This window comes from Pelistega suis, from assembly GCF_013133795.1.
Lineage (GTDB): Bacteria > Pseudomonadota > Gammaproteobacteria > Burkholderiales > Burkholderiaceae_B > Taylorella > Taylorella suis.
Map to the genome: position 1 here is coordinate 1 of NZ_JABGBN010000006.1, position 115,343 is coordinate 115,343.

The following is a 115,343-nucleotide window of genomic DNA, read 5'->3' on the forward strand; positions in this document are numbered from 1 at the left end:
ATTCAAGCAGGTGTTGTCTTAGAACAATTACAACAGGCGGTATTAGAACAAGGCTGGTATTTTCCGCTTGATTTAGGGGCGCGTGGTTCTTGCCAGATAGGCGGTAATATTGCAACTAATGCGGGGGGAAATAAGGTCTTTCGTTATGGGACGACTAGGGAGTTGGTCCTAGGGTTAGAGGTGGTGTTACCTGATGGTACGGTACTCAATATGCTAAATCGAGTCATCAAAAATAATACAGGTTTAGATTTAAAACATCTCTTTATTGGAACCGAGGGACGTTATGGTGTGATTACCCGTGCTTGTGTGCGCTTATTTCCAAAGCCTGCAGCTGTGTATAGTGCCTTAGCGGCGTTAAAGTCATTTACTGACGTGACGGTATTATTGAAAGAAGCGAGAGCGAGTATGGCGGAGTTATCCAGCTTTGAGGTGATGTGGGATAATTATTTAAAAACCGCTGCCCAAGTGACGAATAAAGCAATTCCGTTTGATGGGCAATACCCTATTTATGTGTTGTTAGAGGCAGAAGGTGCAGCGGAAGGACTAGATACCAAGTTGACGACTTTTTTAGAGCAGCAATTAGAGAGTGGTTTATTGCAAGATGTTATTATTCCGCAGAGTGAGGAACAAGCAAAAGGTCTTTGGCATATTCGTGATGCGAGTGGCGAAACCTTACGTATTATGAAACATTTTGTCGCCTTTGATATTGGTATTCCTTTAAAGCATATGCAGGAGTTTATTGAAAAAACGGAGCAAGCCTTACAAGCCAAATACCCCCATGCGATGAATTTATTTTTCGGTCATTTGGGTGATGGTAATCTGCATTTATTAACAGGGAAATTGACTGAGGAAGAGTTATTGCCTGTCGAGGATTTGGTGTATCAATTAACCGCATTGTATGGTGGTAGTATTACAGCAGAGCATGGTATTGGTCGTATTAAAAAGCCATTTTTACATTACAGCCGCAGTCCTGAGCAAATTAAATTAATGCAAAAAATCAGAGAGTTAATTAACTCAGATAATCTATTAAATAAAGCTCGAGTAGTAAATTAATGATTAATCGTTAAAATTTGAACCCATCAAGCATAGAGTTTGAACTGACCCCCATAAGTTGGACACCACTTATGGGGGTCAGTTCATTTTTAACGTATTGGGGGTTTTTCAAAAACGCTTAGATATGAATATCTAATTAGTGCTTATGCTGCTCTTGTTCTTCTTTGGCATGTTTGAGTAAGGCACCTAGGCGGTAGAAGCCGTGTACAAACTTACCAAATGGCATCGTTAGGAATAGCGATAAGATCACGCTAAGATGTACGATAAGCAATACCTTCAGTGCAGCTGTCTCGCGGAATGCCATTAATAACAAACCAGTAGTTGCTGCTAAGAATAATTGAGCGATAAAAGCATAATCCATACCCATTTGACGGATATCTTTAATGTTTTCATCCGCTTTTGTCTTTAATATAAACAAACCTGCTGTACCGATGGCTAATGAGATTCCTCCTAATGTGCCACTGAGTTTTGGTAGGCTGAAGAAAGCATAAGGGGCTTGCATATCAAACACATAGTGCAACACGGTACCTGAGGCAGTTGCTAAGAAGCATAGCATAAAGCCGTAGAAGGTAAAGTGGTGAAAATGTCTTCTCCATGGAGAGATATTGTCATCAGGGTAAGTACAGCCTGACTTGACGTTGCCATGGAGGTGTTTGAGGCTGAGACCTTCGGCTAGGGCTTGTTTGACATAGTTCATCTTAAAGAGTGAGCTAAATGATTCGCCAATATCTTTGAGGAAGTTGTTAAATCCTAGGAATATACAAACGGCAACCCATAAGAAACTCGCGCCGAATACGGTTACAAGGAAGTTATGCGGGAAAATAGCGTAGAACTCTCCTGGTAATGCCTCACTACCTTGGCTAGCAAAGAAGAAAAGAGCAATCAGACCGAGAATGAAGACTAATGATGAAATCAATCCATTCTTATTAAACCAGTTGCCGATAAAGCCTGGCCAGGCGTATTGTCTATAAGTATCAGCGCGTACTTTGGCTAATTGTTGGGGAATGTTGACTTGGAATTCATGCGGTGGTGCAAATTGGCATGCATAAAAACATTCGCTACAATTATGGCATAAGTTAGCTAAGTAATGGATATCACCATCAGTAAAAGAGAGGCGTTTCTCCATTGCTGGGAATACTGGACAGAATCCTTCGCAGTAGCGGCAAGAGTTACAGATGCCCACTGAGTGTTTAGCTTCTTCAACGATTTTAATGACTTTCATTTTTTGCGGCCTCCTCACCTGCGATACGACCAAATACAGTACCAATAGCCATGCCGAAACCAGCAACATAGCCTTGACTTAAAATATTACCTGCCATGATTTCACCGGCAGCAAAAAGGTTCTTTGATGGTTGTCCGTCTGCCATCGTGATACGAGCTTTTTTGTCTACTTTGACGCCCATATAGGTAAAGGTAATACCTGTGGCGAGTGGATAAGCGTAGAATGGGCCTTGGTCAATTTTGAGTGCCCAGTGCGTTTTGTTAGGGTTTAAACCTTCGGTGCGACAGTCATCTAACTCATTGTGATTGAAGGTGCCTGGCTGCACGGCGGCATTATAGTTGCGGATAGTTTCCATTGCTTTATCCACGGGTAAACCAAGTTTTTCTATCAATTCTTCTAAAGTGTCTGCACTAATTGATTTAAAGACTGAGGGCATAAAGCGACCAATAGATTTTGAGTCAATAATACAGTAACCTACTTGGTCTGGCTGTTGTGCTACAAGACGTCCCCAGATGGCATAGCGTTTTGGCCAAAAGTCTTCGCCTTCGTCATAGAAACGCTCGCCATGCTTGTTGAGTACGATACCGAGTGATACACAATCTACGCGGGTGACGATCCCTCCGTCATAGAGTGGAGAGCGGGCATCAATAGCGACCGCATGACCTTGTGTGGGGTCGCCGATAATCATTGCCTGGTTACGTATCAATTCTTTGAGCATCTTCCCTTGGTTAAAGCGGGTGCCACGGATGAGAAAGTTTTTAGCGGCTGGCCCCCAAGCCTCTTCTAACCATTCCCGGTTAGATTCAAAACCACCAGAGGCAATGACGTAGGCATTGGCTGTCAATGTGGATTCGTCGCCATTAGCTTTTATGGTGATAGAGTCGCATTGATTGCCAGTCATATTTAATGAGGTAACTTCCGTTTCATAACGGATGTCGATGCCGAGGCGTTCTGCCGCTTTGTAATAAGCATTAACCAGTGCTTTACCACCGCCTAAGAAGAAAGCATTGGTACGACCAAGGTGTAATGTACCACCTAATGATGGTTGGAAACGGACACCATGTTTTTTCATCCATGACGTACAGGTAGAGGTAGAGCGAATCACAAAGCGAGCCATTTCCTCATTGGTTTGTCCTTTTGTTACGCGGAAAACGTCTTGGAAAAACTCATCTTCTGGGTAGCTATCGACCAATACATCTGTAGGAGCATCATGCATACAACGTAAGTTGCGGGTATGGCTACTATTACCACCACGCCAGACCTTAGGGGCGCTTTCGAGTAATAAAACCGACTGCGCGCCATGTTCTTTTGCAGAAATAGCGGCACAGAGTGCTGCATTTCCTCCACCGATGACGATGACATCATATTTTTTGTTCATTTTTATGCCTCATTATGAATACATATGTATATTATTGTACACAATAATATTAAAACGTCAATTGTTGTTTGAAGAAAAGGGTGGGTAGATGATATTATTTAAGTATCTTTAGTTTTTCTGAGAAGTTTGTTTATGGTAACGAGAAAAAAAGACATGCTCAAAAAAGTAGATGATTTGTCCAAAGAGGAGATGGATCATAGTGAAGCGTATGAGAAAGGCTTGACCGCAGCAGATCAGGCATACTCCTATATTATTAATGCACTGACAGATGGTACGATGCTACCGGGTATGCGTGTGCGAGAAGCTGAAATGGCCTCAGTTATTGGGATTAGTCGTACACCCATCCGTGAGGCCTTGAATCGTTTAATCAATGAGGGATTGGTGAGTAATGATCCTCGGCGTGGTTTGATTATTACTGAACTAGATCAGAGTATGGTCGGTGAGTTGTATGAAATGCGTCGAGTACTAGAGAGTACCGCAGCGGGTTTAGCTGCTCGACATGCAACGGATGTGGAAATCGCCGTGCTACGCACCCTTATGGAAAATGATACGAAGGCTACAACGGTACAAGAGGTGACAGCGAATAATAAGTTATTCCATCAAGTGCTGTATAAGTGTGGACATAATCGCTATCTATTAAAGACATTACAAGCGTTGCAGAATTCTATGTTGTTGTTGGGGACGAGTACGTTGGAAAATAAAGTACGTGCTGAACATGCTCAGCAAGAGCATGAGCAAATTGTGAAAGCTCTTGAAGCTCGAGATCCTGAGCGTGCAGCTCAAGTCGCGAGTGAGCATATTAGTAATGCGTATAAAGAACGCTTAAATAAGTTCTTATTTCAATCTTAGTTTCTGAGCGAGCTTTTTCATTACTTTGTAGAGAGGTTCTGCTAGTATCAGCACAAAAACCAATCGAGAAATTTGAAAGCTTGTCACAATCGGTGCTTCAAGCAAAAGCACTTTGGCGGTAATTGCCATTTCGGCGATACCGCCAGGGCTGAGACTAAGAATGCTAGTAGGGTAGTAAATGCCATTGATAGATGAAAGTAATAAAGCAAAACCAATCGTCACCAATAGATAGAATGTAATGGTAATCAAAATTACCAAGAGAAATTTTGGGGCTTGTTTAAAGAAGTTAGGCGTATAGTTACTTCCCAACGACCAGCCAATTAACAGTTGTGCAAAATTGAGTAGACTACTAGGAAGGCTACTGAGATGTATATTATGGGCAGTTAATATACCAGTCAGGACAATGCTACCAATAACAAAAGCATTAGGTATTTTTAGTTTTTCAAAGACTACGCCCATTACGGCGGAGCTTGCGAGTAAAAGTAATAACCCTTCAAATGAGAAACTCGTAGAGGTATCATTAGTCGGCGTATTGCCGTGGTACTCCATCAGTTGAAAAAACAAAGGAATGGTAATGGTGACGATAAGGATGCGTAGGCTATGTGCTGAAGCAGTTAATTGTTTATCGGCACGGTTGCGTTCAGCCAAGACAACCATTTCACTCGCCCCTCCAATCGTTGAGGAAAAGAAAGCCGTCGTGAAATCAACTTTGGCCAGTTTTGTAATAATGAGTGATCCTAGTGAACCCAACAACAGAGTAAAACAACAAGCAAGAATAATATAACTTAGTAATGGTGTTAGGGTATCAATAGTGGTCGGTGTAAAATAAAGCCCCAAGGAAATACCAATAATCCATTGACCCATTTTGCGAAAAAAAGGATGGGAATGGATGGGGGCGTGATTAACTCGAAAAATTAACGTGGCTAACAAAGATCCTAATAGCCAAGGGATAGGAGCCCCTATCCCTTTGGCGAGAAGTGCACCACTAAGAGCAATAAAAAATCCTAAGATAATCGCTTTAGTTGGCAGGTGCATTTTTAGCAGACATTAATCGACGCAAAATAGGAGGAATAATTAATACGCCAAGAGCCAATATCCATAGGACTATACAAATAGTACTTTCGAAAAGAATATGGATGTCACCATTAGAAATAGATAGGGCTCGTCTTAGGTTTTGCTCCATCATATTTCCTAAAACAACACCAAGCACCATTGGCGCTAGGGGAACATTAAATTTACGTAAAGCATAGCCTATCGCACCGACAATGACGACAGCAAATAAATCAAAAGATGTACTGTTCAAGGCATAAACACCAATAAAACTAATGCTCAGGATGCCAGGTACTAAAATCCAAGGCGGGATTCTTAGCATAGAGGCAAAGACCCCGACCAGCGGAATATTCATAAACAGTAGCATGAGATTTGCAATAAATAGAGAGGCAATGAGCCCCCATACAATAGTCGGTTGTTGCTCAAAGAGTGCTGGGCCAGGCGTAATATTATAGAGCGTTAGTGCGCCCATCATGACGGCTGTCGTTCCAGAGCCTGGAACACCTAGCGTTAGCATGGGAATAAAAGAACCAGTGGCTGCTGCATTATTGGCCGCTTCAGGAGCAACTAGACCTCTTAAATCGCCTTGCCCAAACTTTGCGGATGGATCTTTACTTTCGGTAAGTTTTTTCTCATTGGCATAAGCAACAGCAGAGGCAACACTAGCACCTGCTCCGGGGAGAATACCAATCAAAAATCCACTGATGCCAGCTCGTAAGGTAGCCCACCATGTAAAGATAATTTCTTTAAGTGAGAAGATTTTACGATGACTATGAGGAATAGAGATTGAATGTCCCGTTAACAGTTTTTCGAGCATTTGCAACATTTCTGAAATGGCAAATAAACCGATAACAATAACAACAAAGTCAAGACCATCGGATAAACTAGGTGCATCAAAAGTGTAGCGATATACGCCAGAATTAGCGTCAACACCAATGGTTGAAATAGCTAGACCAATTAATGCAGAAATTGCCCCTTTGATGGGCTGTTCACCTAATAAACTTGTCAAGGCGACAAATGCAAATACCATGAGGACAAAGTATTCTGCGGGACCAAATGCCATTGCCCAATTAGCGAGTAAGGGAGCAAGTGCCAATACACCGATGACAGCAATAGTAGAGCCAATAAATGATGCCCATGCCGATATGGATAGGGCAACGCTTGCTAAACCTTGGCGTGCCAATGGGTAGCCATCCAATGTGGTCATAACGGCAGCTGCCTCGCCTGGTACATTAATTAAAATAGAAGAAATGCGTCCACCATATTCAGCACCCACATAGACGGCAGCAAGCAAAATCAGAGCTGTCTCTGGTGGGAGTTGCATAGCAAATGCAATAGGCACTAACATAGCAACGCCATTGATGGGGCCTAAGCCGGGAAGCACTCCTACAATGGTACCCATAAATGCACCTAGAGCGGCAACTAAAAGGTTCAATGCAGAAAAAGCAACACCAAAACCGATTGAGAGAGAATCCAAGATATTGCTCATAATAGTTCTCCTAGTATGCCAACAGGTAGAATGACATCAAGTAATTTATCAAAGAGTACAAAAAATCCGATACCAATGACAATTCCTGCGCAAGTAGCATGCCACCATTTTGCTTCGAATAAATGGCCTACTAAGGTAACCATTATTATCGTTGATATAACAAAGCCTAACCATTGAAAAGTAAAGGCGTAGATGGCAATAAAGACCAACATTATGAAAATGCGAATATTGGCACCTCTAGGGTTTGGCGTGATAGGATTGCCACCTTTAATAATTAGGGTGATGCCACAGAGACCTAAAGCGAAAGCGATAATTAGTGGAAAGGCTTTAGGACCAATAGGCTCGTAAGAAAAAGGAGCCTCTAGGTCATATCCATAAATTGTTAGGAAAATGGCAACTAGTAGGGTGATAAATCCTAAAGTACGATCAGTTAATGACATAGTGAGAAAATAAGAAATAACTGCATCACTAAAAACAAGTGTGATGCAGTCAAGTTAATAAAGTGATTTATTTTTTGATAAGACCAAAAGAGTCTGCGAGTTCTTGGAAACGTTGTACTTGTGCTTGTACATAGTCATCAAGCTCTTTGCCTGTCTTATCGAATACAAATAGACCTTGTTGCTCTTGAATTTTACGGAACGCTTCGGTTTTATAAAGTTCGTTAAAGGCATTTACCCACCAGTTGTAGTCTGCATCAGAGACTTTAGGGCCAACGTAAAATCCTCTGATAATTGACCACACGATATCATAACCTTGTTCTTTTGCTGTTGGTGTATTTTCAAAAACACCGGGAAGACGATCATCGCTGAATACGGCTAATACTCTTACTGGTGCACCACCTTCAATTAGCCCTCGAGCCTCGGCTACGCCAGTAATAAGAACTTGAACATGACCGCCGCGTAAGGCTGTTGCACTCTCACCACCCCCTTCAAAAGCGACAAAGCGCATTTTTTTATAATCTACTCCAGCTGCTTTGGCTGTTAGTGCGGCAGTCATCCAATCTTGACTACCAACTGAACCACCGGCGCCAAAGACAACTTTAGATGGGTCACTGCTTAATGTATCCATCAAAGACTTCAAGTCTTTAAATGGAGAATCATCTTTGACAACAATAGAACCGTAATCACTTCCCACAGCAGCTAACCAACGTACATCTTTACTGGAGTATTTACCAAATTTACCTTGTGCTAGGTTAAGCAGAGATCCTCCAGAGAAGGCGACTATGGCATTAGGGTCAGCTGGACGAGAATTGATAATATTGTTATAAGCAACGGCACCGATACCGCCGGGCATATAGATGGTTCGCATCGGAGTATCTAGTAAATTAGTTTGTTGAAAACTATTAACAGCAATGCGACAGGTTAAGTCAAAGCCACCACCGGGTTGTGCTGGAGCAATACATTCTGGTTTGGCGGGTGTTTTTTGTGCATGAGCAAGGCTAGGAATTAATAAACAGGTAAAAAGGGTGCTTAATAATGATTTTTTAATGATAGACATTGAGGCCTCCTAAGTAGGAATGATGGTTCAATAAATAGAAAAATATCTTATATATTATTGTATACAAAAAAATACATAAATATTCTAATGGTATTCACTAGTATTTTAATGGTGAGATTAAAAATAAAATAAACCAAATGATAAGGAAGGAGGTAATGTAGATGATTAAAGTAACTGTCTTAGATGACTGGGAGTCTTTGTTTCATCAGTCTTTGCTTGGCAATCATGCTTTAGCAGCGTTTGATATTACGGTGTATAAAGAGTCTTTGAGGGGTAATGATTTATTAAATGCATTAAAAGACACAGAGATTTTGGTGCTATTTAGAGAGCGTACACCTATTGATAAAACTGTCTTAACTGCGTGTACTTCATTGAAACGAATTATTTGTACAGGGGCTCAGACGCGTAATTTAGACTCAGATGCAGCGAGAGAGCTGAATATAGAAGTAAGCTATGCCAAAGGGGGAAACTCTAAAGAAAGTACGTGTGAGATTACTTGGCTCTTATTAATAGCTGCCTTCAAGCGTTTATCAAAACTGGCATTACATCCAGAGCATAGACGCTGGAGAGTAGATGATATTGCTATCCCAAGAAAATTAAAAGGGAAGACTCTAGGACTGATTGGGTTAGGGCATATTGGGCAAAAAGTAGCGACAGTTGCGCAGGCATTTGGTATGAGAGTGATGGCTTGGAGTCCTCACCTAACAGTAGAAAGGGCGGCTCCTTATTCTGTGCAATGTGTGGATAAACAGGAGTTGTTGTCTAGCGCAGATGTTATTAGCTTGCATATGGTGTTATCGGAGAGTACGAAGCATCTGTTAAGTGAAGAGGATTTTGCCGTGATGAAACCTGCTGTTTGTATAGTGAATACCTCTAGAGCTGAGTTAGTGGAGCAATCCAGGTTACTTGCATTTTTAAAAGAAAATCCCCAGGCTATATATGTCACAGATGTCTTTGAGCAAGAGCCACTATCGGCCACTCATCCTTTCTACGATATAGATAATGTCGTTATGACTGGGCATTGGGGCTTTATTTGTGACGAGGTGTATGAGGGCTTTGCTAGAGAGGTCACGGAACAATTGTTGGCATATCAACATTGATTATGGAGGATAGGTGAGTTTATCTGGTAAGAAAAACTCACCCCTCATGTAATGAAAAGCGGAAAAAGGGATTAAGAACTTCAAGTCCAAGATTCTCAAATGGTAGGGTATCGCGAGAGGCTACGATAAGTTTATGCGTTGCTGCTGTGGCAGCGATATAACCATCTGCAGCACTAATCGCTTTGCCAGCAAATCTAGCATTCGCCATTAAATGCGCATAAACTTGAGAAACTTCAATATCAAAAGCCAATATGCGACCTGTGAAAGCTGGTAAAACTTCTTTATCTAATCTTTCTTGAAAAACTGTACGACGTTTCCCCTCTGGCATAATGGCGATTCCATATCGAAGCTCGGCTACAGTGATAGCTGATAGATAGAGGGTTTCCAATGTTTGTGCATCAACCCAGTTCAGTACGTTGGGATTTGGTTCAACTTTCCATAGCTCAGAAATGATATTGGTGTCTAGGAGAATCATGATAGCTCTCAGAAAACAATGGGTTTTGAGGGTGCTTTATGACGAAGTTGATTAAAGGTTTCAACTTCTGAGTCATTTAAGCCGCCAGCCTCTTGAGCGATAGAGTTTAATAATGAGCCAAGTTTAATGCGTTGCGAAGGTTGGGTAGCTTTTTCTAATATTGCGCGGATTTCTGCTTCTGTGCTACGTCCATGATGTTTGGCACGCATACGCAATGCACGATGGACTTCATCAGGTAAATTTCGGATAGTTACGTTAGCCATAAATAATAATCCCTTGTTTTTGATATCATTTTATTTTATTTGATATCAAAAGGAAAGGAATTTATTATTCTTATACACTACAAAAAATACCCTATTCAACTGAATAGGGTATCTTAAAGCCTACGTTATTTCAACAAATTAAATACTATCAATAATTGCATTTAATGTTGCTGATGGACGCATTGCTGCAGAGGTAGCTGCGAAATCTGGTTGGTAGTAACCTTTGATTTCTTTTGCTGAACCTTGTGAGCTGATTAACTCTTCGTTAATTTTAGCTTCAGAGGCTTGCATAGCGGCGGCAACTGGTTTGAATTTAGCGGCAAGTTCAGCATCTTTAGTTTGGTTCGCTAATGCTTCTGCCCAGTACATCGCGAGGTAGAAGTGTGAGCCACGGTTATCAATCGTACCCAACTTACGACCTGGGGATTTGTCGTTGTCGAGGAACTTCGCATTGGCTTCGTCAAGTGCATCTGCTAAAACTTGTGCTTTTGCATTGTTTTGTGTCTGAGCAACGTGTTCTAATGAGGCTTGTAATGCGAGGAATTCACCTAATGAGTCCCAACGTAGGTAACCTTCTTCGATGAATTGCTCAATGTGTTTTGGCGCTGAACCACCTGCACCTGTCTCAAATAAGCCACCACCGTTCATTAATGGAACGATAGAAAGCATTTTCGCAGATGTACCTAATTCTAGGATTGGGAATAGGTCAGTTAAGTAGTCACGTAATACGTTACCTGTTGCAGAGATAGTGTCTTTGCCTTCACGGATACGTTTGATAGACAGTTTGCACGCTTCTACAGGAGAGAGGATGCTGATGTCTAAACCTGCAGGGTTAAACTCCGGTAGGTAAGCATTCACTTTCTTGATGATTTCGCGATCATGAGCGCGGTTTTCGTCTAACCAGAATACAACAGGTGTATTTGATAGACGAGCACGGCTAACGGCAAGTTTTACCCAGTCTTTGATTGGTGCGTCTTTGGTTTGGCACATACGGAAGATGTCGCCTGCTTCCACAGCGTGTTTCATGTATACATTGCCATCGGCATCGACAACACGGATTTCACCAGCTGCTTCAGCTTGGAATGTCTTATCGTGTGAACCGTATTCTTCAGCTTTTTGAGCCATTAGACCTACGTTTGGTACTGAACCCATGGTTGTTGGGTCATAAGCACCATTAGCTTTACAATCATCAATCACGGCAGTGTAAACACCGGCATAGCAACGGTCAGGGATAACCGCGATAGTGTCTTGTTGTTTGCCCTCTTTGTTCCACATTTGACCTGATGTACGGATCATAGCAGGCATAGATGCATCAACGATGACGTCAGAAGGTACGTGTAAGTTAGTGATACCTTTGTCAGAGTTCACCATAGCGATAGCTGGACCAGCCGCAATCGCTGCCTCAATAGCGGCAGTGACTTCTGCTTCTTGAGCGTGACCTGCAATCTTAGCGTAAAGTTCGCCTAGACCGTTGTTAGGATTGATGCCTAATTCAGCAAATAGGGCAGCGTATTTGGTAAAGACTTCTTCAAAGTACACAGATACGATAGCACCGAAAATGATTGGGTCAGATACTTTCATCATCGTTGCTTTCAAGTGAGCTGAGAATAATACGCCCGCTGCTTTTGCTTCGTCTTTGGCTTTTTTCACAAAGGCTTTTAATGCGGCCAAGCTCATCACTGATGAGTCGATAACTTCACCAGCTTTTAGGTTGGCAAGCCCTTTTAATTCTTTAACTGAACCATCTTTTGCAACGAACTCGATTTTGAACTGTGCGTTAGTCGCATCTGCTGGGATAGTCACCGATTGTTCTGAGCCATAGAAGTCGCCTGATTCCATATGGGCAACTTTCGTTTTTGAGTCTTTTGACCATGCACCCATTGAGTGAGGGTTTTTCTTTGCGTAGTTTTTAACGGCTTTCGGTGCACGACGGTCAGAGTTACCTTCACGTAATACAGGGTTTACGGCTGAACCTAATACTTTAGCATAAGCCGCCTTGATGGCTTTTTCTTCGTCTGTTTTTGGCTCTGCTGGGTAGTTAGGTACGGCAAAACCATGTGCTTGTAGTTCAGCAATCGCTTCGTTTAATTGAGGAATAGATGCAGAGATATTGGGTAATTTGATGATGTTAGCTTCAGGTTGTTTGGCTAATTCGCCCAGTTCTGCTAAAGCATCTGCCGTCTTTTGATCGTCTTTTAGGTATTGTGATAGGTTAGCTAGAATACGACCAGCTAATGAAATGTCTTTGGTTTCTACGTCAACGCTAGCTGCTGATGTAAAGGCTTTAACGATTGGTAAAAATGAGTAAGTCGCCAACATTGGCGCTTCGTCGGTAAGTGTATAGGTAATTTTAGCTGACATAATACAAACCCATATAAAAGTTTAAAAGTAATCAATCAGGGAGGGTGCTGATGAGCATCATCCACAAGGTTCTACTTATTTTACACGGAAAACGCCCTAACTCATATATAAGAGTTGAGGGCATGTAATTTTTTAGTTGTTTTTCGGTTGCAAAAGGAAAAGGGTAAAGCTAACAGCTAACATAATAAAGGCGGTGGTAAAGTAAAGGTTCTCTTTTGTCCATCCTATCTGTAAGAGATTGCCTGCCAAAAACGGTGATAGGATAGAGCCTAAGCGTCCAATTCCTATAGCGGTTCCTACGCCTGTGCTTCGATAATCAGCATCGTATAGGGTAGGATTAATGGTATAGAGGCCTGTGATACAACCATTCATTAAAGCGCCAACAAGAATTGCTAAACCGAGAGCAACTGATAGTGCACTAGAATGCACAAACAGCATAACGGCTAACGCTGAGAGTAAAGTAAAAAGAATCAGCGTTGATTTGGCACTCCAGCGACTGACGATAAATCCAAAAATAAGCGAACCTACCGTCCCACCTAGCGATATTGCCATTCCCACAGATTGACTATGTGTTTTGCTCATTCCTGTGCTTTCTAAGAGCGCGGGTGTCCATGAACTCACAAAGTAGAAACTAGACATCACGCCAATAAAGCTTAACCAAATCAATAGGGTGGTTTTTATATTGTCACGTTCGAATAAACGTAGCACAGAGACTTTTTGTTGTGGTGGTGTTTCGCTAATTAAGTGCCACTCACCGGGCTTGTTAATCTTAATGGCAATTTTGTTGAGTGTTTGTAAGGCATTTTTAGGGCGTTTTGAGAGTAAATAGTCTACGGACTCCGGTAAGAAAATGATAATTGCACTGAGAGCTAATCCTGTTAGGATGGCACCAGTAAGAAAGACAGATCGCCAGCCATAGGTTTCTTGTAAGAGAATCGCAGACATCCCGCCTAAAGTTGCACCAATTCCAAATCCTGCGGCATAGATGGCAATCGCCAGGCCACGCCATTTTTTATTGGCGTATTCACTAACAATCACATTAGTACAGGGTAAAATACCGCCGACCCCAACGCCTGTAACAATGCGCCAAAAGGCAATGCTTTCTAAGCTTGAGCAAAAATAGGTCATGAGCATACCTAGCGCAGCCAGTGCAGTTGAAATAATGAGTAGTGGGCGACGTCCGAATTTATCTGCAAAAGGAGAGAGGAAAAAAGAACCTAATGCCATGCCGATAAAGCCAGCACTCATCAATGTACCGATATGGGTAGCTTGTAAATTGAGTTCATTACTAATGCTTTTGGCAGTAAAAGCAATAGCCAAGACATCAAATCCATCGAGTATGTTAAGTAAAACGGCTAATGAAACAACCAGCCACTGATAGCCACTCATTGGACTATCCGCAATTTTGATACGCAAATCCATTATTTGCCCCAAACCTCTTCGGCGATATCACGAATAAAGGCAAGTTTTTGCCATTGTTGTTCTTCGCTAAGAATATTACCTTCTTCAGTTGAAGCAAATCCACATTGAGGGCTTAGACATAATTGATTGATATCTACGAATTGTGTGGCTTCTTTGATGCGTGCAATAATATCGTCACGGTTTTCTAACTCTCCTGACTTAGATGTGACTAGACCGAGGACGACTTGTTGATTTTTGATAAAGCGTAAAGGTTTAAAGTCACCTGCGCGGTCGCTATCGTATTCTAGGTAGAAGCCATCTACATGACAGTGAGCAAATAAGATTTCTGCAATAGGCTCATAGCCACCACTAGAAAACCATGTCGAGCGGAAATTGCCGCGGCAAATATGCATGGTAATTGCCATGTCTGCGGGTGCTGAGTCACGAATAGTATTGAGTATTTGAACATAGCGTTTTGCTACCCTATCAACGTCCACCCCTTGAGAGGTATAAAGCGCTCGTTTTTCGTCTGAGCAGAACTCTCCCCAAGAGGTATCATCTAACTGTAAATGACGACAACCCAGTGCATATAAGGCTTTGACGGCGTCAAGATAGGTGTGCGTGATATCTTGGAAAAGTGCCTCTTGATTATCAACATAAGGCGCAATGAGTTGTGGATTGGGCGTACGCACACAGGTGATAAGATGGAGCATACTTGGTGAAGGGATGGTAAATTTAATAGGGTAACCATCAGCCTCTTTGTATAGGCGTGTAAAGTGTTCTAAGAAAGGATGTTCAGTATTCCATTCTATTTTATCGGTAATACGCAGGGTCACTGGACGATGCATATGTGCTTGGAAAGTGGTGGAGTATTGTTCTACATCCTCTAGTACAATTCCTTTGAGATTGTAGAGAAAGTCTAAATGCCACCATGTACGGCGGAACTCGCCGTCGCTGACGGCTTGTAAACCGATAGCTTTTTGTTTTGCAACAAGTTTTTTAATTTCTTGGTCTTCGATGGTTTGTAATTGTTGTGGACTACACTCTCCGCAGGCACATTGTTGGCGAGCAAGTTTTAAGATATCTGGACGGAGGAAACTGCCAACAATATCAAAACGATAGGGAGCTTGAGTGCGTTGGGTAGCGTGTGGAAATAATAAACTCATGTTATTTAATAATTTAATAAAATTCATAAAAAATTAGTATAACAGTAGTTTTTTTCATATTTTCATAAAGAAGATATGATATTTTTTGGTGATAATGATGAAAAAATTTCATCATTTGGGGGTAGTGTTTTTAAAAAGATAGGGATGAGTTTGGTGTCATGATGGCAAATAGAATGTACCGATAATAGAAAACCCCATCAGAACTTTTATCCATTGGATGTCGGCATGATGGGGTTTTAATTTTAGGTCTGCCAGTCATTGTTACTTGTGGCAGAGAGGGCTAAGACCTGTTCAATAAGAGTCGCTAGCTACTTATTTTAGGTGTTGGCTAACAAGTTTTGTCATTTCGAACATAGACACTTGGTCTTTGCCAAAGATTGGGCGTAATTTAGCGTCAGCATTGATATTGCGACGGTTAGCAGCGTCTTGTAGGTTATTGGCTTTAATGTAGTCCCAAATTTTCTTCGTAACTTCTGTGCGTGGAAGTGGTGTAGAGCCTACAACAGCCGCTAATTGAGCACTAGGTGTTAATGGTTTCATGAAAGCAGCGTTAGGCTTACGAGCGGGCTTTTTTTCTGTTGTCATAATAGATATACCTTTCAGTTATTTATTCATCAATAGGCTTCAGCAAGAATGCAATTGCTTTGAGTACGAAGCCTTTCTTAATCTGGATTTTAAGCGATTTATACGGGAAAGGATATAAAACAATTCTAATACTTTGTAAAATATCGTTTTCTGCTATCAATTTGTTAAGGATTGGATATCTTTTTTACCAGTTTGTTCTGTGTAAGGGATGAAAAATCAAAGGATTTTATATGCAAATCACTCAAGACGCTATTACACTTATTCGCCCAGATGATTGGCATTTACATCTTCGAGATGACAGTGCATTGGCGGCGGTATTGCCTGATTCGGCGAAGCAGTTCGCTCGTGCAATTGTGATGCCTAATTTAAAACCTCCTGTCACCACGGTGGCGATGGCTCAGGCGTATAAAGAGCGTATTGAAGCGGTGATGCAAGCAAAAAATATTGAGGGATTTACTCCACTCATGACACTGTATTTAACGAACAATACAACGGCACAAGAGGTGGAAAAGGTCGCCCATAGCGGTTTTGTTAAGGCATTTAAACTTTATCCTGCGGGTGCTACCACCAATTCTGATGCAGGTGTAACCGACTTGTTAGCGAATTGTTCAGCTGCGCTAGAGGCGATGCAAAAGCATGGAGTGCCATTGTTAGTGCATGGAGAGGTGACAGATCCAAGTGTGGATTTATTTGATCGAGAGGCGGTATTTATTGATCGCGTTATGCTGCCTTTACGTAATGCCTTTCCTGCCTTAAAAGTGGTGTTTGAGCATATCACGACTAAGCATGGAGCGCATTATGTGCGTGATGCTGAGGGGCCTATTGGGGCGACCATTACACCACAACATTTATTGTATAACCGTAATGTCATTTTCCAAGGGGGGATTCGTCCGCATTATTATTGTTTACCTGTGCTAAAGCGTGAAGAGCATCGCGTCGCATTGGTAGAGGCGGCAACGAGTGGGAATCCTCGATTTTTCTTGGGTACTGATAGTGCTCCTCATGCAAAAGGGGCAAAAGAGGCGGCTTGTGGCTGTGCGGGCTGCTATTCGGCTTTACATGCGATGGAGCTTTATGCGACAGCTTTTGAAAAAGCAGGTAAATTGGAGGCTTTAGAGGGCTTTGCGAGTTTGCATGGCCCAGCTTTCTATGGTTTACCTGTGAATACGAGCACGATTACGCTTGAGCGCCGTGCATTTGAAATCCCTGCTGAGCTTAATTATGCGGATAATCAGTATTTAGTGCCATTGGCAGCGGGTGAGCAATTAGCGTGGTCGTTTGTTGGGTAGTTCAATATGCGTAGTAGTGTGATTCCTTCTGATTTGCCCGATGAGGTTGATCAACTGATTTTTAACCGTTTGCATACGGATGAGAAGATGTTCGAAGCGGTATTGGCTTTTCATCGGACCAAGCCTATCCCTAAAATTAATGTACCAGCCAATCATGGGAAGTTTTTGTCTTTTCTCATTCGTATGATGGGAGCAAAGCATATTCTTGAGGTGGGAACGCTTGCAGGGTACAGTACCGTCTGGATGGCAAAAGACTTGCCGGCTGATGGCAAGGTGACGACGATTGATTTTGATGAGAATCATATTAAGATTGCTGAGCAAACATTTGCCATGACGAATATGCAAGATAAGATTCGACTCATGCATGGGCGAGCCGTAGAGTGTTTGGAGAGCTTGCTTAAGGAAAAGAAGGCAGGTCTTATTCCGAGTTTTGATTTTATTTTTATTGATGCAGATAAGGAAAATAATCCCATTTATTTGGATTATTGTGTGGAGTTAGCTCGTTCAGGTACGGTGATTGTGGCGGATAATATGGTGCGTGACGGTAAAGTGATTACGGAAGATGATAAGGCACCAAATATCCGTGGGATTCGTCAATATTTCCAGAAACTACAAGAGGATCCGCGCTTAGATTCAACAGCGTTGCAGACCATTGGACACAAAGGCTGGGATGGTTTTGCGATAACGATGATCAAATAAACATATCATCAATGAGCTGTCTCTATCAGGTCTAGCATTTGATAGAGGCAGCTCATGATAATTAGGCGCTTTCGTCTTGTTTAGTTAAACAAGTGCTGGTACTTATAAAAAGCTTGGTAGGTGACGCGCAGGGTCGGTATCGCGAGCAGCTTTTGCATCAGCAACAGTTAATCCTAAAGCCGCAGCAACACCAGCTGCATAGTCAGGGTGACATTTTTCACAGTTACGAATGTGGCGATACTTGATAAAGTCAGGAGCATCACCCATAGCACGAGCTGTATTCTCAAATAAAGCTTGGCGTTGCTCAGCATTCATTAGATTAAATAAAGCGCGTGGTTGTGTGAAGTAATCATCATCATTTTCACGGTAATCCCAATGAGCCGCATCACCATTGATTTTGAGTGGTGGCTCTTTGTATTGTGCCTGCTCTTGCCATTGACTAAAGCTATTTGGCTCGTAGTGTAATGTGCTACCGTAGTTGCCATCAACGCGACCTTGACCATCACGGTGGTTGCTATGCACAGGACAACGCGCGGCATTCACAGGGATTTGATGATGGTTAACACCCAAACGATAGCGTTGTGCATCCGCATAGTTAAATAAACGCGCTTGTAACATACGGTCTGGCGATACGCTGATACCTGGAACTAGGTTGCTTGGCGCAAAAGCAGATTGTTCAACATCCATAAAGAAGTTTTCTGGATTACGGTTTAATTCAAATTCACCTACTTCGATTAATGGGTAATCACCTTTTGGCCATACTTTTGTTAAGTCAAATGGGTGGTAAGGTACTTTTTCGGCCTCTTGTTCTGGCATGATTTGTACATACATTTTCCATTTCGGGAAATCGCCACGTTCAATAGCGTCGTATAAATCACGTTGGTGGCTTTCACGGTCTTTACCCACAATCGCTTCTGCTTCAGCATCGCTTAGGTTTTTGATGCCTTGTTGAGTAATGAAGTGGAATTTTACCCAGAAGCGTTCGTTAGCCGCATTGATAAAGCTATAGGTGTGTGAACCAAAGCCGTGCATATGACGATAGCTCGCAGGGATGCCACGATCAGACATGACGATAGTGACTTGGTGGAATGCTTCAGGTAATAAAGTCCAGAAGTCCCAGTTGTGTGAAGCGCTACGCATGTTTGTGCGAGGATCACGTTTCACCGCTTTATTCAAATCAGGGAATTTGCGAGGGTCGCGCAAGAAGAAGACGGGTGTATTGTTACCGACCATATCCCAGTTACCTTCTTCTGTGTAGAATTTAAGTGCAAAACCTCGGATATCACGTTCAGCATCGGCTGCGCCACGCTCACCTGCTACGGTGGTAAAACGAGCAAACATTTCTGTTTTTTTACCAATTTCACTAAAAATTTTAGCGCGTGTGTATTTTGTAATGTCGTTAGTCACAGTGAATATACCAAATGCACCAGAGCCTTTTGCATGCATACGACGCTCTGGAATGACTTCGCGAACAAAGTTAGCGAGTTTTTCATTTAGCCATACGTCTTGAGCTAATAAAGGACCGCGTGCACCAGCCGTTAAGCTATTTTGATTATCCGTTACAGGTGCACCAAAGGCAGTAGTTAAATGAGTGACAGGGCATTTTTTGATGTCATTGCTCATGATGAATTTCCTTATAGAAGAGAGTTGTTTGAGTATAGACAGAGTTCGTGAAGATTTCGTGTCAATCTTTTTAACTATGTCGTTGGGATTAGAAGGTAGTATAGGGGAAAAAGATTTAATAGTTAAATTTTATTTATTTATTAAATCAATAGAATAATACTATCTTTTGAAGATTCCTTGAGGAATGAATGTGTTGTAACACGTACAATCGTTTAGAACAAGCAGAATGATAAGTAGTGAAGTGCGTTGAAATAGCTAGTGAGAGAAAGACAAAACAAGCCTATAAGCCGGATTATGTAAACGTAAGTTGCTTGCGCTATTACGTCGGCAATCATTCCTCTAGGCCAGACATTGCTGTCAGGCTCAAGCCATCTACCCGCATACTCGGACGAGCAGCCCTTGGCGTATGCCTATTTGATGTTGCTCCAGATAGAGGTTACCGCGTTTCACCCTGCAGTGCTGTTACCGAAGTAACGCCATACGGAAGTCGCCGTATCAGTGTATATAAATATACCCACACCGCAGTCTCGTCTCTGTGGCCCTATTCCTCGCCCATTGCTGAACGGACGGCTGTTAGCCGCTACCTCGCTCTATGGAGTCCGGACTTTCCTCGTGCCTAGTAGCACGCGACTGCCCAGCTTGTTTTGCAAGGGTATTTTAGCATGGAAGAGTGATAACAAAAGAAGAATGCTTTTTCGTGATGAGAAGAGTGTTCGTTTGTTTGCGTTAAGAAATGCAAGGGAAAGGAAGGTGGTAATAAGAGAGATAAAAATAATGTGTAAGGAGGAAAATGTTAATAAATGCAAAAGATTTTGCATACATTTTATTACATAGCTTGTGTAATACTTTTATTGTACTTTCTAAGTCTTTGATTTTTATGTTTATTCAAGATAAATTTATTCTGAATTCATTTTCCTAAGTCTTTATTTTTATTAGGAAAAACCGTAATTTTTGCTTGAAAAAGGAAAGTAAATGGCTTAAAGTGGAGGGAAGTAGGATTTTGTGTGAAAAAGTGGGACAAAAGTGATTTTTCAGGGTAACAGTGCACTCTCTTTAGATGCCAAGGGCAGGATGACAATTCCTGCTCGGCATCGTGACGCCCTGTTATCAGACTCTCATGGCAAGATAACCATTACCCGAAACCTTGATGGTGGCTTGTTAATCTACCCCCGATTTGAATGGGAAGCCAAGCGAAAAATCATTATGGAACTGCCTACCTCTCAGCGTGGTTTGCAACGTTTATTATTAGGTAATGCACAAGATGTAGAGATGGATAGTGCTGGTCGTGTTCTGATCGCCCCGGAGTTGCGTGACATTGCGGGGATTGTGAAAGATGTTGTCCTAGTTGGTATGGGTCAGAAATTTGAATTGTGGGCCGCAGATAAGTTTGCAGCCCAACAAGAAGAGGATTTGGCTGCTGTCGACTTGACTCAATTAAGTGGTTTTGCGTTGTAAGGAAATCGCTCGATGAATACAACGTTTACGCACACAACTGTCTTGCTGCACGCGACAGTAAATGCCTTGGTCAGTCGAGATTTTAATGTAAAAGCCTCATGGATTCATGAGTCTATTGAAAGCTCGAAAGCGCAAGGGGTTTATGTTGATGGTACGTTTGGACGAGGAGGTCACAGCCGTTACCTCCTAAGTCAATTGGCACCAGAGGCTAAACTGTTTGTTTTTGATAAAGATCCATTGGCAATCCAAGCGGCTCAGCAATTACAAGCAGAGGATAAGCGTGTTCATATTATTCATGGGCCTTTTTCGTCTATGAAAGAAGAGCTATATGCACGAGGCATTGAAACAGTGCAGGGCATTATGCTTGATTTGGGAATTTCATCGCCACAAATTGATGATGCGAGTAGAGGGTTTTCGTTTATGCGAGAAGGTCCTTTGGATATGCGCATGGATACTACTCGTGGCATAACGGCAGAAGAGTGGCTGGCAACAGCCGATGTAGAACATATTAAAGAGGTTATAAAAAATTATGGCGAAGAACGGTTTGCTTTCCAGATTGCAAAGGCGATTGAAGGTCGCCGCAAATCCAGCCCTTTACGCACAACGCTCGACCTTGCCGAGCTCGTCGCATCCGTTGTCAGGACGCGCGAAAAAGGTCAGCATCCGGCCACAAGGACCTTTCAAGCTATACGGATTTACCTCAATGAAGAGCTCGAGGAGCTTTCACGCACCCTCTCGTCAGTTTTAAGCTTATTAGCACCAGAAGGAAGAATGGCGATTATTAGCTTTCATTCCTTAGAGGATCGCAAGGTAAAGCAATTTATTGCACAAGCGGCAAATCCGGGTGCGGAATTGGCGAAGTTGCCATTGAGAGAAAGTGAGATGCCTCAGCCTTTATTGAAAAACCTAGGCAAGACGACAGCTGCCAAAGAGGAGGTGGAGGCGAATCCACGTTCCCGATCAGCGATTTTACGTGTTGCACAAAGAACGGAAACGGCCTTATGAAAGGTATTGTAGCGGTTATTGTGTTGGTAAGTTTCTTTGTTTATAGCGCGATGGATTTAATCACCGTGCGTTATCAACAGAGATTGCTTTATAACGAGCTCGTGCGTACACAAAACATCGAACAAAAATTGAATCAAGCTTGGAGTTATCTGCAGCTTGAGCGAGCGAATTTGACCAGTACGATACATATCAATCAGGTGATGTCACAGAAGTTGAGAATGACGCCAGCTGATATTAGTCACATTATTTATATTAAAGATTCAGAATTGCGTAAAGTGGCTAATCCTGAGGCAGCTAAAGAACAATAATTGGGGTTATGATGAGAAAATGGTTTAATAATTCCAAAGAAAGAGCTCCTAGAAGAACAGGGAATATTGTGCAGTCTTATGAGACGGGTGGTGAAAAAACCTCGTCTAAGGTCAGATCTTCGATTCTTTATGCTTTATTGCTACTTGGCTTTGGAGCAGTAGGCGCACAGGCACTCTATCATCAGGCGTTTAATAGTGATTTCCTTCGCAAGGAAGGAGATAATCGTTATGAAGCGCGTATTCCCTTGCATGCGGAGCGTGGACGTATTATTGATCGTAACGGTGAGTTTTTGGCGACTAGCGTGCCTGCGAGTAGCGTTTGGGCGGTACCTGATCAACTATTACGTGCCTCTGTAGAGCAACGTTCTGCGTTAGCGAATGAGTTAGGTGAAACGCTTAAGAGTCTAGACGCTAAGTTAAATACCAATAAAAATAAAGCATTCTTATTTTTAAAACGTCAAATTTCTTTAGAGACATCAGATCGTATTCGTGCCTTAAAGATTAAGGGTATCAATATTGATTCTGAAAGTAAACGCCATTATCCACAAGGCTCTTTAATGAGTCATATTGTCGGTTTTACCAATATTGAAAATAATGGTATTGAGGGACTAGAGAAACAATACAATAAAGTTCTCCAAGGTGCAGATGGTTCAAGGGTGGTTATTCGTAACCGTTTAGGTGAGGTCATTGAGGACGTTGCCTCTAGTGATAGTCTACCCGCTAAACATGGGGATAGTATCCATTTAACCATTGATAGCCGTATTCAGTTTATTGCTAAAAATGCACTAGAAAAAGCGATTAAAAATCATGATGCAGAATCTGGTGGGGCCGTTGTTATTGATTCTACCAATGGCGAGATTCTAGCGATGGTGAGTATGCCTACATATGATCCTAATAATAACAAGGATCGTCGAGGAGATGCCTTACGTAATCGAGTGATTACGGATATCTTTGAGCCGGGTTCTATTATTAAGCCTTTGGTGGCAGCCTTGGCATTAGATGCTGGGGTAATTACTAAAAATACCAAATTTGCGACAGGTAATGGCGTTTGGCAGTATCAAGGAGCACGTATTACTGACGTAAGTACGCGTAATGGTACGCTTGATGTAGCGGGTGTGTTACGACGTTCTAGTAATATTGGCATGGCGATGATGTCTGAGCGATTGCGTGCACAACAAATGTGGACGGTATTTAATGCTTTGGGATTTGGGCAAACACCTACCTTAGGTTTCCCTGGTGCTGCTGCTGGTCGTGTTCGTCCTTGGAAAACATGGAAACTGATTGAGAAGGCAACGATGTCTTATGGCTATGGTTTATCTGTTTCTTTGTTGCAAATTGCGCAAGCTTATACGGCAATTGCACGTGATGGGGATATGATTTCTTTATCACTTGTTCGCAATAATAATCGTCCGACAAGTATCCAAGTTTTTTCACCTAATGTTGCCAAAGATGTGCGAGTCATGGTTGAAGGCTCTGCGGGACCAGAGGGTGCCAAGATTCAATCTCAAGTCAATGGTTATCGTATTGGTGGTAAATCAGGTACGGCACGTGGTATTGTGAATGGTCGTTATACGATGAATGCTTACCGTGGTTCTTTTGTTGCTTTAGCACCGATTTCTAAACCACGAATTGTGGTGGCGGTAACGATTGATAAGCCGAAAAAAGGAGGGTATTACGGTACGGTGGTATCGGGACCTGTTGTCGCTGAGGTGATTGAACAAACATTAAAATATCTTGGTGTCCCACCAGATGCACCTGTTCAAGAGCCTAAAAAAGCACTAGAGGCAACTAATCAACAAACAACGAGAAGAACACAGGGGTAACTTATGATTATCGATTGGTTAAAAAAGCATATAAATCAATCCGCCAATCTTCGTCTTGATAGCAGAGACATCCAAATAGGGGATGTCTTTGTTGCATGTAAGGGACATCATTCGGACGGTGCACAATATATTCAAAAAGCGGTAGATAATGGCGCTGCGGCTATCTTGCTTGAAAAAGGATTACAGGCACCCGTAGTCAATGTACCCCTACTTGAAGTCGAACATTTACGTGCCCAATTAGGCGCTTTAGCGGATGAGTGGTATGGTTATCCTTCGGCTTCTTTATCGGTGATTGCTATTACGGGGACAAATGGTAAAACATCGTGTGCAAATTGGGTAGCTAAGGCACTCACACAGCAAGGAGTACCTTGTGCAACGATTGGTACCTTGGGAACCATTCTCCCTAGTGGTGAGAACTTAGGGGGGGCATTAACGACGCCTGACGTATTGAGTGTGCATCGTTTACTGGCTGAATTAAAACAAAAAAATATGGCTGCCGTAACGATTGAAGCCTCTTCTATTGGTTTGGTTCAGGGTCGTATGGACGGTGTGCGTATCAAAGTGGCTGGTTTTACGAATTTAACGTTGGATCATCTGGATATTCATCAATCTATGCAAGAGTATGAACGTTGCAAAGGGTTATTATTCCAGTGGCCTGCGTTAGAGTATGCCATTATCAATGTGGATGATGCGGTAGGTGAGCGTTTTTTCCAGCAAAGTAAAGCAAAAACTACCGTTGCTTACTCAATGAAAGCTCATGCTTTGGCCACAGTTCAAGCGAAAAAATATCAATTTGCAGATTATGGTTTATCGTTTGATTTATCTTTACCAGAAGGTGAAACCCAAGTCCTTACGCGTCTTGTTGGCGAGCATAATATCGCTAATTTACTATTAACGGCGGGTATTTTACAGGCCTTGGGTTGGGGTAGTAGCAAAATTGCAAAAGCGATTGCACTATTAGAAGCGGTGCCTGGGCGTTTGGAAACGGTTAATGTGCCAGAGGGAGTGTCTTCTCAAGGCTTACCACTTGTGGTGGTGGATTATTCGCATACGCCAGATTCGCTTTTACATGCGCTAAAGGCATTGCGTCCTTCAGCAACGGCACGTCAGGGTAAACTTATCTGTGTATTTGGTTGTGGTGGTGATCGCGATCCGAGTAAACGTCCTGTCATGGGCAAGATTGCAGCAGAGTCAGCAGATATTAGCTATGTGACGAGTGATAACCCACGCACGGAAGAGCCTCTGTCTATTCTCGCGCAGATTACACAAGCCATGCCAGAGGGTACCTTTGCGCATGTCGATCGTGCCTATACGATTGTCCATGCTATTTTAAAGGCGGATGCAAAAGATGTTATCTTAGTCGCCGGTAAAGGGCATGAGACCTATCAAGAAATTCATCAGCAAAAAACCGCTTTTGACGATCGCTTATGGTCTTTATTCGGTTTATTGTTAAAGTCTGGCGCTAAGATTAATACCGACTCACGCACAGTCTCTCCTGGGGAAATTTTTGTCGCATTAAAGGGGGAGTCTTTTGATGCACATCGCTTCTTGGCAGATGTTGAGCGCAAAGGGGCGGTGGCAGTTGTGGTGTCTGAGCAAGCAGAGGGTTTAAAAATTCCTCAAATTGTAGTCGATGATACGCTAAAAGCCTTGTCACAATCGGCAAAAGCTTGGCGTTCTTCTTTTGATTTACCAGTAATTGCCGTGACGGGGAGTAATGGTAAAACGACATGTAAAGAGATGATTTCATCGATTTTGCAAACCTATGTAGGGGCAGAACATTGCTTAGCCACAACGGGTAATTTGAATAATCATATTGGTGTGCCATTAAGTCTTTTAAGATTAAATGAAAATTATAAAGCAGCGGTATTTGAGTTGGGGATGAATCACCCCGGAGAAATTGCTGCTTTAGCGAATATGGCACAAGCACAGGTTGCATTAGTCAATAATGCACAGCGTGAACATCAAGAATTTATGAAAACGGTGGAAGCCGTTGCTTACGAAAATGGTGAGTCTTTAAAAGCCTTACCTCCTCAAGGTATAGCAGTTTACCCTGCAGATGATACGTATACGCCTATTTGGAATCAATTAGCAGGACAGCGTCAAAAGATAATGTTTGGAGCATATGGTCAAGTTTATGCGACAGAAGTGCAGACCAATGCGCTAGGATCAAATTTTATCTTGCACTATGAATCTGTGCCTGGCCTATCAAAAATGGCCACCCAACAAGTACCTGTGAGTTTATCCATCCCGGGTGAGCATAATGTACGTAATGCGTTGGCGGCAGCAGCATGTGCGATAGCGATAAAAGTGCCGTTAGCGACAATTGCTGAAGGGTTGTCTAGCTTTAAGGCTGTTAATGGACGTATGCAGCAATATCGCTTAAATAATGATATTGTGTTGATTAATGATACCTACAATGCTAACCCTGATTCGGTGATTGCGGCGATTGATGTAATGAGCAATTTACCTCAACCGGCTATTTTAGTTTTAGGTGATATGGGTGAGGTCGGTGATAACGGTCCGCAGATGCATGCTGAAGTGGGGCTTTATGCTAAACAAAAAGGTATTCAGCAATTATTGGGTATGGGTGATCTTTGTCGTGAAGCGGTAAAGGCGTTTGGTGACGGCGCTCAACACTTTGAGGATGTTGAGTCCTTAGTGTCCGTATTAAAAGCAGCCGTTAATACAAAAACAATTTTAGTTAAGGGATCACGCTTTATGAAAATGGAGCGTGTAGTTCAGGCATTATTAGCCGATAATGCTAAATAGGGAAAAACATGTTATACGCTTTATTTAAGGCTCTTTCGAGTAAATTTACAGTCTTTGCTGTCTTTGACTATATCACTCTTCGTGCAATGCTAGCCTGTGGAACGGCTTTGTTAATTGGTCTTGTGGCAGGTCCTCGCGTCATTCGCAAATTAACAGAATTAAAAATTGGTCAAGCGGTGCGTGAATATGGTCCGAATCATATGGCAAAAAATGGTACACCAACCATGGGTGGGGTATTGATTTTAATTAGTATCGCTATCAGTACCTTTTTGTGGGCGGATTTAACGAACCGTTTCGTATGGGTTGTTTTATTAGTAACCCTAGGTTTTGGTGCAGTAGGTTGGGTAGATGATTATCGTAAAGTGGTTTATCGCAATCCAGAGGGGATGTCATCAAAAGAAAAATTCTTTTGGCAAACTTTAGTGGGTTTAGTAGCGGCGATTTACTTAAGTTTTGCGGTTTCTGCTCCAGCGAATGCTGAGTTATGGCCGCTATTTAAAGAGTGGGTGTTAAGTGGTTTTTCAATGCCTTTACCTTCTCGTGCGGATTTAATTGTCCCTTTCTTTAAAAATGTGAGCTATCCTTTAGGCGTATTTGGTTTTGCGACATTGACTTGGATGGTGATTGTAGGCGCAAGTAATGCGGTTAACTTGACGGATGGTTTAGACGGTTTAGCGATTATGCCAACGGTGATGGTAGGCGCTGCATTAGGCATTTTTGCTTATGTAGTAGGTCGTGTAGACTATTCTAGTTATTTGTTATTCCCCTATATTCCAGGTGCATCAGAGATGATGGTGCTTTGTGCTGCTTTGGGCGGTGCGGGTTTAGCGTTCTTATGGTTTAATGCGTATCCTGCGCAAGTATTTATGGGTGATGTCGGTGCTTTAGCTCTGGGCGGTATGTTAGGCACAATCGCAGTGATTACACGTCAAGAAATTGTGTTCTTCATTATGGGTGGTGTTTTTGTTGTGGAAACATTATCTGTAATGTTGCAAGTAACTTGGTTTAAATATACTAAGAAACGTTTTGGTGAAGGTCGTCGTATTTTAAAAATGGCACCTTTGCATCATCATTTTGAAGTGGGTGGTTGGAAAGAAACACAAGTGGTGGTACGTTTCTGGATTATTACCATTATGCTGGTTTTACTTGGTTTATCTACCTTAAAGTTACGTTAATACTATGACAACACCGTTCATTTCTAGTGTAAAAAATCGCGCTATTTTGATTTTAGGTTTAGGTGAGACAGGGTTAGCGGCAGCTAAATGGTGTCTGCAACAAGGCGCATTGGTACGTGTTGCGGATACTCGAGATGTGCCTCCTGGTTTAGATGCTTTAAAAACAGCAGGGATTGCGCAAGAGGCTCTTTTTTTGGGGGCAGATAGGGCGCTATCAGAAGATGTACTGGACGGTGTTCAAAGTATTGTACTTAGTCCGGGTTTAGAGCCTTTTAAAGAACCATTAAAAAGCTTTTTAGATAAAGCGCAAGCTTTACAGATTGAAATTATCGGTGAGATTGAGCTTTTTGCACGTGCTTTACAGGATTTAAAAGAACAAACGCAGTATCAGGCCAAGGTCTTAGCAGTAACAGGAACGAATGGAAAAACGACGGTAACGACGATGACTCGTGACATGTGTATCCAAGCGGGATTAACTGCCGTAGCGGCGGGGAATATTAGTCCAGCGGCCTTGGATGCTTTGATGCAGAGTTTGGCAGAGAATACCTTACCTGATGTTTGGGTGATTGAGTTATCGAGTTTTCAATTGCATACCACCCAAAGCCTTAAGCCTAATGCCTCAGTCGTGTTAAATATCACACAAGACCATTTGGATTGGCACGGAAGTATGGAACATTATATGGCAGCCAAAGCTAAGTTATTAACGATGAGTGATATTGCTGTCGTTAATCGCGATGATGAGTTGACCGTAAAAATGGTGGATTATTTGGATGATGTCAATGTTCGCTCATTTGGTAGTGATGAGCCTAAGCTTGCCGATGACTTAGGGATTGAGAATCTTAATGGTATGGCATGGTTAAGTGTGAGTGAATATGATGATTTTGATGATCCCATTACTAAACCTGTTAAGAAAAAAGTCTATGAACGTCCAGTACGTCCTATCGGAGTAATGAAACGTTTAATGCCTGCAGATGCCATGCGTGTGCGTGGTCGCCACAATGCGTTAAATGGTCTGGCTTCTATGGCTTTATGTCGTGCTATTGGCGTGTCATATACACCGTTATTAATGACATTACGCGATTATGAAGCACAGGCACATCGTTGTAATTTTGTACGTACTATTCGAGGCGTGGACTTTATTGATGATAGTAAAGGGACGAATGTAGGTGCTACACAAGCCGCACTGATAGGTATGCAACGTCCTGTGGTTATCATTCTGGGGGGCATGGGGAAAGGGCAAGATTTCTCGCCCTTATTGGCACCTGTTCAACAATATGCACGAGCAGTATTCTTGATTGGTGTTGATCGCGATGTTATTGAGAAGGCGTTGGTGAGTTCTGGTGTGCCCATGATGAAGTTTGATAGTTTGGAGGCCGCTGTGAATGCCTCATTAGATTATGCTCAAGCAGGAGATGTTGTCTTATTATCGCCAGCATGTGCAAGTTTTGATATGTTTAAAGGTTATCATCATCGAGGCGAGGTATTTGTCGATGCGGTATCGCAATTAGCTATTGAGCAAGGGGAGTTAATGTGAGTGCAACGGCAACAACACGTGGTTTCATGTCAGTGAAGCCGACACGGACTAATATGCGCAATTATGACCTTGTGTTATTGAGTGCGGTGGGGACTTTACTGGTCTTTGGTTTAGTGATGGTGTTTTCAGCCTCAATTGCCTTGGGGGATGGTCCTAAATATGTGAATGCAGGGCGTTACTTTTTCTTTTCTCGTCATTTAGTCTTTATTATTGCGGGTATCGTGGCGTGTATTTTCGCTTCGTTTGTTCCAATGAAAGTTTGGGAAAAATATGCTTTGCCGCTTTATATTGCGAGCATGGTTTTCCTTATCTTGGTGTTGATTCCTTTTATTGGTCGAGAGGTAAATGGTGCATCGCGTTGGATTCCTTTGGGGCCAATTAACTTTCAACCGTCAGAGTTAGCGAAGATTGGCATGATTGTATTTACGGCTTGGTACATTGGACGTAAACGTCAATATATGCGTGATATGCGAGGGGTTTTACCTATTCTAGGTTTTGTGGGGATTATTGCGTTATTACTGGGTTTAGAGCCTGACTTAGGGGCAACCGTTGTGGTGGTTGCTATTGTCTTTGGTCTACTATTCTTGGGTGGGGTGAGTTTTAAAGTATTTGCAGGTCTAGTCGCTCTTGCTGTAGGTGGGATTGCGGGTGCTATTTTAATTGCACCATGGCGTATGCAACGTTTCTTTGCGTATTTGGATCCCTTCAGTGCAGAGCATGCTCAGTCAACAGGCTATCAATTAACGCATTCTTTAATTGCAGTAGGTCGCGGTGAGATTTTTGGGGTGGGTTTAGGTTTTAGTATCGAGAAATTACACTATTTACCTGAGGCACATACCGACTTTATTATGGCGGTTGTCGCGGAAGAACTAGGTTTTGTCGGTATTTTAGCGGTGATTGTCTTGTTCGCTATTATTGTGAAAAAAGGCTTAGATATTGGTCGTCAAGCGATTGCGATGGATCGAGAGTTTAATGGTTTTGTGGCTCAAGGTGTTTCGATTTGGTTTGGGGTGCAGGCCTTTATTAATCTAGGAGTATGTTTTGGTCTATTGCCAACTAAGGGTTTAACGCTACCATTGGTGAGTTATGGTGGTTCAGCGCTAGTGATGAATATGGTGGCAGTCGCTATGTTGCTTCGTGTTGATTATGAAAATCGTTGTTTAATGCGAGGTCAACATCAAGCCGCAAGCAGAAGAGGTCAGGTATGAGTAAAAAAGCCTTAATTATGGCCGGTGGTACTGGTGGGCATATCATGCCCGGATTAGCTGTCGCTGCTGAATTAAAACAACGTGGTTGGCAAGTGCAATGGCTAGGTAATCCAGAAAAAATGGAAGGTCGCTTGGTGCCACAACATGGGATTGAATTATTGCCAATGGCATTTGCTGGGTTGCGAGGTAAAGGACTTACTTCGCTCGTGAAATTGCCGGTGACGATGCTGACAGCTTGTCTTGCTGCGCGTCGTGCGATTAAGCAAGCAAAACCAGATATGGTGTTGGGAATGGGGGGCTATGTGTCTTTTCCCGGTGCTTTAATGGCTAAGTTTGCAGGGATTCCTGTGGTGGTGCATGAGCAAAATGCTGTAGCAGGAACAGCAAATAAAAGTATTGCTAAATTTGCGGCGAAGGTATTAACAGGGTTTCCGAATGTTTTGCCAAATGGGCAAATGGTAGGCAATCCGGTCCGTCAAGATTTGCTTCGTATCGAATCGCCAGAGTTGCGTTATGCTCAGCGTCAAGGTCCTTTGCGTATTCTCGTGGTTGGCGGTAGTTTAGGGGCGATGGCATTAAATACCTTAGTACCTGAGGCGTTGGGATTCATTCCAGCGGAGCAGCGTCCGATTGTCGTTCATCAATCGGGTGAGCAGCACTTAGCTGCTTTACAGCAAGCTTATGCACAGGTTGGCGTGGAGGCACGGTGTGTCGCTTTTATTGATGATATGGCGACAGAGTTGAGTCAAGCGGACTTGATTATCTGCCGTGCGGGTGCAATGACGGTGGCTGAGGTTGCTGCCGTCGGTGTGGCAGCGTTATTTGTCCCTTTGCCAACGGCTATTGATGATCATCAGACTGCCAATGCAGGATGGTTAAGTAAAGAAAAGGCCGCTTTAAGCTATGCACAAAAAGATTTAAAATCAGCACAGTTAAGTGAAATTTTACAAAATTTCTCGCGTGAACAATTGCAAGTAATGGCCATTAAAGCGCGTCAAATGGCGTATACGCATGCGACAAAAGATATCGCAGATGCTTGTGTAAATGTTGCGAAAGGATAAGCTATGAAACATAAAATTCGCCATATCCATTTTGTTGGTATTGGTGGCTCAGGAATGAGTGGTATAGCAGAAGTCTTGCTGAATTTAGGTTATCACATCAGTGGTTCTGATATGAGTGATACGGCGGTGACTCGTCGTTTGGCAAGTTTGGGTGCCAAGATTTTTAACCAACATTTGGCTAGCAATGTCGAGGGTGCTGATGCTATTGTCACTTCAACGGCTATTCTTGGTAGTAATCCTGAGGTATTGGCAGCGCGAGCAAAAGGTATTCCTGTGGTGCCTCGTGCCATTATGTTGGCAGAATTAATGCGTTTAAAAAGTGGTATTGCTATTGCGGGAACGCATGGTAAAACCACCACAACGAGTTTAGTCGCAAGTATTCTCGGTGAAGCCGGTATGGATCCAACCTTTGTGATTGGTGGTAAATTAAATTCTGCTGGTGCTAATGCCCGCTTGGGTACGGGTGATTTTATTGTGGTTGAAGCAGATGAATCGGATGCTTCATTTTTAAATTTATTGCCAACTATTGCGGTGATTACCAATATCGATGAAGACCATATGGATACATATGGGCATAACTCGGCGCGATTATTGGGTGCATTTGTCCAGTTTTTACAGCGTTTACCTTTCTATGGTAGTGCTGTTGTTTGTACAGATGATGAGAATGTTCGTAAAATTTTGCCATTAATTTCTTGTCAAATTACTTCTTATGGTTTTAATGAAACAGCAGATTTTCGAGCCGTCAATGTGCGTGCAGAAGGTACGCAAATGCATTTTGATGTGAAGCGTCGTTTGCACAATCAATCGCTTGAGGACTTGCCTATTACCTTGAATACACCGGGTAAGCATAATGTTTTAAATGCTTTGGCGGCGATTGCCGTGGCGACAGAAGTAGGTGCCTCAGATGCGGCGATTGTGCATGCGCTTGCAGGTTTTAATGGTGTAGGGCGTCGTTTTACGCAAGTGGGTGATTTTGCTGTTTCTGCTGAGAATGGTGGTGGGCATTTTAAACTGATTGATGATTATGGTCATCATCCAGTAGAGATGGCTGCTACAATTGAGGCCGCACGAGGAGCTTATCCGAATAATCGTTTGGTCTTAGCTTTCCAGCCGCATCGTTATACCCGTACACGAGATTGCTTTGATGAATTTGTGCGTGTATTAGGGACGGCGGATGCTGTGTTATTAACGGATGTTTATCCTGCGGGTGAGGCAGCTATCCCAGGGGCAGATGGACTGGCTTTAACAGAGGCTTTGCAGGCTCAAGCTAATGTGGAACCAATGTTTATTAAAGATGTCGCTGACTTACCGCAAGCGATTTTAGGTTTTGTAAAAGACGGTGATATTGTTGTATGTATGGGGGCAGGTTCTATCAATAAAGTACCTACTCTGATTGGGGAAGTGTCATGACAAGCAAATTAGGTAAAGTGGGTGTTTTGTATGGCGGCTTGTCATCTGAGCGTCCTGTATCCTTAAACTCAGGTAAGGGTGTTTATGAAGCTTTATTGAGTAAAGGTGTGGATGCACATTTGTTTGATACGGGTGAACGCAGTTTAGCAGAGTTAGCTGAACAAAAATTCGATCGCGTATTCATCGCTTTGCATGGTCGTTTTGGTGAAGATGGTTGCATGCAGGGAGCATTAGAGTTATTGGGTATTCCTTATACGGGGTCGGGTGTAATGGCATCGGCTATTGCGATGGACAAAACAATGACTAAACGTATTCTGTTGGATAAGGGTTTACCGACACCTAAATATGCTGTGGCTCATACAGAAGCAGATTTATATGAGGCTGAGAAAAAACTTGGTTTACCAATGATTGTTAAGCCACCTCATGAAGGTTCTACATTGGGTCTAAAAAAGGTAAAGCAAGTGAGCGATATTCCAGAAGCATTTGCTTTATCTCAAACCTATGAAAGTGAGTTATTAGCTGAGCAATGCATTATTGGTCGTGAATTGACGGTGCCTATTTTAGGTAAAGGTGACAAGGCATACGCATTGCCGATTATTGAAATCATTGCGCCTGGCGGTAATTATGATTTTAATAATAAATATATTGCCAATGATACGAAGTACTTATGCCCAGCACCGTTGTCTGCAGAATTGACTGCACAGATTCAAGACTATTGTGTAAAAGCCTATTTGGCTGTTGGTTGTGAGGGATGGTCGCGTGTGGATGTGATGTTAGATGAGCAAAATCAACCGTGGATTTTAGAGATTAATACTTCACCAGGGATGACAAGCCACTCTTTAGTACCTATGGCAGCGAAAGCCTCTGGGATGGAATATGCAGATTTATGTATTTTCTTGTTAGAGCAAGCAAGTACAAAAGTAGCTAGAAAGTAGGGTAAGAGCGTGTTTAATAACCCTAAATTACTGAATTTTATTGCTAATATCATCATGTTGGGTGCTGTGATTGCATTGCTCCTAGGGGGTGGTTATTGGTTTATGCATAGACCCATGTTCAATATTACACAGATGGTTTTAGAGCCTAAGGAAGGTAATGCATTGCTACATGTGTCGCCTGCGAATATTCAATCGGCTATTGCGGGTCATGTGCAAGGTAATTTCTTTACGGTGAATTTAGAAACGCTTAAAGAGCATATCGAAAAAGTCTCTTGGGTGCGTAATGTCGATATTAGTCGTGTATGGCCCAATGGTTTATTACTACGTATCGAAGAGCATGAAGCCTATGCCAAGTGGAATGAGAACCAATTGCTGAATACTTGGGGTGAGGTGTTTACGGCCAATAGAGAAGAGTTAGACGATAACATTGTGTATCCACAATATAACGGCCCAGATGGTTCAGAGAAACTGATGGTGCAGCGCTCAGGTGAATTAGCCACCTTATTGTCACCCTTAGGGATTACGATTGATACCATGTCATTAAGCGACCGTTATGCATGGCATGTTAGGTTAAATAATGGTTTAGAGTTGATTTTAGGTCGTGATGGTGGTGCAGAGGTTGTTGATCCATTGGGTGGTAAACAAGAGGCTATTAGTTTTGCAGAAAATGTACAGCGATTTGTGCAAGCATGGCCAGTTTTATTAAGTCGAACTCAAGGGAAAACGATAAATAAGGTCGATCTCAGGTATACTAAGGGTTTCGCAGTGACATTTGCAACTGTTGTTAATGAAGAAAGTAAAGAGAAAAAATGAGTCGGGATATTAAAAGGGATTTAATTGTTGCTTTAGATATCGGTACTAGCAAAGTAGTAGCGGTAGTCGCTGAGGCACTTCAAGAAAGTGGTAAATTTGAAGTGTTGGGATTGGGGCAAGCGCCGACTCAAGGCGGTATTCGTAATGGCTCAGTCGTTAATATTGATGTGACTGTCAAAGCCATTCAAAAGGCGCTCGAAGAAGCTGAGTTAATGGCCGATTGTAAAATTGGCGATGCGATGGTCGGTATCGGTGGCGCACATATTGTGAGTTTTAACTCTAGCGGTATGGTAGCGATTCGTGACCGCGAGGTGACGAATTTTGACGTTAATCGTGTGATTGATACGGCTAAAGCAGTCAATATTTCGAATGATCAACGCATTCTTCATGTGATTACACAGCAGTTTATTGTGGATCGCCAAGAGGGTATCTCTCGCCCAGAGGGGATGGCTGGTGTCCGTTTAGAGGTACGGGTGCATATTGTGACTGGCGAAGAAACTGCTGCACAAAATATCTTAAAATGCGTCCGACGTTGTGGACTAGAACCTTATCAACTGACCTTGAATCCTTTGGCTGCGAGCGAAATTTGTCTAAGCGAAGATGAAAAGCAACAAGGTGTATTGTTGATTGATATCGGTGCGGGGACAACAGGGATTGCTATGTACAAGAATGGTTATATTCTTCATAGTCATATCTTCCCTGAGGGTGGTCAGCGTGTGACAAGTGATCTTGCCGAGGTATTCCATATTCCTGTGCCTGAAGCAGAGGATCTCAAGTTGGAAAATGGTATTGCAAAACCAGACCTTGTTTCTGAGAATGATTTTGTTATGCTATCACCTGTCGGTGATTACAACCGTCAAGACCGTAAAGCATCACATCAAGTGATTGGTCAGGTGATTTTCTGCCGTTTAGAAGAATTGTTTGATATGATTGGTGCGAATCTCGAAGAGCATGATTTATCACCTAATTCGATTGTGATTACAGGTGGTGGAGCGTTATTGCCAGGGATTGCAGAGTTGGCCGAGGAAATTTTCCAAGTACCCGCTAAAGTAGGCCGTCCGCTGTATTATGGTAGTTTGTCTGATGTTGTCGCACAGCCTCAGTTTGCAACGGTGATGGGTTTGCTTTTACAAGCACGTGTGATGTTAGATGAAGCACCCACAAGGACATCCAAACAAAGTCTTTGGAAAAAAATTCTAGATTATGTGCTTAATTAAAGAAATAGGTATATAATAACAGGGTAAGTTACACTTACCCTTTTTGTTTATGGGTGGTGGATTTCTTTTGTCGTACAGTGCTCTGCTTCTGTACGGGTAGCCATGAATTGAATGGGGATTTGATTTATGGTGAGGAGGCGATTCAAAGAGAGTGTCGAGTAGTCACGCACTGGGCTTTTCTTTGAGGCGATTTCCGAAATTGGGCAGGGGGGTTTATTAATTGGTTTCGGTATTGTTAGGGGTTGGCTATGTCAGTAGGGTTTAACTTTATTGATGATGACGTAACATCGTCTCAAGCACAGGTAAAAAGTGGTTCAGTGAATTTAGGTTTTGATTTGGTCGATGAGGATCAGCCTAGCAAAACACTTATTAAAGTCGTAGGTGTTGGTGGTGCTGGTGGTAATGCGATTAATCATATGATTGAGTCTGGTATGAAGGGTGTGGATTTTATCTGCGCTAATACTGATGCTCAAGCACTCAAGCAATCTAAAGCATCAACCTTAATTGCTTTAGGTACATCAGGTTTAGGGGCTGGTGCACGTCCAGAACAAGGTCGTGTGGCAGCGGAGCAAGCTCGCGAAAATATTCGTGCAGCATTACAAGGTGCTCAAATGGTATTTATCACTGCTGGTATGGGTGGTGGTACAGGTACAGGTGCAGCGCCTGTTGTCGCAGAAATTGCGAAAGAATTAGGTATTCTAACAGTAGGTATCGTGACTAAACCTTTCTCTTACGAAGGTAAAAAGCGCATGGATATCGCTGAAGAGGGTGTGGCAGAGTTATCAAAACACGTACACTCTTTAGTGGTTGTTCTTAATGAAAAGCTATTTGAGCTTCTCGGTGAAGACGCAACTTACGAAGACTGCTTCCGTGAAGCAGATAATGTTTTAAATAATGCATGTGCAGGTATCGCTGAGATTATTAATGTCCAAGGTAACGTTAACGTTGACTTTGAAGACGTTAAGACAATCATGGGTGAATATGGTCAAGCGATGATGGGTACAGCAGTAGCTTCTGGTCCAAATCGTGCAGAAGACGCGGCTAAAGCGGCAATTGCATGCCCATTACTTGAAGGTGTGAGCTTAAATGGTGCGCGTGGCGTATTGATTAATGTGACTTCAAGCAAGAGCATCAAAATGTCTGAAATTCGTAAGATTAACGAAATCATTGCTAGCTATGCCGATAAGGATGCGATGATTATTGCGGGTAACGCTTACGACGAAAGCATGGGTGATCGTGTGCGTGTGACTGTCGTTGCAACGGGTTTAGGTCGTAACTTAGAGTTAGTTGCAGAAGCCGAGCCAGAGTCAGTTGTGGCAACAGGTACGGATGGTGTGCCTTTATTTACACCAGAGCGTCCAGAGTCATTGGCTGCTATTAATATTCGTAGCAATGGTGTTCGTGGTGGTTTCGGTGCTCGTGCACGTTCGATTGATAGTACGAATCGTGACGTTCCAGCTTACTTACGCAAACAAGCGAATTAGTATTTAAATCCTTATTTGAACCCCTCAAAAGCAGTAGGTTGTAAAGCCTACTGTTTTTTGTTTTATGTCAGAGATATGTACTGAAATATTGTTTACGATTGTTTAATTATTTTCTATTATCTATGGCTGAAAAACGGAGTAAAATGGAAGAATATCACTTATTCCTATTTTTAAGGTATAAAACTTAGATGATTAAACAAAGAACAATTAAAAAATTAGTAAAAGCAACAGGTGTTGGGGTGCATTCAGGTCAGCGTGTTCAGCTGACGTTGCGTCCTGCTGAACCTAATACAGGTATTATTTTTCATCGAGTAGATACGCCAGAGATATTGGATTTCCCTGCAGTTGCTAAGACAGTGGGTGATACACGGATGGCATCGGTATTGCAAAATGGTCAGTATCGTGTTTCAACGGTAGAGCATTTAATGAGTGCTTTAGCAGGGTTGGGTATTGATAATTTGCATATTGATGTTGATGCTGAAGAAATTCCAATCATGGACGGTAGTGCAGCAACGTTCGTTTTCTTATTAAAAGACGCAGGTATTGTTGAGCAAGATGCTCCTAAACGGTTTTTGCGTGTTAAGAAAACCATAGAGGTATCTGAGGGTGAAGGTGAGCAGGCAAAATGGGCTCGTTTAGAGCCTTATGAAGGTTTTGCTTTGGCATTTTCGATTGATTTTAAACATCCAGCTATTGATTCTACGGCAAGTTTTGCAGAGATTGATTTTGGAAAAGATTCTTTTGTGGATCAGATTGCACGTGCTCGTACATTTGGTTTTGCTAATGAAGTAGAAATGCTTCGCGGGATTGGTCTTGCTCGAGGCGGTAGCTTAGATAATGCTATCGTTTTGGATGAATATCGCATTCTTAATGCAGATGGTTTGCGTTATGACGATGAGTTTGTTAAACATAAGATTCTTGATGCTATTGGTGATTTATACTTAATCGGTCACCCCTTATTAGCACGTTATGTTGCTTGCAAATCCGGTCATGGTTTGAATAATAAATTAGCGCGTGCTCTACTTGAACAAGAAGATGCCTACGAAATCGTCACATTTGATGATGAGGCGGCTATTCGTCAAGCAGAAGTGCTTAATCGTGATTGGCGATTGGCATAGTTTATTGAGAATGTTTATAGCATTACGGTTAAGTGGGTTTGCTACTTAACCGTATATTTTTTTAATCAGTATTTTTTTCTAGTATTTTGCGTAAGGTCGCTGCAAGAGGACCGTCAGGATATTGTTCTAAGAGTGTTTGGTAGGCTTTATGGCATTGTGCTAGTGACGATTTTTTAGCTGTTGTCGGGTATTGAGGGGTAGGTGTTTTTTGTAGACTAGCTCGTACCTTAATATGGACTTTGGTAATGGCATAACCATGCTGACTAAGATGATTGACAATAGAGGGTACGAACTGACGCAATTTACTGGCAAGTGCGGCATTAGGTACGGCTAAATCCAGTTGTTCATTATCGAGTTTGAGGATATGGCAGTGGGGACTAATACCTTGGTGCAGAAAGGTTTTTAAGTTTTGCTCTATTTCTGTAAATAGCTTCGCTGTGCGTAGCGTTTGTTGAATAGGTAGAGCTGATCTTTCCAATACTTGCAAAGGCTTAACAAAACCATTATGGCGTGATTTGCGTGTTTTGCGAGTTGGATAAGGTGTTAGAAACATAGAGTGGTTTAATGATAAAGAAGAAGTATATTTCGCCTCGGCGAAAGCAACAAAAAACAAAAAAGGTCTGGCTCTTTAGTGGAGCGGTCATTGCCTTGTTTATCGCAGTTATTGCAGGCGCCTTGTTAGAGCGTTATTTTGGTTACCATGGCGTTAAGCAGGCTGGTCTTATTATAGCGAATGCACAGGAACAAGAACAAAATCGTCGATTGATTTTAGAAAGTGTTCAACAGTTAGGTACTCAATTAGCGGATTTACGAGTCAAGTATGATAGTTTAGAAAAGTTAAGTGCTAAGCTTTCGAAACATTTTGGTCTTGAGCAGCATGTTATCGGTAATTTAGAGAGTTTAAAGAATAAAGAGTCTGTGGGTGATGCTCCTATGGAGGAGTTGCCGACAGATGACAAAATGAGCAAATCTGCGGAAGAAATTGGCAAAGAATTAGATACGTTATTACAAAAAATTAGCCAACAAGAAGATGATTTGCAAGTGATGGAATTTTTATATCAAATTCAGGCGGCAGGTTTAGAGCGACTACCGACCTCTATGCCGGTGTCTTTGGTGCAAGCAAGAATGACGTCGGGATTTGGGATACGTAGACATCCTGTGACGGGAGGGTATCGTTTGCATGCAGGGGTCGATTTTGCGGGTCCTATTGGTACGCCTATTTATGCACCTAGTGCAGGAATTGTGAGTTATGCTGGTTATAAAAGTGGCTATGGTAATACTGTGGAGATTAATCATGGCAATGATATTATGACGCGTTATGCGCATAATTCAGAGATTTTGGTCAAAGAAGGTGATTTAATCTTGCGTAAGCAAATGATTGCTCGTATTGGTAACACGGGACAGTCAACAGGGGCTCATCTGCACTTTGAAACGAGAGTACGTGACGTCGCAGTGGATCCTATGCAGTTTTTGGGACGTGATTTTTCGATTGGAAATCCACAACGACAATCTTTATTTGAATCACTTGGTGTCAAAGGTAGTGCCATTATCGGTGTCGGTGGTGGAACTCAAGTACAAAAATTGGGTAAATAATCCCTATTGAATGCTTTATTGCGTTAAACTATATAGCTTAGAAAAATTTTAAATTTTTACGTAAAAAAATGATTTCTTTATTAAAAAAATTGATTGGTAGTCGTAACGACCGTTTATTAAAACAATATCGCAAGCTTGTGCAAAAAATTAATGCACTAGAGCCTAGCATGAAAGAGCTTTCTGATGAGCAGCTTGCACAGAAAACAGCGGAATTCAAAGAGCGTATTGCCAATGGTTCAAGTTTAAATTCTTTATTACCTGAAGCATTTGCGGTTGTGCGAGAAGCATCTCATCGTGTGCTGGGTATGCGTCATTTTGATGTGCAGCTTATTGGTGGTATTGTGCTGCACAACGGTAAAATTGCCGAGATGCGTACAGGTGAAGGTAAAACGCTAATGAGTACCTTAGCGGCTTATCTTAATGCATTGACAGGCGAGGGAGTGCATGTTGTTACAGTAAATGATTATTTAGCTCGTCGTGACGCAGAAAATAACGGACGCTTGTTCTCATTTTTAGGACTGACAGTCGGTGTTGTGGTACCGGGTCAAGATAATCAAGAAAAATATGAAGCGTATCGCGCAGATATCACGTATGGTACCAATAATGAGTTCGGTTTTGACTATTTACGTGACAATATGGAGTATCGTGCGACAGACCGTCGTCAGCGTAAGTTAGCGTATGCTATTGTCGATGAGGTAGATTCTATTCTAATCGATGAGGCACGTACGCCGCTGATTATTTCTGGTCAGGCAGAGGATAATACAGAACTTTATGTTCGTATGAATCAAGTGCCGCCATTATTGACACGAATGACAGAAGAGCCTAAACCACAAGAACCAGAGCCAGAAGGTGATTTCTGGGTGGATGAAAAAGCACAGCAAATTTATCTGTCTGAAGCGGGGCATGAGCATGCAGAGGAAGTTTTACAGAAGTTAGGTATTTTGCCTGAAGGCGAATCGCTATATGATCCTCGTCATATTACCTTGATGCATCACTTAATGGTGGCATTACGTGCCCATAATTTGTTCTTTAAAGACCAGCATTACGTTATTCAAAATGGTGAAATTGTTATTGTTGACGAATTCACAGGGCGGTTTATGGCAGGTCGTCGTTGGTCTGATGGTTTACACCAAGCCGTTGAGGCAAAAGAAGGTGTTGAAATTCAAAATGAGAATCAGACCTTAGCGTCGATTACTTTCCAGAATTATTTCCGTATGTATGGCAAGTTAGCTGGTATGACAGGTACGGCGGATACTGAGGCCTATGAGTTCCAAGATATTTATGGTCTTGAAACGGTCATTATTCCAACGAATTTACCAATGCAACGTATTGATCAGAATGATCAAATCTTCTTAAATGATCAAGAAAAATATGCAGCTATTATTCGTGATATTCGTGATTGTCATGAGCGTCAGCAACCTGTTCTAGTGGGTACAACCAGTATTGAAAATTCTGAGTTATTATCGACTCTTCTAGATAAAGAAGGTTTAAAACACGATGTGCTGAATGCTAAACAACACGCGCGTGAGGCGGATATTGTCGCTGAGGCAGGTATGCCTGGTCATATCACGATTGCAACAAACATGGCGGGTCGTGGTACAGACATTGTGTTGGGTGGTAATGTATCTAAGCAAATTAGTTTAATTGAACTGGATGATTCATTAAGTGAGGCGCAAAAAGCAGCCGCTATTGCTAAGGTGCGTGAAGAGTGGAAAGCGCGTAATGAACAGGTTAAAGCATCAGGTGGTTTACGTATTATTGGTACCGAGCGTCATGAGTCTCGTCGTATTGATAACCAATTACGTGGTCGTGCTGGACGCCAAGGTGACCCAGGTTCATCACGCTTCTATTTGTCATTAGATGACTCTCTCATGCGTATTTTTGCGGGCGATAGAGTGCGTTCTCTAATGGAACGTTTAGGTACACCAGGAGAGCCAATTGAAGCCAAAATGGTTTCTCGTTCAATTGAGTCCGCTCAGCGTAAAGTAGAGGGTCGTAACTTTGATATCCGTAAACAATTATTAGAGTTTGATAACGTCGCTAATGACCAGCGTAAAGTGATGTACGGGCAACGTAATGAAGTACTTGAAGAGTCTTCTGTGCGTGAAATGGTAGCAGAGCTGCGTCATAATGCGATTGCGGATTTTGTGCGTACTTATGTACCAGAAGAGTCTCTAGAAGAACAATGGGATATTGATGGTTTACAAACAGCGCTTGCCTCAGAGTGGGGCATTAAGCTTAACCTTAAAGAGACCGTAGAGCAAAATCATGATTTAGATGATGACGGTATCTTAGAGCTTGTAGAACAAGAGGCTGAGCGTATTTATCAAGAGAAAATTGCTTTAGTTGGTGATGATTCTTGGAATCAGTTTGAACGTTCAGTCGTCTTGGATCGTCTCGATACAGCATGGCGTGAGCATCTAGCAGCATTAGATCATCTACGTCAAGGTATCCATTTGCGTGGTTATGCACAAAAGGATCCTAAGCAAGAGTATAAGAAAGAGGCGTTTGAGCTCTTTAAGTACATGCTAGAGCGAGTGCGTAATGAGGCGGTTAAGATTTTATTGACTGTTCAAATTCGTTCACCAGAGCAAGTAGATGCTGTTGAGGCAGAACAAGTCGCCCGTGCTGAGGCTCAGGTTGACAAGATGAATTATCATCATTCTGATTATGATGAGGCCTTGGCAGAAGATGATGCGAAGTCAGCAGATATCTATAAGAATGTAGGTCGTAATGACCCGTGTCCTTGTGGTAGTGGGTTACGATTTAAGCATTGTCACGGTAAGTTGTCGTAATAGTCGCTCGCTATTGAGCGTTAATCAGTAAATACTAATAGCAACCAGGTTCGCTACACGTTTCGCGCAGTCGCTCGAACAGAGCCTCGCTACCGCTCGGCTAACTCGCTTTGTGCATCGAAACGTCTCCGCAAACCTTAAGTGCTTGAGTAAACATTGCAATGCTAATGAGCATTAGCCCACACGGAGAGACATTCACTCGCCGCGACATTGGAAACGGCGAAGCACTTTCCGGAGCAAGAGTGAACTGTCTGCAGTGTGGGTGGATATGAATACACAAGTTCTGCAGTGAGGACGATACCTAGTGAGAGCTGTCTGCGGTGTCGGCGTATAGCAAATACTAATAGCAACTAGGTTCGCTACACGTTTTCGCGCAGTCGCTCGAACAGAGCCTCACTACCGCTCGGCTAACTCGCTTTGTGCATCGAAACGTCTCCGCAAACCTTAAGTGCTTGAGTAAACATTGCAATGCTAATGAGCATTAGCCCACACGGAGAGACATTCACTCGTAGCGACATTGGAAACGGCGAAGCACTTTCCGGAGCAAGAGTGAACTGTCTGCAGTGTGGGTGGATATGAATACACAAATTCTGTAGTGAGGACGATACCTAGTGAAAACTGTCTGCAGTGGGGTTTATAGCAAAAACACCGTCGCTAATCCTAGGAAGATAAAAAATCCTAACGCATCTGTCGCAAAGGTAAGCAACACAGACGACCCTACAGCAGGGTCTTTTTCAAAGCGTTGGCGAATAAGCGGAATGAGTACACCTAGTGAGGCACCGATAATCATATTGCAAATCATCGCGACAACCATCACTAAAGCAATTTTATACGAGCCAGAAACTAGCCAAGCAAAGAAAGAGGCGAGTAGGCTACCGATAAGACCGACCAAGAAGGTCACCCACGCCTCACGTTTTAGCATGGTAACAGTACTTTTGCTATTAATCCGCCCCATTGCCATGGCACGAATCACGAGCGTTAGAGTTTGATTGCCTGAGTTTCCGCCAATACCTGCCACGATAGACATCAGAAAAGCAAGAATGACAATTTGTCCGACAGTACCTTCAAATTGAGCGGCGATAAAAGAAGCCGTTGAGGCTGTACAGAGATTGACTAATAGCCAAGGGGTACGATTGCGGACAGCTTGTTCAATAGAGGCGAACATATCTTCTTCGGCAAGACCGGCACGCGCTAATTCTTGTTCTTGAGAGTCTTCTTGCATTACATCAATAACATCGTTAATCGTTACTCGTCCAATGAGGCGATTTTCTTCATCAATCACAGGAGCAGAAACGAGGTCATAACGCTCGAATGCTGAGGTTGCGGCCGTATCTTCTTCATCGGGTGTGAGGGAGAAGAAGTCTGTTTTCATTAGGTCTTTGACATTACTTTCGGGATCGTTAATAAGCAAATCAGCGATGGATAGCACCCCGAGTAAATGCTCTTGGCGATCAATAATAAAAAGCTGGTCTGTATGGTCCGGCATATATTCCAGACGACGTAGATAACGTAGTACGACTTCTAAAGTAATGTCTTCGCGGACGCGTACCATTTCAAAGTCCATGATAGCGCCTACCGTACCCTCTTCGTAGCCCATGGCGGCAAGGAGTTGCCCACGTTCACGCTCAGTAAGACCTTTTTGAACTTCGGCGACAATTTCGGCAGGAAGGTCGGGAACAAGATCGGCGAGCTCATCGGCATCGAGTGTTTCAGTTGCCGCGATTAAATCCTCTCGGTTCATCGCTGAAATTAAGTCTTCTCGAATCCAATCATCTACTTCAAGAAGAATATCACCGTCATACTTTGAGTTAACAAGCTCCCAAACTTGCAAACGCTCATCTTGTGGTAATGCCTCAAGAATAAAGGCAATATCAGCAGGGTGTAGAGGAAGTAAATAATCCTCTAGCTCTGTAGATTGTTGTTGAGTAATCAGCTCATCGAGAAGTTCATTTTCAGCTTCACCGTCTTCTTTGCGCTGGAGTAATTCTTGGAGGTGTTCTTGTTTTTTTAGGAGCGTACGGATATGCTCTAACGTCATCTGGATTTCTTCGTTATCCAGACGTTTTGGAATAGTGACACTTTCAGCGATAGGCGTATGCTCAGTCATGCTAATCCCTTAGGTCGGTGTGTTGAGAGAGGGTTTGAGCATATCCAAGAATTCGTCAAAGACAAAACGATTACTGGCAATAATATTACCTGTCACAGGCCATGCATGTTGCGCATATAAATCTTTTACTGTACCACCGGCTTCACGAACGAGGAGCGTACCCGCAGCGACATCCCAAGGAGAAAGACGAAATTCCCAAAAGCCATCGTAACGACCACAAGCAACCCATGCTAAATCTAAGGCAGCGGCACCAAATCGACGAACACCTCTAGTGCGATGGATAGCAGCTTTGAATGTGGGGTCATATTCGTCTTCAAATGAAAAATCACGGAAAGGAAAGCCTGTTGCTAGTACAGATTGTTCAAGTGTTTCTGTACGAGAGCAACGAATACGTTGCCCATTAAGTTGGCAACCGCCGAGATAGAATGCACTGAATAATTCCTCACGGTTTGGGTCATAGACGACAGAAACAATAGGCGTATCTTCTTCCAGAGGACTTATACCAGGACTTAATATAGTGCCTTTGTGGGCGACTAAACCAATGGAAACGGCAAAATGCGGAATGCCATGTAAGAAATTTGTGGTGCCATCCAAGGGGTCAATATACCATGTTGCGATAGCATTTGGACGAGTTTGTTTATCACTTTCTTCGGCAATAATAGCATAGTCTGGTGTAAGCTGAGTGAGCTTGTTGAGAATAGCTTTTTCAGCTTCTTTATCCGCTTGAGAAACTAAATCATTGTGCGATTTGTACTCAATCATTAATTCTTCACGGTTATTAAAATACGACATTAACACAGCAGCACCATAATGAGCAGCTTCTGTGGCGGCTTGTAATGCTAAATGAAAGTCGATATGTGTACTCATCATAATCCTAGTCTGCGGGTGAGGTGAGGAAGACCATAAAATTGCTACAATTATATCACTTGGTTTTTTAAAGCTCACCAGTGATTTTATGAATAAAAGGCAATCTCCCCAAAAGGATTTGATGATAAATCCACTAGTAGATTATGCACAACACATCAATGAGGATGGTTGTGCACCGATGACTATTGCTATTTTGGCAGAAGATTATGGGCATTATATTAAGGAATTGCATGGTTTATGGCAACAACAGCAACGTCCTTGGCACATCATATTGGTTGAGCGTCACTATCAGCAACACGCATGGAAATGTTTAGAGAAATGGTTTCCTCAAGCACTACCTTATAAAGTATTACCTATTAAGGGGATGCATCGAATTGATATTGAACCGTACCGTTTTACGGTAACTATGCTTTTTGATGAATCACCTCAAGCGTGGTCTAAGTTCTCAGCGCAGGTACATATTTTTGTGGTGGATAGCGCGGATACCAAAGATTATCAACAAGCTTGTCGGATGAGTGTCGCTAAGCCACTTATTTGTAGTGCAACAGAATTAGATGTGGCATGGCGAGCGCTTGTGCAAGATCAGCAATTGACGATTGAAAAGCAAATCACTTGTTCTTTGCTAAATACATCAACGCATAAGCCGATGACACTTTATTTTTTAACGAGTCAGCGTCCAGAGGTGCCAATAGCTGCTCGATTAGGGCGACAAATCACAATTATTGGCGCAGGTGTTGCTGGTGCTGGGGTGGCGTTTGCATTAGCGCACCGAGGTTGGCGAGTGAGAGTACTTGATCCTATGTTTACTCAAGGACCTGATGAGCAAGCGTATCGTTATGCTTCAGGTGCTGTTACGCCATTGCTGACGGCGGATGATTGTCATAAGGCTCGTCTAAGTCGAGCAGGTGTACTACGTGCACATGCGAGGTGGACATCTATTGCTAAACAAGCAGGTATTCAATATTGCGGCACTTTAGAACTTAATCGAGATAAAGGGCATGCAAAAGATTTATTGGATGTTGTGGAGCAATCGAATTTTCCTTCTGAGTGGGTGAGATTAGTATCTGTCGAAGAAGCAACAAAGCTCGCAGGTGTGGACGTTAATCAGGAAGGTGCTTTTTTCCCGCTTGCTATGCAAATACCTCCTGTGCGATTGGCATGGACATTATTGCAGCATGCGAATATTGAATGTTTGCCTGTACGAGTAGAGCAAATTCAAGTAGAGGAAGACCATACGTTTACATTGCAGACAAATCAAGGTGTGATGTCTGCGGCAGTATTGCTTGTAGCGACAGCGATGCATAGTCGTCAGTTATTGGAGCAGAGTAATCTTTCATACCGGACATTAAAGTCGGGACAGGTTGTTAATGTTTTAAAAAGACTCGAAAGTCTACATGCCTTAGCGGGAGAAGTGATGATGGTGCCTGCCAATCAGCTGAATGGAGGCCCTCAATGTGTAATTGGAGGGCAGGGTTATTATTTACCCGCTCAAGAGGGATTTTGTGTGATGGGCAGTACATATGAGCATGGAAATTTAGCCCCCGAGGTGACTAAAGTGGGACAGCAGACCATTTGGCAAAAAATACCCTTAGATTTGCCAGTGAGTTTGTCACACTTACAACAGCAACAATGTTTAAAGGGGCGTGCTTGTGTAAGAGCGGTATTACAGGGACGGTTACCTATTATTGCGGAGCTACCTCATCATAAACATCTCTGGGTGGCGACGGCCTATGCTTCGCATGGAATGACGTGGAGTAGCTTGGCTGGCGATATTATAGGGGCAAGTTTAGAGGGGGAGCCATTGCCTATAGAAAAAGACTTATTAGCTGCACTCTCTTTTAAGGTATAAGACAGCAAGATATTCGCCCAGCCTTGGTGAATCGTATTTTATAATGTGATATTGATAAAAATTATAAATAAAACAACGATTTATTTATTGAAAAACAGCTAATTTGCTTTAAGTTTTATATAAAATCAGTCAAAATAATGGCTTAGGCTGAAGATGGCCAATCCAATTTAGAAAGCAAGAAAGTGACTGACATTAAACAACTCATTTTAAGAGAGCAACAAGCAGGATTTTGTGACTTTAGTATCACGGATGATTTGTTGTTGCGTGTAGAGGCGAGTGCATTAGGTGTATTCCGTTTGCGCATTGGTAGTGAATCAAAATTAGATGATAGCAAATTAAATGTGCGTGCTTTGGCAAGAAAATCACTTCTATTGGCAAGGCAAGAAATAACGAGTGAATTTGAGGTGAATACTGAAAATAAAGGGTGGCGCTTATCTCATGGTTCTACCTCTTTATTGATTAATACTCAGCCGTTTTCTTTGCAGTTTTATCAAGATGATCAAGTAGTACTGAGTACAGTATCACCTTCTGCTTTGTTGTTGGATGATAAGCAATGGTGCTTAAATCTTGCATTGACATCAAATGAGACTGTTTATGGTTTGGGGCGAGTAAGTGATACCTTAAATCGTCGTGGACAAGAAATTCAATCAGATAGCCAAGATTATTTGCCTTTGTCTTGGAGTGCAAAGGGTTGGGGGGTATTTGTGCAGAGCTTGCACAAGGTGTCGCATTCGATTGGACTGAAAAAACACCCTAATCAATATGGTATTACCGTAGAAGATGATGTGCTTGATGTCTTTTTCTATATTGCTCCTCCAGCAGAAATTCTGAATCAGTTCAGTGCCACTATCGGTCGTCCAGGGCAGCCACCATTGCGTGCAATGGGATTGTGGTTAGATCAACAGGAAAATCAGACGATATCTGAGTTTATGAGCACAGTTGAGCAATGGGAAAAAGCAGGTCTAACGGTGGATACCTTAAACTTTGCTGCACCCAGTATGTTTAGCTTTCAATCGGATAAGCTTGTGATGGATTGGGATGAGGGGCGAGTCGGTGATGTGCGTCAATTTATCGCTGATTATGCTAAAGGTAAAAAGCATGTATGCGTTCCAAGTTTTCCGGGGATTCCTGTCGATACGGCCTTGTTCCAAGATTTAGAAGATAGGGCATGGCTTTTATTGGATGATAAGGGAAAGGCTTATCAAGTAGCGACACCAAAAGGTAAAGTAGGGGTATTAGATTTAACCTATAAAGATGCGTATCAATATTGGGAGTCTCGCCATCAACAGTTGCTTGAGGGGACTGATATTGCTGTGAGTATCGCGCAAACAATCTATATTCCTGATAATGTGAGTGCTCGCCAAGGTGAGGAAAAAGCCTTTCTAAGACAGTTGTATTCAGCATGGTTGGAGCAATCCTTGTTTGAAGGACAAGCTTTCCATAAAACACCAAGCGAGGCATTTGTTCGTCGTCAAGCTTTAAGCTTAAACAGTGTTCGTAGTACTGGCTTATATTTACAAGATACGATTGAAAGCTATACTGATCTAGAAAATTTATTACAACGCCATCTCAGTACACAAATGAGTGGTGTAATAGCACAATCGCATGTCTTAAATTTACAAGCGACAGAGGCAAGACTTTATCTGCGAGCATTGGCACTCTCCATTTTTAGTGCAGGCTTTAGTTTTGTCGCTGATGAGGCTTATTGGCCAACACAGTTTGATGAAAAAACACAACAAACTGTAAAAACCTTATTAGCTTTACGTTATCGTTTAATTCCTTATGTGCTGGGTATTATTGAAGATGCGACGCGTACAGGTTTACCTGTGCAGCGTGCTATGGCTTTAGCTTATCCACAAGATACTTATGCCCATCAGTACCATCAGCAATTCTTATTTGGTCCAGCTTTATTAGTGGCGCCTATTTTGGATAGTCAGGATAGCAAATGCATTTATCTCCCTGAGGGTGATGCGTGGTGGGATCTAAATACAGGTGTCCGCTATGAGGGTGGTCAGGTATTGGAATATCACTGTGATACAAGCGCTATCCCTGTGTTTGGGCGTGAGGGGCATATGCTTTGCCTAGGCCCCGATTTAAAAGGCTTAGAAGAGTTTAATACAGCACGCGTTTTAGATGAAGTGTGGCTCTTTGGGATGCCTATTCATAACCCTGTGGTCATGCGCAATAAGATTCGTGTCATGCAAATGCAAGGTTCTAGCTATATCAAGGGGTTTGAGGGCTTACGCATTTTACCTTCTGAGGGCTTAGAGGTAAAAAGACGTGGGGCAGAGGTACGTATTTCACGAGAGCGATAGTCATTACGATGTTGTCTATTAAAGATACTGCGACCTGTGTGCCTGTCTTACGTTATCGCCATGTGACGCCTAATGGCGGAGATTTTAATTGCGCTCCTCAATATTTTAAAGAGCAGATGAGTTATCTGTTAGGTAGAGGCTTTCATATGCTGAGTGCTAAGCAGTTTGCGGCGTTTATGCAAGGGGAGCCGACACCTCGCAAATCTCTCTTTATTACCTTTGAAGGTGGTTATTTAGATAATTATGTGTTTGCTTATCCTATCCTATTAAAACTCGGTATTAAGGCGAGTATATTTTTGAGTACCTCATCCATTCGTGCTGGAGAGCAGCGTGCCAATACGGATGGAAGCGAAATCTTGCCGTTTTGTCCTCCGCATGATGAGTGTAAAGCAAGGATTAATCAAGGACATCCAGAAAGTGTGATGATGAATTGGAATGAAATTCGTCTGATGCGGAAAAGTGGTTTGATTGATTTTCATAGCTTTGCTCATACCCAAACTCGATGGGATCACCAGCTTAATGAAGAAGGTAAGAATCTTGCTATGCAAAAAGAATTAGAGCAGAGTAAGGCAGTACTATTAGCAGAGTTAGGTGAAGTCAGCGAGCATTTAAGTTGGCCGCATGGTTACTTTGATGATGATTATATAGCCTTGGCACAAGAGGCTGGATTTCATTATCTATATACGACAGAAGCATTGGGATTTAATCTGCCACAGGATAATGTGGCACATATTTATCGTATTGATGCACCCAATAAATCTGCGGCTTCATTAGGGCTGCGCTTATTATTCGCACGTAAGCCTTTTTTGGGGAAAAGGTACCATGCGTTTAAACAGTATTTTGCTAAGAAAGCTTAATTCAGTTGTAAAAAATACACAGAAATAGGCGTTAATAGGCTTGACAGTCTTTTAAAGTTAAGCCATAATTATATCCTTTCACGGGCTGGTAGCTCAGTCGGTAGAGCAGCGGACTTTTAATCCGTTGGTCGCGAGTTCGAGTCTCGCCCAGCCCACCAGCTAAACGAAAATTTGACGCTTTATAGCGTCATTTTTTTTGCTTATTCAAAATGTGCTCATACTCACTTTTATGAGAAGATAATGCACAATGCTTTATAAAAAAATAGAGCCTCATCCATTGAGGCTCTATCAGATGGTGGTTAATCAGTTGCTATAACAGCAAATGACTGTTCATCCTGACTATTATTTTTCGATAATCTCGATTTTTGCTTTGCTACGTAGAGATTCTACAAACTCAAACATTTTCTTTTGTGTGAGGCTACGTGTTAAATCTGTTTTAACTTGATCGAGTGTTGGCGGTGTTACTGGACGCTCATCATCGATACGAACTAAATGATAACCATATTGTGATTTAACTGGTTCAGAGATTTCGCCTTTTTTGCCTGTTTTAACGGCTTCAGCAAACTCTGGCACGTACATATCTGGATTTGACCAGCCTAAATCACCACCGTTCTTACCAGAACCTGGGTCGATAGAGTCCTTTTTAGCGGCGTCTTCAAATGTAACTTTCTTGGCTTTAATGTCCGCTAATAGGGCTTTTGCTTTGTCTTCTTCTTTGACTAAGATATGGCTGACTTTGAATTCTTTTTTGCCTGCTTGCTCTTTTACCATGTCATCATAGGCTTTTTTAATGTCATCATCAGTGACTTTATTTTTTTCAGACCAGTCTTGTAATAGGCTAGAAATTAGGATGTCTTTACGAGCAGCTTCTAAGTTAGCCTTCACATCGTCTTTTTTATCAAGACCTAATTTAACCGCTTCTTGAGAAAGTACATCACGGCTGATGATTTCGTCAAGGATAGACTTGCGTTGTTCTGGACTTGCATTTTCGATGCGTAATGCTTTTAGTGTGCTATCTAATTCTGCTTGTGTAATAGCGTGCCCATTGACAGTAGCGACATTTTGAGCCATTGCTGGTAGAGTTGCGCTTAGTGCGGCGACTAAAAATAAACGTTTCATTGTCGTTATATCCTTCTATTAAGATGATTTATCTTGTTGGTTATTATCAATTTGCATGTATTTGCTAAGCCATAATGATTGAGCTACAGCAAAAACAATGAGCAATAAAGTCATGCCAAAGACTTTAAATGTTCCCCATTGCTCGGTCGTAAAATGCCCCGAAAACGCAACATAGACGTTAATGATACCAACAATTATGAAAAATAGTGCCCAGCTTGTATTCATTTTATTCCAAGCTGTTTCAGGCATTTGAAGTTGGTTTCCCATCAATTGTTGGATAAGGTTCTTTTTAAAGAAAATTTTACCTCCTAGCAAGATAGCGCCAAACAGCCAATACAGGACGCTAGGCTTCCATTTGATAAAGGCTTCATCTTGTAGGTAAACGGTTGCTCCACCGAAAACAACAATAATAATGAGACTTAACCAAGTGCTGACTTCGATTTTCTTTTTTGTGGCTTTTAACCACACTATTTGTAAGATGGAGGCGCCCATGGCCACCCATGTGGCTAAATAAATATCCCCCACTTTAAGCGCGATAAAAAAGAGAACGAGAGGGAAAAAGTCAAAAAGGAGTTTTTTCATTAAAATCTTTAAAAATAAAATATTACGTCATATAAGAGAAATTCATTTTATAAAAAATTGAAGAGAATAGGTAGTAATCTTGATTGCTTAAGCTTTTTTAACTATGTTATGGTTTAATGACAGTTTGTCAGTTTTTAATAACTGGTTTTTTATATTTGATGCAATATCGCAATTGACAGGAGATAAGACGATGAAAAAATTTGCATTACGTGCATTATGCACAATCCCTATGATGGCTTTGGCGAGTGCTGTATGGGCTCAGCAGACGGTGACTGTTGGCGTGTCAGTATCATCGACAGGTCCGGCTGCCTCATTAGGTATTCCCGAAAAAAATACGGCTGAAATTGCACCAACGACATTAGAGGGTGGTGTAGAGGTGAAATATGTTGTGTTAGATGATGCAACAGATACCGCGAATGCCGTACGTAATATGCGTAAACTTATCTCCGAAAATAAGATTGATGTGATGGTGGGCAGCACGGTGACGGCAGCCTCACTCGGTTTAGTGGATGTAGCAGCAGAAACAAAGGTACCATTAATTAGCTTAAATGGTAATGCTGTGGTGGTATTTCCACAAGAAGGTGCCAAGAAGTGGGCATTTAAAACCGCACAAAATGACAGTCTGATGGCTCAAGCGTTAAAAACATCAATGCAAAAAGCAGGGGTTAAAACGTTAGGTGTGATTGGCTTTGCTGATGCTTATGGTCAGGGTTGGCTAAAAGAAATGACAGCAGCCTTAGAAGGCACCGATATTAAAATTGTCGCTAGTGAGAGTTATGCACGTACGGATACGAGCGTGACAGGTCAGGTGATGAAGTTAGTCGCAGCTAAACCAGATGCCGTCCTTGTTGCTACTGCAGGTACGCCAGGTGCTTTACCACAACGCGAATTAAAACAACGTGGTTTCAAAGGTCAAATCTACCATACACATGGTTCAGCTAATAACGATTTCCTACGTGTATGTGGTAAGGCGTGTGAAGAGGTTATCCTTCCTGTTGGTCCTGTCGTGGTAGCGGCACAGTTGGAAGACGGTCATCCACTAAAAACAACAGGTCTTGCCTATACTAAACTCTACGAAGAAAAGTATGGTGCGAATACGGTTAATGCCTTTGGTGGTCATATGTGGGATGCTAGCGTATTGATTAACGCAACTATTCCTAAAGTATTAGCGACAGGTGCTAAGCCAGGTACAGAGGAGTTCCGTGTGGCATTCCGTGATGCGCTAGAAAACGCCAAAGATGTGGTGGGCGTACATGGTGTATTTAATATGGCCGCAGACAATCACGCAGGTCTTGACGATAGAGCGCGTGTGATGGTTAAGGTTCAAGACGGGAAATGGGTATACCAGCCAGAACTTTTAAAATAGACTAGGCGTCTATACGATAAAATAGCGAGTCGTTTTATCGAAAAAATTAGGCGTGCGGGTTTGATATATCCGCACGTCTTATCTGTTTTTATAGTTCACACGAGAAGTTGATGTTATGGATTGGTCAATAGCCAAAATCTTAATACAAGATGGGATAGTAACGGGGGTTATTTATGCCTTAATGGCCGTAGCACTCGTATTGGTTTTTGCAGTAACGCGTATTATTTTTATTGCACAGGGGGAGTTTGTTTCCTTTGGTGCTTTGTCTTTTGCGATGATGGCAAGCGGTCAAATACCCCAAACCATTTATTTGTTGCCTATTGTTGGTGGTATTGTTTTCTTAAAAGAGCTTTATGCCAAATTGAAAGGTAGACATGGTTTACCGATTTGGCAAAGCGTTCTTTATTTTGTGTTATTGCCATTAGGTGTCATGTATATGGTTCCAATGATGTTGGCGCAAGAACCTAATCTATGGGTTAAAGCCTTATTGACCATCATTATTGTTGTGCCACTAGGACCTATGGTTTACCGTTTGGTCTATGAGCCTGTGGCAGAGGCAAGTGTACTGACATTATTGATAGTTTCCATTGCATTGCATTTTGCTTTCTTAGGGACTGGCTTAGTCTTGTTTGGTGCTGAAGGGTGGTTAGTATCAGAGCCTTTCTTTGAGGGTGAAATTGAACTTTTAGGCTTAACTTGGCGTTATCAAAGCTTATTTGTGATTGTAATGACCCTGCTAACCATTGTTGGTTTGTGGGCGCTATTTGGCTTTACGTTGGTTGGTAAAGCCTTGCGTGCCACAGCGGTGAATCGTCGTGGTGCTCGTTTAGTAGGGATTAGTACCTCCTTGTCTGGGCATTTAACCTTTTGGTTAACGGCTTTTGTGGGGGTATTAGCAGGTATTATGCTGGTGTCCTTTATTCAGATTACCTATGAAACAGGCTTTATGATCGGTCTAAAAGGTTTTGTGGGGGCGATTATTGGTGGTTTAGTCAGTTACCCTATTGCAGCGATTGGCGCAGTAGGTGTAGGTATTATTGAGGCGTTTAGTACATTCTGGGCATCAGATTATAAAGAGGTGATTGTGTTTACGCTGATTATTCCTGTTTTATTGGTACGTTCTTTGACGATTACCCATCATGATGAAGAGGAGTAAATCATGCAAAGAATCTTTTTAGCTGTCTTTATAGCGATTTTAGTAGCGATTCCGCTCATTCCTGGGACACCAGAGTTCTGGGTGAATCAGATGAATACGATTGGGATTGCTTCTTTAGTGGTGCTCGGTCTTGTAATTTTGACCGGTGTTGCAGGGATGACTTCTTTTGGTCAAGCGGCATTTGTGGGTATGGGAGCATATGCGACTGCTTATTTAAGTACTTCTTTGGGATATTCCCCTTGGATTGGCTTATTAGCGGGTTTGGCGATTGCTTTTGTGATTGCTTATATTTTGGGTCAAATTACTTTACGACTTTCTGGGCATTTCTTACCATTAGGGACAATTGCTTTATGTTTAATCTTCTATTATCTCTTTGGTAATATGGATTTCCTTGGTCGACATGATGGTTTACCGGGTATTGTGCCAATTGAAATTTTTGGATTCTCACTCCTTAAAGCACGTGCTATTTATTTTTTAATCTGGGGCGTGGTGCTGCTCAGTATTTTCCTCAGTTTGAATTTATTAAATTCTCGTACAGGTCGTGCTATTCGTGCCTTAAAAAATGGGGCAGCGATGGCAGAGTCTTTTGGTGTAAATACACACCACTATAAAATGATTGCCTTTGTTTATGCCGCTTTATTAGCTAGCGTCGCTGGTTGGTTATATGCCCATGAGCAACGAGCAGTGAGTCCAAGTACATTTGGTCTGAACTATGGCATTGAGTATCTCTTTATGGCGGTTATTGGTGGTTCAGTCAGTATTTGGGGAGCTATTTTAGGTGCTGGTTTGGTTGTGTTTTTGCGTGATCAAATTCAAGCGTATACCCCTTATTTGATTGATGCGAAAGTTAATGTGGAGATGGTGGTATTTGGTATCTTAATGGTATTGATTCTTCACCATGCCAAAGATGGTTTATGGCCAATTTTGATGCGAGGGGTTAATAAAATCTTTGGTGAAAAGCAGACCCAAAACACAGATTTAGGGCTGGACGAAAAAGCAGCCGAGCTACCAAAACGAGAGCGTCCTCAAAAAGGGGATACTGTACTTAGAGTCAATAAGATTCGTAAAGAATTCGGTGGTTTGGTGGCTGTTAATGATATTAGTTTTGAGGTAAAAGCGGGTCAAATTATGGGACTTATTGGTCCAAATGGAGCTGGTAAAAGTACCTCATTTAATTTGATTACTGGTGTTTTGCCTCTCACTTCGGGTACCGTGGAGTTTATGGGACAAAAAATTTCTGGTCTTTCTGCCCGTGAGATTTCTCGTCTAGGGATTGGACGTACATTCCAGCATGTACAGTTATTACCAAATATGACCGTACTAGAAAACGTGGCGCTAGGGGCACATTTGCGAGCTAACTCTGGTGTCGTGAGCAGCTTATTACATTTAGAGCGAGAAAGTGAAGCTCGTTTACTTAAAGAGGCAAAAATTCAATGTGAACGTGTAGGATTAGGTGATTATCTCTATGAAAAGGCAGGTAATCTTGCATTAGGTAAACAACGCATTGTGGAGATCGCACGTGCTTTAGCTTTGGATCCTACTTTACTGTTATTAGATGAGGCGGCAGCAGGTCTACGTTATAAAGAAAAACAAGACTTAGCAGCGGTATTAAGTGCGCTACGTGATGAGGGGATGAGTATTCTCTTAGTAGAGCATGATATGGATTTTGTAATGAAATTAACTAATCATTTAGTTGTAATGGATTTTGGTACTTATTTAGCCGAAGGGTCACCTGCGGAGATTCAGCAAAACCCTGCTGTTATTGAGGCATATCTTGGTGGTATGGATGATGTTCTTGATATGGCATCTACGGAGGTTAAAGTATGAGTACCTTATTGCTGGAAACAAAAGCATTATCAGCGCAGTACGGCAAAATTAATGCCTTGAATAATGTTAATCTGAAGTTAGCACAAGGTCAGGTCATTACCGTCATTGGTGCCAACGGTGCTGGTAAATCGACCTTGCTTAATAGTATTATGGGCTCTTTGGCCACTAGTGGTACAGCACAAGGTGATGTGTTGTATCAAGGTGAGTCTATTATGTCTGATAGAGTAGAAACGCGTATGTCAAATGGAATCAGTTTGGTACCAGAGCGACGCGAACTCTTTTCTAGTATGACGGTTCAGAATAATTTATTGCTGGGTGGTTTTCGTCGTTATTTAAAACGAGATAGTTCACGGGAAGATACTTTAGATGAGGTATATACACTTTTTCCTCGTTTAAAAGAGCGCTATAAGCAATTGGCAGGGACTTTATCGGGTGGTGAACGCCAGATGTTAGCTGTTGGTCGTGCGTTGATGGCAAAGCCCAAAGTTTTAATGCTTGATGAACCTAGCCTAGGATTAGCACCATTAATTGTGAGAGAGATTTTTCTCATTATTATGCGTTTGCGAGAAACAGGCGTGTCTATCTTATTGGTAGAGCAAAATGCACGCTCAGCTTTGCAAGTAGCGGATTATGGTTATGTGTTGGAAATGGGTGAGGTCACGCTAGAGGGTAATGCGAAGGACTTGATACATAATCCGGCCGTGATTGAAAGCTATTTGGGATTTGGCAAGTCGTAAGGTCGTCCTCATGAAAAGAATTTGATGTGCCGCTAGCACTATCGTGGTATACGCCAATCCACCGGCAGGTTTTTGTCAGTCGCTCGAACAGTGCCTCGCTGTGCTCGTCAAACTCGCTTTGTGATCAAAAACCTCTCCGGCAGACTGGCTTGGATGGTAGTGCTAGTTAATGGCAGTCCTCACGGAGAGAACTTGATGTACCGAGCGAGTTTGCAAACGGCGAGCGATAGCGACGCACTTTGCTGTCCGAGCGAATACACAATGTTCTGCAGTGAGGATGATATAGAGTGAACTTGTTTATATCAGGCAGTACCTATTGCTACAAAAGGTTCGCTACACGTTTTCGCGCAGTCGCTCGAACAGAGTCTCGCTACCGCTCGCCTAACTCGCTTTGTGCATCGAAACGTCTCCGCAAACCTTGGTGCTTAAGTAAACATTGTACTGCTAATGAGCATTAGCCCACACGGAGAGACATTCACTCGCCGCGACATTGGAAACGGCGAAGCACTTTCCGGAGCAAGAGTGAACTGTCTGCAGTGTGGGTGGATATGAATACACAATGTTCTGCAGTGAGGACGATATATAGCGTGAACAGTTTATATCATGCAGTAACCTATTGCTACAAAAGGTTCGCTACACGTTTTCGCGCAGTCGCTCGAACAGAGCCTCGCTACCGCTCGCCTAACTTGCTTTATGCATCGAGACGTCTCCGCAAACCTTGGTGCTAGTAGTAATTAGGCTTTTGTTTTATCCTTAAACTCACACAAATCACTAATCGAGCAATGAGGGCATTTGGGCTTGCGAGCAATACAGATGTAGCGTCCATGTAAAATTAACCAATGGTGTGCATTGAGTAAGTATTCTTTTGGAATAAATTTTAAAAGCTTTTGCTCAACTTCTAGTACGTTTTTGCCCGGGGCGATACCTGTGCGATTAGATACGCGAAAGATATGAGTATCTACGGCCATCGTGAGCTGTCCAAAAGCGGTATTGAGGACAACATTCGCTGTTTTACGACCAACACCCGGTAAGGCCTCAAGCTCCTCTCGTGTCTGAGGCACTTGGCTATGGTATTGCTTAACGAGGATTTCACAGGTTTTAAGCGCATTTTGTGCTTTTGTTTTATACAAGCCAATGGTACGAATCGCTTCTGTAAAGGCCTCTAACCCCATATTTAGAATATCTTGTGGGGTTTTACATTTCGCAAAAATAGGGCGAGTGGCTATATTGACGGATTTGTCAGTCGCTTGAGCAGATAATAAGACCGCAATTAATAATTGAAAAGGATTTTCATATTCCAGCTCTGTTTTGGGGTGAGGATTGGCCGCTTCAAAACGAGCAAAAATTTCAGTACGTTTTTGTTTATTCATGATGATTGGCGACGAGCACGAGCACGAGCTAGTGCCATTGCAATGGCAGCAGATTTGGCTTGGCTAGCAACTTTGTTTTCTTCAAGAATGCCAGATTGTTGATCTTCGGTGTGCAAATTTTCAGCAACAATATCAGCAGAAGCAAGAATATCGCTAGGTCGAGAGGAGTGTTGATTAAGACGTTCTTCCTCGATTTTAGCTTGAATAGCCAGACGCTTAGCGCGATGCTGATGGCGTTGCCGTGCATTATCAGCATCAAGGCGAGACCATTCTTTGTTGGCAGGTATCATTTGAATGCAATCCACAGGACAAACGGGAATGCAAAGGTCACAGCCAGAACATAAGTCAGGAATGACGGTATGCATAAATTTATTAGCACCGATAATGGCATCGACCGGACAAGCACGAATACAGAGGGTACAGCCAATACAATGATCTTCATCAATCACAGCGACTTGTAAGGCTTGTGCTTCGCCACAGCTTGTATCAAGAGCAATGACAGGTAGTCCAGTGATATTAGCGAGTTGTGCAATCCCTGCTTCTCCCCCAGGAGGGCAACGATTAATCGGTGCCTGCTCATTGACAATCGCAGTAGCATAAGGCAGGCAGCCATCATAACCGCATTTGGTACATTGTGTCTGCGGTAAGATGGCGTCAATTTGATGAATTAAGTCTTGATTACTCATAGAGATGGCATTGATTATTTTGCTGATTTCTCAGCTTCATTAATAAATGCTTCAATCACGGGGAATACCTTGGTACGCCAACGACGACCAGAGAAAATGCCATAATGCCCTGCTTTTTCTACTTCGTAATGTTGCTTATGTTTCTCAGGGATACTTGAACACATCTTATGGGCTACTTGTGTCTGACCACGACCGGTAATATCATCTAGCTCACCCTCAATCGTAAGTAAGTGTGCTTTTTTAATCGCCGCAGGTTTGACCAATTGACCGTTGACTTTCCATACACCACGAGGGAGTTGATGCTCTTGGAAAACGATTTTGATTGTGTCTAAATAGTATTCAGCGGGTAAGTCAAGTACCGCATTATACTCATCATAGAATTTACGATGTGACTCCGCTTCCATATCATTACCGCGCATCAAATCAAGATAATAATCATAGTGCGATTGCATATGTTTATCTGGGTTCATGGCAACAAAGCCAGCGTGTTGTAAGAAGCCAGGATAAACAGGTCTATTATGTCCCGGGTAGCGAGAGGGAACGCGGTGAATCAGTTGTGTTTCGAACCACGTATATGATTTCTTACTAGCGAGACCATTGACTGATGTAGGCGATTCGCGCGTATCTAAAGGCCCTCCCATCATGGTCATACTTTTGACTTGGATAGAGTCTTTGTTGCTTGCCATGAGAGATACAGCACCTAGGACAGGTACGGTTGGTTGGCAGACTGATACGACATGGGTATTGGGACCAAGGTGATGAATAAAGTCAATGACATATTGGACATAGTCATCAAGATGAAATGCACCTTTCGACATAGGTACCATACGTGCATCAATCCAATCGGTAATATAAACATCAAAAGACTGTAGCATCGTACGTACCGTATCACGTAATAAGGTGGCGTGATGACCTGAAAGCGGCGCAACAATCAGAACGATAGGGTCGCCTTTAGGATTTTTCGAGAGACTACGCTGAAAGTGAATGAGATTGCAGAAGTCTTTTTCAATGACTGTTTCTTCGGTAATCGTCGCTTTTTGACCATTGACCTCTACTTCAGGAATATCCCATTTGGGTTTCTCATAATCTTTGCCTAAGCGATGGAGTAATTCAAAACCTGCAGCGATATGGCGCGAATTTGGAATATAAGCATAAGGGCTAAAGGGGTCGGAAAAAAGCTTAGAACCCCACGTAGAAAGACTCACAAAAGGAGCCATACTTTGTTTAGTGAGCTCATGTAAGATATAGAGCATAGAAAATCCTTTTTACCAGTATTTTTCAACGGCGAGATTGCCAATATTGCCACGACGCCCTGTCGCAAAGCCTAAATCACCTAAAATTTTACGACCATCTGCAAGCATATCTGGGTTGCCGCATAGCATTACGCAAGCTTGCGATGGGTCTAGTTCAGTACCAGCTAGCTCGGCTAATTTGCCTGTTTCAATTAATGTAGTTAATCGGTGCTGAGGGTAATGCAAGTGTGATTCTCTTGTCGGAAGAGGAAGATAGACAAAGCGCTCTCCCCATTGTTGTTGCCATGTTTGAATCTGCTCTTGATAGCTTAACTCATTAATATAGCGTACACCGTGACAAAGAATGACTTTGTCAAATAATGACCACGTTTTTGGGTCATGAATAATCGATAAATAAGCAGATAAGCCTGTTCCTGTGGCTAATAACCATAGGCTCTTACCCCCATTGGGGAAGTTATCTAAAGTCAAAAATCCGATGGGATTCTTATCAATATAGATATCATCGCCAACCTTTAAATCGGCAAGACGAGGGCTAAACTCTCCGTCTGGGACAACTACGGCATAGAATTCGAGTTCTTTGCTATCAACAGGGTTTACCATTGAAAAACCACGCCAAATACTAGGCTCTTCGCCTGTGGTGGTGGCAAGACCTAGACGTGCAAATTGGCCGGGTTTAAATTTAAATTCGGCAGCACGTGTTGTGGAAATAGAAAAAAGCTTCTTTTCCACCCAATGACGGATATGCGTGACCTTTTCTTTGGTATAGCGTTGTTCGGTTGTCATCTTAAGGTTTTTCTAAGTATTGCAGTTTGTCTGGAACATTGTTCCATTGGTCAGCATCAGCAAGTGGTTTTTTCGAGCGACTGATCGGGCCAAAAACAGGGGTCAGCTCAGCATTAATCTCAATAAATTTCATTTGATCTGCGGGTACATCTTCTTCGGCAAAGATTGCATTAGCAGGACACTCTGGGATACAGACGCCACAGTCAATACATTCATCTGGGTCAATAACAAGAAAGTTAGGGCCTTCTTTAAAACAGTCCACAGGACAGACATCAACACAGTCAGTATATTTGCATTTAATACAGTTTTCAGTTACGACATGAGTCATTTTGTGATTCCAGTTTTACATTAAACATGCGTAATTTTAACTAATCTTTGTCAATAAAGTGCTTAAAACCCTAAAGCTGTGATAAGGTTATGAAAAATAAGCAGGGACAAGTATGATTATTCATTCACTTTTAGATACCGATTTATACAAATTCAGTATGATGCAAGTGGTGTTGCATCAATTTCCAAGTGCTCAAGTAGAGTATTTATTCAAATGTCGTTCAAAGGGTGTTAATTTGCGCCCCTATATTGATGAAATTCGAGAGGAGATTCATCAATTATGCCAGCTAAAATTCCGTGAGGATGAGTTGGAATACTTGGGTAATTTACGGTTTATCAAAGGTGATTTTATTGAGTTTTTAGGGCTTTTTCATTTACCAGAAAAGAGTATTGTTATTACTGAGGGTGAAGAAGAGGGTGAAATCAGTATCGAAGTAAAAGGCTCGTGGCTGCATACGATTCTTTTTGAAATTCCTGTTCTTGCTATTGTTAATGAAGTCTATTTCCGTAATATGCATAAAGATTTAGACTTGACAGAAGGGCGCCACCGATTACAAGAAAAAATTAATTTGGTTTTAGGAGCGACAGATATCCCCTCGTTTAAATTTGCAGATTATGGTACGCGCCGTCGGTTTTCTAAAGTCTGGCATGCAGAGGTTGTTAAGACCTTGGTAGAGCAATTGCCAAAGCATTTCGTTGGAACCAGTAATGTTCTATTGGCTAAAGAGCTGAAGACAACTCCTTTGGGGACGATGGCACATGAGTATTTACAAGCGTGTCAGGCCTTGGGGCCACGCCTACGTGACTCGCAAGTGTTTGCGTTTGAAAAATGGGCACAAGAATATCGCGGTGACTTAGGTATTGCCTTATCTGATGTCTATGGGCTTAATGCCTTCTTGCGAGATTTTGATATGTTTTTCTGCAAGTTATTTGATGGGGCTCGTCATGACTCAGGTGATCCTTTTGATTGGGGAGAGCGTTTATTGCGTCATTACGAGACCAATCGTGTTGATCCACGCATGAAAACTTTAGTATTTTCTGATGGATTAAATTTCAATTTAGCCTTAGATATTGCTAGACGTTTTGATGGTCGTTGTAAGACTTCCTTTGGTATTGGTACGAATTTGACTAATGATGTGGGTGTACCTGCTTTACAAATTGTCATGAAAATGGTACGTTGTAACGGACAACCCGTGGCTAAGGTATCTGATGAACCAGGCAAGACCATGAGTGTGGATCCTGAATATCTCAGCTATTTACGACATGTCTTTGACTTACCCAAGGTTTAAGATAGTCGGTGTTGGTTTTTAGTAAAAATATAGATGTATAGAAGGAATATATATGAGCGATATTAAACGTGTTAATGTTGGTGCCCGTCTTTCAGATGTAGCCGTATTTAATGGTGTGGCTTACTTAGCAGGTCAAGTGCCTGATGATCCCACATTGGATATGGAAGGTCAAACAGCCCAAGTATTAGCGACGATTGATAAATTATTAGCTGAGGTGGGTTCTAGCAAAGAGCGCATTCTAATGGCGCAAATTTTTGTGACAAATATGGCAGAGTTTCCACAAATGAATAAGGCGTGGGACGCTTGGGTATCTAAAACTAATGCGCCACCACGTGCGACAGTAGAAGCTCGTTTGGCCAATCCAAACTACAAAGTAGAAATCGTTGTGACGGCTGCTCTTGCTTAATGACAGGACGATAACGATGACAAAGCTGCCATTATGAATGGCAGCTTTTTTTATTGGTTTTTTGCCAACGTTCATTTATTAGCGTTGAACGTATGTTAAGGCATATTAGTAAAATTGCTGATTGTATCAAGTCTTATATAAGACTAGAATAGTATAAATTGTTATTCCTTTTATTTTATTGGACGACCATCATCATGAATACTCAGTTTCGTAAACCACTACCGGGGACTAATCTTCACTTTTATGATGCACGAGCAGCAGTCAATGCATTGCAAGAGGGAGCATGGGAAAAACTACCTTATACGTCTAAAATTCATGCAGAGAACTTAGTGAATCGAGCGAATAATGTTGATGCTGAAACATTAAATAGCTGGTTGTTGCAGCTGATTCATCGTAAACAAGAGATTGATTTTCCTTGGTTTCCAGCCCGTGTGGTTTGTCATGATATTTTAGGTCAAACAGCCTTAGTCGATTTGGCAGGTTTGCGTGATGCCATTGCCGAAAAGGGTGGAGATCCGTCTAAGGTTAATCCTGTTGTGCAAACGCAATTGATTGTGGATCACTCTTTGGCTGTAGAGTGTGGTGGTTATGACCCCGATGCTTTCCGTAAAAATCGTGAAATTGAAGACCGTCGTAATGAAGACCGTTTCCATTTTATTAATTGGACCAAGACCGCTTTTGAGAATGTCGATGTGATTCCTGCGGGTAACGGTATTATGCACCAGATTAATTTGGAAAAAATGTCGCCTGTTATTCAGGTACGTGATGGTGTAGCATTCCCAGATACCTGTGTGGGTACAGATAGCCACACCCCTCATGTGGATGCTTTAGGGGTGATTTCTGTGGGTGTTGGTGGTCTAGAGGCTGAGACGGTGATGCTAGGACGTGCATCCATGATGCGTTTACCAGATATTGTGGGTGTTGAGCTGACGGGCAAGCGTCAACCGGGTATTACAGCAACAGATATTGTCTTGGCATTGACAGAATTCTTGCGTAAAGAGCGTGTGGTGGGTGCATATGTGGAGTTTTTTGGTGAAGGGGCATCTAGCTTAAGTATTGGTGATCGAGCCACGATTTCTAATATGACCCCTGAGTATGGTGCGACAGCGGCGATGTTCTACATTGACCAGCAAACTATCGATTACCTCAAGCTGACGGGTCGTGATCCAGAGCAAGTTGATTTGGTGGAGAAATATGCGAAGCATACGGGTCTATGGGCTGACGGTATGCGTGACGCACAATATGAGCGTGTGTTGAAGTTTGACTTATCGACAGTTGGTCGTAATATGGCGGGCCCTTCAAATCCGCATGCACGTTTTTCAACAACTGATTTAGCGGCAAAAGGTCTAGCGAAACCTTTTGAGATTCCTGCCAATGGTGATATGCCTGATGGTGCGGTGATTATTGCTGCGATTACGAGTTGTACCAATACGTCAAACCCACGTAATGTAGTGGCAGCTGCTTTATTAGCGCGTAATGCTAATAAATATGGGCTATCACGTAAGCCTTGGGTAAAGACTTCTTTTGCACCTGGCTCTAAAGTCGCCGAAGTCTATCTTAAAGAGGCTGGTTTATTACCAGAGTTAGAGCAGTTGGGTTTTGGTATCGTGGCATTTGCATGCACAACTTGTAATGGGATGAGTGGTGCACTAGATTCTGAGTTGCAACAAGAAATCATTAATCGTGATTTATACACGACGGCCGTTTTATCGGGGAATCGTAACTTTGATGGTCGTATTCACCCATATGCGAAACAAGCTTTCCTTGCTTCTCCTCCTTTGGTGGTGGCGTATGCGATTGCAGGCTCTATTCGTTTTGATATTGAAAATGATGTTTTAGGGGTATATGAAGGCAAAGAAATCCGCCTCAAAGACATCTGGCCAACAGATGAAGAAATTGATGCGATTGTTAATGAATTCGTTAAACCAGAGCAATTCCGCGGTGTCTATATCCCTATGTTTGCGACAGGTGAAGCAGAAAAAGCGAGTAGTCCATTGTATGATTGGCGTCCAATGTCGACGTATATTCGTCGCCCACCTTATTGGGAGGGTGCATTGGCAGGGGAGCGTACGCTCAAAGGTATGCGTCCATTGGCTATCCTACCGGACAATATTACGACTGACCATTTATCACCGTCTAATGCTATTTTGCCAAATAGTGCGGCGGGTGAGTATCTTGCCAAGATGGGTCTACCAGAAGAAGACTTTAACTCTTATGCGACACACCGAGGTGATCACTTAACAGCACAACGTGCGACATTTGCTAATCCTAAACTCTTTAACGAGATGGTGCTTAATGACGATGGTACAGTGAAGCAAGGTTCGCTTGCTCGTATTGAACCAGAAGGTAAGGTTACCCGTATGTGGGAGGCGATTGAAACCTATATGGAACGTAAGCAACCATTGATTATCGTTGCAGGTGCTGACTATGGTCAGGGTTCTAGCCGTGACTGGGCTGCTAAGGGTGTTCGTCTAGCCGGTGTAGAAGCGATTGTAGCAGAAGGTTTTGAGCGTATTCACCGTACTAATCTTATTGGTATGGGTGTATTGCCACTACAGTTCAAAGAAGGGGTGAATCGTAAGACCTTGGCATTAGATGGCACAGAAACCTATGATGTGATTGGTGAACGTAAACCACGAACCGACTTAACTTTGGTCATTCATCGTAAAAACGGTGAAACGGTAGAAGTTCCTGTGACTTGTCGCCTAGATACCGCTGAAGAGGTGAGTATCTATGAGGCGGGTGGCGTGTTACAACGCTTTGCACAAGACTTCTTAGAAGGTAACGCATAACGAGAAGTAGAAAGGCCTGCTTATCTTAATGAGCGGGCTTTTTTTATACATAGATTTTGATGAGCTATGGTCATAGCATGCATATTTTGAGACTGCTATGCATAGTGGATGAGATAAAAGGAGTCAAAGATGGTTTTTAGTGCACAAATTAAAATTCCTGCGACTTATTATCGTGGTGGTACGTCTAAAGGTGTATTTTTTAATCTCACGGATTTGCCAGAGGCTGCGCAGGTTCCGGGAGTCGTTCGCGATAATATTTTACTGCGTGTCTTAGGTAGCCCAGACCCTTATGGAAAACAAATTGATGGGTTAGGTAATGCATCCTCTTCGACGAGTAAGGCTGTGATTTTAAGTCGGTCAACACAAGCAGGTCATGATGTGGATTATTTGTTTGGTCAGGTATCGATTGATAAGCCTTTTGTAGATTGGTCAGGTAACTGTGGTAATTTAACAGCTGCAGTGGGTGCTTTTGCAATTAAAGCAGGGTTGATTGATGCTGCAAAAATACCTCAGAATGGACATTGCACGGTGACGATTTGGCAAGCGAATATTCAAAAGACAATCGTCGCGCATATCCCTATTACCAATGGAGAGGTGCAGGAAACGGGTGATTTTGAATTAGATGGTGTGACATTCCCAGCGGCAGAAGTACAGTTAGAGTTTCTTGATCCTGCAGATGACGGAGAGGACGGTGGTTCAATGTTCCCAACGGGTAATATTGTGGATGAACTAGATGTTCCGGGTGTGGGTAAATTCCAAGCGACGATGATTAACGCCGGTATTCCAACGATTTTTGTGAATGCTGAGGCGGTTGGTTATACAGGGACTGAGTTGCAAGACGATATTAATAGTGATGCAAAAGCCTTAGCGATGTTTGAAACGATTCGTGCTTATGGTGCAGTTCGCATGGGATTGATTAACGATATTAGCGAGGCAGCGACACGCCAACATACGCCAAAAGTTGCATTTATCGCACCTGCTAAAACGTATACGTCCTCTAGTGGTAAAGAAGTTAAAGCGGGTGATATTGATTTGGTGGTGCGCGCTTTATCGATGGGGAAATTGCATCATGCCATGATGGGGACGGCAGCGGTGGCAATCGGTACAGCGGCGGCCATTCCGGGCACTTTGGTCAACCTTGCAGCAGGAGGTGGAGAGCGTGAGGCGGTGCGTTTTGGACATCCATCTGGTACATTACGTGTAGGTGCACAAGCAAGCCAAGAGAATGGTCAATGGGTCGTTAAGAAAGCCATCATGAGCCGTAGTGCACGGATTATTATGGATGGTTGGGTGTATGTGCCGGGGGGTGTGTTGACGGCATAGTATTTGTACACGATCTCATTGCAGACAGTTCACTCTGTATCGTCCTCACTACAGAACTTGTGTATTCGCTCGGACAGCAAAGTGCGTCGCTATCGCTCGCCGTTTGCAAACTCGCTCGGTACATCAAGTTCTCTCCGTGAGACTGCAACTAGCTAGCACTGTCATCCAAGCCAGTCTACCGGAGAGTAAACTGCTTGTTAGCACGACAATGTTTACTTAAGCACTTAAAGGTTTGCGGAGACGTTTCGATGCACAAAGCGAGTTAGGCGAACGTAGTGAGGCTCTGTTCGAGCGACTGCGCGGAACGTGTAGCAAACTTTGTTGACTATTTTGTGCTATTCTTAAACCCCTGTATCAAACCTTTCTTTTCACCTATCACATAGTGTCAATGACCTCACGAACGTATTTCTTTCAGGGGATTAAAGATACCATCCCTACCATGTTGGGGTATTTTCCTGCATCCTTAGCCTTTGGACTTACAGGCACAAGTATTGGTTTAAGTCCTATGGAGCTTTTTGCTATCTCTTTCTTTGTCTATGCAGGAAGTGCTCAGTTTTTTATTTTGGCCTCTCTACAACTGGGTATGCCAATTTTGAGTGTGGTATTTCTTGTTTTTATGCTTAATCTTCGTCATCTGTTATATGGCCCTATTATTGAACCATATCTACCTGAGGGATTAAAAAAGCGTTTGGCAAAAGCCTTTTTACTAACTGATGAGGTATTTGCTATTTGTTATTTAAAACTTAAAACAATTCCTGCGGAAGGTAAAACACCTTGGTATTTTGCTGTAGGTTTATTTGCTTGGTGGTCTTGGCTATTAGGAACGTTAGTTGGGATTTTTGCTGGGGAGTATATTTTTAAAAGCTATCCTTTATTAGCACAGACGATGGGTTTTGCATTGACAGCCTTGTTTGTAGGGGTGACTTTTTTAGTTGTTCAATCATCGATGTTATTAGCGCTAGGTATTGGTGGTTTAGTGAGTTTATTCTTTGCTTATATCGGGTGGTCGAGTGTGGCGATGTTAGCAGGAGCAGCAGTCGCCTGTTTAGTCTATCAACCTCCTCAACAGACAAGTACATTGATAAAAGAAGGGGATAGTCATGCTTAGTCAATTTGAGTCGTGGCAACTGGCATTGGCGATTGTAGCGATGGCGGTATTGACATATAGTACACGTGCATTACCCTTTCTCTTAATGAAGAAAAGTAAATGGCTAGGGAGAATGGGGGCGGGAAAATTGGCCATTCTGGGCCCCGCTTTACTCGCCAGTACAACCGTGGTCATCCTCTATTCAGAGACGTTAAAAGCGTATAAAGAACAAGATTTACTTCCCTATATTCTCGCTGTAGTTAGTGTATTAATGGTACTAAAACTGAGCAAAAATATAGGATTGGCCATGCTAGTTAGTCTGGTGGTGTATGGCGTTGGGTTGAGTTTTTTATAACAAAAATGGTCGTCCAGTGACTTGCGTACTAGGCACGGCCATATCTTGCTGTGCCATAATTCCCGCTTCATAAGCAAGGCGACCGGATTGAATAGCAAGTTTAAAGGCTTCTGCCATGCGCACAGGGTCATGTGATTGTGCGACAGCGGAGTTGAGTAGGACTGCATCAAAACCTAATTCCATCGCCATCACCGCATCTTTTGGTGAGCCAATACCCGCATCCACCACTAAGAATGCCTCTGGTAAGCGTGCACGTAAAATGCGTAATGCAAAAGGATTGACAAGTCCTTGACCCGAACCGATAGGCGCTCCCCAAGGCATCAAAATACGGCAACCTGCATCAAGTAGACGGTTACAAGTGACCAAATCATCTGTGCAGTAAGGAAAAACTTCAAAGCCCTCTTTAATCAGCTCTTTGGTCGCTGTAATTAACTCAATGGGATCTGGCTGTAGAGTGTAGTCATCGCCAACAACTTCAAGCTTAATCCAGTGAGTGTCAAAAATCTCACGTGCCATATGGGCGAGAGTGATTGCTTCACGAGCTGTTTTACAGCCTGCTGTATTGGGTAAGAGATGTGCACCACTTTCTTTAAGCATTTGAAAAAAAGCGTTATCTACGCCATCGGTGGTACTTTTGCTTAGGCTGTTTTGTCCGGGAGCTAATTGACGCTTTAAGCCTACGGTAACGACTTGTGAACCAGATGCTTTGATAGCATCATGTAAGACTTTGGGTGATGGATAGGTAGCGGTACCTAAAAAGAAACGACTATCTAACGTCAAATCTGCAAGGGTATAGCTCATAGTTTGCCTTTTTGTAAAGCGTCAGTAAAGTGGACTATTGATAATGGATGTTAATGCATACCCAGAAGGTGACGCATTTAACCTCCTGTAATAGGTGAGAAAGTCATGACCTGATCATTGTGCTTAAGTTCATATTTTTCACGAGCTGAACGCGGGACAAAAATTTCATTGACCGCTGTGGCGATGCTTTTAGGGTCATCTTCCATCTGCATATCAAGTTGGATATTTTTAACTAAATCAGCGAGGTTTGTGTGAGCAGGAATCTCTTTCGCTTCCCCATTAATATAAACCGTAATAGCACTCATCATTTTCTCTCAGTTTGATTTTTGATGGCTCATTATACCAATCAATTAAAAAGTTTTAAGGCATCTTCTACAACTGCAGGAGCGATGAGCCAACCATGTCGGAAGAGTCCATTAATGCGAATTAAGCCTTCTTCTTGTTCAATACGAGGGAAATTATCAATTAATGCAGGGCGAAGATTGGTCTCTGTATGAATAATACGCGCTTCAGCAAGCTCAGGGAGTACGCTATGTGCTGCTGTTAGTAATTCAACTGTCGTACGAACAGAGATAGGGGATCGGTCTTCGCTTTCTATTTCACTTGCACCAATAAATAAAATATCTGGTTTGCGTGGTACTAAATAAACACGATAACGAGGGTGGAGCAAACGGATAGGGCGCTGTAGGTTCAAGTTAGGGGATTGCAACCAGATAACTTCTCCACGAACGCCACGTACGTTTTGGCAGGAGAGAGTATGGGCATTGGCAAATTTAAGTTCGCGAGCGCCTAGACCGCGGGTGTCAATTACCCAATCGAAAGAATGTGTTTCTGTCTCAGTATGAATGGTATGCGGAGTGAGTTTCTTGACGTGAGTTTGCCAATGCCAATGCGTATGTTGGCAAGAGGTGTAGAGCGCATACATCGCTTGGCGTGTGTGAATATGCCCCTCATTTTGTAAGGCCCATGCATGAGCGGGTCCGCTGATAGACGGCTCTTGCTCTCGTAATTGTTCGAGTGAGAGTTTTGTCGGTTGTTGATCAGCAGGTGCTTTAGCTTGTAATAATGAGATAAGACGAGCGGCTGCCCCTTCATCACCTCGATGTGCTAGCATTAAGCTGCCTTTATAATGTAACTCGACAGGCTCACTCAATTTGGGGACTATCTCTTTCCATAAGCTGAGCGAGCGTACCCCATAGTTATAAATATTCTCATCACCGCTTTCTAATTCGGCAATATGACTAAGCATACCCGCTGCTGTAAAACCAGCTGCTACAGGATCGGTGGGATGAGAAGCTTTATCAAAAACGGTGACTTCGTAACCTTTATGAGATAAATAAAAAGCACATAGACGACCAGCTAGACCTGCTCCAGCAATACCTATTTTCATTACAAAACTCAATGTGTAGTAATAATAATGCTGTATTTTAGCACCGATACAGAAATGCTTTAAGAATACTGCTCTTTAGAGTAAGGCTTAGCTTTTTAATGAGATGGGATGGATATTGTTATAATACGAGCTGATTTTAGATATAAAACTTATCGGTTTTTTACAGATAAGCTGACCATTTAACGTGCATAGCCATTTACCCACCGCTCAAGAAAAAGCCTTAGATGTTTTGCAAAATGTCTTCGGTTATCAACAGTTTCGTGCTGATCAAGAGAGCGTTATACATCATCTTATCGAAGGCAAAGATTGCGTAGTATTGATGCCAACAGGGGCAGGGAAATCCTTATGTTATCAAGTGCCTGCTTTGGTGCGTCCCGGGTCAGGTGTGGTGATTTCTCCATTAATCGCGTTAATGCATGATCAAGTATTAGCTTTACAAGGTTTAGGAGTAAGAGCCGCTTGTTTAAATTCTTCGATGAGTTGGGAAGAGATTCAAGCGGTAGAAAATGCTTGGGCAAGAGGTTATATAGACTTACTCTATGTTGCCCCTGAACGGTTATTAACGCCCAGAACCTTAAGCTTATTAAAGCGTACGCCTATTTCTCTATTCGCTATTGATGAAGCGCATTGTGTTTCTCAGTGGGGACATGATTTTCGCCCTGAGTATTTGGGATTATCAGAATTAGCTCGATTTTGGCCTGATGTGCCTCGTATTGCCTTGACAGCGACAGCAACGACGCAGACAAGAGAAGAAATTGAAACTCGTTTAAATTTAAAACAAGCGAAAACTTTTATCGCGAGTTTTGATCGTCCAAATATTCGCTATGAAATTGTAGAAAAAACGCAGGTGCGTCAACAACTCATGCGATTTATTAGTGAAAATCATCCTGATGAATCGGGGATTGTTTATTGTTTATCGCGCAAACGTTGTGAGAGTATTGCGGAGTTTCTTAATAAACAGGGAATTGTTGCTTTACCTTACCATGCAGGTATGGATCCCCGAGAACGCGCTGCTCATCAGTATCGTTTTTTACATGAAGAAGGCATTGTGATGGTGGCGACGATTGCCTTTGGCATGGGAGTCAATAAGCCGGATGTACGCTTTGTGGCGCATATTGATATGCCAAAATCTATTGAGGGGTATTATCAAGAAACAGGGCGTGCGGGACGTGATGGTTTACCTGCAACGGCATGGATGGCTTATGGTCTAACGGATGTATTACAGCAACGTAAAATGATTGAAACCTCTCAGGGAGATGAGGCGTTTAAGGAGAGATCCAGAGTTCAGTTAAATGCGATGTTAGCGTTATGCGAGACAGCGACTTGTCGAAGGGTAGAGTTGCTCCATTATTTTGGGCAAGATAGTGAGCCTTGTGGTAATTGTGATGTCTGTAAAACACCGCCTACATTATGGAATGGTGTGATTGCTGGGCAAAAAGTGCTTTCTACGGTTTATTGGTTATATAAAAACTATCAACAACGGTTTGGTGCAAATTATATTATTGATATTTTATTAGGGATTCATACCGAAAGAATAGATAGTTTTGCGCATTATCAGTTAAGTACCTTTGGGATTGGTAAAGAATATACAGAAGAAATCTGGCATAGTGTCATTCGCCAATTACTTGCTAAAGGCTATTTGTCTGTCGATATCGAGGGATACTCAACTTTAGCCTTAACGTCTCGTAGTGCAAGATTATTGCGAGGTGAGGAGGAATTATGGTTAAAACAGGAGTCTCTTGTGGTATCTGCTCGCTCTAAGAATGTCATGCCAACGCGTAAGAAGACTTTCCAAGAGTTAAATCCAGAGGCTTATCATCGTTATCAATTATTGAAACAATGGCGTGAGGAAAGAAGTCGTCGAGATGGTTTGGATGGTCAGTTTATTTTTAATGATACAACGCTAAGATATATTGCGATGGCCGATCCAAGGACTATGCAGGCCTTATCTAAGATAGATGGCATAAATTTGTATAAGTTAAATACCTATGGGAAAGAAGTGCTAAAGGCGATGGCTAATTAGCGTTGCAATGTTTACTACAAGCACTCAAGGTTTGCGGAGACGTTTCGATGCAAAAAGCGAGTGAATATCTCTCCGTGTGGTCTGGTGCTCACTGGCACTATCACAAGCACCTATGGAGAGAACTTGATGTACCGAGCGAGTTTGCAAACGGCGAGCGATAGCGACGCACTTTGCTGTCCGAGCGAATACACAAGTTCTGTAATAGGTGATGGTGATGGAGTAACACTAACAACTGCGCGGAACGTGCAGCGAACCTTGTCGCTATTAATGTTTTGCTATCCACCCACACTGCAGACACTTCACTCTTGCTCCGGAAAGTGCTTCGCCGTTTCCAATGTCGCTACGAGTGAATGTCTTTCCGTGTGGTCTGGTGCTCACTGGCACTATCACAAGCACCTATGGAGAGAACTTGATGTACCGAGCGAGTTTGCAAACGGCGAGCGTTAGCGACGCACTTTGCTGTCCGAGCGAATACACAAGTTCTGTAATAGGTGATGGCGGTGGAGTGACACTAACAACTGCACGAAACGAGTAGCAAGCCTTGTTGCTATTAGTATTGGCTATTTGCCCCTTAACTCTCGGCGTAGAATTTTACCCACATTGTTCTTCGGTAACTCATCAACAAAAGCTACTTTCTTTGGTACTTTATAATTCGTCAAATCTTTACGACAGTGAGTAATAATCTCATCTTCAGTTAAGTTAGGGTCTTTACGTACAACAAAAAGCTTAACTAACTCACCTGCGGGGCCATTGTCTTCACCGACTGCAGCGACCTCTAAAATACCGGGATGCGTTGCTGCGACATCTTCGACCTCATTGGGGTAGACATTGAAGCCAGACACAATAATTAAGTCTTTTTTGCGATCAACAAGGTAAACGAAGCCTTTTTCGTCCATATAGCCCATATCACCTGTGCGTAGATAGCCTTCGTTATCAAAGACATTGGTGGTTTCTTCTGGACGTTCCCAATAGCCTTTCATCACTTGAGGACCTTTGATAAGTACTTCACCAATTTCTTTTAGAGGCAAGGATTGACCTTGATCATCCACAATTTTGATATAGGTTGAAGAGATAGGTAAACCAATGGCTCCATTAAACTCCGTCATATCTAATGGATTGATGGTAGCTGCAGGACTGGTTTCTGTGAGTCCATAGGCCTGTACTAGTGGTTTGCCAGTTACCTTTAACCAACGCTCTGCTGTGGCTTTTTGTACAGCCATACCACCGCCTAGTGTAAGTTTTAACGAACTGAAATCAATCTTTTTGAAGTCCTCATTATTTAATAAGGCATTAAATAACGTATTGACGCCAGTAAAAGCCGTAAATTTGTATTTTGAAATCTCTTTGACAAAGCCTTTAATATCACGAGGATTCACAATCAAGAGATTGCATGCTCCCAGACGCATAAAGGTGAGGCAGTTCGCTGTTAATGAGAAGATGTGGTAAAGCGGTAAGGCAGTAACGATGAGGTCTTTGCCATCAGTTGTGTAGGCCCTTACCCAAGTATAAGCTTGTAAAACGTTAGAAACAATATTGCCATGCGTAAGGATGGCACCTTTTGGAACACCTGTTGTACCGCCAGTATATTGTAAGAAAGCATAGTTATCATGATTTAAAGCAACAGGGGTAAAGGGAAGCTTAGCACCTTCTTCAAAAACCGTACTCATGCGAACGTGATGAGGAATATTCCAAGTTGGAACCATTTTTTTGATATGACGTAAGACAAAATTAACGATTTTGCCTTTGAAACCTAACATACCACCAATAGAGGCAACAATGACTTTTTTTACTCCGGGTGTTTTCGGTAAAGCCGCTTGGAGTGTTGCAGCAAAGTTTTCGACAACAACGATAACTTCAGCACCGGAGTCATTGAGTTGATGTTCAACTTCATGTGCGGTGTACATAGGATTAAAGTTAACTACTGTACAACCAGCACGTAACGCACCAAATAAACAGATAGGATACTGGAGAATATTGGGCATCATCAAACCAACACGAGCACCAGGTTTGATGCCTTGAGCTTGCAGCCAAGCTGCAAAGGCACGAGAGTAGTGGTCTAACTCGCGATAAGTCAGTTTTTTACCAAGAGAAATAAAGGCAGTATTATCTGCAAATTTTTTAACGCAGTTATCAAAAATCTCAACAAGAGAGCTATGTTGTTGAGGGTCAATGTCTGCGGGGATACCCTCAGGGTAACTGTTTAGCCAAATTCTGTCCATTATTCTTGTTCTCCAGACTGGGATAAAAATGTCAGCATAAAAGAGATGCCAACTTATCCATAGAAATAAAATCTTTTAGAAAAAGCAGTCACCGATATAAAAACATCAGTGACTGCAGAGCACACGAACTATTTTAAATTAGAAACGGTGTGATAATTGTAGACCAAAAACATGAGAATCTGCTTTATATGAGCCTTTTAATGTGCCATATGCTGCAGCATTTCCATTGTTATTGTTGATTTTAGATTTATCCGCAATGATATATGCGTAGCCGACGTCTAAAGTTGTGTTAGCAGTTGGTTTAAACTGAGCACCTAAACTTAACCAGTAGCGATTGCTGTCAGGAAGTGATGCTAGACGATGTTCTGTATGGCGAACTGGCGATTGATCCCATGCAAGACCTGCCTTGATTTTCCAAGCGTCGTTTACTGCGTAGTTAGCACCTACAGCAATACGCCAAGAGTCTTTGAAGTGTAGTTGTAATGTTGTTTCTGGAAGTTTGGCATTGGTGATGGTGAGTTTAGGTAAGCTAGACCAACCAGTCCACGATACATCCCCCATGATTTCCCATTTGTCATTAAGACGGTGATAACCAGAAAGGATAGCCATATCTGGTAGGGATACAGATGCGGCAGAGTCAGAGATAATTTGAGTGGTAGAACGTGTTAATGGGTTAATAAAGCTCACAGAAGTGTCACCATCCGCTTTATGCTTGATACGTGAGCGATAAGATAAACCGATACGGGTGTCCTCTGATGGATGGTAAAGTAAACCAATATTCCAACCATAACCTGTATTTTTCACTTTCGTTTTAGCATCGCCACTTAGATAGACTTCTTTACCAGCGAGAGGATGAGGGAGACCCGCTGGTACGGGTATTACGCCCGTTCCAACAGGTACAGCTTTTTCATAAGTCGCTTCGATGCGTTGGATATTCAGACCAAGACCTACGCTAAAGCTAGGATCAACTTTAAAGGCAACAGAAGGGTTGATATTAATGGTTTTAATATCGAATGAACGAGAGTGGTAACGACCCATCCAGTCGCTTTCGTATTCGGTTTTTAGACCAAACGGAGCACTAATACCCAGACCTAGGGCAACACGATCATTGAGTTTATAGCTCATATAGAGATTAGGTACAACACCCCAGCCACCAGCATCGCCACCTGTATTACCTAAAGCAGTGGGGACAGGAGAGAAACCTGTGCCAGCACCTGTTAGATTATTCGGCAATGTCGTACCTTTATCTGTAAACTTGAATCCTGGGCGAATAAATGAAACGCCTGTAGAAATTTGTAGACCATCAAGTTGTGTTAAGCCTGCCGGGTTGAAGTAGGTTGTGCTGGCATTTTCGGCGACAGCAGCAGAACCTGCATAAGCATTGCCTAAGCCGCTATTGTTTTGTTCTAATAGATTAAAGCCGGCTGCGTGAGTAACGCCTGCTGTACCTAATAACGCAATACTTGCTGTAAGTGTACGTAAACGAAAATTCATAACAGTTTCTCCTAAGAAAACAAGATTTTAAACGAAGTTTGAAAATCTTTTAAGTGTTTTAGTATATTTTTGTTTAATTTTGTACTAATTTGTTGATTTTCTTAATCAGCATTTTTACTAATATTGTTGCGAATTAATGACAAATTCTATTTAAAAATAAAAATGTTGTTTTTTTAAAGGGTATCTTAAGTAGGGGAAACTATCTTGTTGATGAGGGAATAGTGATGAGAAAAAAGAATATGGAAGTGCTGATGAAAGCTCTTCCATATTCTTAAAGGTTAAAGTATCAAAGAGGGGATATTATGAATGATGTTTATAGTGAAGTGGACCTCCTCGGAAAGGAGCAAAACCCGTTCCAAAGATAATGCCAGCATCGACTAAATCCGCATCTTCAATAATCCCTTTTTGTAATTGTTTTTCTGCTTGTTCAATAAAAGGCGTAATCAAGCGTTTTTCCAAGTGTTCAGGGATATCTTTATCGCTGAATTGGCTAGGTTTGCGATTTTTCCATTGATAAAAACCTTCGCCTGTTTTCTTACCGAGTTTTTGCTGACTCACTAATTGTTGTAAGCAGCGTGGGGGGGCGCTACCCTCTGCCAGTTGTTTGCCCGCTGCCATGGCAATATCAAGCCCAACGGTATCGGCTAATTCGATAGGACCCATGGGCATACCAAATCGCAACATGGCAGTATCAATCACTTCAGGTGCAATGCCTTCATCGACACAACGCATGGCCTCTAACATATAAGGACCGAGAACAGCATTCACTAAGAATCCCGGTGTATCTTTGACTAGTAGCGGTAATTTATTGATACGACCAACGAAGGCGCACGCCTGATTAATGGCTTCTTCGGCAATACCATCAGCCGTAATCACTTCAACTAAAGGCATTTTAGCTACTGGATTGAAAAAGTGAACACCAACAAAACGCTCAGGACGAGCAAGTTGTGTGCGTAACGAGGCTAACGATAAACTGGATGTATTAGTCGCTAAGATAGCCCCTTCTTTCATACGAGGCTCAATTGTCTTATAGAGGGCTTGCTTAGCTTCTAAGTTCTCAAAAATGGCTTCGATAATAATATCAGCATCGTCAATGCCTTGACCTTGTGGGTCAGGGATAAAGTTATCGCGTGCTGCTTGGGCACTCAATCGATCTTTACGTGCAAAAAGAGAAGCCGCATTTTTTAAGGCACCAGCAATGCGCGCATGGTCCGTATCTTGTACCGTGACTTTTAAGCCTTGGAGAGCACACCATGTGGCAATACCACCTCCCATGACGCCAGCGCCGATGACATGCACATGTTTAATTGCTTTGCTATCACCGCGTTTCGTAAAGCTTTTTAGGCGATCTTGTAAATGGAATACACGAATTAAATTTCGAGTGGTGGGTGATTGTAATAGGCGCTGGACAATGGATAAGTCAGCTAAACCATCACCATTGTGTTTTTCCCAGATATCAATAATTGCTAAGGGTGCTGGGTAATGCCCCATAGGGTCTTTTTGCTTGACTTGTTTACGCGCAAAGTAAGCAGGGATTTTCTTAAAGGGAGGTGTATTGAGTAACTTATCGATACCTTTCGCTTTGCGAGCAGGCTTACCTGATAACACATAGTCTTGGGCGGTTTTTAAAGCGACACGCTGTGCTGTGACGATATCAACGAGACCAAATGATTTGGCACGGCGAGCATCAAGAGTACGACCGGTCAGCATCATATCTAATGCTTTTTGTGCGCCGATGAGTGCAGGTAAGCGTTTTGCACCTCCCCAACCCGGATAAATACCTAACATCACTTCAGGTAATCCTAGGCTTGGTTTTGGGCTATCAATTAAGACACGATACCGGCAAGCAAGCGCTAATTCTAAACCTCCCCCTAAGCAAGTACCATGAATAAGAGCTAAGGTAGGGAAAGGCAACTGTTCAATGCGGTTAAATAAATGCCAACCACGTTCGATTAATGTTTTTCCGGCTTGGAGATCATTTTCAAAACGAGTAAACTCATTGACATCTGCGCCTGCGATAAAACCGTTGCTTTTGCCAGAGCGAATAATAAGTCCTGAGGGACGATGGCTATCTAGATAGTCAATAGCTGTTGCTAATTCGGCCATGACTTCGCCAGATAAGGCATTCATTGAACGGTCGGGACAATTGATAATGAGGTGTGCAATATTTCTCTCATCGTGGTGAAGTGTCCAGTTCTTTAGGGTTAATGCAGTAGACATAAATTACTCCTCGATAAGTTCAACCAACATGGCGCCACCTTGACCACCACCGATACAAATACTGGCTATCCCTCGTTTGGCCTGCTGCTGCTTGAGGGCATGCACAAGATGTAAAACAATGCGAGCACCAGATGCACCTACGGGGTGACCAATCGCAATAGCACCTCCGTCAATATTGAGCTTTTCTTGGTCTAGCACACCAAACGCAGGATGATTAAAGTGTGTTTGACAATACGTTTCGTCATTAAACGCGTATAAGCAAGCTAAGGTCTGAGCAGCAAACGCCTCATTGATTTCCCATAAATCGATATCCTTAAGCTGTAATTGATGGCGCATTAAAATCTCCGCACTAGCATGTACAGGACCTAATCCCATTTCACTTGGGTTTAATGCCGACCATTGACTATCCACAATTTTGGCTAGAGGCTTTAGACCATAACGTTGAACGGCTTCTTCGCTAGCAAGAATGAGGGTAGCAGCACCGTCAGTCACTTGAGAGCTATTGCCTGCCGTGATATTGCCTGAGGGCTTATCAAAAACGGGTTTTAGTTTGGCAAGTTTGTCGACAGTAGAGTCATCGCGAACACCGTCATCTTCGTGGTATAGATTGCCTTTGCTATCGATGATAGGGAGAAGTTCATCGGCAAAATGTTGCGTATTTTTGGCTTTAATTGCACGCGCATGACTACGTGCGCTGTATTCGTCCATTTCAGTACGAGAAATCCTAAATTTATACGCGAGATTTTCGGCGGTTTGTCCCATTGAAATACCGACAACAGGGTCAGTAAGTCCTTTAAGTAAGCCGATAACAGGGGCAAGATAGTTTAATTTAAAACCTTTTAATGCAGAAAGTTTTTGACCAAACGATTTTGCACTATTAAAGCTTGCTAACCAATCGACTGCCTTATCGGAAAATAGTAACGGAGCACGGGAAAGAGCATCAGTACCTACGGCTAACACGAGTTCAGAGCGTCCTGTCTGGATATTAGCAATACCGGAGTCAATAGCCTGCATCCCTGAGGCACAATTACGCATGACTGTCCATGCTGGGACTTTATGCCCAGTACCTAGGCGTAAACCGACCACACGACCAATATTAGTTTCATCAGGGGTAGGTGCGGCACAACCAACGATAACCTCTGAGAGTTCTGATGCTTTAAAAGGTTGGCGTAGCATTAATGCTTGGGCAGCTTGGACAGCCAAATCTGCTGCAGAGAAAGGACCTCTGCCACCACGCATTTTTAAGAATGGTGTACGTGCACCATCAACAATATAAACAGGTTTAAATGACATAATAGTTCCTATCTTGAGTTAAATTGCATAAAAGCAATCGGGTTGCTGAGGTCGTGTGGGAAGTCATCCACATGAATCACTTTGTCACGCAAACGATTACGTTCTTTGAGCAAATCATACTCTTGTTGGGTAATACGTCCATGTTCAAAAGCGGCATCTGCGATATCGCGAACATTGGCATTGGTATTGTTTTTGAATACCCCGTTTTTCTCATCTTTGCGGATACGTGCATCCAGTGGTTCGCATTCAATAGAAATTGCTAACGCCCTCTCCAAAAGAGCGATAGGTTCATCTGGATTGCTAGGAAGATAGCAGTTGGCGGTAACACGATTGCGAGTATCGCAAGGTTTGAGCAGTTTTTCGACAATCTTACGGTCTTGATAATCGCCTGGTTTCTTAAAGACGCGTCCCCACATAAATCCGAGTAGTCGCAAGCTTGTACCAATAAAACGATTTGGCATATTGGCATAAATAGCAAAAAGTGCCTCTTGTGCTAGATAGAGTTGATCTTGGACGACTTTTCGTACCATAGGAAGGTCTTCTTTTTGGCGACCTTGATCCTCGTAAAGTTTAAGCGTCGCTGTGGCAAGATACATATGAGAGAGTACATCACCTAGACGCGCAGAAATTTTTTCTTTACGTTTTAGACTACCACCATAAACCGCCATGGCCATATCTGCCATCAGGGCAAAATTACTCGAGATACGATTAATGTATTTATAGTAAATTCGTGTTTCTGGGGCGACATTGGCGTTTACTTTGGTCCAGTTTGAGCCAATGAGACTTGATAAAAAACTACGCCCCATATTTTTAAAGACGTGGCCGATATGCCCCCATAATGCCTCATCAAATTGGTTTAAGGCTAAAGCTTTATCTTTTTCTTGGGTAGATTGCATTTCTTTTAAGACATAAGGGTGACAGCGAATAGCCCCTTGTCCAAAAATAATTAGACTACGTGTGAGGATATTCGCACCTTCAACGGTAATACCTACAGGTAGCTGTTGATAGCCACGCCCTAAAAAATTAGAAGGACCAAGACAAATTCCTTTTCCTCCAATCACATCCATCCCGTCATTGACGATTTTGCGAGCGGTTTCCGTGACATGGTATTTGGCAATGGCAGAAAGAATGGCTGGCTTTTCTCCCAAGTCTACAGCACCCGCTGTCATCATACGGACTGCATTGCTCATATAGGTATTAGCCGCCATACGTGCAAGTACTTCTTCGACACCTTCAAAGCGCCCAATGCTCATACTAAATTGTTTACGAATTCGAGAATATGCACCAACGCTACGCATGGTGAGTTGTGACATACCGACGTTAGAAGAGGGGAGTGAAATCGCACGACCTGCCGCTAAACACTCCATTAGCATACGCCAACCTTTACCGACCATATCGATGCCACCGATAATAAAGTCCATTGGGATAAAAACATCCGTTCCGCGAGTTGGGCCATTCATAAAGGCGGTATTCAGTGGGAAATGACGACGTCCAATTTCAACCCCAGGATGGTTATGAGGAATCAATGCGCAGGTAATACCAATATCTTTTTTATCGCCTAATAAACCATCAGGGTCGTAGAGACGAAAAGCAAGTCCTAAGATTGTGCATACTGGAGCGAGAGTAATATAACGTTTATCCCAAGTCACTTTAATGCCGAGAACCTCCTCACCATTCCATTGACCTTTGCAGACAATACCTGAGTCTGGAATGGCAGCAGCATCAGAACCTGCCCATGGGCTTGTTAAGGCAAAAGCAGGAATCTCGCGTCCATCGGCAAGACGAGGGAGGTAGTAGTCTTTTTGAGCCTGTGTGCCATAGTGAACTAGTAACTCCCCCGGGCCTAATGAGTTGGGTACCATTACAGAAACCGCTAAGGCTGAGCTACGTGTAGATAGCTTTGTCATGATTTCTGAATGAGCAAAGGCAGAAAAACCGAGACCACCATATTGTTTAGGGATAATCATGCCAAGAAATTTATTCTTTTTGATGTATTCCCACGTTTCTGGTGTTAAATCTAAGTCTTGTGTGGTGACTTTCCAGTCATCTACCATTGCACATACGGTATTGACATGGGTATCCATAAAAGTTTGTTCTTCAGCGGTCAGGGTTGGCTTAGGTATATTGATAAATTTTTGCCAATTGGGCTTGCCACTAAATAAATCAGCATCCCACCATACTGTACCTGCCTCAATGGCATCTTTTTCGGTTGATGACATTGAGGGCATTACTGCACTGAATTGTTTAAAGAGATTTTTACTGATTTTCTCTTTACGGAATGTTTTCAAACTCTGGTAAAGGCGCACGTAAACCTCCTAATATAAAACTTAATAAACGTGGCTTGAGCTTATGATCGTAATGATCATAGAGCTTTGCCGAGTCACTTGGATGATGTTCTGTTACTTCTAATAATGCTTTAATCCCTGAAATAGCATATGACGTAGCGCCCAACATAAATTGGAATCGCCAAATGATTTCTTCTTCAGGAACACCGGGTAAGGCCTTGAAAAATGCTTGTTTATAACGTTCAAACACTAAAGCATTTTCTTTGGCGACAATCGCACTGATAAAACCACTCGGATTGACCATTGTTTGTTCTAATAATCGTAAGAAAATACCACCGTCATGTTGCTCATCACCTGCGTGTTCAAGTAAAGAACCAAAAAAAGCATTGACAATAAGAGATGGTTTAATGGGTTTGCCATTGGCTTTTGCCTCTAGTTCATCCAATAGACGTAATCGCTCATTATTGATGGCACCTAGGCGGCGTTTCATGACGGCAATAACGAGTTCATCTTTGCTGCCAAAGTGATAATTGATGGCAGCAAGATTAACATTGGCCATCTGGGTAATATCGCGCATAGAAGCACTTTCATGTCCTTTTTCTACAAAAAGGCGTTCTGCCGCATCAAGAATGGCTTTTTTGGTAAGGTCAGCTTTACGTAATTTAGTATTCATACAATAAAATAAAACAAACGTTTGTTTAATTATAGGTAAGTTATTGTACCTTACTAATTATGGTTTTCCCTTAATTATTTAAAAAATTTATTGAAATGATAACGATTCTCATTTAGAATATCAAAAAAACATTTGGAGAATAGGATGGATTTATCAATGAATGCCGTTGTGGTAGGGGCGGATAGGTTAGGCAACTTACCAGACGTACTTAAGGCGCACAATATTAAGATTAATAAACATATTACAGGTCGAGATCCTGCGCACCAAAAGAAAAATTTATCTTTACCTAGTGGTACACAGCTATTAATTTTGCTTACTGATTTTTTGGGGCATAATGTGATGCGCTCTTTTCGGACTGCAGCTGAAAAGCAAAATATTCCGATTGTGGCATGTAAACGCTCGGTATGTAGCATGCAACAGGCGTTAGAGCAATGTCCGCAGGTATGTGCTAATTGTCCTCATAAGCGTAAATAGTCGATGTTTTGTCAGTAGAGGTAGGTAATGAAAGCCCTAAATGATGTATTGATGGTGCTACTTAGTCTTATTGTTCTTGGATCGCTTGTGGGGGTATCGGTTAAACAAGTAGGCGAGAAGCATTCTTATTCTTTTTTTATTAAGACTGAGCCAAGTCTTAAGATGTTTTTCCTATTAGCGCCTCAATAAGTGGAAAGGTAATACACATTATTGACTGTGAGGCAATAAAGAAAGCACACTTTATGATGTATAAAGTGTGCTTTTTGTTTTGTTTGTTTGATTGTTAAAGGTGTTTAGCCTTTTGCTGCTAAAGATGCTGTCAGACGACGAGCACCATTATAGCGTTTGTTCCAGTACTCACCCATTTTTTCTACGCGTACGCGAGTACCTGAGCGAGGTGCATGTAGAAACTCGTTATTACCCAGATAGATGCCTACATGAGAATTACGGAAACCACGTGTATTGAAAAATACGAGATCACCAGGTTGGAGATTAGCGCGATTAACTGATTCGCCGACAGATGCCATTGAAGAGCTTACACGAGGTAACTCCAAGCCCATATATTTACTTGCTGTGTAGTAAATAAGACCTGAACAATCAAAACCTTGTGGTGTGGTACCACCGAAACGGTAACGTACACCAACATAGTTAAGAGCAGCTTGTGCTAATTGACTGCCTGTAGAATCGGCTTTTAAGCCAATACCAATAGAGGCATCACGGTTAGAGCGGTCAATCTTCGCCTGAGTGATTAAGTCACCGATAGGGTCGGATACATTAGGAGACCAAGCGGTCGCCTGTGTGCTGGTCACAGATTGCTTGAGCAAATTGCCGATGGGGTCGACATTTTGCGCTTGCGCTGTGGCGAGCACAAGAGGTAGGCTAAAAATAGCACTACCTAGGAATAGGCGCTGAAAAACAGCACGCATTCCTCGGGTTAAGGAAAATTGAGGTTGCATAGTCGTAGATATATAAATTTGTAATAGGGTTTTACGTACTAAGTGGTCTTTGTTGTAGACCTAGTAACATTCTACTTAAAAAAGTGCCTATTAACAAGGCATTCCAAGCAGTTGCGATAAAAAGATAGAAGGAATTAAACGCTGTAAAAGAGTAAGAACAAAGAAGAAGTAGCGTAAGTTTTTTAATATTGGCGAAAAATGAAGCAAAAATAATGAATTTTAATGAAAAATAATAGCAATTGCTATTTTTAAGAAAATATTACAAATAAATTAAAATATTTTGTAACAACAAAGGTAGGAGTGAATTTTAAGGGTAATGAGTTGTTTAAGTGATTGTTTTTTATTAAAAAAATTTATTTTTTAAAGTAAATTTATAAAATATTTTTATAACTACATGAAAATATTAAAAAAGTGTTTTTTTTTAGCGCATAAAATTAAGACTAAGAGGTTTTCTCTTAGTCTTAATTGAGTGGCAAGTAACAAGAGAGATTATTTGCAAGCAGAGAAGTCTAAAGCAACGCCTGTTTTTTCTTGCATATAACCCGCACTCACGCCAGGAGCAAGTTCTAATACTTTAATACCGTTAGGTGTCACTTCCATTACGCCCAAATCAGTAATAATCATATCCACTACACCTAAACCAGTAAGCGGTAATGTGCAAGAGGGTAGAATTTTTAAGTCTTCTGTGCCGTCTTTCTTGTGAGCAACATGCTCCATTAGTACAATGACGCGACCAACGCCAGCGACTAAGTCCATTGCACCGCCCATGCCTTTTACCATCTTGCCGGGAATCATCCAGTTAGCGAGGTCACCTTTTTCAGAGACTTGCATTGCTCCTAGAATAGCAAGATTGATTTTACCTGCACGAATCATGCCAAATGAGTCAGCAGATGAGAAAATAGACGAACCAGGTAGGGTGGTGACAGTTTGTTTACCTGCATTAATCATATCAGGATCAACTTCGTCTTCTGTTGGGAAAGGACCAATACCCAATAAGCCATTTTCTGACTGTAGCCATACTTCGATGCCTGCAGGAACATGGTTAGCTACAAGTGTAGGTAGACCGATACCTAGGTTAACATAGAAACCATCTTGTAGTTCTAGTGCAGCGCGAGCTGCCATTTCATCACGAGTCCATGCCATTTGTTACTCTCCTTATGCTGCTCGAGTTGTGCGTTGTTCGATACGTTTTTCGGGATTTGCATTTAACACGATACGGTGTACAAAAATACCCGGTAGGTGGATAGAATCTGGATCTAACTCACCAAGTTCAACGATTTTTTCAACTTCGACAACAGTAATTTTGCCTGCCATAGCCACGTTAGGATTGAAGTTGCGTGCTGTTTTACGGAACACAAGGTTACCACTTTTATCGGCCATATAGGCTTTGACTAATGATACATCCGGTACGATGGCTCGTTCCATGACATAAGTTTGCCCATCAAATTCTTTAGTCTCTTTGCCTTCGGCAACCACAGTACCTACGCCTGTGCGAGTAAAGAATGCAGGAATACCTGCACCACCAGCACGTAGACGCTCTGCTAATGTACCTTGAGGTGTAAATTCTAATTCAAGCTCACCAGAGAGGTATTGGCGTTCGAATTCTTTATTTTCGCCAACATAAGATGCAATCATTTTTTTAATCTGACGTGTTTCGAGTAATTGGCCTAGACCAAAACCGTCAACACCTGCATTATTACTTACACAAGTTAGGTTTTTTACGCCTGAATCACGTAAAGCAGCGATGAGTGCTTCGGGAATGCCACAAAGGCCAAAACCGCCTACCCCGATAGTTTGACCGTCAGCTACGATGTCTTTTAAAGCCTCGCTTGCACTTGCATAGACCTTATTCATTGGAGTTGTCTCCTTGAGTTAAACAAAATTAAAACGCTAATATCTTATCAAAACTTATGAAAAAAGCACAGATGTAAATTCTAACCTAGTATTACTCCCAATTTTTAGATGTACATTATATTGGTAAAAACACGGAGATAGGTGCTTATTGGTGGTTTTTTCTATTGTGAAGTCCTACAATCATAATGTAATATTAGTTAACGTTTCATTACATCTCTATGTGGTTAAAAAGTCAGCTGTTAAAAGAGGCGACATTTTTTATTATCGTAGTAGAAGTTTAAAATAAAGGAGATTGTTTCAAATGGCTGAACGTGAGTCAATGGAATATGATGTAGTCATTGTTGGTGCGGGTCCTGCGGGGCTTTCGACTGCAATTAAATTAAAGCAACTTGCGCAAACATCAAACAAAGAAATTTCCGTTTGTGTTTTAGAAAAAGGTAGTGAGGTAGGTGCGCATATCTTATCGGGTGCTGTCATGGATCCTCAGGCCTTGACTGAGTTAATTCCTGACTGGAAAGAGAAGGGAGCTCCTTTAAATACAGCGGTGACTGAGGATGAGTTCTTATTCTTATCGGAAACTGGCGCAAAAAAGACCCCGCATTGGTTATTGCCTGACTGTTTTAAAAACGATGGTAATTACATCGTGCGCTTAGGTGAAGTGACTCGTTGGCTAGGAGAACAAGCAGAGAGTCTTGGAGTAGAAATTTTCCCGGGATTTGCTGCAGCAGAGGTTCTTTATGATGAAAATGGTGCAGTAAAAGGCGTCGCTACCGGTGATATGGGCGTGAGTCGCGATGGCTCACATTCGCCACATTATCAGCAGGGTATGGAGCTGCATGCAAAGTACACGATTTTCTCTGAGGGTGCGCGTGGTCAGTTAGGGCGTCAATTGATTAACCGCTTTAAATTAGATGAAGGTCGTGATCCGCAAAGCTATGGTATCGGTATCAAAGAAATGTGGGAAATCGACCCAGCCAAATCTAAGCCCGGGTTAGTGATTCATACGGCTGGGTGGCCTTTAGATAGCGATACTTATGGTGGGACATTCCTTTATCACTTAGATAATAATATTGTCGTAGTGGGTATGGTGGTAGGTTTAGATTATGCTAATCCGTGGTTATCGCCATTCGAAGAGTTCCAACGCTATAAAACGCATCCTAATATTAAGCCCTATTTTGAGGGTGGTAAGCGTATTGCTTACGGTGCTCGTGCCATTACGGCAGGTGGGTTATTGTCATTACCTAAATTGGTATTCCCTGGTGGTGCATTAGTGGGTTGTGAGGCTGGTTTTTTAAATGCATCACGTATTAAAGGTAGCCATGCAGCGATTAAAACAGGGATGTTGGCGGCTCAAGCGGCGTTTGATGCCTTAAATGCTGACCGTTCTCGTGATGAGTTGACGGCTTACCCAGAGGCTTTCGAAAAATCTTGGTTATTTGAAGAGTTGAATAAAGCACGCAATTTCAAACAATGGTTCAAGAAAGGTCGTACGGTTGCAACCATTATGACGGGTATTGAACAAAAATTACTCGGCGGTAAAATGCCTTGGACGATTCATCGTACCAAAGCAGACCATGAGTGCTTACGCCCCGCCTCAGAAATGCCTAAGATTAATTATCCAAAACCTGATGGGGTGATTAGTTTTGATCGCTTAAGTTCAGTATTTATTTCTAATACTAACCATGAAGAAGATCAACCCATCCATCTGACACTTAAGGATCCAACGGTTCCGGTGCGTGTTAATTTAGTCAAATATGCAGGACCAGAGCAACGCTATTGCCCAGCAGGTGTTTATGAGTTTATCAAAGATGATAATGGTGAAGATAAGCTCCAAATTAATGCACAGAACTGTGTTCACTGTAAAACTTGCGATATTAAAGATCCAACGCAGAACATTGTTTGGGTCACTCCGCAAGGTGGTGAGGGGCCAGTCTATAGTGGCATGTAGGTGGATGATGTCTCTGCATAGCCGTGAAGGTTTATTCAAGCACTCAAGGTTTGCGGAGACGTTTCGATGCGCAAAGCGAGTTAGGCGAGCGGTAGCGAGGCTCTGTTCGAGCGACTGCGCGAAAACGTGTAGCGAACCTTTTGTGGCAATAGGTACTGCCTGATATAAACAGCTCTCACTAGGTATCGTCCTCACTGCAGAACTTGTGTATTCATATCCACCCACACTGCAGACAGTTCACTCTTGCGATGGATCGTCCTCACTACAGAACATTGTGTATTCGCTCGAACAGCAAAGTGCGTCGCTAACGCTCGCCGTTTGCAAACTCGCTCGGTACATCAAGTTCTCTTCGTGAGGACTGCCATCAACTAGCACTGCTATGTTTACTCAAGCACTCAAAGGTTTGCGGAGACGTTTCGATGCACAAAGCGAGTTAGGCGAGCGATAGCGAGGCTCTGTCCGAGCGACTGCGCGAAACGTGTAGCAAACCTTGTTGCTATTAGCATTGGCTGTCCGAGCGAATACACAAGTTCTGTAATAGGTGATGGTGATGGAGTAACACTAACAACTGCACGGAACGTGTAGCGAACCTTTTGTAGCAATAGGTACTGCTTGATATAAACAGTTCACTCTATGTCGTCCTCACTGCACAAAACTTACAACTGTTTCCGTTTCCCCCATGCCCCTATCCCTAATGATAGCCACGCCAATAAAAAGCATGTCCCACCAATAGGCGTAATTATCCCTAGCTTACCTATGCCAACAAGAACAAGTGCATAAAGACTACCAGAAAACAATAGAATCCCTAGCATAAACAGTACAATACTGCGCTTTGCCCATTTTGTACAAATAAAAGAAGAAAGTGCAGCGACGGCGAGAATGGCTAATGTGTGACTTAGCTGATAAAAGACAGCGGTATTCCATACGGAGAGTTGTTCAGGTTGAACAATAGTTTTTAATGCATGAGCACCAAATGCACCAAAAGCAACGCTTAAGAAACCAGAAATAGCAGCAAAAATAATAGAAAAGCGCAGCATAAGTCCCTCTGTTTAGTTACAATAAAGTATCTTTTATTTTACTCAAAAAATACTTATGGCTACTGTAATTCAACAACGCGTATCTCAACTTCGTCAGGCTATGCAGCAGCATCAAATTGACGCTTGGATTGTTCCTTCTGCAGACCCTCATCTATCAGAATATTTACCTGCGTATTGGCAGCAACGAGTGTGGTTAAGTGGTTTTACGGGTTCAGTAGGCACGGTGATGGTAACAGCGGATTTTGCTGGTTTATGGGTAGATAGTCGATATTGGGAGCAGGCCACCGTTCAATTAAAAGACACAGGTATTGTGTTGATGAAATCGGGTGAAGAGGGGGTGCCTTCTTTAAACGAGTGGTTAGTCGCACATTTGCCAAGTAAAGCAACGGTTGGCTTTAACAGTCAAATGATGGCCTTACGTCAGGCACGACAATTGGAGAGTGATTTAGCTACCTTGCAAGTGCGTTTTGTTAGTGAGCAAGATATTTTAGCGCCTTTATGGAATGATCGCCCTAATTTACCTAAGCAAGCTATTTATGAGCACACAGCACCATTTATTAGTCAAACACGTGCTGAGAAATTAGCCATGGTACGTGAACAGATGAAAAAAGCCCAAGCGGATTGGCATTTCATTTCTTCTTTAGATGATATTGCGTGGTTATTTAATTTGCGCGGTTCTGATGTTGAATATAATCCTGTCTTTTTAGCGCATGCATTAGTCTCAGAAAACCGAGCAGTATTATTTGTCCATACAGGAAAAATTGATGCTGATTTGGCAGAGGCTTTAGCAAAAGATGGTGTAGAAATTGCAGATTATGATAGTGCCTTGAGCGTATTGAATGATCTGCCTGAATCAAGTTCAATGTTGATTGATCCTGATCGCATGACCTTAGCATTAAGCCGTTCAGCGTGCAAGAATGTGATTCAGCAAGTTAATCCTTCTCGCTTATTTAAATCACAAAAAACAGCGGCTGATTTGCAACATGTCCGTATGGCAATGGAGCAAGACGGGGCGGCATTGTGTGAGTTCTTTGCTTGGTTTGAAGCGGCATTAGAGAAGGGTGAGCGTATTAGTGAGCTAACGATTGATGAGCAAATTTGTGCTGCACGCGCTCGCCAGCCATTTTATGTTTGCCCAAGTTTTGCGACGATTGCTGGGTTTAATGGTAATGGGGCGATGCCGCATTATCGTGCTTTACCAGAGTCTTTCTCATATATTGAGGGAGATGGTTTACTTTTGATTGATTCTGGCGGTCAATACTTAAACGGCACTACCGATATTACGCGTGTGGTGCCAGTAGGTCAGGTGAGTGCAGAGCAAAAGCGTGACTATACTGCGGTATTAAAGGGGATGATTCAATTATCACAAGCGGTATTCCCCCGTGATTATCCTTCTTCCTTATTAGATACTTTAGCGCGTACACCTATGTGGCAGTTGGGCTTGGATTATGGTCATGGCACTGGACATGGTGTTGGGTATTTCTTGAATGTTCATGAGGGGCCTCAAGTAATTGCACATCGTGCTTATGTATTCCCACATACTTTTATGAAAGAAGGAATGATTACGTCTAATGAGCCCGGGGTTTATCGTGCAGGGCAATGGGGCGTGCGTATTGAGAATTTAGTGGCTAATATCCCCGCACATAAGACAGAGTTCGTCGATGCATTGAAATTTGAAACGCTAACCTTATGCCCAATTGATACGCGTTGTATTGATAAGGACTTAATGACAACAGAAGAAATTGCATGGTTAAATCAATATCATGCCGAAGTATTACGTCGTCTAAAATCTCGTGTTTCGGGGGCTGCTTTGGCGTGGTTAGAATTACGCACACAAGCGATTTAGTCGAGTCTTTCAGCGATTAAGTATCATCATATCGTAACAATAACGAAGTTTTCTTTGGAGTAAAAAATGTCTTATCCTGCTTGTCCTCAATGTCAATCAACGCTGACTTACCATGACGGTGTTCAGTTGGTTTGTCCTGAATGTGCTCATGAATGGCAAGAAGGGGACGGTGCGACTGTGGAAGATACGTTAGTCGTGAAAGATGCCAATGGCACACTTTTGCAAGACGGTGATACTGTTGTCCTCATTAAAGACCTGAAAGTCAAGGGAAGTTCTTTGGTGATTAAACAGGGAACCAAGGTAAAAGGTATTCGCTTACAAGAGGGCGATCATAATATTGCCTGTAAAATCGATGGCAGTGGTATGGACTTAAAGTCTGAGTTTGTAAAGAAAGCTTCTTAGATGTTTGAGAAGGTGCCTGTTTACACAGGCACTTTTTAGAAGAGCTCTGGCGTTGTATCTTTACGAGGTGGTGTCAGTCCAAAATGTGTCCATGCATGAATGGTAGCAATGCGTCCTCGAGGGGTGCGTTGTATAAAACCATGTTGAATTAAATAAGGTTCAATCACTTCTTCGATTGTATCGCTTTCTTCACCAATCGCTGCAGCAAGATTATCAAGACCCACAGGACCACCGTCAAACTTATGGAGAATCGTTTCTAGTAGTTTGCGATCCATTAAATCTAACCCGAGAGGATCTACCTCTAGCATACTGAGTGCAGCCGCAGCGCAGGTGTCTGAAATAACCCCATTGTTTTTAACCTCAGCATAATCACGAACGCGGCGTAGTAGGCGATTAGCGATACGAGGTGTACCACGAGAGCGACGAGCAATTTCTATCGCGCCTTCGGATGTAATCGTACAGTTTAATAAATTAGCGCTACGCGTGACGATTTTGGCTAAATGGTCTGTCGTGTAGAACTCTAAGCGAGCACTAATGCCAAAACGATCTCGTAGCGGATTGGTGAGCATACCCGCACGGGTTGTCGCACCTACTAGCGTAAAAGGTTGTAAATCAATCTTAATGCTGCGTGCGGCAGGTCCTTCACCAATCATGATATCGATTTGAAAATCCTCAAGGGCAGGATAGAGGATTTCTTCGACAACAGGGGAAAGGCGATGAATTTCATCGATGAAAAGTACATCGTTGGGTTGGAGATTGGTCAGTAAGGCAGCTAAATCACCGGGTTTTTCGAGGACTGGTCCCGATGTCTGACGCATTTGAGAGCCCATTTCGTTAGCAATAATATGGGCTAAAGTTGTTTTACCTAAACCAGGAGGGCCGAATAATAAAACATGATCAAGCGGTTCTTGCCGTTTTTTAGCGGCTTCGATAAAAATATGCAATTGTTCGCAGACTTTATCCTGCCCCGTATAATCGGCGAGTAGTCTAGGGCGTAGTGCGCGCTCTAAAGACTCCTCGCGTTCATTTGGCTCTGGATTAATGATTCCTCGAGGGGCTTGGGATGATAGCTTATCAGGAACAATAGGCATAATAATCTTACGTCAAAATAACTGGATTATTATACAGTATTTAAGATAACTTGACTATGTTGAGTCCTTAGAGCAATTTAAGAAAAAGCCATACTTAAGCGTTGTTGACGGTATTGCCGAGTCTTCATTTTTTGCTTTAAACGTAAACGACGCCAAAAACGGGTATGAAAGGGTAAAAGGACGACATTACAAATTGGCTCAATAATGGCGACAGCACCACCAATTTCCCATGACCCTGTTAGGATATAGGTTAAGATGAAGGCGACGGACATATGTAAGAGTGTTTGGCTAATTTTTTCGAGGAGAATAAACATAGCACGATCCTAATAAGAAAATACATTAAATAAATGATAATAATTCTCATTTAAAAAATCAAGCTATTTATTTTTATAGAAACCATAAATAAAAGCTATTGAAAATTTGATGTATTAGTTTTTAGGAATTAATGTGTACTTGCTAAATGCATTCAGAGAGAGTGTATAGTATGGAAGCATCTTATAGTGTAGAAAAAACTATTGTTTGGATGATGATTTATCTCATCAGAAAAGACAAAACCCACCAATCATTTGGTGGGTTTTGGAATAATAGGGTGAACCTATATCAAAAGAAACCATTATTTTAATTTAGTTTCTTTGTATTCTACGTGTTTACGAGCCACTGGGTCGTATTTTTTAATCAACATTTTTTCTGGCATATTGCGTTTGTTTTTGGTCGTTGTGTAGAAGTGACCAGTACCAGCTGTTGATTCTAGTTTGATTTTTTCACGAATACCTTTTGCCATTTTAAGCTCCTAGGGAATAAGTAAATTTAAGCACCCAAGGCTTAAACTGATTGACCGTTAGCGCGCATTTCAGCGATAACTGCGTCAATGCCTTTTTTATCGATAGTACGTAAAGCATTTGTAGAAATGCGTAAACGAACCCAACGGTTTTCGCTTTCAACCCAGAAACGACGAGTTTGTAGGTTAGGTAAGAAGCGACGCTTTGTTTTGTTGTGCGCGTGAGAAACATTGTTGCCGGACATTGGGCGCTTGCCGGTTACTTGGCATACTTTTGCCATATTAACACCTCGTTAGTTTATAGATCTGATTTTTGGCCCAGATCTGCCTTAGTAAAAAATAATAGATTAACCATTTATAGGTTAATCAGCTATTCTATATCAAAAGTTTAAAAATAACAATAAAATCAATAAGTTTTTTATGGAGTGATGCGATGAGTGTTGTGTGCTGCCGACGAGATTATTTTTCATTGAGTAGGCGATGAATCACTATTTTGTACCAGCTAGCAAGGATAAGACCACAAAGCATAAGTGCTGTACAACACATAATCCATAGACTGGAAACGCCTATGGCTGCCCCCGGTGTGACGATAGTGCTTAGCCAGGCGAGTTGCCCTTGTCCAGGACCATAACCAAAGTAATAACCACCGCCTAAGCCTAATCCAGAGAGTAAAACCGTTTGGGTGACAAAAGGAATGGTTGCGATTTTATGGGCGCGTAATATATAAGTGATAATGCATTGGAAATAGTCAAGAATGTGGAAAAAGGGCATTAGGACTAATAAACTTGCCGCCATTGCTGCCACCGCCGCATCACTTGTATAGAGAAATAAAATGAATGGCTTCCCAAAAAAGACCACGGCACTACTGATGAATGCCCCCATAAATCCTATAAGAAGCCCCTGTTTGCTAATCAGATAAGAGAGTGGAAAATCTCGTCGCCCAATCGCTTGGGCGGATAGTGCGGCCGTAGCGACGCCGATGGCTTGGGGCATCATATAGAGTAGGGCAGCTAGGTTTGCCATAATTTGATGTCCACCAGAGACATGCATGCCTTCTCGTGCGGCGAGGAGCGCCATAAAGGTAAATGCACTAACCTCGACGAGATAAGAGCCTCCCATCGGCAAGCCTAGTTTGAGAATTTCGATAAAGTGCTTAATATTGGGTAAGCCTAGACGTAATTTAAACTGTTGGTAATAGTCATCCGAAAAGACAATCCATAGCCCAAAAATAAAGGTAAACCAACTGACCAACATGGTAGAAATAGCTGCACCAGTGCTTCCTAGTGCTGGTAGTCCAAAATGACCGAAAATCAGTACCCAGTTTAAAAATGCCTTAATAAAAATACTTGCCACATTGATATACATCACGTGTTTAGGGCGAGAGGTAGACGTGCATAAGGAATAAACCGCCCTAAACATTAGGGAGGCAGGGACAGCAAAGAAAGAGATAAGTAAGTAGTTTTTTACTTCAGCACGAACCTCGGGACTCACTTCACCAGAAAAACTTAACCAAATATCAGGAAATAATAGCAACAGTCCAAAGCTTAGTGAGAGAAAAAGAGCAATCCAAATACCTTGGCCCCACAAAACACCGATTTCTTCTGTTTTATTGGCGCCAAATAATTGAGAACAAATCGGGATAAGAGCGTGGATGACGCCTGTTAAGCTAATATTGACGGTAATAAAAATTGATGCAGCTAGGCTCATTGCTTGTAATGATTGGGCATTAAAATTACCCAACATCATTGTATCTAGCACGGCAAAAGACATGCCAGCCCATTGTGCAATGAGAATGGGCCATGCCTGATGAATGAGTGATTTTTGTACTTGCTGAGTCGTATTAGCGGACATAATATCTTTACTTAGTTCTCATCTAAGTCAATGAGTAGGAATACTTCACCGTGTCGTTCTGCAGGACGTTGCCCTTGCCAAATCACCTTGCCGTCATCTTTGTGGGCAAAAGACTCCTGGGCGACACTATCTTCAGTCGTTTGTATGAGAACGTAGCGACAATGTTTTTGCTCAGATAAACGTAAATTAGCGAAAACATAAAAAGCAGCGGCTTGCCCCTTACCCACATTAATACCTGTGACGCACTCATAGGTCGGTGCATGTCTTTTGAGTGATTCGGCTAATGATTCGCCAGTGCTTCGGTATGAACGGTTGTAGTCAATGGCAGATAGCCAAAGCACAGAAAGCAATAGCCATGAAATAATCGTACCAGCAGCCGATAAAACAATCCCTCGCCACATCGCTTGAGGGTTGGCTTTGAGACGCCATGCGATGACTTTATACCAAAGGACACACACAATAAGACCCGCCACGACAGCAATCCAGTTAATGCTATTATCAAAGCCATGAATAAGTCGCATGATATTGCGCTGAATTTGTGTGGGGATACCGAGATAGAGTGCCGACCAGCCCACCCAAATAGTTAATAAACCTAGGGTTACAATCATAATGGAATACCAGTCCAGTAGATTGATAATGTGGCGTTTTAAAGTAGGAATTGCCATGGCGGCTAAGATAGCAGAAGCAATCGTTAATGGACCATATTCAGGCTCAAAGGCATCCCTCGCACTAAAAATGACAAGTAAATGAGCAATAACAAAAATAGCAGGAATAAAGATATGAGGTGCATCAAACCATTTGCGCCAGTTCCATAGGGCTAGTAAGGCAAAAGGCCAGCTTGGCCACAAAAACCAAGCAAGATCACGTAGACTCTTGGGTATCTCAGACCAGTGTTGTAGCGAAAAAGCAATTTGTTGCTCTTTCCACCAATGGAGAACCCAAGAGGGGTCATGGTTATAAGCTGTAGATAGCCAAACTGCACTTAATAAGACACCTAATACTAGACTCAAAAATAGGAAAACTTTGAGGCGGATTGAATAAATGGGAGCAATAAATAAGGCGATGGTAACGATAAGCAATGGCGCTACACCGATCAAACCTTGGGTCATCAAGGCGGCAACTAACATCAGCCCAATCACTAGACTCCCTTGAGTAGGGTGGTCTAAGAGACGAACAAAACCATAAAAAGCAATGGCGTGAATACACATTAATAGTGGGAAAAAGCTGGTTTCATGAATGCGAATCACAATACCAACAGATGAAAGCATAAAAAAGAAGGCGACATCTGCTAGCATACGACCATAGTCACGAGGATGTGGCTCCCCCCCAAAGGGCAAGGGTAACGGTTGTGCCTCATCTCGGCGTGCGAGCAAATAGGTGCCATACCATACTCCCCACATCATCCCAAAAAAATAAAGGAAATTTGGTAGACGTGCAGCAATAATATGGGCATTTAAAGGGGTGGTAAAAAGCTCAAAAAGTGGACTAAAAATAGCAAGAAAAGCCCCACCAATAATGCTGGTTAATGGACCATAATCAGTATATGGCATAATCCCAATATAAGAGGTCAGCCAATTGTCATGATTAATGGCGGATGCCATTGAGGCAATACCTGCTACATCATCAGTCTTCCATGGGTCACGACCAAATAGACCAGCGATGATGTAGATCAACATAAACCAAAATAGATATTGGCGAGGCAGTTTACGTGCTGCTGGACTAGCCAAGCGAGCAGGTGTTTTTCTTTGTGTAAAGACCACGATATTACTTTTACTTAAAATGAGTGCTTATCGGCGTAGGCCGAACTGGTTTTATGTATTTATTATGTCAGCTTTTATTATACCGTAAGCTGGGTATTTCGGCTGTTTTCATTTAAAAGCTTGATAGATTCTTAGGTTTGCGTTGAGTGCTTAAATATCAAAAATATATTGGATATTTTATTGAGAGTGTATTCTTGCTGTTCTGCTTAAAGTATCCGTACCAGTTTAATACAGGTCATAAAAAAAGCAGCTGTGAAAGCTGCTTTTTCATAAAGACTGTTTTCGGTGATGAAAAACAGAAATTATTTTTTAAGTGCGCCTGCTGTACGCGCGAAACGAGCACGGAATTTCTCAACGCGACCAGTTTCAACAACACGAGTTTGAGCGCCAGTATAGAATGGGTGAGATTCTGCTGTTACGTCACACTTAAAAAGTGGGTATGTTTTACCGTTTAACTCGATAGTTTCGCGAGTATGAACAGTAGAGCGAATGATAACGTTGTTACCTGTTTGTTGGTCTAGGAAAACAACTTCGCGGTATTCTGGGTGAATGCCTTCTTTCATTTTAATTCCTTAAAGATATAGTGGGTCGCCGACAAAGGCATTATGCCAATGCCACGTATCCAAGAGTGAATTCAGCATTATAAATGAAAAAATAGCAAAAAAACTAATATTTTCAGATAACTAATGCAAAAATTATCAAAAAGTTGTGAGGCGGCAACAATTAATTTGAACTAATAGAAGCACCAGGTAAATCAATCACAACGACAGGAGAATCTAGTGCGAGTACGGCCTTTTTAGCAAGCTCTTGAGCTTCTTTTGGGTGGTCTTCAAACCAATAATGACCTAAACCATCGACAACACTCAGAATACGATCAAGCAAAAGTACTTTACCGCTTTGGCGGATAGGCTCGCATTCTAATTCAACCCATTTATCAGCGAACCATGCACGAGCAGCCTCTTGTGCTTCATCGCTATTGTTATGAATAAAAAACTCGTAGTCTTTGCGGTCAGATGAATTAAAAATAATGCTAACGTGACTTTGCATAGAAATTTGCCTATAAGAAAAAATTAAACCTTAGATTTACCACAAAACCATAAAAAAGATTGTCACCTAAATAACAATTGATAGAAAAAATTAAAAATATTTAATCGAATAGTACGCTCGCTGTTGTTTAAGAGGGGTAGTTTAAACTGTTGTTTAAGAGGAGGATTTAAAGATAAGTTGGTTTCCTTAAAGATGACCCGCTTCAGCTAAGGAAAGTGCTTTCCCTTTAGCGATAATAAGATGATCCAGTAACTTAATATCTAAAAGGGCAAGTGCTTCTCCTAAGTGTTCAGTTAATTGGAGATCTGCTACGCTTGGTTCTATAGATCCAGAGGGATGATTATGGGCGAGAATGACATAGGCTGCATGAAATCGTAGAGCAGTACGGACTAATTCTCGAGGATAGATTTGAGCCTGATCAATCGTGCCTTTGGCAATAGGTTCAGTATGAATGAGTTGAAAAGCCTTATTTAAAAAAAGAGCATAGCAATGTTCGATTTCTAGATGGCCGAGTTGGTGAATACAATATTGTTTTACAATACTTGATTGATTAAGAATATTGCTTGCACGAAGAGGTTCTTCTAGTGAGCGAACGGATAGCTCTTTGAGAGCCTGTAATTGCGAAATTTTGGCTTGCCCTAAACCTTTAATATCAAAAAGTTCTTCACTGGAAGCATTGAGTAGGGCACGAATGCCCCCAAATTGTAGCAAGAGGGAATGGCAAAAGTTGATAACATTATCGCCTTTTGGTCCCGTACCTAGAATAATAGCGAGTAATTCTGGCGTGCTGAGTACTTTGGGACCGTGTTTTAGTAAACGTTCTCTTGGACGTTCTTGCGGATATTCTATGCGAGAAGTGTTCATAATCGTTACAATAGCCTTTTTAAGAAATTAATTTTATTTAGCGTGCCTGAAAATGAGCGAAAATAATAGCCCCATGGACAAAAGTGTCCAACCTAATTCATATCTAACTCTCAATTACCGAATCACCTTAAATTCAGGAGATGGTAAGGGTTCTGTATTTATTGATACATACGATGGTAAGCCGGCGACATTACAAATGGGTATGGGTCAATGGCCTGAATCCCTTGAGAAACCTTTATTAGGACATTCAGAGGGTGAGACCTTTAGTTATGAGTTATCGGCAGCACAGGCATTTGGTGAGCGTAATCCAGAGTTAATTCAAGCGGTCACTAAAAAGATGCTTGCTGAAAATGCTGGCGAAGATGCGACGTTTGAAGTCAATGATATGGTGGAGTTTACTGCACCTAATGGCGCTAAATTCTCTGGATTGTTTAAGGGTTTTCAGGATGATACCGCCTTATTTGATTTTAATCATCCTTTGGCGGGTGTGGATTTAAAAGTAGATGTGACTATCATTGGAGTTCTCTAATGAGCCAAGCCGAAATTTTATTAGCCGAACCACGAGGTTTTTGTGCAGGTGTGGACCGTGCGATTGATATTGTAGAGCGTGCATTAGAATTGCATGGTGCGCCGATTTATGTACGTCATGAGATTGTGCATAATCGTTTTGTGGTGCAGTCTTTACGCGATAAAGGTGCCGTATTCGTGGCAGAATTAGATGAGGTTCCTAAGGGGGGGATTGTGGTATTCTCTGCGCATGGCGTCGCCTTATCTGTACGAGAAGAAGCTGAAAAGCGAGGATTAAAAGTCTTTGATGCAACATGTCCATTGGTGACTAAAGTGCATGTCGAAGTAAAGAAAATGCATGAAGCCGGTCATGAGATTATTATGATTGGACATAAAGGACATCCTGAGGTGCAAGGGACGTTAGGACAAGCCAAAGGTCGTATGTATCTTGTTGAGACACCAGAAGATGTAGAAAGTCTTGTTGTTGAAAACCCTGAAAACCTCGCTTACGTCACTCAAACTACCTTATCTGTAGATGATGCAGCGATGGTGACTAAAGCCTTACATACACGATTCCCTAATATTGTTGCGCCTAAGAAGAGCGATATTTGTTATGCCACGCAAAATCGCCAAGACGCTGTAAAAATGGTCGCCCCACAATGTGATGTTTTCTTTGTGGTGGGGAGTGTAAATAGTTCAAATTCAAATCGTTTACGTGAAGTTGCGGATCGTTTGGGTTGTCCATCGTATTTAATTGATGATCCAGAGATGATTAATCCATTATGGCTAGAGGGTAAACAATCGATTGGCATCACGGCAGGTGCTTCTGCTCCTGAGGTATTGGTACAAAATGTTATCAATCGTCTAAAAGAGTTAGGTGCAGTGTCTGTACGTAAAGTGGCAGGAATTGAGGAAGATGTGTCGTTCCCATTGCCAAGAGAATTGTCGAGAAAAATAGCGAGTTAATAGGGTATCCTTTGTTTAAGTGCAAGGTTCGCTGCACGTTCCGTGTAGTTGTTAGTGTTACTCCATCACCATTACCTATTACAGAACTTGTGTATTCGCTCGGACAGCCAATGCTAATAGCCAAGGTTTGCTACACATTCCGCGCAGTCGCTCGAACAGAGCCTCACTACGTTCGCCTAACTCGCTTTGTGCATCGAAACGTCTCCGCAAACCCTTGTTGCTTAAGTAAACATTGTACTGCTAATGAGCATTAGACCACACGGAGAGACATTCACTCGCCGCGACATTGGAAACGGCGAAGCACTTTCCGGAGCAAGAGTGAACTGTCTGCAGTGTGGTCTATATCAATCACAAGTTCTGCAGGGAGGACGATATAGAACGAAATGTCTGCAGTATGGTCTGATACTTATGAGCACTATCGCAAGTACTCACGTCAATTGCTTACTCAATAACGACCACGTCTCAAAAATAGGTAGCCCCATGACACCGCTGTAACTGCCTTCAATTTTCTCAATAAATACCGCAGCCAATCCCTGGATACCATAAGCCCCTGCTTTACCATAGGCTTCGCCACTCTCTATATAGCGAGCAATTTCTTTGAGTGAGAGAGTTCGCATAGTGACACGTGTAATAGATACCTGTTGAGCAATCTCTCCTCGATGTAAGAGAACGACTGCTGTATGAACTTCATGTGTTTTACCTGAAAGTTTTGCAAGAATACGAGTTGCATCCATAGCATCTTGTGGCTTACCAAGTACTTCATTCTCTAAAATCACACACGTATCTGCAGAGAGAATGGGACGGATAAGCATCTCTTGTTGAATAAGATATTGCTCTGCTCGTTGTGCCTTTTCAAGTGCTGTACGTTGCACATAATCTGCGGCAGACTCACCTGCAAATTGAGGCTCATCTTCCCCAGGAGGTGCAGGGACATTGAGAATCTCATGCTCAACCCTGATTTGTTTTAAAAGCTCATGACGACGAGGGCTAGCAGAGGCTAGATAAATGGTAGGAAGAGGAGATAGACTCATAGATTAACCAAGATTCTTAAGCACGATGATAAGGATGATTGACAGTAACACTCCATGCACGATAGAGCTGCTCAACGAGTAAAACACGTACCATGGGATGGGGTAGAGTAAGTGAGGAAAGACGCAGTTTAGTATCACCTGCATTTTTAATACTTGGATCTAAGCCATCAGGACCACCAATGATGATAGCGACATCTTGTCCACTGAGTTTCCATTTTTCTAAATGTTGAGCCAGTTGGATGGTGGTCATATCTTTGCCGTGCTCATCTAAGACAATGCGTAAAGCACCACTAGGAATAGCAGCTTCAATACGTTTTGCCTCGGCTTGCATCATTTGTGCGGCTGTTTTACCACTGGTACGTGGTTCAGGTTTAACCTCTTTGAGCTCAATAGCACAGTCTGCAGGCATGCGTTTGGCATAGTCTTCCCATGCCGTTTCGACCCATTGAGGCATACGGTTACCGACAGCAATCACATAAAGTTTCATAGGCGATTATTCGTCATCAAACTCATCAAAAGCATAGTTTGCTTGCATGACGGGCTGTGTCGATTGTGGAAGTAATTTGAGACGGACAGGTTTGCCACCCCAAATAGACTCTAAGTCATAGTAAGCACGGATAGCGGGTTGCATACAATGAATCACAATATCACCAATATCTAAGAGTACCCATTCACCGCTATCTTCGCCCTCTAAAGCGACAATTTCAATATCATGGGCACGCACAGCATCAATGACGCTACGTGCAAGTGCACGTGTTTGGCGATTCGATGTCCCACTGGCAATAATGACACGTTCAAATAGGCCAGTTAAATGCGTGGTATTAAACACTTTAATGTCTTGTGCCTTGACATCTTCTAAAGCATCAACCACTAAACGTTGTAGTTTTTGAATATTCATAGTTTTAAATTAATCGCCTCATTCAGGGAATTAGGCTTTATATAAGTTATTTTTTTTGATGTAATGGAGTACATCAGGGTGGATAAAAGTTTCTACCGATTCACCGCGCATAAGTTTGTCGCGGATATGGGTGGAGGATAAGTCAATCTCATCAAAATGTAAAAAAATCAATGACTGGTGATTTTTGGCTAACGTATCTAGCAATTCTTGAGGAGGATTCACTTCATAATGTGGGCGTTTGACGACCACCAGCTGCACATAGTGAAGAATCGCTTGCCATTCTTTCCATGTACAAAAATTATTTAATTGGTCACTTCCCATTAACCAATAATAGTCCGCATTAGTAGGGAGATTTTTGACTGTATCAATCGTATAACTTGGGCCCGTACGTTCAATTTCAATGGGATTTATTTTTAGTTGAGATGCTCCTTGTATGGCAAGCTGTAACATAGCAAGACGGTGTTCTGCACTTACAGAGACCGTTTTTTGCCAAGGTTGCCCTGCCGGAATCAGTTGCACCTCATCTAATGCTAATTGCGATAAAGCAGTGAGGGCTAAACGTAAATGCGCATTATGGAAAGGATTAAAACTTCCCCCTAGTAGACCGATTTTACGTTTAGCTAATGATTTCACCATTAGCCTTGAGCCTTTAAAGCACGCCAAGCGATATCTTTACGGAACTGGACACCATCAAAATGGATACGTGCCACCGTTTCATAGGCTGTCTGACGAGCTTGTGCAACGGTATCACCAATTGCGGTAACACAAAGCACACGACCTCCACTGGTGAGTAGCGTGTCGCCTTCTAGCTTAGTGCCAGCATGGAAAGTGACGCAATCCGCACCAGCAGCAGGAATGCCAGTAATGACATCACCAGTACGAGGTGAGGCAGGGTAGTTATATGCCGCCATGACGACACCTAGCGTCGTACGAGGATCCCAGTCGATGTGAGCTTTATCCAATTGACCCGCAATTGCCTTTTCAACGACTTCAGCAAAATCATTACGGATACGCATCATGATAGGTTGTGTTTCTGGGTCACCCATACGACAGTTAAACTCTAAGACCTTAATCGGGCGTGTTGCATCGTCACCGTCATCAATCATTAAGCCAGCATAGAGAAAGCCAGTAAACTCAATACCATCAGCCGCCATCCCTTGGACAGTAGGGTAAATGACCTCTTTCATAATGCGATCATGTAAAACATTACTCACGATAGGTGCAGGCGAGTAAGCACCCATGCCACCTGTATTAGGACCTTGGTCATTGTCTAACTGACGTTTATGGTCTTGACTACTGGCTAAAGGTAAGACATTTTTACCATCTACCATGACGATGAAACTCGCTTCTTCACCTTTTAAGAAACCTTCGATAACGACACGAGCACCAGCAGAGCCTAGCTTACCATCACCTAACATATCATCAATGGCTTGGTGAGCTTGCTCTATGGTTTCTGCAACGACGACACCTTTACCTGCAGCTAAACCGTCAGCCTTGATAACGATAGGAGCGCCTTGTTCATCAATATATTGATGTGCGGCTTTTGCCTCTGTGAATGTTGCGTAAGCTGCTGTTGGAATGCCATGCCGTACCATAAAGGCTTTAGCAAAGTCTTTAGAGCTTTCTAGTTGAGCAGCTGCTTTTGTTGGGCCAAAGATAGCTAAGCCATGTGTACGGAAAGTATCCACAATACCGTCAGCTAAAGGCGCTTCAGGACCAACTACTGTAAAAGCAATCTGATTTTCTTTGACAAATTGTACAAGGTCTTCCTTTTTGGTGATAGGAAGATTTTTTAAGGAGGGCGTTAATGCTGTTCCTCCATTACCTGGAGCGACAAATACCTCAGTCACACGAGGAGATTGTGCTAAACGCCAAGCAATCGCATGTTCACGACCACCGCTACCGACAACAAGAACTTTCATGGTTTATCCTTATTCAGATTCATCAAATACCGCTGTGGTATGTACTTCTTGAACATCATCTAAGCCTTCGAGCATATCGAGGATTTTACGCATTTTAATGGCGTCATCTCCTTCTAGAGCCGTTTCGTTAAGCGGTTTCATGATGATCGCTTCTACTTCTGGGACTAAACCTGCTGCATGGAGTGCATCTTTGACTTGCGTATAATCGCTAGGCGCACTGATGACTTCAATCACACCTTCTTCGTCGGTAACAATATCCTCAGCGCCTGCTTCTAAGGCAACTTCCATAATTTTGTCTTCATCGCTACCAGGTGCGTAGATGAACTGACCACAATGTTTAAACATAAAGGCAACAGAGCCATCTTGACCAAGATTACCACCAAATTTACTCAGTGCATGACGGACATCAGAAACGGTGCGAGTGCGATTGTCTGTCATGCAATCAATAATCACAGCAGCACCAGCAGGACCATAACCCTCATAGCGGATGCTTTCGTAGTTTTCGCCGTCAGCACCACCAGCACCACGTTGGATAGCACGCATGATATTGTCTTTTGGCATATTTGCCGCCATGGCTTTATCCCAAGCTAGGCGTAAAGCAGGGTTGGCATTGACATCACCGCCACCAGCGCGTGCAGCGACTTGAATTTCACGAATAATTTTTGTCCAAAGCTTACCGCGTTTTGCGTCTTGGCGACCTTTACGGTGCTGAATATTTGCCCATTTACTGTGACCAGCCATTTGATATTTCTCTTATAAATAACGGAAATAGGGCTGTCTAAGCAGACAACCCTTGATAAATTAAAGACTAAACCTTGATTTTAACAATTCTTGAAACGTCTTTTTATAAAAAGCCAATATATAATTGACAAAAATACAATATCAGTTGGCTGATTAGCGTATGATGTTGTAAAAAATTGATTAGATTGCATTGTCATCCCATTATTTTAAGGAATTTATCCATGGCAAATCCCATCCTTTTAGCAAAAAATGCTGAACAAGATGTTTATCTTTTACCCAAATATGCTAACCGTCATGGTTGTATTACTGGGGCGACAGGTACAGGGAAAACAGTCACTTTGCAAGGTCTTGCACAGTCCTTTTCTCAATTAGGTGTGCCTGTTTTTATGGCAGACATCAAAGGGGATTTGACAGGAATTTCTCAAGCAGGTCAAACGAGTCCTAAGTTTGAAGAGCGTTTACAAAAATACAATCTACCCATGCCTCAATTTGCCGGCTGCCCGACAGTATTATGGGATGTATTTGGCGAGCAAGGTCACCCAGTACGATCAACCATTAGCGATATGGGGCCTTTGCTTTTATCACGCGTATTAGGGCTGAATGATACACAAACCGGTATTCTCAATATCGTTTTTAAATTGGCTGATGATGAAGGGCAATTAATTTTAGACTTAAAAGACCTTCGTGCAATGTTGCAACATGTGAGTGAGCGCTCAGCCGAGTTACGTCAAACCTATGGCAATATTTCTGCAGCATCTGTAGGCGCTATCCAACGGGCATTGCTAGAGATTGAAAACCAAGGAGCTAATCTCTTTTTTGGTGAACCCATGTTAGATATCTTTGATTTGATGCGTGTCGATAGCAATGGTCAAGGGTATATCAATATTCTAGCGGCGGATCGTTTAATGCAAGCCCCGAAACTTTACTCGACATTCTTGCTATGGTTGTTAGCTGAATTGTACGAATCCTTGCCTGAGGTGGGAGACTTAGAAAAACCTAAATTTGTGTTCTTCTTTGATGAAGCGCATTTACTCTTTAATGATGCACCTAAGGTATTGGTAGAGCGAATTGAGCAAATTGTGCGCTTAATCCGTTCTAAAGGAGTGGGCGTGTATTTCGTTACACAGAATCCATTGGATATTCCGGATACTGTTTTAGGTCAATTAGGTAATCGTGTTCAACATGCTTTACGTGCTTTTACGCCGCGCGATTTAAAAGCCGTGAAGACAGCCGCAGAAACTATGCGCGAAAACCCGAAACTTAATGCAGTAGAAGCGATTACAGAGCTTGGTGTAGGTGAAGCATTAATTTCTTGTTTGGATGAAAAAGGGATTCCTTCTATTACTCAGCGTGCGTGGGTGATGCCACCAGCGAGTCGCATTGGACCTGCGACAGAGAATGAGCGTCAAGCTATTCGGAATGCGTCTATGTTTACAGGTAAATACGACCGTGTATTAGATCGTGAATCAGCTTATGAGGTTTTACAAAAACGCGCGGAGCAAATGGCATCAGCACAATCGACTAAAAATGAAGAGAGTGATGGTGGTGGTATTTTAGGTTCTGTCAAAGATTTAATGCTAGGCAGCACAGGACCTCGAGGCGGTAAACGAGATGGTATTGTGCAACAAGTAGTTAAGAGTCAAGTACGTAGCGTGACGCGCCAATTAATCCGAGGAGTGCTCGGCTCATTAATTGGTGGTCGTAAGTAAATAGACCTAATCAATCGAATAATTGAAAAGACCCTGATCTAATATTGATGATATCGATGTTTGATGAGGGTTTTATGATGATGGGATACTTTTCCTCAGGCTTGTTTGAGATAACTTGCTAAGATTAAGGTTTTTTAGTGCATTGCACAACCATTTTTAAATGATTGATTTCCTCAGGATTCAGGTTGTTGAGCATACGCATCGTAAATTGTTTAAATAGCTCAAATTCCTCTTTGTTAAATCCATCTAATGCTTTATTTAAGACGGTAGCTACCGTAGGCATGAGCTTTTTCGTTACCTGATTTCCCTTGTCGGTGAGCTTGAGATTAATGACTCGACGATCTGTTTCGCAACGAATGCGATTAATAAAGCCTTTTTTTTCTAAACGATCTAACATGCGAGTCATTGCCCCCGTATCTGTATTCATTATACGAGCGATTTCCGCAGGTGTTTCAGCTTGTTTTAAATCTAAAATCACGAGAGGGCGCCACTGTGCTGCCGTTAAGTCAAACTCTTTCATGCTTTCTTCGACTTGAGCCATACAGCTTTCATTCAGTAGCTTTAAAAGATAGCCCAAGTTATTTAGAGGGTTTTCAAGCTCTTCGGGGCGTTCTTGATAATGATAAAAAGGCATAGTTTTATAGTAGGCTTATGGGTTCATTGTGAATGTCTACTGCCTAGGCAGTATCTGTTATGCTTATTGTAGCGAAATTTTGATAAACTCACTATATCTATTTTTTTAAGGAATTGGCATGTCGATATTAACGCAAGCAGTACGAGTATATGAGCATGGTGGTGTGGAGCAATTATGTTTAGAAGAAGTAGAGGTTCCACTACCCGCGGCAGGAGAAATCCAGATTCAGCAAGAAGCGATTGGTTTAAATTTTATCGATATTTATTTCCGTACGGGCTTATATAAAGCACCGCTACCACATGGATTAGGTTTTGAGGGGGCGGGCATTGTGACGGCAGTAGGTGAAGGGGTCACTCGTTTTAAAGAGGGTGATCGCGTCGCTTATGGTCAAAGTCCTCTTGGTGCCTATGCCAAAGTGCGTAATCTACCAGCCAAACAGGTGGTGCATTTACCCAACGGGATTGCCTTTGAAGAGGCTGCTGCTGTGATGTTGAAAGGTCTAACCGTTCAATATTTATTCCGTCAAACCTATCGTCTTACAGAGGGTGAAACAATTCTTTTCCATGCCGCAGCAGGTGGAGTAGGCTTGATTGCTTGTCAATGGGCAAGAGCATTGGGTGTAAACTTAATCGGTACAGCCTCTAGCGATGAAAAAACAGCGTTAGCAAAACAATATGGCGCATGGGAGACCATTAATTACACGACAGAGAATGTCCCTGCCCGTGTGCTTGAACTCACTCAAGGGGCTAAAGTCCCTGTCGTTTATGACGGTGTGGGTAAAAGTACATGGGAAATATCTTTAGATTGCCTACGTCCTCGCGGATTGATGGTGAGCTATGGCAATGCTTCAGGGGCAGTTACTGGCGTGGACTTGGGTATTCTTGCTGCAAAAGGTTCATTATTTGTGACCCGTCCTACGGTAGGGACACATGTGGATACAGCAGAGAAAATGCAAGCTGCGGCAGATGAACTATTTGCGCATATTTTGGCGGGAAATATTAAAGTCGTCATCGATCAGACGTATCCTTTGAGTGAGGTCGCCAAGGCACAAACTGAATTGGCTTCACGCAAGACGACAGGGGCGACGGTACTTATTCCTTAAGTGTAGTGCTTTCTGTGAGTTTTGGTGCTAGTTTGCACTATCATCGAAGCTAATCTGCCGGAGAGGTTTTTGGTCACCAAGCGAGTTTGACGAACGAAGTGAGGCACTGTCTGAGCGACTGACAAAAACCTGTAGGCAGATTGACGTATGCAAAATAGTACTAGTGGCAATCAGCGATTGCGCCGAACGAGTAGCAAGCCTTGTTGCTATTAGCATTTACTATTTGCCCACACTGCAGACAGTTCACTCTTGCTCCGGAAAGTGCTTCGCCGTTTCCAATGTCGCGGCGAGTGAATGTCTCTCCGTGTGGTCTTGTGCTCACTGGCACTATTACGAGCGCCTACACAAGTTCTGTAATAGGTGATGGTGATGGAGTAACACGAACAATTGCACGCAACGAGTAGCAAACCTTGTTGCTATTAGCATTGGCTATCCGCCCACACAGCAGACAGTTCACTCTTGCTTCGGAAAGTGCTTCGTCGTTTCCAATGTCGCGACGAGTGAATGTCTCTCCGTGTGGACTGGTAATAATCATTACGTCACAAGTTTCCTAGGAGAGGGCTACTGCTAACGCACTATTCTGGAATATACTTCACTGGTGTTTGTTGTTCACGGCTTTTATCAATATCAAATTCAATATGACGTGTACCACCATTTGAGCCAGGGAAGTTATCAAAAACAGACACCGCTAAATAAGGCATAACCTGTGTTAAAGACGCATTTTGTGAGTCAGCCACTGCCTTGGCTTGATAGACAGGATTACCTGTTTTATTGTTTTTAATTTCGAGTGCTAAGGTATGGCGGCTGATTTGAATAGGGTATTGTGCCACACGAGGAGTATAGCTGATACCTACACCGCTATAAAAATTATTGCCCCAACCCCAACCAGGGTATCCATATCCAAAGTTACCAAAGCCAAACCCAAAAGTCGGTACAAACATGGGCTCTTCGTAGTACTCTTGTACGATTTTCTCACGCGTTTCTGTACTGGCATTGAAGTTCACTAAATAATGGGCTTTTTTGATATTGTTCGTTTGCATCAATCCCGTACGCCACATTTCTTTGGCGATTAAATCAGCATAACTTTTTTGCTCTAAGTTTTGCGAAACATCATTACTAAAAGCATAGAGTTTACCTTTGGTGTCAGCAGGCCAGTTATTAAATGCATTTACCTGTGTAGTGAAGGTATCGGGTGTAGCGCATGCTGTTAATAATGCTGTTGAAGCAATAACAATAGGAGTTAAGATTTTACGAAAAAGCGACATATCAGACTCACTTTAAAAAAGAAACTATTCTCTGTTGTAATGGGGCGAATAGTTTTATAATGCTCAATATTTAATCTACTATACCACCAGTTCCATTTTTAAAGTATTAATAAATGTCAATGACTTCTACCACTATTTATCGTCAAGATTATCAACCCTATCCTTTTGTTATTGAGCGAGTAGAGTTGCATTTCTCACTTGAACCAGAATGCACAACCGTCATAAATACAATGCAAATTCGTACGTCGCATGCAGGAGCATTACTAGTACTAAATGGTGAGGATATTGAACTCAAGACTATCCTACTTAATGGACAGGCAGTTGCTTATGAGTATAAGGACAATTTACTGACTTTACAGCCCGAGGTGACAAATTTTGAACTTAAAATTGTTTCGATGTGCAACCCTAAAACCAATAGCACATTGATGGGACTGTATGTTTCAGGGCAGAGTTTCTTTACGCAGTGTGAGGCAGAGGGTTTTCGTCGTATTACCTTTTTCCCAGATCGTCCTGATGTGATGAGTGAGTATTTTGTCACGATTGAGGCAGATAAAGCACAATACCCGTATCTACTTTCTAATGGTAATTTACTCTCGACACGAGAGTTGGATAATGGTCGTCATGAAGCAAAATGGCATGATCCTTTTCTAAAGCCTTGCTATTTATTTGCGCTAGTGGCAGGTGATTTTGATATTCGCGAGAAAACGAGTAAGACTCGTTCGGGGCGTGAAGTGCTATTACAAGTCTATAGCGATAAGGGCAATGGTGACCAGACCTTATGGGCATTGGATAGCTTAGAGCGCTCGATGTTTTGGGACGAGCAACGCTTTGGCTTAGAGCTTGATTTAGATCGCTTTATGATTGTAGCGGTGCGTGATTTTAATATGGGTGCGATGGAGAATAAGGGCTTAAATATTTTTAATGCCGCTTATGTATTAGCCGACCCTGAAATCGCCAGTGATGCCAATTATATGGGTATTGAGTCTGTGGTCGGTCATGAGTATTTCCATAACTGGACGGGCAATCGTGTGACGTGTCAGGACTGGTTCCAATTATCGCTGAAAGAGGGATTGACCGTTTTTCGTGATCAAGAGTTCTCTGCCGATATGATGGCGCGTTTTCTTTCTGAAGAAGCGGCAAAGAGTGCGAGAGCGGTTAAGCGAATTGATGATGTGACTCGTTTGAGAGTATCACAATTTCCTGAAGATGCAGGACCGATGGCGCATCCAATCCGACCAGATAGTTATCAAGAAATTGGTAATTTCTATACAGCCACCGTCTATGAAAAAGGTGCTGAAGTCATCCGTATGCAACATACTTTATTAGGTGAAGCAGGTTTCCGTGCAGGGATGGATGAGTATTTTCGCCGCCATGACGGTCAAGCAGTCACATGTGATGATTTTGTGAATGCGATGGAATTTGTGTATCAACAACAAAATCCCGGTAAGGATTTGAGTATTTTCCGTCGTTGGTATTCGCAGGCAGGTACGCCAACTGTACACGTTCAGATGGATTATGATCATGCTCAACAAACATGTGCCATTACTTTGCGTCAGCATTGCGATAAAGTCGGTGTCGAAAAGTTACGTACAGATTTTGAGAAAAAACCATTTCATATTCCTTTCCATATTGGAATGTTGACTACACAAGGTCAGGCTATTCCTTTAAATGTGAAGGATTTGTCAGATATCCGAGTGACAGAGAATGGTGGTGCTTTATTAGAGCTGACAGAGATAGAAAAAACATGGGTATTTAGCCATATTCCAGAACGCCCTGTTTTGTCCTTATTACGTGATTTCTCGGCACCTGTTTATGTGGATTATGATTACTCATTCGAAGAGTTAGCGACATTATGTGCGCATGATAGTAATCCTTTTGCACGATGGGAAGCCGCTCAAGAATTAAGTAGTCGTGAGATTTTGCGCTTAACTGCCGATATTTTGGCAAAGAGACCGCTCAGTTTGAGTCCAATTGTACAAGAAGTGTGGGCGCATAATTTAACTGATCCGCACCTTGATGCAGCTTATCGTGCATGGTTGTTGGCATTGCCATCTGAAAAAGTGTTGGTTGAGCGTTTAGATAGCATTACGCCGCTAGCTTTACACCAAGCACGTCAGTTTGTTTATAAAACTTTAGCAAAAGAGCATCGCGATTTATGGCTGCGTACTTATCAAGGGAATCATTCCCAAAAAGAATATAGTCCCGATCCAATTAGTATGGGTCAGCGCAGCTTAAAAAATATGGCCTTAAATTATTTGTTGGTCATTCAGGATGAAGAGGGCATTGCCTTGGCTAAAGGACAATATGAAACTGCCAAAAATATGACTGATCGTATGGGAGCCTTAAGTGCCTTGATGTATTATGCACCAGCAGAAGATAGCGAGATTTATAGCCAAGCCTTTTATCGTTATTTTGAGCATAATCCATTAGTTATGGATAAATGGTTTGCACTAAAAGCGATGTCGGTTAAGCGCGTGGATCAACTGCGCGAGCTGATGCAAAATCCATTATTTACATTACGTAATCCTAATCGTGCACGTGCAGTATTATTCCAATTTTGTATGAATAATACAGAAGCTTTTCATCATGAGAGCGGTGAAGCCTATGCTTTCTGGGCGGAGCAGGTAATTGCTTTGGATACCATTAACCCAGAAATTGCAGCACGTTTTGCCCGTGTGATGGATAATTGGCAACGTTATGCCGAACCAAATAAAGGATTTATGCAAAAAGCCTTACAAACGGTCGCACAATGTCCTACACTATCAAAAAATACCACAGAAATTGTGGGCAAAGCGTTAAGTATTTAATTTATCGGAGTCGATATGAAGAAGAAAACACTGACCCAATATTTGGTTGAGCAACAACGAGAAAACCAACTGGTGTCTGCTGATTTGCGTTTGCTATTAGAAGTTGTGTCTCGTGCTTGCAAAAGCATTGGTCACGCTGTGAGTAAAGGCGCTTTAGGTGGCGTATTGGGTAATCAAGGCAGCGAAAATGTCCAAGGTGAAGCTCAGAAAAAGCTCGATGTGATTTCTAATGATATTTTATTAGAAGCAAATGCGTGGGGTGGATTACTTGCGGCAATGGCCTCAGAAGAAATGGATACCATTCATAAGATTCCTAGCCACTATCCAAAGGGTGAGTATCTTTTGTTATTCGATCCATTAGATGGCTCATCTAATATCGATGTCAACGTCTCTATCGGTACGATTTTCTCAATTTTAAAAGCTCCCGAAGGGATTAAAGATCGTGAAGCGACAGAAGAGGACTTCTTACAAGCAGGACGTAAACAAGTGGCGGCGGGTTATGCACTGTATGGTCCACAAACGCTATTAGTATTGACGATTGGTAATGGTGTGGTGGCGTTTACCTTGGATCGTGAATTAGGTTCTTGGGTACTGACACAAGACAATATTCGCATTCCAGAGGATACGAAAGAGTTCTCTATTAATATGTCAAATCTGCGTCATTGGGATGAGCCTATTAAGCGTTATATCGAAGATTGCTTGGCTGGTGAGACAGGTCCTCGCGGTAAAAACTTCAATATGCGTTGGGTAGCCTCTATGGTGGCAGAAGTACATCGTATCTTACAACGAGGCGGTATTTTTATGTATCCATGGGATAAGCGTGAACCTAATAAACCGGGTAAATTACGCTTGATGTATGAAGCCAATCCAATGAGTATGCTGGTTGAGCAAGCTGGTGGTGCCGCCGTCGATACAGTGAATCCTATTTTAGACATTCAACCGACACATATTCATCAGCGTGTGAGTGTGATTTTAGGCTCTAAAAATGAAGTAGAAACGGTGAAAACGTACTTCAAATAAAAAACGTCTATACCTGTAAATAGCAACGGCATAAAGAGTTAATCTTTATGCCGTTTTTCTTGATGGATAAGCAAAGGATAAGGGAGGTACGTATTTTTACGGATGGATAAACGAGTGTTTGTCATATTGCTGATGGGTAGTTTGTTTTTTATGCTTTAGTTAAATCAATTATATCTTTTAAAAATATCTAATTATCTATTTTTTATATATGCATAATTAGGTACAATAAAAGGAGAAAGATATTGAAAAGCCGAGATTTAATTGAGCTATTAAAAAAGAATGGATGGTTCTTGGTGAGGGTGAGTGGCAGTCATCATCAATTTAAACATGGGCTTATGAAAGGCACCGTTACCGTGCCTCATCCGAAAGAACATATTCCCGTGGGAACGCTTAATAGCGTATTAAAGGCAGCAAAGTTGAAATAAGGAGTATCCATGTTATATCCCATTGCTATTGAAAAAACAATGTTTGAGGGTAAAACAGTTTATGGCGTAGTGGTGCCTGATTTATTAGGATGTGTAGCCGTTGGTGATAGTTATCAAGAGGCTTATGATAATGCTATTGAGGCTATTGGTTTGCATTTAGAAGGTATGAATGAAGACAATGAGGAAATTCCATTTCCTAAGACAATAGATGATTATATTTATCATATTGATTACCAAGGGATGATTTGGGCGACAGTAGAAATTGATTTGTCACCGTATATGGGTAAAGTAGAAAAAGTGAATATTACGTTGCCTCAATCCCTATTGCATAGAATAGATAAAAAAATTCTA

At 42.3% G+C, this 115,343-nt stretch carries 103 protein-coding genes, 1 tRNA gene and 1 other RNA gene (1 of these 105 running past the window's edge); 50 read left to right on the top strand and 55 right to left on the bottom strand.

The window, feature by feature from the left end:
- Positions 1 to 1,053: FAD-binding oxidoreductase (locus HKX39_RS07575; RefSeq protein ID WP_171680722.1), on the top strand; the 1,053-nt coding region annotated here is incomplete at its 5' end.
- Between the two features lie 136 nt (positions 1,054 to 1,189).
- Here the strand turns inward: HKX39_RS07575 and tcuB are convergent.
- Positions 1,190 to 2,275 carry a tricarballylate utilization 4Fe-4S protein TcuB gene (gene tcuB / locus HKX39_RS07580; protein WP_171680723.1) on the bottom strand — a complete coding sequence of 362 codons (1,086 nt, stop codon included), beginning with the start codon at positions 2,273 to 2,275 and terminating at the stop codon, positions 1,190 to 1,192.
- A complete protein-coding gene (gene tcuA / locus HKX39_RS07585) occupies positions 2,262 to 3,653 on the bottom strand; it encodes an FAD-dependent tricarballylate dehydrogenase TcuA (protein WP_171680724.1) in 1,392 nt (463 codons plus the stop codon). Before tcuA ends, tcuB begins: the two co-directional genes overlap by 14 nt.
- A 132-nt stretch (positions 3,654 to 3,785) precedes the next feature.
- On the opposite strand from tcuA, the gene HKX39_RS07590 reads away from it, so the two are divergent.
- Positions 3,786 to 4,502: a GntR family transcriptional regulator gene (locus HKX39_RS07590; RefSeq protein ID WP_425500276.1), complete on the top strand. Its 717-nt coding sequence runs from the start codon at positions 3,786 to 3,788 to the stop codon at positions 4,500 to 4,502.
- Here HKX39_RS07590 and HKX39_RS07595 read toward each other — a convergent pair.
- The 4 genes from HKX39_RS07595 to HKX39_RS07610 form a co-directional block, all read right to left on the bottom strand.
- Positions 4,488 to 5,537 (bottom strand): AbrB family transcriptional regulator, encoded by a 1,050-nt coding sequence (locus HKX39_RS07595; RefSeq protein ID WP_171680725.1) that lies wholly within the window; start codon positions 5,535 to 5,537, stop codon positions 4,488 to 4,490. The genes HKX39_RS07590 and HKX39_RS07595 overlap by 15 nt on opposite strands.
- Positions 5,521 to 7,041, bottom strand: coding sequence for a tripartite tricarboxylate transporter permease (locus tag HKX39_RS07600; protein ID WP_171680726.1), 1,521 nt, complete (start codon positions 7,039 to 7,041; stop codon positions 5,521 to 5,523). Before HKX39_RS07600 ends, HKX39_RS07595 begins: the two co-directional genes overlap by 17 nt.
- Positions 7,038 to 7,481: a tripartite tricarboxylate transporter TctB family protein gene (locus HKX39_RS07605; protein WP_171680727.1), complete on the bottom strand. Its 444-nt coding sequence runs from the start codon at positions 7,479 to 7,481 to the stop codon at positions 7,038 to 7,040. Before HKX39_RS07605 ends, HKX39_RS07600 begins: the two co-directional genes overlap by 4 nt.
- Positions 7,482 to 7,548: 67 nt before the next feature.
- Complete coding sequence (locus HKX39_RS07610) at positions 7,549 to 8,538, bottom strand: Bug family tripartite tricarboxylate transporter substrate binding protein (protein ID WP_171680728.1); 990 nt, start codon at positions 8,536 to 8,538, stop codon at positions 7,549 to 7,551.
- Between the two features lie 161 nt (positions 8,539 to 8,699).
- Here HKX39_RS07610 and HKX39_RS07615 point away from each other — a divergent pair, with 161 nt between their 5' ends.
- Positions 8,700 to 9,638: an NAD(P)-dependent oxidoreductase gene (locus tag HKX39_RS07615; RefSeq protein WP_171680729.1), complete on the top strand. Its 939-nt coding sequence runs from the start codon at positions 8,700 to 8,702 to the stop codon at positions 9,636 to 9,638.
- Positions 9,639 to 9,675: 37 nt separating this feature from the next.
- On the opposite strand, the gene HKX39_RS07620 is transcribed toward HKX39_RS07615, so the two are convergent.
- From HKX39_RS07620 to HKX39_RS07645, 6 genes are all read right to left on the bottom strand, one after another.
- A complete protein-coding gene (locus tag HKX39_RS07620; RefSeq protein ID WP_171680730.1) occupies positions 9,676 to 10,113 on the bottom strand; it encodes a type II toxin-antitoxin system VapC family toxin in 438 nt (145 codons plus the stop codon).
- Between the two features lie 8 nt (positions 10,114 to 10,121).
- Positions 10,122 to 10,376, bottom strand: coding sequence for a FitA-like ribbon-helix-helix domain-containing protein (locus tag HKX39_RS07625; RefSeq protein ID WP_171680731.1), 255 nt, complete (start codon positions 10,374 to 10,376; stop codon positions 10,122 to 10,124).
- Positions 10,377 to 10,514: 138 nt separating this feature from the next.
- Complete coding sequence (locus HKX39_RS07630; protein ID WP_171680732.1) at positions 10,515 to 12,737, bottom strand: NADP-dependent isocitrate dehydrogenase; 2,223 nt, start codon at positions 12,735 to 12,737, stop codon at positions 10,515 to 10,517.
- Positions 12,738 to 12,869: 132 nt separating this feature from the next.
- A complete protein-coding gene (locus HKX39_RS07635; protein WP_171680733.1) occupies positions 12,870 to 14,159 on the bottom strand; it encodes an MFS transporter in 1,290 nt (429 codons plus the stop codon).
- The gene (locus HKX39_RS07640) at positions 14,159 to 15,304 is read right to left on the bottom strand and encodes a 5-methyltetrahydropteroyltriglutamate--homocysteine S-methyltransferase (RefSeq protein WP_171680734.1); all 1,146 of its coding nucleotides are present in this window, start codon (positions 15,302 to 15,304) and stop codon (positions 14,159 to 14,161) included. The genes HKX39_RS07635 and HKX39_RS07640 overlap by 1 nt, the downstream gene beginning before the upstream one ends.
- A 312-nt stretch (positions 15,305 to 15,616) precedes the next feature.
- The gene (locus HKX39_RS07645) at positions 15,617 to 15,889 is read right to left on the bottom strand and encodes an SWIB/MDM2 domain-containing protein (protein ID WP_171680735.1); all 273 of its coding nucleotides are present in this window, start codon (positions 15,887 to 15,889) and stop codon (positions 15,617 to 15,619) included.
- Between the two features lie 230 nt (positions 15,890 to 16,119).
- On the opposite strand from HKX39_RS07645, the gene pyrC reads away from it, so the two are divergent.
- Together pyrC and HKX39_RS07655 are read left to right on the top strand one after the other, a co-directional pair.
- Complete coding sequence (gene pyrC, locus HKX39_RS07650) at positions 16,120 to 17,178, top strand: dihydroorotase (RefSeq protein ID WP_171680736.1); 1,059 nt, start codon at positions 16,120 to 16,122, stop codon at positions 17,176 to 17,178.
- Between the two features lie 6 nt (positions 17,179 to 17,184).
- On the top strand, positions 17,185 to 17,877 hold the full coding sequence (locus HKX39_RS07655) for an O-methyltransferase (protein ID WP_171680737.1): 693 nt from the start codon (positions 17,185 to 17,187) through the stop codon (positions 17,875 to 17,877).
- Positions 17,878 to 17,979: 102 nt separating this feature from the next.
- Here HKX39_RS07655 and HKX39_RS07660 read toward each other — a convergent pair whose 3' ends face one another.
- A complete protein-coding gene (locus HKX39_RS07660) occupies positions 17,980 to 19,500 on the bottom strand; it encodes a catalase (RefSeq protein ID WP_171680738.1) in 1,521 nt (506 codons plus the stop codon).
- 267 nt (positions 19,501 to 19,767) lie between these two features.
- Positions 19,768 to 20,146, bottom strand: an RNA gene (gene rnpB, locus HKX39_RS07665) — RNase P RNA component class A.
- A 380-nt stretch (positions 20,147 to 20,526) separates the two neighbouring features.
- Between rnpB and mraZ the strand changes: the two genes are divergently transcribed.
- The 15 genes from mraZ to lpxC all read left to right on the top strand — a co-directional run bounded on the left by mraZ (position 20,527) and on the right by lpxC (position 38,818).
- Positions 20,527 to 20,955, top strand: coding sequence for a division/cell wall cluster transcriptional repressor MraZ (mraZ, locus tag HKX39_RS07670; RefSeq protein ID WP_171680839.1), 429 nt, complete (start codon positions 20,527 to 20,529; stop codon positions 20,953 to 20,955).
- Between the two features lie 12 nt (positions 20,956 to 20,967).
- Positions 20,968 to 21,960 carry a 16S rRNA (cytosine(1402)-N(4))-methyltransferase RsmH gene (rsmH, locus tag HKX39_RS07675; RefSeq protein WP_171680739.1) on the top strand — a complete coding sequence of 331 codons (993 nt, stop codon included), beginning with the start codon at positions 20,968 to 20,970 and terminating at the stop codon, positions 21,958 to 21,960.
- Positions 21,957 to 22,268, top strand: a complete 312-nt coding sequence (gene ftsL / locus HKX39_RS07680) for a cell division protein FtsL (protein ID WP_171680740.1) — start codon at positions 21,957 to 21,959, stop codon at positions 22,266 to 22,268. The genes rsmH and ftsL overlap by 4 nt, the downstream gene beginning before the upstream one ends.
- 11 nt (positions 22,269 to 22,279) lie before the next feature.
- Positions 22,280 to 24,091 carry a peptidoglycan D,D-transpeptidase FtsI family protein gene (locus tag HKX39_RS07685; RefSeq protein ID WP_171680741.1) on the top strand — a complete coding sequence of 604 codons (1,812 nt, stop codon included), beginning with the start codon at positions 22,280 to 22,282 and terminating at the stop codon, positions 24,089 to 24,091.
- Positions 24,092 to 24,094: 3 nt separating this feature from the next.
- Entirely contained in the window at positions 24,095 to 26,863 is a 2,769-nt protein-coding gene (gene murF, locus HKX39_RS07690; protein ID WP_171680742.1) for a bifunctional UDP-N-acetylmuramoyl-L-alanyl-D-glutamate--2,6-diaminopimelate ligase MurE/UDP-N-acetylmuramoyl-tripeptide--D-alanyl-D-alanine ligase MurF, read from the top strand.
- Positions 26,864 to 26,871: 8 nt separating this feature from the next.
- Complete coding sequence (gene mraY, locus HKX39_RS07695) at positions 26,872 to 28,038, top strand: phospho-N-acetylmuramoyl-pentapeptide-transferase (protein WP_171680743.1); 1,167 nt, start codon at positions 26,872 to 26,874, stop codon at positions 28,036 to 28,038.
- Positions 28,039 to 28,042: 4 nt separating this feature from the next.
- Entirely contained in the window at positions 28,043 to 29,572 is a 1,530-nt protein-coding gene (murD, locus tag HKX39_RS07700) for a UDP-N-acetylmuramoyl-L-alanine--D-glutamate ligase (protein ID WP_171680744.1), read from the top strand.
- Between the two features lie 26 nt (positions 29,573 to 29,598).
- Positions 29,599 to 30,780 carry a putative lipid II flippase FtsW gene (gene ftsW, locus HKX39_RS07705; protein WP_171680840.1) on the top strand — a complete coding sequence of 394 codons (1,182 nt, stop codon included), beginning with the start codon at positions 29,599 to 29,601 and terminating at the stop codon, positions 30,778 to 30,780.
- Positions 30,777 to 31,841 (top strand): undecaprenyldiphospho-muramoylpentapeptide beta-N-acetylglucosaminyltransferase, encoded by a 1,065-nt coding sequence (gene murG, locus HKX39_RS07710; RefSeq protein WP_171680745.1) that lies wholly within the window; start codon positions 30,777 to 30,779, stop codon positions 31,839 to 31,841. Before ftsW ends, murG begins: the two co-directional genes overlap by 4 nt.
- Before the next feature lie 3 nt (positions 31,842 to 31,844).
- A complete protein-coding gene (gene murC, locus HKX39_RS07715) occupies positions 31,845 to 33,251 on the top strand; it encodes a UDP-N-acetylmuramate--L-alanine ligase (RefSeq protein ID WP_171680746.1) in 1,407 nt (468 codons plus the stop codon).
- A complete protein-coding gene (locus HKX39_RS07720) occupies positions 33,248 to 34,186 on the top strand; it encodes a D-alanine--D-alanine ligase (RefSeq protein WP_171680747.1) in 939 nt (312 codons plus the stop codon). The genes murC and HKX39_RS07720 overlap by 4 nt, the downstream gene beginning before the upstream one ends.
- 9 nt (positions 34,187 to 34,195) lie before the next feature.
- Positions 34,196 to 34,999 (top strand): cell division protein FtsQ/DivIB, encoded by an 804-nt coding sequence (locus tag HKX39_RS07725; protein WP_343043436.1) that lies wholly within the window; start codon positions 34,196 to 34,198, stop codon positions 34,997 to 34,999.
- Positions 34,996 to 36,216, top strand: coding sequence for a cell division protein FtsA (ftsA, locus tag HKX39_RS07730; RefSeq protein ID WP_171680748.1), 1,221 nt, complete (start codon positions 34,996 to 34,998; stop codon positions 36,214 to 36,216). Before HKX39_RS07725 ends, ftsA begins: the two co-directional genes overlap by 4 nt.
- 248 nt (positions 36,217 to 36,464) lie before the next feature.
- Entirely contained in the window at positions 36,465 to 37,700 is a 1,236-nt protein-coding gene (ftsZ, locus tag HKX39_RS07735; RefSeq protein ID WP_171680749.1) for a cell division protein FtsZ, read from the top strand.
- Between the two features lie 188 nt (positions 37,701 to 37,888).
- Positions 37,889 to 38,818 (top strand): UDP-3-O-acyl-N-acetylglucosamine deacetylase, encoded by a 930-nt coding sequence (gene lpxC, locus HKX39_RS07740; RefSeq protein WP_171680750.1) that lies wholly within the window; start codon positions 37,889 to 37,891, stop codon positions 38,816 to 38,818.
- A 61-nt stretch (positions 38,819 to 38,879) separates the two neighbouring features.
- On the opposite strand, the gene HKX39_RS07745 is transcribed toward lpxC, so the two are convergent.
- Positions 38,880 to 39,371 carry a DciA family protein gene (locus HKX39_RS07745; RefSeq protein WP_171680751.1) on the bottom strand — a complete coding sequence of 164 codons (492 nt, stop codon included), beginning with the start codon at positions 39,369 to 39,371 and terminating at the stop codon, positions 38,880 to 38,882.
- An 11-nt stretch (positions 39,372 to 39,382) separates the two neighbouring features.
- On the opposite strand from HKX39_RS07745, the gene HKX39_RS07750 reads away from it, so the two are divergent.
- Positions 39,383 to 40,411 (top strand): M23 family metallopeptidase, encoded by a 1,029-nt coding sequence (locus tag HKX39_RS07750; protein ID WP_171680752.1) that lies wholly within the window; start codon positions 39,383 to 39,385, stop codon positions 40,409 to 40,411.
- Between the two features lie 68 nt (positions 40,412 to 40,479).
- Positions 40,480 to 43,206, top strand: a complete 2,727-nt coding sequence (secA, locus tag HKX39_RS07755; protein ID WP_171680753.1) for a preprotein translocase subunit SecA — start codon at positions 40,480 to 40,482, stop codon at positions 43,204 to 43,206.
- A 634-nt stretch (positions 43,207 to 43,840) separates the two neighbouring features.
- On the opposite strand, the gene mgtE is transcribed toward secA, so the two are convergent.
- Complete coding sequence (gene mgtE, locus HKX39_RS07760) at positions 43,841 to 45,313, bottom strand: magnesium transporter (protein ID WP_171680754.1); 1,473 nt, start codon at positions 45,311 to 45,313, stop codon at positions 43,841 to 43,843.
- A gap of 9 nt (positions 45,314 to 45,322) precedes the next feature.
- Positions 45,323 to 46,183, bottom strand: a complete 861-nt coding sequence (locus HKX39_RS07765; RefSeq protein WP_171680755.1) for an inositol monophosphatase family protein — start codon at positions 46,181 to 46,183, stop codon at positions 45,323 to 45,325.
- A gap of 118 nt (positions 46,184 to 46,301) precedes the next feature.
- Here HKX39_RS07765 and mnmC1 point away from each other — a divergent pair, with 118 nt between their 5' ends.
- The 4 genes from mnmC1 to HKX39_RS07785 all read left to right on the top strand — a co-directional run bounded on the left by mnmC1 (position 46,302) and on the right by HKX39_RS07785 (position 51,359).
- Positions 46,302 to 48,029 carry an FAD-dependent 5-carboxymethylaminomethyl-2-thiouridine(34) oxidoreductase MnmC1 gene (gene mnmC1 / locus HKX39_RS07770; RefSeq protein WP_171680756.1) on the top strand — a complete coding sequence of 576 codons (1,728 nt, stop codon included), beginning with the start codon at positions 46,302 to 46,304 and terminating at the stop codon, positions 48,027 to 48,029.
- A gap of 182 nt (positions 48,030 to 48,211) precedes the next feature.
- A complete protein-coding gene (locus HKX39_RS07775) occupies positions 48,212 to 50,344 on the top strand; it encodes a TIM-barrel domain-containing protein (protein WP_171680757.1) in 2,133 nt (710 codons plus the stop codon).
- 8 nt (positions 50,345 to 50,352) lie between these two features.
- Positions 50,353 to 51,201, top strand: coding sequence for a polysaccharide deacetylase family protein (locus HKX39_RS07780; protein ID WP_171680758.1), 849 nt, complete (start codon positions 50,353 to 50,355; stop codon positions 51,199 to 51,201).
- Between the two features lie 82 nt (positions 51,202 to 51,283).
- Positions 51,284 to 51,359, top strand: a tRNA-Lys gene (locus tag HKX39_RS07785).
- 184 nt (positions 51,360 to 51,543) lie between these two features.
- On the opposite strand, the gene HKX39_RS07790 is transcribed toward HKX39_RS07785, so the two are convergent.
- Both HKX39_RS07790 and HKX39_RS07795 read right to left on the bottom strand, forming a co-directional pair.
- Complete coding sequence (locus HKX39_RS07790; RefSeq protein ID WP_171680759.1) at positions 51,544 to 52,320, bottom strand: peptidylprolyl isomerase; 777 nt, start codon at positions 52,318 to 52,320, stop codon at positions 51,544 to 51,546.
- 18 nt (positions 52,321 to 52,338) lie between these two features.
- Positions 52,339 to 52,902, bottom strand: a complete 564-nt coding sequence (locus HKX39_RS07795; RefSeq protein ID WP_171680760.1) for a septation protein A — start codon at positions 52,900 to 52,902, stop codon at positions 52,339 to 52,341.
- A 190-nt stretch (positions 52,903 to 53,092) separates the two neighbouring features.
- Between HKX39_RS07795 and HKX39_RS07800 the strand changes: the two genes are divergently transcribed.
- The 4 genes from HKX39_RS07800 (at position 53,093) to HKX39_RS07815 (ending at position 57,988) form a co-directional block, all read left to right on the top strand.
- Complete coding sequence (locus tag HKX39_RS07800) at positions 53,093 to 54,268, top strand: ABC transporter substrate-binding protein (protein WP_171680761.1); 1,176 nt, start codon at positions 53,093 to 53,095, stop codon at positions 54,266 to 54,268.
- 115 nt (positions 54,269 to 54,383) lie between these two features.
- Positions 54,384 to 55,424, top strand: coding sequence for a branched-chain amino acid ABC transporter permease (locus HKX39_RS07805; RefSeq protein ID WP_171680762.1), 1,041 nt, complete (start codon positions 54,384 to 54,386; stop codon positions 55,422 to 55,424).
- A 3-nt stretch (positions 55,425 to 55,427) separates the two neighbouring features.
- Positions 55,428 to 57,251, top strand: coding sequence for a branched-chain amino acid ABC transporter ATP-binding protein/permease (locus HKX39_RS07810; RefSeq protein WP_171680763.1), 1,824 nt, complete (start codon positions 55,428 to 55,430; stop codon positions 57,249 to 57,251).
- On the top strand, positions 57,248 to 57,988 hold the full coding sequence (locus HKX39_RS07815) for an ABC transporter ATP-binding protein (RefSeq protein WP_171680764.1): 741 nt from the start codon (positions 57,248 to 57,250) through the stop codon (positions 57,986 to 57,988). Before HKX39_RS07810 ends, HKX39_RS07815 begins: the two co-directional genes overlap by 4 nt.
- A gap of 734 nt (positions 57,989 to 58,722) precedes the next feature.
- Here HKX39_RS07815 and nth read toward each other — a convergent pair.
- The 5 genes from nth to fdxA are packed head-to-tail and all read right to left on the bottom strand — an operon-like array spanning position 58,723 to position 62,408.
- Positions 58,723 to 59,358: an endonuclease III gene (gene nth / locus HKX39_RS07820; RefSeq protein WP_171680765.1), complete on the bottom strand. Its 636-nt coding sequence runs from the start codon at positions 59,356 to 59,358 to the stop codon at positions 58,723 to 58,725.
- A complete protein-coding gene (locus tag HKX39_RS07825) occupies positions 59,355 to 60,044 on the bottom strand; it encodes an RnfABCDGE type electron transport complex subunit B (protein WP_171680766.1) in 690 nt (229 codons plus the stop codon). The genes nth and HKX39_RS07825 overlap by 4 nt, the downstream gene beginning before the upstream one ends.
- A 14-nt stretch (positions 60,045 to 60,058) precedes the next feature.
- Positions 60,059 to 61,297, bottom strand: a complete 1,239-nt coding sequence (locus HKX39_RS07830) for a polyhydroxyalkanoate depolymerase (protein ID WP_171680767.1) — start codon at positions 61,295 to 61,297, stop codon at positions 60,059 to 60,061.
- A gap of 12 nt (positions 61,298 to 61,309) precedes the next feature.
- Positions 61,310 to 62,080 (bottom strand): ferredoxin--NADP reductase, encoded by a 771-nt coding sequence (locus HKX39_RS07835; RefSeq protein WP_171680768.1) that lies wholly within the window; start codon positions 62,078 to 62,080, stop codon positions 61,310 to 61,312.
- 1 nt (position 62,081) lies between these two features.
- On the bottom strand, positions 62,082 to 62,408 hold the full coding sequence (gene fdxA, locus HKX39_RS07840; RefSeq protein WP_171680769.1) for a ferredoxin FdxA: 327 nt from the start codon (positions 62,406 to 62,408) through the stop codon (positions 62,082 to 62,084).
- Positions 62,409 to 62,520: 112 nt separating this feature from the next.
- On the opposite strand from fdxA, the gene pncB reads away from it, so the two are divergent.
- The 6 genes from pncB (at position 62,521) to HKX39_RS07870 (ending at position 69,659) form a co-directional block, all read left to right on the top strand.
- Positions 62,521 to 63,696: a nicotinate phosphoribosyltransferase gene (pncB, locus tag HKX39_RS07845; protein ID WP_171680770.1), complete on the top strand. Its 1,176-nt coding sequence runs from the start codon at positions 62,521 to 62,523 to the stop codon at positions 63,694 to 63,696.
- A gap of 52 nt (positions 63,697 to 63,748) precedes the next feature.
- Positions 63,749 to 64,102, top strand: coding sequence for a RidA family protein (locus HKX39_RS07850; protein ID WP_171680771.1), 354 nt, complete (start codon positions 63,749 to 63,751; stop codon positions 64,100 to 64,102).
- A gap of 194 nt (positions 64,103 to 64,296) precedes the next feature.
- On the top strand, positions 64,297 to 66,894 hold the full coding sequence (gene acnD, locus HKX39_RS07855; RefSeq protein ID WP_216605074.1) for a Fe/S-dependent 2-methylisocitrate dehydratase AcnD: 2,598 nt from the start codon (positions 64,297 to 64,299) through the stop codon (positions 66,892 to 66,894).
- Between the two features lie 129 nt (positions 66,895 to 67,023).
- Positions 67,024 to 68,217 carry a 2-methylaconitate cis-trans isomerase PrpF gene (prpF, locus tag HKX39_RS07860; protein ID WP_171680772.1) on the top strand — a complete coding sequence of 398 codons (1,194 nt, stop codon included), beginning with the start codon at positions 67,024 to 67,026 and terminating at the stop codon, positions 68,215 to 68,217.
- Between the two features lie 388 nt (positions 68,218 to 68,605).
- Positions 68,606 to 69,325, top strand: coding sequence for an AzlC family ABC transporter permease (locus HKX39_RS07865; RefSeq protein ID WP_171680773.1), 720 nt, complete (start codon positions 68,606 to 68,608; stop codon positions 69,323 to 69,325).
- A complete protein-coding gene (locus HKX39_RS07870) occupies positions 69,318 to 69,659 on the top strand; it encodes an AzlD domain-containing protein (protein WP_171680774.1) in 342 nt (113 codons plus the stop codon). The genes HKX39_RS07865 and HKX39_RS07870 overlap by 8 nt, the downstream gene beginning before the upstream one ends.
- On the opposite strand, the gene HKX39_RS07875 is transcribed toward HKX39_RS07870, so the two are convergent.
- The 3 genes from HKX39_RS07875 to HKX39_RS07885 form a co-directional block, all read right to left on the bottom strand.
- A complete protein-coding gene (locus HKX39_RS07875) occupies positions 69,654 to 70,460 on the bottom strand; it encodes a thiazole synthase (RefSeq protein ID WP_171680775.1) in 807 nt (268 codons plus the stop codon). The two genes, HKX39_RS07870 and HKX39_RS07875, sit on opposite strands and share 6 nt — an antisense overlap.
- 77 nt (positions 70,461 to 70,537) lie before the next feature.
- Positions 70,538 to 70,768: a sulfur carrier protein ThiS gene (gene thiS / locus HKX39_RS07880; RefSeq protein WP_246226117.1), complete on the bottom strand. Its 231-nt coding sequence runs from the start codon at positions 70,766 to 70,768 to the stop codon at positions 70,538 to 70,540.
- Between the two features lie 38 nt (positions 70,769 to 70,806).
- On the bottom strand, positions 70,807 to 71,850 hold the full coding sequence (locus HKX39_RS07885) for an FAD-dependent oxidoreductase (RefSeq protein WP_171680776.1): 1,044 nt from the start codon (positions 71,848 to 71,850) through the stop codon (positions 70,807 to 70,809).
- 184 nt (positions 71,851 to 72,034) lie between these two features.
- Here HKX39_RS07885 and recQ point away from each other — a divergent pair, with 184 nt between their 5' ends.
- Entirely contained in the window at positions 72,035 to 73,873 is a 1,839-nt protein-coding gene (recQ, locus tag HKX39_RS07890) for a DNA helicase RecQ (RefSeq protein WP_171680777.1), read from the top strand.
- A gap of 560 nt (positions 73,874 to 74,433) precedes the next feature.
- Here the strand turns inward: recQ and HKX39_RS07895 are convergent.
- The 6 genes from HKX39_RS07895 to HKX39_RS07920 form a co-directional block, all read right to left on the bottom strand.
- Entirely contained in the window at positions 74,434 to 76,092 is a 1,659-nt protein-coding gene (locus HKX39_RS07895; protein WP_171680778.1) for an AMP-binding protein, read from the bottom strand.
- A gap of 138 nt (positions 76,093 to 76,230) precedes the next feature.
- A complete protein-coding gene (locus HKX39_RS07900) occupies positions 76,231 to 77,586 on the bottom strand; it encodes an OmpP1/FadL family transporter (RefSeq protein WP_171680779.1) in 1,356 nt (451 codons plus the stop codon).
- Positions 77,587 to 77,886: 300 nt separating this feature from the next.
- Positions 77,887 to 79,806 carry a 3-hydroxyacyl-CoA dehydrogenase NAD-binding domain-containing protein gene (locus HKX39_RS07905; protein WP_171680780.1) on the bottom strand — a complete coding sequence of 640 codons (1,920 nt, stop codon included), beginning with the start codon at positions 79,804 to 79,806 and terminating at the stop codon, positions 77,887 to 77,889.
- A 3-nt stretch (positions 79,807 to 79,809) separates the two neighbouring features.
- Positions 79,810 to 81,099: an acetyl-CoA C-acetyltransferase gene (locus tag HKX39_RS07910; protein WP_171680781.1), complete on the bottom strand. Its 1,290-nt coding sequence runs from the start codon at positions 81,097 to 81,099 to the stop codon at positions 79,810 to 79,812.
- Positions 81,100 to 81,107: 8 nt separating this feature from the next.
- The gene (locus HKX39_RS07915; RefSeq protein WP_171680782.1) at positions 81,108 to 83,405 is read right to left on the bottom strand and encodes an acyl-CoA dehydrogenase; all 2,298 of its coding nucleotides are present in this window, start codon (positions 83,403 to 83,405) and stop codon (positions 81,108 to 81,110) included.
- A complete protein-coding gene (locus tag HKX39_RS07920) occupies positions 83,371 to 84,057 on the bottom strand; it encodes a TetR/AcrR family transcriptional regulator (RefSeq protein ID WP_171680783.1) in 687 nt (228 codons plus the stop codon). Before HKX39_RS07920 ends, HKX39_RS07915 begins: the two co-directional genes overlap by 35 nt.
- A 144-nt stretch (positions 84,058 to 84,201) precedes the next feature.
- On the opposite strand from HKX39_RS07920, the gene HKX39_RS07925 reads away from it, so the two are divergent.
- Both HKX39_RS07925 and HKX39_RS07930 read left to right on the top strand, forming a co-directional pair.
- Entirely contained in the window at positions 84,202 to 84,531 is a 330-nt protein-coding gene (locus tag HKX39_RS07925) for a DUF2325 domain-containing protein (RefSeq protein WP_171680784.1), read from the top strand.
- Positions 84,532 to 84,558: 27 nt separating this feature from the next.
- Entirely contained in the window at positions 84,559 to 84,720 is a 162-nt protein-coding gene (locus HKX39_RS07930) for a hypothetical protein (protein ID WP_171680785.1), read from the top strand.
- A gap of 104 nt (positions 84,721 to 84,824) precedes the next feature.
- Here the strand turns inward: HKX39_RS07930 and HKX39_RS07935 are convergent, their stop codons facing one another.
- The 3 genes from HKX39_RS07935 to HKX39_RS07945 all read right to left on the bottom strand — a co-directional run bounded on the left by HKX39_RS07935 (position 84,825) and on the right by HKX39_RS07945 (position 87,341).
- A complete protein-coding gene (locus HKX39_RS07935; RefSeq protein ID WP_246226119.1) occupies positions 84,825 to 85,487 on the bottom strand; it encodes a C40 family peptidase in 663 nt (220 codons plus the stop codon).
- Between the two features lie 489 nt (positions 85,488 to 85,976).
- Complete coding sequence (locus HKX39_RS07940) at positions 85,977 to 86,630, bottom strand: 3-oxoacid CoA-transferase subunit B (protein ID WP_171680786.1); 654 nt, start codon at positions 86,628 to 86,630, stop codon at positions 85,977 to 85,979.
- 12 nt (positions 86,631 to 86,642) lie between these two features.
- On the bottom strand, positions 86,643 to 87,341 hold the full coding sequence (locus tag HKX39_RS07945; RefSeq protein WP_171680787.1) for a CoA transferase subunit A: 699 nt from the start codon (positions 87,339 to 87,341) through the stop codon (positions 86,643 to 86,645).
- A 301-nt stretch (positions 87,342 to 87,642) separates the two neighbouring features.
- On the opposite strand from HKX39_RS07945, the gene HKX39_RS07950 reads away from it, so the two are divergent.
- Complete coding sequence (locus tag HKX39_RS07950; protein ID WP_171680788.1) at positions 87,643 to 89,289, top strand: electron transfer flavoprotein-ubiquinone oxidoreductase; 1,647 nt, start codon at positions 87,643 to 87,645, stop codon at positions 89,287 to 89,289.
- Between the two features lie 656 nt (positions 89,290 to 89,945).
- Here HKX39_RS07950 and HKX39_RS07955 read toward each other — a convergent pair.
- The gene (locus HKX39_RS07955) at positions 89,946 to 90,326 is read right to left on the bottom strand and encodes a DUF423 domain-containing protein (RefSeq protein WP_171680789.1); all 381 of its coding nucleotides are present in this window, start codon (positions 90,324 to 90,326) and stop codon (positions 89,946 to 89,948) included.
- Between the two features lie 55 nt (positions 90,327 to 90,381).
- Here HKX39_RS07955 and HKX39_RS07960 point away from each other — a divergent pair, with 55 nt between their 5' ends.
- Positions 90,382 to 92,172, top strand: coding sequence for an aminopeptidase P family protein (locus HKX39_RS07960; RefSeq protein WP_171680790.1), 1,791 nt, complete (start codon positions 90,382 to 90,384; stop codon positions 92,170 to 92,172).
- A gap of 66 nt (positions 92,173 to 92,238) precedes the next feature.
- Positions 92,239 to 92,574 carry a zinc ribbon domain-containing protein YjdM gene (locus HKX39_RS07965; RefSeq protein WP_171680791.1) on the top strand — a complete coding sequence of 112 codons (336 nt, stop codon included), beginning with the start codon at positions 92,239 to 92,241 and terminating at the stop codon, positions 92,572 to 92,574.
- 35 nt (positions 92,575 to 92,609) lie between these two features.
- On the opposite strand, the gene ruvB is transcribed toward HKX39_RS07965, so the two are convergent.
- The 9 genes from ruvB to radC form a co-directional block, all read right to left on the bottom strand.
- Complete coding sequence (gene ruvB / locus HKX39_RS07970) at positions 92,610 to 93,665, bottom strand: Holliday junction branch migration DNA helicase RuvB (protein WP_171680792.1); 1,056 nt, start codon at positions 93,663 to 93,665, stop codon at positions 92,610 to 92,612.
- A 77-nt stretch (positions 93,666 to 93,742) separates the two neighbouring features.
- Positions 93,743 to 93,979, bottom strand: coding sequence for a DUF2061 domain-containing protein (locus HKX39_RS07975; RefSeq protein ID WP_171680793.1), 237 nt, complete (start codon positions 93,977 to 93,979; stop codon positions 93,743 to 93,745).
- Between the two features lie 299 nt (positions 93,980 to 94,278).
- The gene (gene rpmG, locus HKX39_RS07980; protein WP_023951410.1) at positions 94,279 to 94,446 is read right to left on the bottom strand and encodes a 50S ribosomal protein L33; all 168 of its coding nucleotides are present in this window, start codon (positions 94,444 to 94,446) and stop codon (positions 94,279 to 94,281) included.
- Between the two features lie 41 nt (positions 94,447 to 94,487).
- A complete protein-coding gene (gene rpmB / locus HKX39_RS07985; protein WP_171680794.1) occupies positions 94,488 to 94,724 on the bottom strand; it encodes a 50S ribosomal protein L28 in 237 nt (78 codons plus the stop codon).
- 178 nt (positions 94,725 to 94,902) lie between these two features.
- Complete coding sequence (locus HKX39_RS07990; protein ID WP_171680795.1) at positions 94,903 to 96,294, bottom strand: MATE family efflux transporter; 1,392 nt, start codon at positions 96,292 to 96,294, stop codon at positions 94,903 to 94,905.
- Positions 96,295 to 96,305: 11 nt separating this feature from the next.
- Positions 96,306 to 98,054 carry an ArnT family glycosyltransferase gene (locus tag HKX39_RS07995; RefSeq protein ID WP_171680796.1) on the bottom strand — a complete coding sequence of 583 codons (1,749 nt, stop codon included), beginning with the start codon at positions 98,052 to 98,054 and terminating at the stop codon, positions 96,306 to 96,308.
- Positions 98,055 to 98,356: 302 nt separating this feature from the next.
- Complete coding sequence (locus HKX39_RS08000) at positions 98,357 to 98,617, bottom strand: type B 50S ribosomal protein L31 (RefSeq protein WP_171680797.1); 261 nt, start codon at positions 98,615 to 98,617, stop codon at positions 98,357 to 98,359.
- Between the two features lie 160 nt (positions 98,618 to 98,777).
- Positions 98,778 to 99,101 (bottom strand): hypothetical protein, encoded by a 324-nt coding sequence (locus HKX39_RS08005; protein ID WP_171680798.1) that lies wholly within the window; start codon positions 99,099 to 99,101, stop codon positions 98,778 to 98,780.
- Between the two features lie 186 nt (positions 99,102 to 99,287).
- Positions 99,288 to 99,965 carry a RadC family protein gene (gene radC, locus HKX39_RS08010; RefSeq protein WP_171680799.1) on the bottom strand — a complete coding sequence of 226 codons (678 nt, stop codon included), beginning with the start codon at positions 99,963 to 99,965 and terminating at the stop codon, positions 99,288 to 99,290.
- 52 nt (positions 99,966 to 100,017) lie between these two features.
- Between radC and HKX39_RS08015 the strand changes: the two genes are divergently transcribed.
- Positions 100,018 to 100,494 (top strand): FKBP-type peptidyl-prolyl cis-trans isomerase, encoded by a 477-nt coding sequence (locus HKX39_RS08015; RefSeq protein WP_171680800.1) that lies wholly within the window; start codon positions 100,018 to 100,020, stop codon positions 100,492 to 100,494.
- Positions 100,494 to 101,438: a 4-hydroxy-3-methylbut-2-enyl diphosphate reductase gene (ispH, locus tag HKX39_RS08020; protein ID WP_171680801.1), complete on the top strand. Its 945-nt coding sequence runs from the start codon at positions 100,494 to 100,496 to the stop codon at positions 101,436 to 101,438. The genes HKX39_RS08015 and ispH overlap by 1 nt, the downstream gene beginning before the upstream one ends.
- A gap of 78 nt (positions 101,439 to 101,516) precedes the next feature.
- Here the strand turns inward: ispH and HKX39_RS10765 are convergent, their stop codons facing one another.
- From HKX39_RS10765 to HKX39_RS08050, 7 genes are all read right to left on the bottom strand, one after another.
- Positions 101,517 to 101,648, bottom strand: coding sequence for a hypothetical protein (locus HKX39_RS10765; protein WP_281356460.1), 132 nt, complete (start codon positions 101,646 to 101,648; stop codon positions 101,517 to 101,519).
- Positions 101,649 to 101,866: 218 nt separating this feature from the next.
- Positions 101,867 to 102,469, bottom strand: coding sequence for a Maf family protein (locus HKX39_RS08025; protein ID WP_171680802.1), 603 nt, complete (start codon positions 102,467 to 102,469; stop codon positions 101,867 to 101,869).
- 16 nt (positions 102,470 to 102,485) lie between these two features.
- Positions 102,486 to 102,956, bottom strand: a complete 471-nt coding sequence (gene rlmH, locus HKX39_RS08030; RefSeq protein ID WP_171680803.1) for a 23S rRNA (pseudouridine(1915)-N(3))-methyltransferase RlmH — start codon at positions 102,954 to 102,956, stop codon at positions 102,486 to 102,488.
- Between the two features lie 6 nt (positions 102,957 to 102,962).
- A complete protein-coding gene (gene rsfS / locus HKX39_RS08035) occupies positions 102,963 to 103,367 on the bottom strand; it encodes a ribosome silencing factor (protein ID WP_171680804.1) in 405 nt (134 codons plus the stop codon).
- A gap of 30 nt (positions 103,368 to 103,397) precedes the next feature.
- The gene (nadD, locus tag HKX39_RS08040) at positions 103,398 to 104,003 is read right to left on the bottom strand and encodes a nicotinate (nicotinamide) nucleotide adenylyltransferase (protein ID WP_171680805.1); all 606 of its coding nucleotides are present in this window, start codon (positions 104,001 to 104,003) and stop codon (positions 103,398 to 103,400) included.
- Positions 104,003 to 105,289, bottom strand: coding sequence for a phosphoribosylamine--glycine ligase (gene purD, locus HKX39_RS08045; RefSeq protein WP_171680806.1), 1,287 nt, complete (start codon positions 105,287 to 105,289; stop codon positions 104,003 to 104,005). The genes nadD and purD overlap by 1 nt, the downstream gene beginning before the upstream one ends.
- Positions 105,290 to 105,298: 9 nt before the next feature.
- A complete protein-coding gene (locus HKX39_RS08050; protein WP_171680807.1) occupies positions 105,299 to 106,030 on the bottom strand; it encodes a YebC/PmpR family DNA-binding transcriptional regulator in 732 nt (243 codons plus the stop codon).
- Between the two features lie 221 nt (positions 106,031 to 106,251).
- On the opposite strand from HKX39_RS08050, the gene HKX39_RS08055 reads away from it, so the two are divergent.
- Positions 106,252 to 107,739 carry a helicase HerA-like C-terminal domain-containing protein gene (locus tag HKX39_RS08055; RefSeq protein WP_171680808.1) on the top strand — a complete coding sequence of 496 codons (1,488 nt, stop codon included), beginning with the start codon at positions 106,252 to 106,254 and terminating at the stop codon, positions 107,737 to 107,739.
- Between the two features lie 124 nt (positions 107,740 to 107,863).
- Here the strand turns inward: HKX39_RS08055 and HKX39_RS08060 are convergent, their stop codons facing one another.
- Positions 107,864 to 108,373 (bottom strand): MarR family winged helix-turn-helix transcriptional regulator, encoded by a 510-nt coding sequence (locus HKX39_RS08060; RefSeq protein WP_171680809.1) that lies wholly within the window; start codon positions 108,371 to 108,373, stop codon positions 107,864 to 107,866.
- A 118-nt stretch (positions 108,374 to 108,491) separates the two neighbouring features.
- On the opposite strand from HKX39_RS08060, the gene HKX39_RS08065 reads away from it, so the two are divergent.
- Positions 108,492 to 109,475, top strand: a complete 984-nt coding sequence (locus tag HKX39_RS08065) for a quinone oxidoreductase family protein (protein WP_171680810.1) — start codon at positions 108,492 to 108,494, stop codon at positions 109,473 to 109,475.
- A gap of 575 nt (positions 109,476 to 110,050) precedes the next feature.
- On the opposite strand, the gene HKX39_RS08070 is transcribed toward HKX39_RS08065, so the two are convergent.
- Positions 110,051 to 110,740, bottom strand: a complete 690-nt coding sequence (locus HKX39_RS08070; RefSeq protein WP_171680811.1) for a DUF4136 domain-containing protein — start codon at positions 110,738 to 110,740, stop codon at positions 110,051 to 110,053.
- Between the two features lie 113 nt (positions 110,741 to 110,853).
- Between HKX39_RS08070 and pepN the strand changes: the two genes are divergently transcribed.
- The 4 genes from pepN to HKX39_RS08090 all read left to right on the top strand — a co-directional run.
- Complete coding sequence (pepN, locus tag HKX39_RS08075; RefSeq protein ID WP_171680812.1) at positions 110,854 to 113,547, top strand: aminopeptidase N; 2,694 nt, start codon at positions 110,854 to 110,856, stop codon at positions 113,545 to 113,547.
- A gap of 15 nt (positions 113,548 to 113,562) precedes the next feature.
- Complete coding sequence (locus HKX39_RS08080) at positions 113,563 to 114,567, top strand: class 1 fructose-bisphosphatase (RefSeq protein WP_171680813.1); 1,005 nt, start codon at positions 113,563 to 113,565, stop codon at positions 114,565 to 114,567.
- Positions 114,568 to 114,809: 242 nt separating this feature from the next.
- Positions 114,810 to 114,992, top strand: coding sequence for a type II toxin-antitoxin system HicA family toxin (locus HKX39_RS08085; RefSeq protein ID WP_171680814.1), 183 nt, complete (start codon positions 114,810 to 114,812; stop codon positions 114,990 to 114,992).
- A 9-nt stretch (positions 114,993 to 115,001) separates the two neighbouring features.
- Positions 115,002 to 115,343 carry the 5' portion of a type II toxin-antitoxin system HicB family antitoxin gene (locus tag HKX39_RS08090; RefSeq protein WP_171680815.1) on the top strand. The gene runs 84 nt beyond the window's last position, so only the first 342 of its 426 coding nucleotides appear in the window; its start codon is at positions 115,002 to 115,004; the stop codon falls past the right edge of the window.

What these genes read in the sequence shown, in the direction of transcription:
- tcuB (WP_171680723.1), bottom strand. Translation starts at nt 2,275, where the DNA reads ATGAAAGTCATTAAAATCGTTGAAGAAGCTAAACACTCAGTGGGCATC.
- tcuA (WP_171680724.1), bottom strand. Translation starts at nt 3,653, where the DNA reads ATGAACAAAAAATATGATGTCATCGTCATCGGTGGAGGAAATGCAGCA.
- HKX39_RS07590 (WP_425500276.1), top strand. Translation starts at nt 3,786, where the DNA reads ATGGTAACGAGAAAAAAAGACATGCTCAAAAAAGTAGATGATTTGTCC.
- HKX39_RS07595 (WP_171680725.1), bottom strand. Translation starts at nt 5,537, where the DNA reads ATGCACCTGCCAACTAAAGCGATTATCTTAGGATTTTTTATTGCTCTT.
- HKX39_RS07600 (WP_171680726.1), bottom strand. Translation starts at nt 7,041, where the DNA reads ATGAGCAATATCTTGGATTCTCTCTCAATCGGTTTTGGTGTTGCTTTT.
- HKX39_RS07605 (WP_171680727.1), bottom strand. Translation starts at nt 7,481, where the DNA reads ATGTCATTAACTGATCGTACTTTAGGATTTATCACCCTACTAGTTGCC.
- HKX39_RS07610 (WP_171680728.1), bottom strand. Translation starts at nt 8,538, where the DNA reads ATGTCTATCATTAAAAAATCATTATTAAGCACCCTTTTTACCTGTTTA.
- HKX39_RS07615 (WP_171680729.1), top strand. Translation starts at nt 8,700, where the DNA reads ATGATTAAAGTAACTGTCTTAGATGACTGGGAGTCTTTGTTTCATCAG.
- HKX39_RS07620 (WP_171680730.1), bottom strand. Translation starts at nt 10,113, where the DNA reads ATGATTCTCCTAGACACCAATATCATTTCTGAGCTATGGAAAGTTGAA.
- HKX39_RS07625 (WP_171680731.1), bottom strand. Translation starts at nt 10,376, where the DNA reads ATGGCTAACGTAACTATCCGAAATTTACCTGATGAAGTCCATCGTGCA.
- HKX39_RS07630 (WP_171680732.1), bottom strand. Translation starts at nt 12,737, where the DNA reads ATGTCAGCTAAAATTACCTATACACTTACCGACGAAGCGCCAATGTTG.
- HKX39_RS07635 (WP_171680733.1), bottom strand. Translation starts at nt 14,159, where the DNA reads ATGGATTTGCGTATCAAAATTGCGGATAGTCCAATGAGTGGCTATCAG.
- HKX39_RS07640 (WP_171680734.1), bottom strand. Translation starts at nt 15,304, where the DNA reads ATGAGTTTATTATTTCCACACGCTACCCAACGCACTCAAGCTCCCTAT.
- HKX39_RS07645 (WP_171680735.1), bottom strand. Translation starts at nt 15,889, where the DNA reads ATGACAACAGAAAAAAAGCCCGCTCGTAAGCCTAACGCTGCTTTCATG.
- pyrC (WP_171680736.1), top strand. Translation starts at nt 16,120, where the DNA reads ATGCAAATCACTCAAGACGCTATTACACTTATTCGCCCAGATGATTGG.
- HKX39_RS07655 (WP_171680737.1), top strand. Translation starts at nt 17,185, where the DNA reads ATGCGTAGTAGTGTGATTCCTTCTGATTTGCCCGATGAGGTTGATCAA.
- HKX39_RS07660 (WP_171680738.1), bottom strand. Translation starts at nt 19,500, where the DNA reads ATGAGCAATGACATCAAAAAATGCCCTGTCACTCATTTAACTACTGCC.
- rsmH (WP_171680739.1), top strand. Translation starts at nt 20,968, where the DNA reads ATGAATACAACGTTTACGCACACAACTGTCTTGCTGCACGCGACAGTA.
- ftsL (WP_171680740.1), top strand. Translation starts at nt 21,957, where the DNA reads ATGAAAGGTATTGTAGCGGTTATTGTGTTGGTAAGTTTCTTTGTTTAT.
- HKX39_RS07685 (WP_171680741.1), top strand. Translation starts at nt 22,280, where the DNA reads ATGAGAAAATGGTTTAATAATTCCAAAGAAAGAGCTCCTAGAAGAACA.
- murF (WP_171680742.1), top strand. Translation starts at nt 24,095, where the DNA reads ATGATTATCGATTGGTTAAAAAAGCATATAAATCAATCCGCCAATCTT.
- mraY (WP_171680743.1), top strand. Translation starts at nt 26,872, where the DNA reads ATGTTATACGCTTTATTTAAGGCTCTTTCGAGTAAATTTACAGTCTTT.
- murD (WP_171680744.1), top strand. Translation starts at nt 28,043, where the DNA reads ATGACAACACCGTTCATTTCTAGTGTAAAAAATCGCGCTATTTTGATT.
- ftsW (WP_171680840.1), top strand. Translation starts at nt 29,599, where the DNA reads ATGTCAGTGAAGCCGACACGGACTAATATGCGCAATTATGACCTTGTG.
- murG (WP_171680745.1), top strand. Translation starts at nt 30,777, where the DNA reads ATGAGTAAAAAAGCCTTAATTATGGCCGGTGGTACTGGTGGGCATATC.
- murC (WP_171680746.1), top strand. Translation starts at nt 31,845, where the DNA reads ATGAAACATAAAATTCGCCATATCCATTTTGTTGGTATTGGTGGCTCA.
- HKX39_RS07720 (WP_171680747.1), top strand. Translation starts at nt 33,248, where the DNA reads ATGACAAGCAAATTAGGTAAAGTGGGTGTTTTGTATGGCGGCTTGTCA.
- ftsA (WP_171680748.1), top strand. Translation starts at nt 34,996, where the DNA reads ATGAGTCGGGATATTAAAAGGGATTTAATTGTTGCTTTAGATATCGGT.
- ftsZ (WP_171680749.1), top strand. Translation starts at nt 36,465, where the DNA reads ATGTCAGTAGGGTTTAACTTTATTGATGATGACGTAACATCGTCTCAA.
- lpxC (WP_171680750.1), top strand. Translation starts at nt 37,889, where the DNA reads ATGATTAAACAAAGAACAATTAAAAAATTAGTAAAAGCAACAGGTGTT.
- HKX39_RS07745 (WP_171680751.1), bottom strand. Translation starts at nt 39,371, where the DNA reads ATGTTTCTAACACCTTATCCAACTCGCAAAACACGCAAATCACGCCAT.
- HKX39_RS07750 (WP_171680752.1), top strand. Translation starts at nt 39,383, where the DNA reads ATGATAAAGAAGAAGTATATTTCGCCTCGGCGAAAGCAACAAAAAACA.
- secA (WP_171680753.1), top strand. Translation starts at nt 40,480, where the DNA reads ATGATTTCTTTATTAAAAAAATTGATTGGTAGTCGTAACGACCGTTTA.
- mgtE (WP_171680754.1), bottom strand. Translation starts at nt 45,313, where the DNA reads ATGACTGAGCATACGCCTATCGCTGAAAGTGTCACTATTCCAAAACGT.
- HKX39_RS07765 (WP_171680755.1), bottom strand. Translation starts at nt 46,183, where the DNA reads ATGATGAGTACACATATCGACTTTCATTTAGCATTACAAGCCGCCACA.
- mnmC1 (WP_171680756.1), top strand. Translation starts at nt 46,302, where the DNA reads ATGATAAATCCACTAGTAGATTATGCACAACACATCAATGAGGATGGT.
- HKX39_RS07780 (WP_171680758.1), top strand. Translation starts at nt 50,353, where the DNA reads ATGTTGTCTATTAAAGATACTGCGACCTGTGTGCCTGTCTTACGTTAT.
- HKX39_RS07790 (WP_171680759.1), bottom strand. Translation starts at nt 52,320, where the DNA reads ATGAAACGTTTATTTTTAGTCGCCGCACTAAGCGCAACTCTACCAGCA.
- HKX39_RS07795 (WP_171680760.1), bottom strand. Translation starts at nt 52,902, where the DNA reads ATGAAAAAACTCCTTTTTGACTTTTTCCCTCTCGTTCTCTTTTTTATC.
- HKX39_RS07800 (WP_171680761.1), top strand. Translation starts at nt 53,093, where the DNA reads ATGAAAAAATTTGCATTACGTGCATTATGCACAATCCCTATGATGGCT.
- HKX39_RS07805 (WP_171680762.1), top strand. Translation starts at nt 54,384, where the DNA reads ATGGATTGGTCAATAGCCAAAATCTTAATACAAGATGGGATAGTAACG.
- HKX39_RS07810 (WP_171680763.1), top strand. Translation starts at nt 55,428, where the DNA reads ATGCAAAGAATCTTTTTAGCTGTCTTTATAGCGATTTTAGTAGCGATT.
- HKX39_RS07815 (WP_171680764.1), top strand. Translation starts at nt 57,248, where the DNA reads ATGAGTACCTTATTGCTGGAAACAAAAGCATTATCAGCGCAGTACGGC.
- nth (WP_171680765.1), bottom strand. Translation starts at nt 59,358, where the DNA reads ATGAATAAACAAAAACGTACTGAAATTTTTGCTCGTTTTGAAGCGGCC.
- HKX39_RS07825 (WP_171680766.1), bottom strand. Translation starts at nt 60,044, where the DNA reads ATGAGTAATCAAGACTTAATTCATCAAATTGACGCCATCTTACCGCAG.
- HKX39_RS07830 (WP_171680767.1), bottom strand. Translation starts at nt 61,297, where the DNA reads ATGCTCTATATCTTACATGAGCTCACTAAACAAAGTATGGCTCCTTTT.
- HKX39_RS07835 (WP_171680768.1), bottom strand. Translation starts at nt 62,080, where the DNA reads ATGACAACCGAACAACGCTATACCAAAGAAAAGGTCACGCATATCCGT.
- fdxA (WP_171680769.1), bottom strand. Translation starts at nt 62,408, where the DNA reads ATGACTCATGTCGTAACTGAAAACTGTATTAAATGCAAATATACTGAC.
- pncB (WP_171680770.1), top strand. Translation starts at nt 62,521, where the DNA reads ATGATTATTCATTCACTTTTAGATACCGATTTATACAAATTCAGTATG.
- HKX39_RS07850 (WP_171680771.1), top strand. Translation starts at nt 63,749, where the DNA reads ATGAGCGATATTAAACGTGTTAATGTTGGTGCCCGTCTTTCAGATGTA.
- acnD (WP_216605074.1), top strand. Translation starts at nt 64,297, where the DNA reads ATGAATACTCAGTTTCGTAAACCACTACCGGGGACTAATCTTCACTTT.
- prpF (WP_171680772.1), top strand. Translation starts at nt 67,024, where the DNA reads ATGGTTTTTAGTGCACAAATTAAAATTCCTGCGACTTATTATCGTGGT.
- HKX39_RS07865 (WP_171680773.1), top strand. Translation starts at nt 68,606, where the DNA reads ATGACCTCACGAACGTATTTCTTTCAGGGGATTAAAGATACCATCCCT.
- HKX39_RS07870 (WP_171680774.1), top strand. Translation starts at nt 69,318, where the DNA reads ATGCTTAGTCAATTTGAGTCGTGGCAACTGGCATTGGCGATTGTAGCG.
- HKX39_RS07875 (WP_171680775.1), bottom strand. Translation starts at nt 70,460, where the DNA reads ATGAGCTATACCCTTGCAGATTTGACGTTAGATAGTCGTTTCTTTTTA.
- thiS (WP_246226117.1), bottom strand. Translation starts at nt 70,768, where the DNA reads ATGATGAGTGCTATTACGGTTTATATTAATGGGGAAGCGAAAGAGATT.
- HKX39_RS07885 (WP_171680776.1), bottom strand. Translation starts at nt 71,850, where the DNA reads ATGAAAATAGGTATTGCTGGAGCAGGTCTAGCTGGTCGTCTATGTGCT.
- HKX39_RS07895 (WP_171680778.1), bottom strand. Translation starts at nt 76,092, where the DNA reads ATGGACAGAATTTGGCTAAACAGTTACCCTGAGGGTATCCCCGCAGAC.
- HKX39_RS07900 (WP_171680779.1), bottom strand. Translation starts at nt 77,586, where the DNA reads ATGAATTTTCGTTTACGTACACTTACAGCAAGTATTGCGTTATTAGGT.
- HKX39_RS07905 (WP_171680780.1), bottom strand. Translation starts at nt 79,806, where the DNA reads ATGTCTACTGCATTAACCCTAAAGAACTGGACACTTCACCACGATGAG.
- HKX39_RS07910 (WP_171680781.1), bottom strand. Translation starts at nt 81,099, where the DNA reads ATGTCATTTAAACCTGTTTATATTGTTGATGGTGCACGTACACCATTC.
- HKX39_RS07920 (WP_171680783.1), bottom strand. Translation starts at nt 84,057, where the DNA reads ATGAATACTAAATTACGTAAAGCTGACCTTACCAAAAAAGCCATTCTT.
- HKX39_RS07925 (WP_171680784.1), top strand. Translation starts at nt 84,202, where the DNA reads ATGGATTTATCAATGAATGCCGTTGTGGTAGGGGCGGATAGGTTAGGC.
- HKX39_RS07930 (WP_171680785.1), top strand. Translation starts at nt 84,559, where the DNA reads ATGAAAGCCCTAAATGATGTATTGATGGTGCTACTTAGTCTTATTGTT.
- HKX39_RS07935 (WP_246226119.1), bottom strand. Translation starts at nt 85,487, where the DNA reads ATGCAACCTCAATTTTCCTTAACCCGAGGAATGCGTGCTGTTTTTCAG.
- HKX39_RS07940 (WP_171680786.1), bottom strand. Translation starts at nt 86,630, where the DNA reads ATGGCATGGACTCGTGATGAAATGGCAGCTCGCGCTGCACTAGAACTA.
- HKX39_RS07945 (WP_171680787.1), bottom strand. Translation starts at nt 87,341, where the DNA reads ATGAATAAGGTCTATGCAAGTGCAAGCGAGGCTTTAAAAGACATCGTA.
- HKX39_RS07950 (WP_171680788.1), top strand. Translation starts at nt 87,643, where the DNA reads ATGGCTGAACGTGAGTCAATGGAATATGATGTAGTCATTGTTGGTGCG.
- HKX39_RS07955 (WP_171680789.1), bottom strand. Translation starts at nt 90,326, where the DNA reads ATGCTGCGCTTTTCTATTATTTTTGCTGCTATTTCTGGTTTCTTAAGC.
- HKX39_RS07960 (WP_171680790.1), top strand. Translation starts at nt 90,382, where the DNA reads ATGGCTACTGTAATTCAACAACGCGTATCTCAACTTCGTCAGGCTATG.
- HKX39_RS07965 (WP_171680791.1), top strand. Translation starts at nt 92,239, where the DNA reads ATGTCTTATCCTGCTTGTCCTCAATGTCAATCAACGCTGACTTACCAT.
- ruvB (WP_171680792.1), bottom strand. Translation starts at nt 93,665, where the DNA reads ATGCCTATTGTTCCTGATAAGCTATCATCCCAAGCCCCTCGAGGAATC.
- HKX39_RS07975 (WP_171680793.1), bottom strand. Translation starts at nt 93,979, where the DNA reads ATGTTTATTCTCCTCGAAAAAATTAGCCAAACACTCTTACATATGTCC.
- rpmG (WP_023951410.1), bottom strand. Translation starts at nt 94,446, where the DNA reads ATGGCAAAAGGTATTCGTGAAAAAATCAAACTAGAATCAACAGCTGGT.
- rpmB (WP_171680794.1), bottom strand. Translation starts at nt 94,724, where the DNA reads ATGGCAAAAGTATGCCAAGTAACCGGCAAGCGCCCAATGTCCGGCAAC.
- HKX39_RS07990 (WP_171680795.1), bottom strand. Translation starts at nt 96,294, where the DNA reads ATGTCCGCTAATACGACTCAGCAAGTACAAAAATCACTCATTCATCAG.
- HKX39_RS08000 (WP_171680797.1), bottom strand. Translation starts at nt 98,617, where the DNA reads ATGAAAGAAGGCATTCACCCAGAATACCGCGAAGTTGTTTTCCTAGAC.
- HKX39_RS08005 (WP_171680798.1), bottom strand. Translation starts at nt 99,101, where the DNA reads ATGCAAAGTCACGTTAGCATTATTTTTAATTCATCTGACCGCAAAGAC.
- radC (WP_171680799.1), bottom strand. Translation starts at nt 99,965, where the DNA reads ATGAACACTTCTCGCATAGAATATCCGCAAGAACGTCCAAGAGAACGT.
- HKX39_RS08015 (WP_171680800.1), top strand. Translation starts at nt 100,018, where the DNA reads ATGAGCGAAAATAATAGCCCCATGGACAAAAGTGTCCAACCTAATTCA.
- ispH (WP_171680801.1), top strand. Translation starts at nt 100,494, where the DNA reads ATGAGCCAAGCCGAAATTTTATTAGCCGAACCACGAGGTTTTTGTGCA.
- HKX39_RS08025 (WP_171680802.1), bottom strand. Translation starts at nt 102,469, where the DNA reads ATGAGTCTATCTCCTCTTCCTACCATTTATCTAGCCTCTGCTAGCCCT.
- rlmH (WP_171680803.1), bottom strand. Translation starts at nt 102,956, where the DNA reads ATGAAACTTTATGTGATTGCTGTCGGTAACCGTATGCCTCAATGGGTC.
- rsfS (WP_171680804.1), bottom strand. Translation starts at nt 103,367, where the DNA reads ATGAATATTCAAAAACTACAACGTTTAGTGGTTGATGCTTTAGAAGAT.
- nadD (WP_171680805.1), bottom strand. Translation starts at nt 104,003, where the DNA reads ATGGTGAAATCATTAGCTAAACGTAAAATCGGTCTACTAGGGGGAAGT.
- purD (WP_171680806.1), bottom strand. Translation starts at nt 105,289, where the DNA reads ATGAAAGTTCTTGTTGTCGGTAGCGGTGGTCGTGAACATGCGATTGCT.
- HKX39_RS08050 (WP_171680807.1), bottom strand. Translation starts at nt 106,030, where the DNA reads ATGGCTGGTCACAGTAAATGGGCAAATATTCAGCACCGTAAAGGTCGC.
- HKX39_RS08055 (WP_171680808.1), top strand. Translation starts at nt 106,252, where the DNA reads ATGGCAAATCCCATCCTTTTAGCAAAAAATGCTGAACAAGATGTTTAT.
- HKX39_RS08060 (WP_171680809.1), bottom strand. Translation starts at nt 108,373, where the DNA reads ATGCCTTTTTATCATTATCAAGAACGCCCCGAAGAGCTTGAAAACCCT.
- HKX39_RS08065 (WP_171680810.1), top strand. Translation starts at nt 108,492, where the DNA reads ATGTCGATATTAACGCAAGCAGTACGAGTATATGAGCATGGTGGTGTG.
- HKX39_RS08070 (WP_171680811.1), bottom strand. Translation starts at nt 110,740, where the DNA reads ATGTCGCTTTTTCGTAAAATCTTAACTCCTATTGTTATTGCTTCAACA.
- pepN (WP_171680812.1), top strand. Translation starts at nt 110,854, where the DNA reads ATGTCAATGACTTCTACCACTATTTATCGTCAAGATTATCAACCCTAT.
- HKX39_RS08080 (WP_171680813.1), top strand. Translation starts at nt 113,563, where the DNA reads ATGAAGAAGAAAACACTGACCCAATATTTGGTTGAGCAACAACGAGAA.